Consider the following 115,343-nt stretch of genomic DNA (forward strand, 5'->3'; position numbering starts at 1 on the left):
CTTTTAGTTCGTCCATAACCGCTTTAGCTTGAGTTTGCGTTTCCTCATCTAAATCTGCGAATGGATTGCCGTGACGATTGCCTTTCCCTTGACGTTCACCCATCTCAGGTAATTCAATACCAAGTGCTTCGAGTTGAGTTTGCGCTTCTTCTTTTGTAATTGTGTCGTCTTGTAGTTCATCTAGAATTGCTTTTGCTTGATCTTTTGTTTCATCATCCAAATCGGCAAATGGACTACGGCGCTCTTCTTTATCCTTTGAAAGAGCTGTTGCGCTTTGTTCAGTTGCGTTTTCTGTTAAAGTGTCTGTTGTTTCTGATGCAAACACTGGGCCCACTGCGGATCCTACAACTCCAATTGATAATGCACTTGTAGCGAGTAATAACGATAATTTTTTGTTCATTTAAAATTCCTCCTAAGTTTTGATGTGATGTCTTACAATGCTTACTATAAAGTGGGTTAGTGAAAGTTTAGTGAAATTGAAAAAGAATTTTCATTTGTTTTTCATAAAGGTATGGTATTTTTAGAAAAGATAAAAAGGGTTTTTTATGAGAGGAGGGTTCACATGAAAGTGCTACTAGCCGAAGATGATGAGCGCCTTGGTGAACTGGTCGTTCATTTATTAAAGAAAAAAGGAGCTTCTGTTGTCGACTGGGTAACAGAAGGTGAAGATGCCATTGCTTATGCGCAAGCCTCTTTTTATGATGTCGTCATTCTCGACTGGATGATGCCAAATGGCGATGGCGTATCCGTTTGTCGACATTTACGAGCAGTGGGTTATAGCGGGGCGGTATTGATGTTGACGGCAAAAGGCACTGTGCCAGATCGAGTAGAAGGACTAGATGCCGGGGCAGATGATTATATCGTCAAACCGTTTGAAATTGAAGAGTTATGGGCACGGCTTAATGCGTTAACGAGACGTACGCGCACACCAATCCGAGAAGAAACGGTGATGATTGGCGAGTTATTGTTAAATCGAACAAGTCATACGCTCTACTATCAAGAAGAAGAAATTTTGCTCACACCGCGTGAGTTTCAATTGTTCGAACTGCTTGTAGTAAATCGGGGACAAGTACTGACCCGTGAATTGATACTCGATCGCATATGGGGACTCGATGCCGAAGTGTCTTTAAAAACAATTGATGCCACAGTGAAGCTATTAAGGAAGAAAATTAGCCGCACCAGTAAAGAAGAGTTCATCAAAGCGGTTCGCGGGGTGGGGTATAAAATTGAAGCGTGAAAAAAGAACAAAGCGAGCTGAAAAAACAAAAGATGTCTTTCGTGCCACACATAAACGCCTGACCTTATTTTACAGCGGCATTTTTTCCATCTTTTTGATCCTCTTTGTAGCGATTGTGTTATTTATTTTGTATCAAGTAGTTTTTAGCGGTCAAGAGCAGGAACTACGGCAGCTTGCCGAACAAGAAATAACGGATCTTCGCAGAGAAACTTTTGGTCCGGTTGCTCCTACGCGGAGACTGCCGCGCCAACAATTTCTAGCAGAAAATCAACTGTTTTATTACGTACAAACTTCTGATGGCGAACTTGTAGTATCTAATGAAGGCATTGAACAGCTACAGCCATTGTATTTGGACCTTATTTCTAGTTGGACCCCTAGCGAAACGGAAGTTAAACAAGAGACCATCACGATTCCAATGGAAGATCCTGACTTTAATGAGTTTCAAAATTTCAATTTTACGGTTCTCACTTTAGCGCGTCCGGTCGTGGTTGACGGTGACGTTGTCGGTACGATGTATATCGGTCTCGACATTTCCAATATCACACGGATTTTCCGTTGGACGGTCATCGTACTTAGTGGACTAGCTGTTCTCTTTATTGGTATCGGAATTGTGCTTAGTTATATCATGTCAAAACGGGCACTCGTTCCGGTTCAGCGGAGCTACAACCAGCAACGTGAATTGGTGGCGAACGCATCACACGAATTGCGAACGCCGCTAAGTACGATTTTATCTTCTATAGAAGTGCTTGAAATGGAGCGGGAAGAGAAAGATCCTTTTACTGGACGTATTTTGGACGGGTTAAAACATGAGGTTCGTCGAATGACTGTATTGGTTAGTGATTTGCTGACACTGGCTCAAGCAGATTCACCAGGTGCCAACGCGCTAGTTTGTAACTGGTGCAACTTAACTCTAGCGAGCGAACAATTGCTAAGCTCTTTTAAAGCAAGAGCAACTGCTAAAAAAATCGATTTAACACTAGATGCACCTGCGGAAGTAAACGTATATGCAGATTGCGACAAATTAGTTCAGCTATTATCGATTCTACTCGACAATGCGATCAACTATACACTAGAAGGCGGCAGTGTTACTGTCACCTTGCAAATACGCAACGATTCTTTATTGCTTGCCGTACGAGATACCGGAATTGGCATTGCAGCTGCTGACCAAGACCGTATTTTCGATCGCTTTTACCGAGCAGACAAAGCACGGACCCGAAAAGAAGGTGGACATGGACTTGGTCTGGCAATCGGCAAATGGATTGTAGACGCACACGGTGGAACGATTTGGGTGGAAAGTTCAGCAGGTGAAGGGTCGTTATTTCAAGTACGGATTCCAAATGGTGACAAGTAAAGTAAGCAGGTAGTATTTTAAAGAACATGACCTTGAACAGGTTAACAGTCGACTTATAAAATAGAATGAGATAAGATTCAACACAAAAACCGCCGCATAGAACTTCCGTCGGCGGTTTTCGCATTGGATAAAAGAAATAAGAAGGTCTTTATAGATTTACTAGCTTGCATGAGAATTAGTGAATGTCACGCTTTTTAAAGCTGCCGCCTCTTACTTCGGCTACATCGTAAACGGCTACAAAGGCGTTGTTGTCAATTTCGAAGATGATTTCTTTCATTTTACTGTCTTCGAGTCGGTTGATGATGCAGGTGATTTCTTTGTAATCCTCGTTTGTGTATGCCCCTTTGACGATATTATAGGTGGCATTACGCCCAAGACGGTCATAGATAGTTTGGACGAGCAGCTCAGGGTTACGCGAAATGATTTTATACGTTTTAGAGCCACTGAATCCTTCTTCGACTAAGTGAATGACTTTGGCTGCAATGTAATAAGCAATTCCTGACAAGAAGGCACCTTTTAGACCAAAGACGAATGAGACGATGATAAAGACGAACATGTTAAGAAATAAGATCAGGTCACTTGTCCCAAATGGCAGTTTGCGAGACAACAGTACGGCCAGCATATCGATTCCATCGAGTGCTCCACCGTTTCGCAAAGCAATTCCCATTCCAAAACCAATGATGATTCCCCCAATGACTGTGATTAGTAATGTGTCTCCGACAATGATAGGTGGAATATGGTGCATAAGGGTCGTCGCATAGGCAAGAGAAGCAATACCGATGGTGGAGTAGATGGCGAAGCTTTTCCCGATTTGCTTATACCCTAAATAGATGAATGGAATATTTAAGACGGCAATCAGCAAACCTAACGGTATTCCAGTCAGTTGGGAGCCAACGATGCTGATACCGGTGACCCCACCGTCCGATACATTATTCGGAATTAGCACAGTTTCGAGACCATATGCGGTGATAAAAGCACCGATGATGATGGGCAATGCTCGCAAAATTACTTTAACTTTATTAGCTTTTCGTTTTTTATTTAGTGCAGTCATTCTAGTCCTCTTTTCTATCTTTTCGTGATGTGGTTTTATCCTCAACTATTAACTATAATCCTTTTATTGCTGATTTAGTAGCGCCAAGTTCAATAGAAACAATTAAAGACTGTTTTAATTGTTTCCAAATTTTGCGAGACTGCAGTTTTTTCGTTTTACTTAGAAAGGTGAGAGAAATAACTTTTTATCCAAAAAATTCCTTTTATATGATATGATAGAGTCCAATTGAAGTCTTGAGAAAATGTCCAGGTCAATAAAAAAGGAGCTAAATAAGAACATGGAGATTGTCTATGAAGTAACCGAAGAAGCGTATATTGATTTTAATTTATACCACGCACAAAATTCTGAAACGGTCAGGAAAACAATGACCATGCAACGAGTGTTGGTCCCGATTATTTATGTAGTGATGGCCATCGTACTTTCGTTTATATTGGATATTACAATCTTATTCATGGTAATTCCGTTTCTGATCATGGGAATTTTATGGGCTGTATTTTATCCGAAGTATTTTTATCTTCACATTCGGAAATTAGCTAAAAAGTTACTTCGAGAAGGAAAGAATACAGGAATACTAGGTGTGCATACTATGATTTTTACAGAAGTGGGTCTTCGTGAAATCAGTGCAACAGGCGAAGAACTGGTATCGTGGGCGGGTATCGAAAATTTCGGCGAAGATACATCCAATTTGTATTTATATAATAGCGGCTTATCTGCTTATATTATTCCTAAGAGCAGCTTAGTGGATGTTGATCGAATTCGTCAATTTTTACTAGATAAGATTAATAACGAGAACTAGAGGCAAAGGCTGCATCTATTTTGTTAGAGAAAGACAGGACTATAGATTAAATCCAATACTTATGTAGGAGCGCCGGCAGAAAATATTCTGTTCGGTGGCTTTTTGATTTCTATAAAATTAGTCTATTGAAGACTCTATTCAAAAACAATTGTAATGCATTCTTCCTTATATGGTAGAATAATCGTAATAAAATATTTTTGTAAAATTGAGACAGCGGTGCAAAAAGAGAGAAATCCGCACTACTAAAAGACAAGGGGGTTATGTATATGTTAGGGGATAGAGACGAAGACGTATTCACGAAGAAACCAGTGGAAAAACGCAGGCTTGGTGAACCAACTGGCGCGTTCAAAGGTGCATCTTGGGGTGCATTGCTTATTGGGGTATCAACGTATTTAATCGGTTTGTACAATGCAGGAATGGAGTTAAACGAAAAAGGCTATTATATTACCGTTATGATTCTTGGACTTTACTCGGCCGTTTCTCTTCAAAAAGCGGTAAGAGACCGCGATGAAGGAATACGCGTTACCAACTTGTACTACGGCATTAGCTGGTTTGCGCTCATTGCCGCAATTTCACTTATGGCGATTGGCTTGTTTAATGCAGGTAGTATCACGTTGAGTGAAAAAGGCTTTTACGGCATTTCGTTCGTCTTGAGTTTGTTTGCTGTTGTGACCGTACAAAAAAACGTGCGCGATACAGAAGAAGCAAACAATATGGATGAGTAGTGAGAGGCGTAAGAACTTTGTAAAATCACGCCATTAATCAAAGACAAAATTTAACGAACAGAAAGAGGAAACCAATTGAAAATCCAAGTTAAAAAGTTAATGTTATCGACTATCGTAACAAGCTTTGTATTTACAGGGGGAGTCGGTAATGTCTTCGCACAAGAAACATCGACAAACGCTAAGCCAGAAACGGAACAAATGCAGCAAAACAAACAAGAGACCAAGTATTCGAAAAAAGTAATGGAAGCTGTACGCGTTGCTTTAGGAGCAGATGCAAAATCTACGCAAAAAGATAGCGCTATCAACACATTGCCAAAAACGCAAGTTATGGATTACTACTTGGCATCATTTGGTAAAAAGCTAAAAGGTAACGAAGTTCGTCGAGCAGTAAAAGAAGTGTTTTCGGTTGATTTGAACATGATTTCAGAAATGAATTATGGCAGCAAATTGAGCGTTTATTCGGATGACATTATGGAAAGCTTGCGAGTTTCTTTGGGAGAAGCACCAACATCTAAAGCAAAAGACGAGCAGATTATGAGCATGATGAAAAACGAAGTAATGGACCTCTATATAAAACAACATGATTATTCACTTACAGGGGTAGCGAGCCGAGCGCTGATTAATGGTATTTATGGCGTTAACTTGGAAGGAATCTCTGGTTTGGAATACTTGCAAATAGCCATCTATTCTAAAGGACAATGGATTATAAAAAGTGACAAGGATTTATTCATGTTAAAATCTAGCCTTGACGATGTGGATGTGTCGATTTCTACAACGCCTTATTTTAAAGAAGTAACAGGCAGCGACCAACTGCCAGCAGCTTTAAAGAACAAATTTCTAGATATGGGCTTTACTTATATTGAAGAAACCAACCTTCTGTATTACAAAGACCCAGCCGGCAAATCAGTTTCAGATCAATTCAAAGGGCAAGTAATCAGGCTTCTTGCTGGAACAGTAATAAACCAATACCAAAAGTAATTCTTAGAAGCTCAAACCGCCTATCTCTCAACCGAGATAGGCGGTTTTTTCTTGTTTAAAATTGACTTTCTAATTGCTTGGAGTGCAAGCGCTCGACTCCTGCGGGGACAGCACGAGCTGGAACGGAAAGCAGCCCCATTATGCTCCTTGTCAATAATCATTCCTATGAACCAAGTAGAAAAATGCTTGACTACTGATTAGAAAACGTCCGTCGGAATGTACAACCCACATTTTCTCAACTCAATCACAAAGCCTACTACCAATAGTCTATTCCTCGCTACTACCTTGTAACAGTCTTACTACTGCTTAGTCAGTGTTTATCAACTATTGGGTAGGACTTTATCTTATAGTGAAGAACAAGTACTAAGTATCACGATTAAAATTGAGAAATGGGGATGTATGATGAAGAAGGAAAAAGTATTTTCTGTATTGGGTTCGGCTGTCTTAGCAAGTTCCTTATTAATTCCTTTTACCACAAATGCCATGGAGATTTCAGGACCGATCGCTTCAACAAGTGTTTTGGAAACCCAAACACATGAACAATTGTATGACGCTCGAAATGTGCTGAGTGGCGTAATCCCTACGAGCAAACAATTACTAGCAACCAATAAATTAATCGATTCCATTGGAAGCGGCACCAAAGTTCAGTGGAACAAAATGTTTGGTACACCTTCATCCATCGTAAAAGATAAAGGGTATTTAACAGCTCCATCTTCAGGTTCTGCAGAAACGATTGCGCGCGGCTGGTTAAAAGCCAACGCTGAAGTTTTTGGATTGGCTGAAAAAGATATCGATTCCTTAAAAGTAATTCGCAATTATAAAGTGCCTGGCACAGGGCTTCAACCTGTTACATTCCAACAATCATTTGACGGAATCGAGTCGATTTTTGGAGGGCGTGTAATTGTCGCGGTCAATAAATCGGGACAGATATTATCCGTAACAGGCAATTTGTCGAAAGCAAAATCTTTTGTAAATGACTTTGCGTTATCCGAAGCAGATGCATTAAACAAAGTCATTTCATTAGAACAACCGGGTTTGGCGTATACAGCTAAATCAGCAGGACAAGCAAATGGTTGGAAAGTGTTTGACGGGAATAATGTATTACCGACTAAACAATACGTGAAAAAAGCGGTGTTTTCTAAAGGCGATGAAATGAGACCGGTTTACCGCGTCTTGTATATCGAAGAACTTCAAGAAGGTGCAGAAGTGATTATTGATGCGAAAACAGGAGAACGGCTATACGAACGTTCACTTGTTCAACACTTAAATCCAGAAGGTGCGATTTTTGAAAACTATCCGGGGTCATCTAAAGGTGGGACGTTGGTCAATAAATCCTTTAAAGGTGACGCTGCTGCTTCACCAAACGGCTGGTTACTTCCGACAAGTGAACTTGGCGTTACGACACTTGGTAACAATGCAAATTCGTTTGCCAACTGGAGTAACTTCTTAGCACCAGCCGATCAAGCGGTTCGACCGGTCAATCCGTTAGGACAATTTAAATACCCGTTCTTAAATGCTTGGCAAAAGAGTAAAGGGCAAGCATTGCCTCCTTCTTATGCAGAAGACGTCAACAGTGCGACAACAAATCTATTTTATCACCACAATTTGTTCCACGATTATTTCTATAAACTTGGATGGGTTGAAGGTGCAGGAAATCTTCAGACCACAAACTTTGGCAAAGGCGGATCTGATGGCGATGCCATTATGGGATTGGTTCAAGCAGGAGCGGTTTCAGGTGGGGAACCAACATACACTGGTCGTGACAACGCTTATATGCTGACATTGCCAGATGGGCTTCCAGCATGGAGCGGGATGTTCTTATGGGAGCCGATCGCAGGCGCGTTTGAAGGCGAATATGCAGACGGTGATTACGATGCAGGGATTATTTATCATGAATATTCTCACGCTTTGTCTACTCGATTAGTTGCCGGCGGAGAGTCTCTTGGCAGCCATCAGGCAGGTTCGATGGGTGAAGCTTGGGGAGACTGGTTTGCGATGCATTACTTGATCAAAAATAACTTACAAGACAAAGCAGTTGTCGGTGCTTACGTAACAGGCAACGAAGAACGAGGAATTCGCAGCTGGGCATTAGAAGATAGCCCGCTGCAATACGGTGATATCGGCTTTGATATTATCGGACCTGAAGTTCACGCAGACGGCGAAATTTGGGCAGCGATTCTTTGGAAAGTTAGAGAAGATTTGCTGGCGTCACTTGGTAAAGAAGCAGGTGAGAAAGTCGTTGAGCAATTGGTCATCGATGCGATGCCAATTTCTGCTCCGAATCCATCAATGGTAGATATGCGCGATGCCATCATTGCAGCTGATACAGAACGTTACGGTGGGAAACATTACGACACATTGTGGGCAGCCTTTGCAAGTCGCGGGTTAGGATTTAATGCAGCTTCAAATGGCGGCAACGATACCGACCCAACACCTGCTTATAACCATCCGGTAAATGACAAAAATGGTTTGTTCGCCGGCAAGATTATTAACGCCGCTACAAATAAACCCGTTGAAGATGTTCGCATCATTATTGGTGAATATGAAGCTAGAACAAGTGCCGTTACGAAAACAGCAGAAAAAGGCGCATTTGGCGTTCCAATGTTAGCCGGAACTTACGACATCACCATCCAAGCAAAAGGCTTTGGTTCACGAACACTTAAAGATGTTGAAATTGATACAGGTAAAAACAAAGCATTGAAAATTTCGCTAGAACCAAACGTTGCCTCTTCATCAAATGGTGCAGCAGTTACGAGCGTGTCTAGTGAGTCTGACAGCAACCAAGTGAAAATGGCCATTGATGATACAGAAGCGAGTGTATACGCATCTGAAGCTCAAGAAGGCGGCTTTACAGGCGCAGAATTTGTTGTTGATTTGGCGACGGATAAAGCGGTTAAAGTTTCTAGCGTCAACGTCAGTGCCTTTAAAGACATCTCTAAAGGAAGATTTGCGACAATCAAAGACTTTACGGTACTTTCTTCTATAGACGGGGAAACGTGGACGGAGATTGTAGATAGTGAATTTACAGCTTCGATTCCACGTCCAGCTACACCTGATTTGCACTACAAAGAATACGAATTAGAAAAAACAGTGGAAGCGAAATACTTGAAACTGGTTGTGAAAAACGCGCAAAATAATGCAGCTGGCTATATTCAAGTAGCTGAACTGCAAGCATTCGGACCAGGCAAAACAAAAATTTCCCCGCTTGTGCTAGAGCCTGAAGAGCCGTTTGTGGCTACAGGAACAGTTACAGCAGGGAACGCTGGAACGGGCATCGGCAACTTAGCAGATGTGGGTGCGACCCTTGCGGTAACGGAAAATGAGTTTGTGACTACCCAAAATCCAACTCCGACGACACAAGGTCTGGACGGTTACGTAGTGACGTTGCCTTCACCGTACGGAGACGGAATTCATACGTTTAACCTGACAAGCTCAGCAGAAAGCGACTATGATTATGACGTGTATTTCTACAACAAGAACTTCGAAGTCATCGGATCAGTTGCCACTTCTGGAGCTGACGAAACAGGAGTCATTCCTGGTGGCACGGCTTACGTCTATGTTGGACTGTACAGCGGAGCAAACGTACCCTTCACATTTACAGCTCTAAGCCCGTATTAAGAAATTTAACCTTTACGTCTTTACTAAAAAACCGTTAGAGAAAATTCAACATTTTCTCTAACGGTTATTTTTGTGTTATTTACGCGATTGCACGTATATGGAGGGGGATACCACTTTATCCTCTTTCTGTTAGTGTCTTAATGCAAACGATTTCGAAAGTATGATAAGGTAAAAATATGGCAATTTTGTAAAGCGAGAGGAGGTGGAAAACTTTGCTTACGAAATTCAAAAAAAGCATTTTGCTTTTTTCCACTGTATTTTCTTTGCTGATTCTAGAAGCGTGCAACTTACAAACAGAAGAACCAAAACGACAAATCCAAGAAGTTAACGAACGGAGCAATCGACTAGAATATTTGGGACGAAATCTTGAAATCGCGGTATTAGGGAGTCCGCCGAAAGTAAATACAGATAAAGTCACTTTCACTTCAGTGGATATCGAAAAATTGAGCATTCAAACAGCCGAAGAATACGATGGATTTTTCGTCATGGAAGAATATTTAGAGAGGGCCGCTGACGGTCCCTATACCAAGGTATTTGCAAATTCAAACGTTCCTTTCTTCTTTATCGGGACAGAAGCTTCTTATCTCCCGTTTGTAGACGATGAGGTAAGCTATGAGGATTATGCTAAGAGAATCCATAATGAAGAAATCTTTGCTCAAGGCTATTATCCTGGAGCTGAAAGAGGTGCTTTGGGTTGGTCATTTAGTATTTTGGTGAAAGATGTTACTGAGAAAGAATACAGTGAATTTGCTAGAGAACTTTATTACGAGATGTTTAAGATTATTGGAGATTTGAATACATTGTAAAGCAAAAAGCTTAGCCATCTTCTTGCATTTAAGAACAGCAAAAACCCCGCAGCTGCCAAGTTGGCAACTGCGGGGTTTTGATCATTAGTTTGTGAAAAATGCTTCGTGGTGACGGCTAAATGCTACTGCGAAATCACCGCGTAATACTTGCTCACCAGGGTTAAATGTTGCTTGTACTGTTGGTACAAGATCATATTTACCTTGAGTAACTGAGAACTGAGCGTTTAGGATGTTAAGGTCTAGTGCAAGTTGAACATATGCTTTCAAGTCAGCAGGAATGCTGTCTTGGTCTTTAATCGTAATACGTTCATCTTTATATTGAACTGTTACGTTGCCTGAGAAAGCTTCTGCTTGTTTTTGCAAACCTAAACTTTGTACTAACGAGTAAGCAAGTTCAGCTTTTGTTACGCTCCCTGTCGGATCGAATTTACCGCTTGCTTTTGCTTTCATAACGCCATTAGCGAATTGAGCATAATCACGGAAAGCTGATCCTTTAGCTGTAATGGCTTCTGCAAATGGAGTGAATTCAGAAGAAACGTCGTTAAAGCTTGCTGTTCCAGGAAGGCTTTGACGAATTTCAGCACCCATTACTAAGTAAGTAGCAAGATCTGCACGAGTTAATTTAGCATCAGGTCTGAATTTCCCTTGAGCGTTAGAATCGAATAAATGGTTTTTGACGCCCATCGCGATTGCTGGTTCTGCAGCGTGACCCGCGATATCAGTTAGTCCAGTGATGCCATTTACTTTTGTGAAAGAAAGAACTCCTTTTACTGTTTCCGGAAATGCAAGGCCAACCGGATTTGCTTCATTGCCGCGTAAGCCGCGTACTTCAGCTTTCCATTGACCAGCTACTGGGTTGTTAACAATAACAGTACGGTCATAAGTTGTCGCAAACAATAAGCTAATACCTGAGCTGTATTCTGTGCCGTCTGGAGAAATTAGGACCAAGTTTACTGGGTTACCTGTTTCTCCAAGAAGACCTTCTGCATTTACTTTTGCAGACAAGATCGAAACGCCTTGTTCTACAGAAAAGTTATGTTGTGTACTTTTAGCTACTACATAATCAACTGAGAAATCTTCGCGTTTTGTTTGTTCTGAAACGTTCGCATTAAATGTTTTTTCGCTGTTTAATGTTGCACCGTATGTTTTGTTGTTGAAAATTGAATCTAGTGCTGCATATGCATTTACATAACCAGCGCCAACTTCCCATGTTTCATAACCGGGCATGTTTGTCGCCGTGTTTTGAAGAAGTGATTTTACTTCGTCAGGTGAAAGGGTTGGATCTGCTTCTAATAGTAATGCTGTGATTCCTGCTACGTGCGGTGTTGCCATTGAAGTTCCGCTCATCGTCGTGTAATAAGGAAGATGTGCGGGTTCAAGTGTTGTCGCATCTTGTTCTGCTGCTAATGATGTAACTGGAGAAACGGTTCTTGTTGATACAATATCAACGCCAGGAGCAACGATAGAAGGCTCGTCTTTCCAAGACCAAGTTTTGCCGTGAAGGTCAAATGTGCTACCTACATCTTTTGTTCCGCGAGAAGAAAAGTCAGCAAGGGTACCATCTTTTTCACCAGCTCCAACTGAAATGACCCAAGGAGCTTTTGCATATGGATTGTGTGTATCTGAACCAGGACCTGCGTTACCAGCGGCGAATAAAACAACAATTCCGCGGTCATACGCTTTTTTACTAGCTAAGTTGATCGGGTGAGTTGGTACAAAATCTCCACCAGAACCCCATGAGTTTGTGATTACACGGATATTGTATTCTGTTTGATGCGTAATCGCGTAATCGAAACCTCCGATACCATCAAGGACGAATAATGCACCACCAGAACCATAGCCGATCAAGTCAGCGCCAGGAGCGGCTCCTTCGTATTTACCACCAGACATTGCGCCAGTACCGCCAACAGTTCCAGCTACGTGAGTACCGTGTCCAGAGTTTGTGTCAGTGTTTGGAACATCTTCTGTATAAGAAACAGGAAGAATGCCTGTAATGCTTTGAAGATTTGTTGATCCTAAAACGTTTTGTACAAGATTTCTACCAAGTTCATGATCTTTATGTGTGCCATCAACGCCGCTGTCATTGACAACCACTCCGATACCATCACCAGAAACCGGTAATCCACCATTTTGTTTTCTGAAGTTATTATCCTGTTGTGCTTTATCAACGCCAGTAATCATGTTGGCATCAGCATTGAAATACTCAAGTTTTTCGTTCAAGAAAACAGATTGTACTTCAGGGTTTTGCGCTAGTTCTTCGATTTGTTGTTTTGTTGCGAAAGCACCCACGATTGGGAGGCTCTGCATACTAATGGCGGATTTAATTCCTAACCCTTCCAGCAGATCAAGCTGAGCCTCTGTGGGTTTTTGATCTCCTCGGAATGTAACAATAACTTCTGTGGCTCCTTTGGAAAGAGCCGACCAGACTTTTTCATCTACCTGTGCAGTGGTAGTTGACTGCGGGCTGTTTGCATTTGCGGTAGAGAAAGCTGGGAAGATTAAGAACAACATCGTAACGATCAACAAAATCTTTTTCATTTCATCATTCTCCTTTTCTCAATAGTTTGAAAAATCTTAATTTAATTATCATCTTTTTACTATAGCTTGCCTATTACGCAGAGGTTGTATTTTCCGTTCCCGAAGGTCCTAGGCAAATTACTACCAATGGCGTAGAAGGGCAAAAAAATACCCCCTATATAAATAGGGGGCGGTCAAAACTTATTTTTTAGTTTTTACTTTTTTTTTTCGTTGGAACAAGAGTTGCTGGAGCAAGGTTTTCTGCTTTAATGGCTTCGATAGCTGCATATGCATTTACGTAACCAGCGCCAACTTCCCATGTTTCATATCCTGGCATTGGAGTAGCCGTTTGTTGCATCAATTCTTTAATTTCAGCAGAGGATAGAGTAGGATCCACTTCGAGCATTAAGGCAATGATGCCTGCTGCATGTGGAGCAGCCATCGACGTTCCACTGAATGTTGTATAATACGGCAAATGTGCCGGTGAAATTCCTGTTGCATCTTTATCAGCACTTAACGCTGATAGTGGTGTGAAAACGCGCGTTGAAACGATATCAACTCCTGGTGCTGTGATTGTCGGGCGATCTGCCCAAGTAAACGTTTCGCCGTCAATAATGACAGTGCCACCTTTATCTTTAACGCCACGTGATGAAAAGTCAGCTAGATTTTTAGAAGAATCTCCAGCAGCTACTGTCACAACCCAGGGTGCTTTTTTATAGTTACCAGAAATGGTTGATGCTCCAGAACCAGCATTTCCTGCAGAAAAAACAGTTGTAATGCCGCGATCGTATAATTTTTTAGTTGCGATATTGATTGGGTGATTCGGGTCGAAATCGGTATTCGAGTCACTTGTGTCGCCCCATGAATTAGTGATGACGCGAATATTGTATTCTGTTTGATGCGTTAGGGCGTAGTCAAATCCTCCGATTGTGTCCATGATCGCAATTCCAGCGCCTGAACCGTATCCGATTAAGTTTGCGCCAGGTGCAACGCCTTCGTACTTACCACCAGACATTGCACCAGTTCCGCCAACAATTCCGGTAACGTGTGTTCCATGTCCAGAAGTAGAATCTGTATTTGGGATATTTTCAAGGTATGCAACCGGTACTAAACCAACTGTACTGTTTAAGTTAATATTCGCCATAACATTTTGTACAAGGTTTTTGCCAAGCTGATGATCTTTATGTGTGCCATCAACACCGCTATCATTGATAACAACGCCAATGTTTTTACCAGTAATCGGTATCCCGCCATTATCAGCTCGGAATTCCGGATCTTCGCGAACTTGGTCAACGCCTGTCACAGAAGTAGAAGCTTCGTTTTCATATTGAAGCGGTGCGTTGTAGTAAATAGAAAGAATATCTGCTGATTCGGCTAATTTTGTAACTTGCGCCGGTGTTACAGATGCGCCTGCCATTGGTAAGCTTTGAAACAGTTGCGCATTTGAAATGCCTAAGCTTTCAAGTACTTGAAGATTGCTGTCGCTGTTTTTGAATGTAATGATTACTTCGATCGGTGTTAATCGATTTTGTAATAAGTTTTGCAGTTTTTGGTCGATGATAACTCCTTCTGTATTAGCTGAAGTTTGGTTTAATGAAAAAGGATTGAATGCAAGACCAAGTGCTAAACAAAGTGTGCTGATAACGATCAATAATCTCTTCATGGTTATCCTCCTAGTATTTTCAGAATTTTTCTTCTTATAATGATTTCATTTATTGCGGGTTAACGCCATTCATCGCGAGACGTATTTCTTCCTACATAAAAAGGCGTATACCTCTACTACTTAAGTAGTAGAGGTATACGCCTTTTAAAAAATTGTTATCTTAACGGCACTAAATTGTTTTGGACAGCAAAGATGATGGCTTGTGAGCGGCTTTTCACATCAAACTTTTTGAATATATTGCTGACGTGAATTTTGACGGTTTTATCGCTAATATATAGCCGGGTCGCGATATCTTTGTTGGACAGTCCTTCGACTAGTACTAGCAATACTTCCATTTCACGTGGAGTTAAGGTTTTGTCTTCTTGATTGTTTTCTTGTTTGTGCATAGATAATAATTTCTTGGTCATGCCTGGTGGAATCACCGATTCACCGCCAGCGACTGTCCGAATGGCATCAATCACATCTTTAGAAGGAGAGTCTTTTAGCAAGTAACCGTCAGCACCTTCTCGAATAGCTGCCATGAAATATTCATCGTTATTGTACATCGTCAAGACGATGACTTTAATGGAAGGATAATTGCTTTTTACCCAACGAGTCAGTTCAATACCATTCATTTGCGGCATGTTAATGTCCATCATGATAATATCAGGTGCAACTTTTGGCAGCATGTCGATCAATTGTGTACTGCCTGTCGCTTCACCAATGACTTCCATATCTTCTTCTTGTGCGATTAATGTTTTTAAGCCATCGCGTAAAATGGCGTGATCATCGACCAATAATACTTGAATCATCCTATTTGTCCCCCTTCAAATCCCATCTTTGGTATACGTACAATAATTTCGGTTCCTTTTGTTTCGCTACTTTCAATTTGAAGTGTTGCACCCACTTTGGCAGCATCTTCGTTCATTTGCAAAATCCCGTAATGGGGTTCTTTCATGGCCATTGTCATTGCTTCATACAATGAAAATCCGACACCGTCATCTTTAATCTTAAGAAAAATTTGTTCTTTTTGGTAGCTCAACAATATATTCAACGTGCTTGCTTGAGCGTGTTTAATGCAGTTTTGTATGCTTTCTTGGGTAATTGAGTAAATGACTTTTTCCGTCAATAAACTCAAGCGTGTTTGTACACCGCGTTGATCAAAGGAAATATCGAGTCCATTGTTGTGGCTCTTTTTAATCTCGGCAATCTTTTTTTGAATGGCTAAATCCAAACTGAGATTTTCCGTTGGATGAGGGCGCAATGCGTAAATCGAGTCGCGAATTTCCTTCAACCCTTCGCGTAACGTGTTATTGCTGTCGTTGATCATTTGTTGAGCTTCTTGTGGGTGAGAAGGAATTTTACGCGCTGCGCTATCAAATTTCATAACGGCACCTGCTAATGTTTGAGCAATGCCGTCATGAATATCATGTGCAATGCGATTGCGCTCTTCGAGTAAAATCCGCTGTTCTTTTTCACTGAAAAGCATTTGAGTTTTTAAGAAAATCGCCAATTGGTTTGAAATGGTGGAAATCGAATGAACGTCTTCGACCACAAAACTATTAGTGCGAATCTTCGTTAAAATAAGACAGCCGATTAATTCATTATCTAAAATTAACGGAGCATATACTGCCACTTGCATGTTTTTATCAAAGCATCGAGATAGTGGGGCGTGGTCTAGGTCTTGTTTATTAAAAACTTGCGTAGACCGAATTTGTTCCAATTTTGAAAAGTCCTCGCTTTGGAGTGTTTCGTTTAAATCTTCACGGCTTCCTTCCGAGAAAGTCAAATGCCAATGGTTTTGATCATCTTTTGTAAACAAAAAGCTTTCTTCGTAAAAAACAACATCGCTCAACAAAAGCTTAATGTCTTTATCCCATTCTTTTGTGGGAATGGATTTGTTTAATTCGGATGAAAAATGAAACAAAGCTTTCAATCGTTGCTTATCGGCACGCAACCTCAAAATGGTTGAACTGATAATTGCCAAAAAGATCAAAGGCGACAAGAAGAAGAAATAAGAAAAAATATCCACTTCGCCTCGATTTTGGCCTCCTAAGTAATAAAGAAGAAAGCCATAGACTAAGGAAATGCCAAAACTGAAAAGTTCGCCTCTGCCTTTTTCTGCCCAAATTGCAACCGTATATTTTTCAGGACGAAGAAACAACACGATATCAATGATCAGGTTGTTAATAATATAGAAAAGAGCAATAAAGACAAATAACGAAATGTAATTCATCGATATGTCAGGTCCGCTAAACAAAGGCATAGCCATGCTTTGAAACCAATGTGCGCCCATAAAACTAAGAACCAGTTGCGCAGGGTTGAAGAAAATGATGCGCAGCGGTCTTCGATAAATCCAAGTAGTTAATAAAACTCCTAAAAAATAAAGAACAATCGTCATTTCGATGCCGTAAATAAGGTAGGTTAAAAAGACGATTGGGAAGGTTAGAGAAGAGTTTCCTTTTCGAAATGGCATCGGATAATGTTCGCAAATAAAGATAAAACTAAGAAGCATTAATAATTCAAACGGTTTTTCAATAGCTGGCAAATGAAACAGTGCATAACCTACAAGAGACCAGCCCATTAACGAAATGACCATCATGAAGAGTTGAGCACTATGATGCTTAGCGGTTATCTTTTTCAATCAGAACTCACCAGCCTTTTTTTGTATTTTTTTATTATTCTAACATTATAGAGCTGCGGAACGAAAGCTAGTAAAATAATCTTAATTTATCAGAAAAGTCAGTTTATTAAAAGGGGAACATGTTATATTAGAAAGAGAGCAAAGTTCGTTCACATTATCACCCGACAGTTAATGATTTTATATGAGAGGAGGACAGGTTATGTGGAATTTAAAAAAATCTGTTTACATTGATCGGGGGATAGGGGAAGTTTATCAATTCGCAACAAATCCGAATTATTGGTATCAATGGTATGCAGGGTTATCTGAAGCAGAAAACCTTCTCGGGTCAGGTGCAAAAGGAACGAGTATGGATTTAAAGTATTTCTTTTTCGGAAGAGGGTTAGCAGTTCATGTCCTCGTGGAAGAAAATGCGGCTGTAGGAGATAGCTATGTATGGCGGTGTCTTGTTACAGGAGCGCTTGATGCGAGGCAGACATGGCGATACTATCCAAAAGAAGGCGGTACCGAACTTCATTTTGAGATGGACTATAATCTTAATGGCAACATCATCGGAAAACTAGTCAATACACTGTATATTAAAAAGCTAATGGCCAATTCTGTAGAACAAACATTGCAAAACTTAAAAGACATTAGTGAAAGTGAATAGTATGAGGAGTGAGGGAACAACCCGATTTTCTCTACACTGGATGTCAAATGAAATATGAAATAGGAAAGGCCAGGGGACGTGTTGTACACGTCCCCTGGCCTTTTAAATCTCTTTACTCTTCTGTTTTTTGTTCTCTTCGAACCACTAAAACGTCACATGGACTACTGCTTACAATATGTTGAGACACACTACCCAAGATATATTGCTCAATTGCATTTAGTCCTTGGGCTCCACATACTATTAGGTCAATATCCAAGCGTTTTGCATAGTCGCGCGATATGACCTTGTCAGGAGAGCCAGGGACAACGTAGACATGGACACTAGAGATTCCCGCTTCTAAGGCATCTTTTTTATAGTTATTCAAAAGTTCTTTACCATGATCAAAAATACGGTCTTCGGGATCAGGCACACTTTTTGTCATGGCTGAATAAGAACGCGTATCTACCACATAGATTAGATTTAGTGCGGCATCATTCCTTTTAGAAATTTCAATTGATTTTTTAAATGCCCAATCCGCTTCTTTTGATCCATCAATCGCCACCAAAATGCGTTTGTATTTTAAAGTCATTCTAATTCCTCCTAAGATTTTTTTCGCGTCAGTTACTATAGTTCTCCAAAATTATCTAAAACCCTCTTTTAAATCTGAATATTCTAATAATTTTATTTGGAAAGTAAAAAAGAAATCTATACTAAGTCCAGATTTATATGGTCACAAAATACAAGGGTTACAAACGTACAATCTATACCTTTAACCACTAATTCACAACTTACGTAAGAACTTGTCAATTTTTTATTAACTTTTAAAGGGTTTCTGCCGATATTAATGATAAAATAAGGTTGTGAAATAATATACATGAATAACCATTTATCCGTTTCTTTTATAGGAGAAAATAGATTAAACATAATAAAATAATAAAAATAAATATACCTAACTGTTTTGTTAGAAGATCGATGATCAAATTTTCATCTTTTTTAAGCTAATAAATCGATAGGTCAATGAATGGAGGCTTTGTTAATGGAAATTGAACAAACCAGGTATTCCCGGTTGGCCCATATAACGAAATTGATCAACACAAACTTTGAATTACGCCCATTGCTAGAACACGTCATTACTGCTATATCCGAGGAAGTCGTACGATGTGACTCTGTCGGAATTTATTTGCCGCAAGAAGACGGCAACTTCCGTGGGTATGTAGGAAAACCAGCTGTTATTAATGGCATGACACTCGATATGCATGTGGTGGATACAGAGTACGATTTATTAGCAAAAGAAGTAATTGATACTCAACAAACGATTTATATAGCAGACACGTCTAAAGACAATCGACCCGATCCAAGAGCGGTGGCAGGGTTTGGCATTAAATCGTTGCTAGCACTTCCAATTTCATATGAAGGTGAATTATTCGGACTTGTTTTCCTATTTGACTACGGAATTCCAATGGATTTGACTGCAGATGAAATACAAACAGTAGAAGCATATGTCAACATGGCGGGCGTAGCGATTCGAAATGTAAAGAACCTTCAACGAAAAGAAAGTATTCTGGCTGAAAAGCAGTTGCTGCTGGATTTGACGCGAGATTTGTCTATGACTTCATCCATGGCTGATGTTATGGAAAAGTGCTTTCATTACGTAGGGACCGTGTTGAAAAACGATAACATTGGCGTCCATTTACTAGACCCTATCGCTGGTGCAAAAATCAAACCGACCAATTTAAGTGCGAAAAGTGAATGGGCTGAAGAAGAATGGTTAGAAAAGCACAATGAACTGCAGTTTGATCCCTCAAATGACCGCGTTTTCGATGCAGTGGTTGCTGCTAAAAAGCCGATTTGTATTCGGGACGTCACAAAAGACGATAGAGTTAATCAAGAGGTTTGCAAATCATTTGGAATTACAGGCATGCTGATGCTTCCTTTTGTATCAATGGGGGAAGTGTTAGGGGCACTCGTTCTTGTCAGTTTTGAGGAAAACAATGAGGTCTTTTGTGATTCGGATATTGAACTTGCTCAATCCATCACAGAGGCTACTGCTTCGACTCTGTCTAACTTGTTGTATATGGAGAAGCAAGAAATGATTATCGAACAAAGAACGTCAGAAGTGGTTTTGAAAAACGATGAACTGAAAACAGTCGTAACAGAGTTAGAGAGTCTTAGCCGTGAAAAAGAACTGATTTTAAATTCAGTTGATGAGGGCATTTTTGGTTTTGATTTGGACAACAAGATCACATTTTGTAACCGAGCGGCAGAATCGATATTGGGTTATAGAAATGGCGAACTCATTGGACAATCGTACAAAAGTATTTTACCTGCAAACCATGACTTAATCATCACTTCGGTTTCATTAGAAGAAGATTTAAAATTTGTTAAAAAAGACGGCAATGATTTTTCTGTTGAATATGTCGTGTCTTCTATAAAAGAGAACGAACAAGTCATTGGAGAAGTTGTGACATTCAGGGATATCACAAAGAGAAAGCAATTGGAAAAAGAAATTAGCCATTTAGCTTATTATGATCATTTAACAGATTTGCCAAACCGAATTTTGTTAGAGGATTATTTAAAGAAAAAAACAGAAAAAGCAAAAGTATCAGGACAAAAAGTGGCGGTATTATACTTGGATCTTGATCGCTTTAAAATTATAAACGATAGCTTCGGGCATAGTTATGGAGATATGTTATTGAAGAACGTTGCAAATCGCATAAGACGGAGTGTACCGGCAGATGCATTTGTGTCGCGTCAAGGAGGCGATGAATTTACAATCGTCTTGCCAGGCTATGACAACAATCAAGAAGTATTAAATCTTGTGGATAACTTAATCGCGTCATTTACAGAACCATTCTCCTTAAAAGGAAATGAAGTGTATATCAAAACAAGTATCGGGATTAGTGTGTTCCCAGAGCACGGTAAGACTGCGGAAGTATTAATCAAAAATGCAGATGCTGCGATGTACAAATCGAAAGAAAAATCAGGCACGTATCATCATTTCTTTAAGAGTGAAATGAGTGACTGGAGTATGGAAAGCATTTACTTGGAAAATGCCTTATACAAAGCACTTGAAAACGATGAACTGAGCCTTCATTATCAGCCCCAAGTAGACAGTGAAACCAATCGCATCATTGGAGCAGAAGCTTTGCTTAGGTGGAATCATCCGACAAGAGGCATGGTCTCACCAATTGAATTTATCCCAGTTGCAGAAGAGACAGGCTTAATCGTGCCAATTGGAAAATGGGTTCTTTTAAACGCATGCAAACAGTTGAAAAAACTACACGCGCAAGGAAATTCGAATATGTCAGTTTCTGTGAATTTATCTGGAAGGCAGTTTGAAGAAGATGACTTGATCCCGATGATTGAAAATATTTTAGTGGAAACAGGAATCGCTCCAGAATTTTTGCATATTGAATTGACCGAAAACCAAATTTTCAAAAATACGCATGTAACTTTAGAGAAGATGAGAGAAATAAAAGCATTGGGTATCAAAATAGCGCTAGATGACTTTGGAACAGGTTATTCCTCTCTAGGGTATTTGAAAAACTTCCCGATTGACACGTTAAAAATAGACCGATCGTTTATGTTTGATATTTTAACAGATAGTGACAATGCAGCGATTACCAGTACAATCATTACACTGGCACAAAACCTCAACTTAAATGTTATTGCTGAGGGCGTTGAAACCGCAGAGCAACTAGACTTTTTAATGGCTAAAAATTGCTTTAACATTCAAGGCTATTATTACAGCAAACCATTGCCGGCCGAGGCATTAGAAAATTATATTGGCCAATCGACACCAAAAGTATAAGCGATTATAAACAAAAAACCGTGATTTGGATTTATCCAAATCACGGTTTTTTATGCCATGCCGGAGTCAAACTTCACACATTCTGCACGTTATAGGAGTACATTAAGAGAAATAAGAGACAATTGAACAAGGGAGGTTGAAAGTAATGATGGGACCAGATTGGGGAATCGGCTGGGGAATGGGAGGAGGACTTTGGTTGATAATTCTATTAGTAATAATCATCGGCTTTGCAATGTACTTCTTTATGAAAAACAACAATAACAGTAACACCAACAACAATTTTCCTAGTTCACGGAAAGATTCAAGTGCAGATGCAATGGAAATAGCTAAAACCAGATTAGCGAAAGGAGAGATTACAGCTGAAGAATTTGAAGAAATTAAGAAAAAACTGTTATGAAAAATGAAAAACCGCAATCTGGATCACTAACTCCAAATGGCGGTTTTTTTCTATTATAAAGTTTATACAATCAAGTATTCTTTCAATGCTTGCTGCAATGTGCCAAGTGTTTTCGTCTTTGGATCAAATAATAACCCAAGTGCTACCATTTTTCGAACGACTTCTGCACGCAGTCCAGTAATAATCGATTGGCAACCCATCAGTGCAGAACCATCGATAATTTTCATGATGTGATGAATGACTTCAGGCTCCATTTCAACGATTCCAGACAAGTCTAGGATCAATGTTTGAATACGAGATACGCTCACTTCAGTCAAAACTTTTTCTTCGATAATTTCTGCTCGGAACGAATCGACAGAGCCAATCAACGGCAAAATAGAGACCGATGTACTAATAGGGATAATTGGTACAGACAAGTTTTCAACAAGCTGTCGATGTGCCAAAATCAGTGAATCCTTGTAAGTGGAATAGCTGATAAAAAATGTATTCAGGAATGTATCTACTCGTGTATTAATATCTTTTTCCATAGCGAAAAAGTCGAACGCAACTTCATTAGGTGTAGCTTGGTCGTATTGCTGAAGAAACGTCCAAAGGGTACGACGAATGGCTTGAATCCACTCTAATTTGAATGACAGATCAATCGAATGCGTAGCCCATGCAATTCCTTCTTGTTTCGCAAATAATTTAAGGTCCTCTTCTTGTCCATCGATAATGTAGCCAACCACCTGGTGGGCGTTGGTTACAAGGTTAATATTGCCGATTCTCAAGATTTCATTTATTTTGTCTTTTACAGTGACCGCTTCCTCTAATAATGTTTCTTCAAATGCTATTTGATTTTGCAAAAAGTACGATTTAATCTCTTCTGAACTTTGCAATGCCTCAGTCATTAGTTTTTCTCCTTTATAAATAAATCTCTTTAATCACATTAATTATTATGTTTAGTATAACATTAACAAGAATTTTTAGTGCAATGTTACTAGGACAAGGAACAGTTTTAATTATACCCACGGGCGTATAATTAAAAACATCTTTTATAAAAAAATTTTAGATTTAGAAAACGATTTCATACGTATAAATTATTCTTTTTAAATAAGGTTCTAAATGGCCTTGTCGCTTTTGGCAATTGTATAGAAGATCATTCAAAAAGCAGTAAGAAACCTTTTAAAGGGTTCTTACTGCTTTTAAATAGAACTTAGTGTTTAGCTGGTAAATCCTCGACGTCTTGTTCTGTCCGTTCTTCTTGTTCGATTTTGTGAATCATACTACCAACAGAAGAGATACGTCCTTGAATGTCTTTATGCGTTAAGTGTTTTCGTTCGAGCATGGTCGGAGATTCGACGCCTGCAGCTGCTGCCACGTTAAACAAACCGGCCCGTAATGACATAACATAATTGGCAACGCGGTACATTTTCTCGCTAACCACTAAGCCATCTTGTAGGTCAGGGTCTGTAGTTGCAACCCCAACAGGGCACGTGTTTGTATGACAAACTCCTGCCATAATGCAGCCAACACTGATCATAAATCCTCGCGCGATATTGACAAGGTCAGCCCCCATCGCAAGGGCGATTGCTATTTTATCTGGTGTAATGAGTTTACCGGAAGCGATCAACTTTACGCGATCACGTACGCCGTATTGACGTAGCAATTCATCGACAATCGGTAAGGCAGTCATGATGGGCAAACCGACTGAATCGGCAAGTTCTTGGTAAGTCGCACCAGTTCCGCCTTCACCACCATCGATGGTGATAAAGTCAGGCCCTTTGCCGCTGTCTTTCATAATTTGAACCATTTCTTCAAGTCCTTCAACATCTCCGACTACAATTTTCATGCCAACAGGTTTGCCGCCAACTTCACGCATTTCTTCGATAAAATCAAACAGTTTTTCAAACGAATCGTATTCTGTGAAGCGGTTTGGGCTGTTTACGGTTTTTCCGGGTTCAATCAACCGAATACGCGCAATTTCTTCAGTTACTTTCTGACCTTCTAAATGGCCACCACGTGTTTTCGCACCTTGTGCGAGTTTCACTTCAAAAGCTTTTACTTTGTCCATGTCAGCTTTTTCTTTAAACGCTTCCCATGAAAACTCGCCACCCGGCGTTCGAACGCCAAAGAGACCGGGACCAATTTGCATGATTAAATCGGTGTTCCCAGCTAAATGATGATCCGAAATACCACCTTCTCCGGTATTCATCCATGTACCACCTGCAATGCCAAGTCCTTTGGATAGGGCAGTAATGGCATTTTCTCCTAAAGCGCCGTAGCTCATAGCAGACATGCCCACTTGTCCTTTAATTCGGAAGGGTTTGCTGCAATAGCCTTCACCGAGCACTACTGCATCTTCATCCCGTAAATAATACGGATCAGTAAGAACTTCTTCGCGATGTTCTTTTCTCGACATTAATCCTTCATGGTCAACAACATATTGGTAAGTTGTCACTTTTTTGCTGTTGTCAATTTTTAGTTCTGTTCGTAATTTCGGGAACAGTGAATTGCGAATGTAGAAACCGTCTTCTGCAAAATTGCGACTTGATCCAAATCCAATTAACCGTTCATTGTATTTTCCGGCTTTGACGATATCTTGGTATTGCATACGTGAGAAGGGAAGCCCTTCGTTGTCACCAGAAAATAAATATTGGCGTAGTTCAGGCCCAACATGTTCAGCCATATAGCGAACCCGTCCAAGTAACGGGAAATTGCGTAGAACTGCATGTTGTTTTTGATGATTGTCTTTTTGATAAATGTAAGCAATATAAGCAAGTGGAGCTGCGATAGTCGACCCCACGAGTGCTGATGGTAAGTATTTCGTTATTTTCCCCATAAAATCCACCTTTTTTAGTTTTTTATACGTTCTTCAATGCGTTTTCGATTGGGGTGTTTCCAGGTATCACTTTTAATGTTTTATTGTATGTAGCATTGTTGGTAAGAGATTCAACTAAAACAGCAGCGACGTCTTCATAAGGAATTTCCATAACCTTTTTGGGTGGGGAAGTAATGACATCAATCGTGCCTTTTCCAGGTTTGTGAACGCCGCGGCTCGAATAAACGACTGTATACGTAAAGACGTCTAGCTTAATAAGTTCTTCAGGAATTTTCTTGCCACCCGTGTCTTGAGATTCAGCAGATTCATCTACGCGAGCTGGACTCAAATAAACAACTCGTTCAATTCCTTGAGTGCGCGCTTCTTTCAGCGCATGAGCTACCGCTTCTTTATCAACAAGTACGTTTCTGTTTTCACCCGCTGTTGGATTTGCACCAGCTATATAAATAATTGCTTCGCATCCTGAAATCGCATCTACAAAATCGTAATCTTTCGTGACACATACATCGGCAGCACCAATCATTTTCAGTTCTTCTGCCCGATTCTCGGTTTCTGCAATCGTGATGGCTTCATGGTTTTCGGCAGCGAGCTTTTTTAACACATACTCTCCGACATCTCCACCACCACCAAATACGAATACTTTCATCCAATCCCTCCCCGTGTAAAATGCTGTATTCAACTTTTCCCTTCTGCTTGAGGGATGAAACCATTTAATAGGAAAGAACGGGTTTAATTTAGGCGATAAGCAAAATAGCAGAAACCCATTCACTGGTTTCTGCTTTTTGTACGTACTTATATGATAAGTCTACTTTAGTACACCTAAATATTCTTCCCAAGGACCGACATCTTTTCGATATCTTTCTGCCATCACCCTAACAATTTGAGAAAGATGTGTTAAATCGTGGACCATCCATGTAGAAATCAATTCTCTTAGTTTCACTTCACCAAACACAGGATGTTCTCCAGTTAACTCGAATTGTGAGTCGGATTTGATCAAGTCTTTGACAATCTTAATATTTTGTAAACGTAGCTGTTTGAATTCAGCCAGTTTTTGCTCGAGTGAGGTTTTAGGTGGGTTCGTAATATGACCATCCCGATCAAATGGAGGAAAAGACTTGTTTTCGGTTTCTGCTAAAATGGTTTTTATCCTTGGAATCCAGTTAGTTTTTTCGCATTCAATTAAATGATCGATAACTTGAGAAGTATTCCAAGTTCCTTCTCCTTCATTGCAGGTTAGCCAATCGTTCGATAAATTAGATAAAAAACTTTCTAAAGTTTTTGGTGTGGCTTCTAGAATTTGTATGGCTTCGTCTAAAGAAAAATTCATAGAATTTCCTCCTCGTATAAATTACTTGAATAGTAGAGTAGCGAAAGAGCCCATATAGTTAATACATTTACAGCGTACCATTTAATTAAACTGAAGAAGTACTTTTCTCAGGAGCATATGATTTCTATATTTCGTTTTTTGAAAGCAGCTGTGTATTTAAGTTATACAAAGATTACATAAAGTAAGTTTTTAAAATCGGCAGGTAGGGAAATAAAAGGAGTATGTCGAAGTTTTGAAGAATTTAATAAGTAATGGAGTTGGTAGGTTGACGTCTCGATCTCCACATGAATTTTGCCGAATCGATATAAGGGTTAAAGATGAAATACTTAGGAGAAGAAGGGCGGTACATACATGAGCAATTCAACAAAATCCGTTATTGTTATTGGGGGCGGACTTGGCGGCTTATCAGCGGCAATTTCTCTTGCGCAACAAGGATACGAAGTTTCGTTATATGAAAAAAATGATCACATTGGCGGGAAAGTCAATCTTTTAGAGCAAGACGGATTTGGGTTTGACCTTGGTCCATCTATTTTAACAATGCCTCATATTTTCGATAAATTGTTCCAAGGGAGCGGCAAGCGCATGGAAGATTATGTACAAATTCAACGACTTAACCGTGAGTGGCGCTCGTTTTTCCCTGATGGCACGGTACTCGATTTGTATCACGATCTTGATTTGATGGAGCGGGAAAACCCTGCTCTTTCTCGCAAAGACATGAAAGAGTATTATGCATTATTAAAATACGCGCAGAAAATTTACAAAACGACTGAACACAGTTATTTAAAAGAAGGTTTTGAGTCACCTGCTGAAGCAGTTGCGCAAAACGGTATTTTGGCCACTTTAACTGGCTTTGATTTGACATCTACTATGTATAGCGCGATTTCCAAACGCATCAGCAATCCGCATTTGCGTGACATGCTTTCGTATTATGTGAAGTATGTCGGGTCTTCTCCATATAGTGCGCCTGCCGTATTGAATATGATGATTTATATGCAACATGCGCAAGGCTGTTGGTATGTAAAAGGCGGCACACATAAACTAGCAGAAGGTTTAACGAAACTAGCCGAAGAGATCGGCGTTAAACTGTACACAGGTAGGGGTGTCATTCGTGCGCTAACAAGCGAAGATGATAAAATCGTTGGTATTGAACTAGAAGATGGTTCGTTCAAAAAGGCCGATTATTATGTGTCGAATATGGAAGTGATTCCGTTCTATAAAAAAATGGTGGCGGCAGACGAAAACTTTGTTGCGGATTTGAAGAAGAAATACGAACCCGCAAGTTCAGGACTTGTGTTGCATCTCGGCGTTAAAAAAACCTACCCATTTTTAAATCATCACAACTTTTTCTTCTCGGAAAACTTACATGAACAAATGGAGAAAGTGTTTGAAAAACACGAGTTGCCCGATGACCCAACCATTTACTTAGTCAACGTCAATAAAACCGATCCGACACAAGCACCAGAAGGGCACGAAAACATTAAGATTTTGCCACACATTCCGTATATCCAAGACAATCCGTTTACACCTGAAGATTATGCGAAGTTTGAAGAAATTGTTCTTGATAAACTAGAACGCATGGGCATGCATGGCCTTCGAGACAATATTGTCACACGTGACGTTTGGACGCCACATGACATCGAACGCGTTTACGGTTCAGACCGTGGGGCAATTTATGGCACAGTTTCCGATAAAAAGAAAAACGGTGGCTTTAAGCATAAAAAGCAAAGCGAATTATACGACAACCTGTACTTTGTCGGCGGCACAGTGAATCCAGGTGGTGGTATGCCAATGGTGACATTGAGTGGACAGCAAGTGAGCGATAAAATTGTGAAACGTGATCAGGAACAGAGGAAATAAATAAAAAAGATTGCTAACAGAGCGAACGTTAGCAATCTTTTTTTATGCAAATTTCATGAAAAGAAGCCCTCGCTAGTCAGCGACGACTTCTTTTTCATTTAATATGAGACGATAATTAACTTCAGCTTTGAGCGAATGAGCAACAGGACAATACTTTTCTTCACTGACTTTGATGGCATGCAGCACTTTTTCTTTAGCAATTTCACCTGCAACGAAAAATGTAACTAAAAGTGACAAAAATTCTTTTGGTGGATCTTGTCGTTTGATGCCTTCGGTGACGATTTCTAAGGAACGAATATTTTTCATTTGAGATCGTAAAATCATGACGACATCCATTCCGATACAACCTGCAAGTGATCCGAGCAAAGCCTGCATTGGCAATAAACCTTGATCATTTCCAACACCTTGGTGAGCATCCATTGTCAGCGAATGACCTCCTTGTCCAACAGCTGAGAAAACAAAGTCGCCTTGCCACTTGGTGGTAATCGTTAATTGATCTGTCTCCATCTCATCGCCCTCCATGTTTTTTGTCAGTTTACCACAAGTTGTTTAAATCTTTTTTAGCATTAATCTAAAATGATATCTTTTCCTTGTTCGCGCAAAGCCTTTAAAGAGGAAAGCATGTGGTTAATTTCTTCCTCAGTGTGTCTTTGCCAAGAGCCCAACTCAGCAACAATTTTTAATGGAGAAGTCGATCTGTAGGACCGTGTTGGGTTACCGGGAAATCGTTTATTGGTTAAGTTTGGATCGTCTTCGAATTCACCTAAAGGTTCAACAATGTAAATACGTTCTTTAGAGTGTGCTACCGCCAGTTCTGCTCCCCATTTGGCCGCATCTAAGGAAGCGGTAAAATATATATGATTGGATTTTTTGTCTTGAAAATTTGATTGATTTTGGGGTTCTAATAAATCTCCAATGTGCAGTGCTGCTTTAGTTCCATGAAAAAAAGGACCTTTGTCTAAAAAATTTTGTTCTTCTTTCATTACCAGTTACCTCCAAAATGGTATTTTTTAATCAACTTATGTAGTAGTATAATGAATAAAAGAAGATTCAGAAAGGGGCAAATCGATGAGTTTCATAGAGGATTTAATGGGTGCGATTTTCGATTTATTAAAACTTTTTGGTTACTTTGTAGCTGGGGTAATCGTTGTGTCAATCGTCATGTACGGCCTTGCTGGATTATTCGATTTAATCAGCTATCTGTACTTCTAACATATGATATTAACAAAGACCATTTGATGAAATCAATCGATTTCGAAGATGGTCTTTTTCGTTTTATTCAACACGTAGAGCAACGCAATTCTGATTATTATGTATAATTGGATTAATTGGTCGGACTAATATTACTAATGAAACGCAAAAAAGGGAGCGAATCAATATGGCAATAGCAAATCAAGAGACGATTTTGGATAGTTTAAAAGAGCATTTAACCGCTGAGCAAATCAGTGTTAACGAAACAATTAAAGAACTGCATGGCAAAGATGAGTCTTACCATCAAATGAAGTTGCCAGATATCGTGGTTTTTCCTCAAACAACAGAACAAGTTTCAGCAATTATGAAAATATCCGCACAATACAAAATCCCGGTTATTCCGTTTGGTCTAGGTTCAAGTTTAGAAGGCCATGTCATTCCGCAAAGCGGTGGAATAACAATTGATTTTTCCTTAATGAACAACGTATTAGACGTTTATGAAGAAGATTTTTTAGTGAGAGTCCAGCCTGGAGTAACGCGCACGCAACTCAATAAAGAGTTAAAGAAATATGGGTTGTTTTTCACCGTAGATCCTGGAGCTGATGCCACACTCGGTGGAATGGTCGCAACAAATGCGAGCGGAACGACGACAGTGAGATATGGCGTTATGCGCGACCAAGTACGTGATTTAGAAGTGGTGTTGGCAGATGGTACCGTCATTCACACCGGAAGCAAGGCAGCAAAATCTTCATCGGGTCTTCATTTAAATGGCTTGTTTGTCGGTTCTGAAGGTACGCTCGGATGTTTTACTGAAATGACGCTACGTGTTTACGGAATTCCTGAGTTTATCACCGCAGCACGTGCATCGTTTGAGACCGTGAAAGATGCGGTAGAAGCGGTTGTTTCTATTTTGCAAGCGGGCATTCCAATTGCACGAGTCGAACTATTAGATGAAGAGTCCATGAGACAAGTTAATAAATACAACGATACAGCTTATCTCGAAAAACCAACTCTGTTTTTAGAGTTTCACGGCAACGAGGCCGGGTTGCAACAAGATGTTGAGTTTATGCAAGAAATCGTTCAAGGGCATGGCTGCACAGAAGTAGCTTTTGAAACAGATACAGCCGCACGGAATCGTTTGTGGGAAGCACGCCATACATTAGCCTATGCGTATATCCATGCGCATCCCGGCAAAAAAATGATGGTAACGGATGTTTGCTTGCCAATTTCAGAACTGGCTGGAGCAGTAGAACATGCCCGTGAAAACCTATTAGAACTGGGCTTACCTGGCGGAGTTCTTGGACATGTTGGCGATGGCAATTACCACGCGCTTATTATGATTGATATGAACAATCAAGAAGAAGTAGAAAAATCACAGGAGTTCAACGAACGTATTGTGTTGTACGCACTTGAAAGAGGCGGTACGTGTACAGGGGAGCATGGTGTGGGCATTGGTAAGCAAAAATATCAGCGTCAAGAACATGGCGGTGCTTTTGATGTCATGGAAAAAATTAAAGTCGCTCTAGATCCTGCCAATCTATTAAATCCGGGGAAGAATATAAAAGGAGAGTAAATAGTGAGTAGCCGTCCATATGTTGGGCGGCTTTTTCTATGGGTTAAAAAAGGTAGCTAGGAATTTCCTAGCTACCTTTAGTAATTATTTTATTTTGTATTTGTAAATCCGCCATCGATGCGAACTGTTTCACCATTAATGTAATCTGCTTTTATCAGCAAGAACGTCACAAGTTCTGCGACATCTTCTGGTTGTCCCAAGCGTTTTTGTGGAATCCCAGCTTCAGCACTTTCTTTCATATCTGGATTGTCTTCGAAGAACTTTTTCACCATTGGCGTTTGAATCGGACCAGGTGCAATCGCATTGACACGAAGACCATCTTTAGCATACTCTGCCACAAGACTTTTCGTCATACCAACAATACCGTGTTTCGTAGCACCATACGTCACAACAGAAGCTTGTCCAATGACGCCTGCGCTTGAAGCTGTATTTACAATAGAACCTCCGCCATTTTTCAACATTGCTTCTCCGACATATCGTAAACCGTATAATGCGCCAAGCAAGTTAATGCCGACAATTTGATCGATTTCTTGAATATCTGTTTCAAGGAATTTTTTGCCGCTGCCGGAAATTCCGGCGTTGTTGAAGAAGTAATCGATTGAGCCAAAATGCTCTAGTGTTTTGTCTACATAGTTTTTAACGTCTTCTACTTTTGAGACGTCTGCTTTAATGAAAATTGCATCGACGCCTTTTTCTTTTAGTTTTTCGACTGTTTCATTACCGCTATCTTCACTAATGTCGACTACAGAGACATTGACACCTTCAGCTGCTAAATAAAAAGCAGTAGTTTGACCAAGTCCGCTGCCGCCGCCTGTAATGATTGCTGTTTTGTTCAATTTTATCTTCCTCCTCTAATGAAATTAACTTCTATATTCTTTCTTTCCCTAAAATAGAAAAGTTAACCGACATACCGCAAAACTGCTTGTCTCTAGTGCTATATTGAGGAGCTGTATAAGTGTTACCAAATAGCTTACAATTTAAGAAACGATGTTAGTTACGTGAGGAGGATGGATATGAATATTGGGATCATTGGAACGGGCAACATCGCAACGTATTTATTGGAACAAGTAAACGTTAATCACTTGGTCGATGGTCAAGTGATTGCTTTTTTCGGGCGTAACAAGGAAGTGGGACCGCGACTAAGTAAAAAATATGACGTTAGTTTTTATACCGATCTCCAAGAGTTTTTGAACACGCCACTCGATATTGTTGTAGAAGCATCAACGATCGAAGCGGCAAGTCTTTACGTGGAAGATGTGGTCGCTCGAAAAAAAGACCTCGTAGTTAGCAGCATCGGGGTATTTAAAGAAGGTACTTTTCTAGATAAAGTCAAAAAAATGGCAGCGTCTTCAGGTACGACCGTATTCCTCCCATCAGGTGCGATTGGCGGACTAGACGTTTTGCAATCGGCTAAAGCGGCTCGTGGTTTAAAACAAGTTCAGATCACGACACGGAAATCTCCAGCATCGCTCGGCATAGAATCAGACGAAGAGAAAGTGGTATTTGAAGGTACTGCATATCAAGCAGTTGAAAAATTTCCAAAGAACACCAATGTAGCATTAGTGCTCGCCATTGCGGGAATCGGTGCTGAAAAAACGAAAGTGCGTGTGATCGTTGATCCGTCTGTTACACAAAACTCTCACACCATTGAAGCAGAAGGGGATTTTGGGCGGATGGAGTTAAAAATTGAAAACAACCCGATGCCAAGTAACCCAAAGACCAGTCTTCTTGCAGCATTGAGTATTTTGAGCGTGTTGCAAAATAAAGAAAGTGCGCTTCGAATTGGCAACTAAATAGAAGAGAAATGACATATATTCTTGAAGTTTAACTACTCTAAGTTGGTGGGGAGGTTTGGGAATTGAAAATCATAGTAGCGCCCGATTCGTTTAAAGGCAGTTTAACAGCCATAAAAGCAGCTGAAGCGATGGCTGAAGGCATACGAGAGCTTGACCGTAGTATAGATGTCGTTCTATTGCCCGCAGCAGATGGCGGGGAAGGCACAATGAGTGCCATGGTCAGAGCGACTAGCGGCAAACTAACCGAACATCTAGTTGAAGATCCGCTTGGGCGTACGATAACTGCTTGTTACGGTGTTTTAGGCGATGGTCAAACGTGCGTAATTGAAATCGCTGAAGCTTCAGGGCTGTCACTTTTAAAAGAAGAAGAACGAAATCCGTTAATCACATCTTCCTTTGGTACCGGACAATTGATGGGCTACGCATTAGATGCAGGGTTTCGGAAGTTTATTATAGGACTTGGAGGAAGTGCTACAAATGATGGGGGAGCGGGGATATTAGAAGCTCTTGATATGAAATTTTTGGACGGTGATGGACAGCGTATAGCAAGAGGTGGCGGCTCATTAGGAGAGCTTTTCAAAATAGACGCCTCCAACTTTGACCGACGCCTTACAGAAAGCACCTTTTTGATCGCGAGTGATGTAGAAAATCCTTTCATCGGGAAACAAGGAGCTTCAGCCATATTTGGTCCCCAAAAAGGTGCGACTCCTGAGTTGGTCGAGCAGCTAGATAATAATTTGCGAAACTTCGCCGATAAAGTCGAGCAACTAACAGGTATGGCTCTCCATAACAAACAAGGGGCTGGTGCAGCAGGTGGGGCAGGAGGTGCATTGCAGGCCTTTTTCAAAGGGGACATGCAATTTGGTGTTGAGGTGGTATTGGAAGCAATGGGCTTTGAATCGTATATTGAAACAGCAGACTTAATCATAACTGGAGAAGGAAAAAGTGACAGTCAGACCTTATCTGGAAAAACGCCTTTTGGCATTGCACAAGTCACTAAGCGAGCAGGCAAACCGGTTATACTGGTTTCTGGAATGGTTGAGTCAGAAAGTCGGAGTTTGTTGCAGTCTTATTTTACAGAGGTCTATTCAATTGTTGGTGCTGAAGTTTCAGCTAAACAAGCGATGTCAGATGCTTATAACCAATTAAAGATAAAAACACGTACTGCTGTTAAAACATTTATGGAGAACAATTAGAAAAAATAAAACGTCGCTTCTTAGATTTCATTCTAGGGAGCGGCGTTTTACGTTGGTTGTAATTTTCAATAACAGTAAAATTTTAGTTATTATCTATTTAGTTATATGATACTATTGAATCATTAGTTGGGTCTTATTGATTATTTAAAAGTATTTATGATTTAACAATCAAATTAATTTAAGGGGATACTTCATGACAAAATTAACGGAGAACTTAAAGGCATTGCGCTTACAAAATAAATTGTCTCATCAGCTGGTTGCCGAGCATTTGAAAATAACTAAAGCTGTGTATGGGAAATTCGAACTCGGTACTACAGAACCTTCATTAAAGTTGTTAGTGAAGTTAGCTGATTTGTACAGCATATCTTTAGATGCTTTGGTAGGTAGAGACTTCGCAGCGGATGGTCAAATAATTAATCAATTGCTCATGAAGAAAGAACTGAAGAAAGAAATGACAAAAGAAATTAATAACTTGGTGAAACAATTAGGAAATCAATTTATTCAAAGTAAAGAAGCAGACATTGTAAAAAGAGTAAAGCAGAAATTTAATTTGAATTAATGCTGTAAATCATATTAATAGATATTATTGGGAAAAAGATAGAGATCTCAATATAGCGAAAATTGTTGAGAAGAATGCAATTGAAAATGCACGGACAGAAGCTCTTAAATATTGTTCTTGAAAAAGAAAACAAGGAGAACTAGCTATGTTTACAATTTTTAAAAAGAAGTGTGCCGTATGCAAACAGAAAGCAAATGAACCTAGAAAATATTACGATGACCAGCATAAAGCAGTTTTTGTTTGTGTTAAATGTGTTATTTATGCAGAAAGAAGAGCTTATCTAAAAAGAAAGGCTTGAAAAAGCTTATATTTAGTAGTTAGACCAACAAAATAAGATCGAAGTTCACTTTGCAAAGGACGGTTACCATGGCAAGAAAGAAAAAGAAGGAAAGTCTATCAGAGCTGATAATGGGAGTTTTAATTTTCAGCAGTGCAGTTACATTTATTTACACACAATCACTTCCAGCCACCGTTAGCGTTTTTGTAACTGGTTTTATTATTATGTTGGTACTCGTAAAAATGAGCCAATTGAAAAAGCAAAACAAATTAAATGCATCAGGAATTTTACGAGTAGATACAATGTCTGGAGCGGAATTTGAAGAATTTTTACGGTTACGCTATCAGTCAGAAGGTTATACTGTTCGAAAAACGCCTTACGCAGGCGACTATGGAGCAGATTTGATTTTAGAAAAAGGTATTCAAAAATTGCGGTGCAAGCAAAAAGATATAAAAGCAATGTGGGAATTAAAGCAGTACAAGAAATTTCTGCTGCAAAGCTTCATTATGGTGCAAACGAAGCATGGGTTGTCACCAATAGTTTTTTCACGAAGGCTGCTTCAGAATTAGCAACTAGTAATCACGTTAAATTAGTCAATAGAGATCAACTAATGAAGATTTTGCTAGAAAAAAAGACAGAGTAAAACAGTAGTTTTCATTTCTAAAAAACTTTGTGGTTTTGCAGTAAAATCCTAATTTAAATCGTAGTCGATTTAACCACTATATAATATGTGAAATGAAAATTTCTAAAGTTCCGTAACATAAAAAAAGATACCTCTTTCGAAATCTAACTGATATCGATAGAGGTATTTTTTATTACTATAGCAATTGGATTGATTTTAAAAAAATCAAAGCAGCTGTAGCTCGGTTTGTCTAGGAACTCAAGGTTTCTTACTTTGCTTTCAGTGGAATCCAAATTTCAGAATAGGAATCTTGGCGGTAGGCATCTTCTTTTGGATAGACTTCGAGTTCCGGCGTTCCAGCATGTTCATACGGATTGGAAGGAAACCATTCAGAGAAAATTTTCTTCCACGCATCCTGTATGGCATCTGGCATCGGACCATGAACTTTAAAAACACCCCATTTCGAGCCTGGAATTTCCATCGTTTCTAACCCATCTAGTTTTTCTGTATTCGTTTCAGTAGCAATCCAGTATTCCATAATACCATCTGATTTCCCAACACAAACACCTAATACGCCTGCTATTTGTCCCTTATTTAGACGAAAAAGTAAATCATCTGTCCCGTCGGCAAGTGCTGTACGCCACATTTCGGGAATGCCTTTCAAGTTACCATTGTTTACTGTTGAAAACTGCTGCTTTACACCAGCTACTTTGAAACTGCCTCGTTCTACAATTGTATATTCCATTGGTTCTGCTCCTTTCAGTTTTACTTAGATGACTAAACGGTTATATGATTTTAAACTGCCCAAATTCTTGCGCGCTTCACTTGGTGCAATACCATGTTGTCGGCGGAAAGCTTTAGAGAAAGCTTCTGGGGATTCATATCCGTATTTAAAAGATATATCAATAATCTTCTTGTTAGTACTTACTAATTCATGTGCTGCGAGTGTTAAGCGTCTGCCACGGATGTATTCGCCAACCGACATATCTGTAAGAATCGAGAATGTTCGCTGAAAATGAAACATAGAAACGTTTGCCCGCGCTGCGATTTGTTCGAGCGTAATGGGTTCCTCTAGATGTTCATCTATAAAATCGATTGCCTGCTGCATGGATTCTAGCCAGCCCATCTCGATCACTCCTTAGTTTTATTTTATATGTTTTGTTAGATGAATTCCTGTCAATAAATGCTCTCTTTGGACAGGGTATGTAAAGCTTTTATCCATTCATATAATTGAATCTATTATAAGGCGTCTTGGTACGAACAATCAAAAGCCCTACTGTCTCCTGAAAATGAGGAGGCAATAGGGCTTTCATTAAATAGCGCATTCATTCTATTCGACTTCAACAGATGAGGTGGAAGCTGCACGCAATTTTAGACTTCCTACAACAATTAACGAACAAAGCAGAATAAGTACCGTTATAAAAATTGAGCTGATAAGTACTTGGCCATACCCACTAATTCGTGGATCTAAAAACGGGTACGGATACCAATCCACCAGCGGACCGCGGAGTAATGTGTAAACTAAGTAAGCGAGTGGATAGAGAATCCATAACCACATGCGTCGAAAAGAAATAAGGTTTCGTGAAGGGAAAGCTAGCCAATCAAATAATGCATACAGGGGTAACAATGTATGCAAAATGAAATTTACCCAAGGAATAGTCGTTTGGAGCTCTGCTTCCATGCCGCGTAAGAATAGAAAATAAACAATTCCTGTTGTCATGATGTAAGTTGTCACGGCTCCTCGGACTAATTGGAATTGTGGAGAGTGGAATTGTTTAGTAGAGAGCATAGCCCCGATTAGTAATACACCTACAATTAAAATATTGCTTTGTATTGTGAAGAAGCTAAAAAAATTACTGAGAACTAGACCATTATAGCGTAACCCATGTGTCATTTGAGCAATAATAGCGATCAAGCCCATGATGCTAAGTACTAAACGAAGTCCTCGAGCTATTTTTTTCATTTATTCATCTCCTTAAAATATCCTTTTCATAAAGCTAATTGGTCTTATGAAATTGCTTCACCGTTCAACAAACCGAGCAAGGTTTTCAAGCGTAGAATTTAATCCTATATCATGATCCTCTTTACGTATGCCTTTAGGAACGTATTCGCAAATAAGCGTAACACGCGTTCCTTCTGAAACAGTTTCTAAATACCACGTTTGAATCATTTCACTTGAAAACGCAGGATCTTCGGAGTCAAATACGACTGACATCACTATTTTTGTGTCTTTCACTACTTTTAGAAATGTACCTTGGAAAACATCTGTATCACGCGAAGTTTTTCCTTTTTGTGAGTCAGTGACTTTGTATATAAGACTCATTTTGTATACCCCGCCTTCACAAACATCAAATGTTTCAATTTTTGCGGACATACCTTGAGGGGGAAGCCACAAAGCAAATGTATCAGGATTGATGAATGATTGGTAAATATCTTTGGAAGAAACCTTGATCAGGCGTGTGGCAGAATCGATTCGGTAGTTGAATGGCTGGATAATTATAAACAACTCCTTTTGAAATCTGATTAATAAGAATTTAATTTCTATATACTCATTTTATCATTAGTTCTATCCAGCGATAAATAAATTATTGGAATTTATATAGACTAAAAGAAATGCTTATTGTAATATTAAGGGATAAAAATAAACCTTTTGAGATGAGGAAATAATAATGACGACTTTTAACTCTAGTATCGCAAGCAAACAAGGTCTTACAAGCGAACAATTGATGATTGTTCAACAAGAAATGGAAGCAAAATCTAAAAAACCATTAATTGCTTACCTATTGTGGTTCTTCTTAGGCTCTTTTGGTGGTCACCGCTTTTATCTAGGAAATACTGTGATGGGCGTATGTATGCTTCTTTTTGGTTGGATGACATTATTTATTTGGCCGCTAGTTGATGTGTTTTTCATCGGTGGGCGTATTAGAGCGGTTAATGAACAAGTTGAACATCAAGCAATTTCTCAAGTGAAATCTTACAATTAAGTCCTATTTAATGTCGCTCCCAGAAAACCATCTGAGAGCGACGTTTTTATTTACTTCGAAATTCAGAGTTTATAAACAACAGTCTTTCGTGTAAATTTCACAACTTTAAAACCCCATATCTTCAAATCGATGATATGATTAGATGAAAACAGATCAGGTGAAAAGCATCGGTTTGAAATTTCTTCAGCTTCAAAGAACAGGTGATTACATGAGTAAACAACATTCAGCAACATATAAAACATCGGTACGACTAACCAAGACGGCAATGGAAAAAATGGGCGTGTTCGGCATCAGCGAACGCTCATTTTTTGTTGCGGACAAAGCGTTTAAGGTGTTTATCGAACGCTATCCTTCTAATGCGGATGGCGAGCTTTCGGTTGCGCTGATTTTGGACAAATCGGAAAATGTGCGGTTAACAGGAAAAGAAGCGGAAGCATCGTTTGTTTTGCATGGCGTCTTTACGAATCATCTTTTGTTGATTACAAATGTAACGCAGCGAAAAGCCTATCAAGCGCTCGGCACAAACTGGCAGCGTGAAGAATATATGCTGTTTGATCGATCGCGAGAGGCGGCATCGATAGCACTGATTAATATGATTAACCGAATGACGCCTGCTAAAGAAAGTTCCGATTACGTGAAAAAGCGGATCGGCAGTTGGGAAGGCTATTTGAAAATTCAGGAACGCGGCATGGATATTCCAGACATCAAAACCGCTTATTCGAGTTTGTCGTTTAGCCACGACTTTAGCCGTATCACATTAAAAGGTTGTCAGTTAAAAGAAACCGAATGGAAATCGTTAAAAAACTTAACGGTGCGATTGACTGGTGTATCTGGAGACGTCGGCACTGTTATTAAAGCAGCAAACCGAACGGTAGAAATAGAACTCCAAAACTATATGGTCAAGCAGCTTCGTGAAAACGGCTTGTCACTCGATAAAAAAGAAGTCGTCTTTAGTAATTTTGCGGCTTTAAGCCAAATAAGACGGCTGCGCCAAGGTTTTGCCAACTTGGAAAAAGGACTAGCGGTAAACTCCAATCTAGATCGTCTCTTATTTGAAGAAAAACCGCCTGTTAAGCCGCTTCGGTCTTTAGAGAAATTGACTTTTCATAATCGATTAAATGAATTTCAACAAAAAGCGGTGTCAGGTGCCATAGCAGCAGAGGATTTATATGTAATACAAGGACCCCCAGGTACAGGGAAAACCACAGTTATTTCGGAAATTTGTCTGCAAAACGCCAAAAAAGGATTGCGCACACTGGTCGCTTCCCAGTCGAATTTAGCGGTTGATAATGCACTTGGACGTTTGCTTGCCAATAAAGACATTCGAATTTTACGGGTGGGTCGTACGGAAAGCATCGAAGAAGAAGGTAAGAAGTTTATCGAAGAAAATGTTGGCCAATATTGGAAAGACCATACGTTAGCAGAAGTATCGGCGCAATATGAAATGCGTGCAAAACGCGAACCCGAATTGAAAAAAGAACTAACACAAAACGAACAAGCTACAGAAAAACTGGAGCCTGTATACGAAAGTTTGGTAGTTGCAGTAGAAGAGAAAAAGCGAGCTGTTGAAAAGCAGCAAGCAATACAGCAACAACTCGAACAAGAACGAGTAAAAAAATCTGCATTCGTGCGTGAGCAGGATAAAGCACGACAAGAGAGACAAGCGATAGAAAAAGAAATCGAAACGCTTGAAAACGAACTTCAACAAGATGCTGTCTTTATTGAAGAAACAAAAGGCACCGAGTGGCTCGTGCAAGAACAGAAAATCCAAGGAGCGATTCAACAACTTCAGCGTGCGCTTGGACGAGAACGCTTAGAGCAAGATTTAGAAGTAAAAAGGCATGAACTTGAAGCCATCACAGAAAAACGTGATCAAATGGCGGATATTATGGAACAGAAAAAAATAGCGATTGCCAATATGGACAGCATCAAAAAAATCGATGGCTTGTTGGACGTGATAAAAGAAGAACGCGTTGAAGAAACGCCATCAATTACGTATTTGATCAACCGACTAGAAGCCAATCGTGAAAACATGGCAGACTGGACCAAACTCAACGAATACAACGAGCGTGTTTCTCCGGCAATTACGTATATTGAAAAACTGCTGACTTCTGTTGATATTTCAGTTGCCAACCTAAAAGAACAAGCCTTGTTAAAAGCAGAAGCGTATAGCTCTGCAGAAATTGACGAGTATTTAGAAAAGTTGAGAGCGATATTAAAAGGGGAACAGCGCAGCAATCCAATCGTTTTGCAAAAAGGGCTGATTGGCTTATATAGAAGACAAAATGATTTATGGAGAAGAGGCGCGAAGTTTAAAGCGGTTGATGTGTATGTTGCTGAGTCAAAGCGTGCTTTTAGCGACTTAAAGAAAACTTTATGCGATGAACTTGTTAAACAGCAAGAACAGTACCGCGTATGGGATGCTAAATGGTTGGAAAAACAAGAAAAGCAACAACAAGACATGGCGCCACTCGAACTGCGCTACCGGCAATTGCCGAATGTGGCTGACCTCCCCGCTGACATTAACGGCGCGATTCGCGAGTCTAAAGCGCAACTTGAAAAGCTTCAAAAAGACAAAAATTTGTTTGATCAAACCAAACAGCGTATAAAAGATCAGCAAGCTAAACTCGAACAAAAATATACGGTCTTACAATCCATTAGCAGCGGTTTAGCTAAAGTAGAAGCTGAAATCGAAAAAGTTGAAGAGGCAATAGCCAATTGTGAACAGCAACTCATGGCTTTAGCAGAGGTTTTGACTTCGAATCCTGAGCAGCGCTTAGAAGAAACAACAAAACAACTGGCTAGTTTGTCATTTACGAAAGAATCGCTAAAACAAGAAATGAAAAATCTACCTTTAATGCAGTCAGTACAGAAAAAATGGTTAGATTTATTGGCGACTGCAAACGAGCACGATTTGGATGAAATCCGCAAATTGTATATTAAACACGCCAACGTTATTGGAACAACATGTGTGGCGTCAGCCCGTAAAGATTTTATCGACAACTACCCAGAGTTTGACGTGGTCATTATTGACGAAGTGTCAAAAGCTACACCACCCGAACTATTGTTGCCAATGTTAAAAGGGCAGAAAGTCATACTGGTAGGTGATCATCATCAGCTGCCACCACTTCTCGGCAATGACACGTTAGAAGAAACACTTCAAGAAATGATTGCCGAAGATAATGGCTTTGAAGAAAAGAAAGAACTTGAAAAGCTATTAGAAGAGTCGCTATTTGAACGGTTGTATAAAAACTTGCCAGCTGCCAATAAAACCATGTTAGCTATTCAATACCGCATGCATGAAGACATTATGGAAACCATTTCACCGTTTTACCGGTTGGAAAACGATCAATTGCAATGTGGCATTGTGGACTCGGATAGCGAGCGCGATCATTTACTAGAATCATCGATTGTAAAACGAAATAACCACTTGATGTGGCTTGATTTGCCAAATGAACCTGCTTATTTTGAAGAACGCATGAGTGGCGGGAAAAGCTTATACAACGCTGCTGAACTTCAAGAAATTCGTACTTTATTGGTCGAGTTAAATGATGCGACAGCCGAAGCAAAAAGAGCAGGACGAATTGCTTCAGATGAATTAAAAAGCATTGGTGTTATTAGCTTTTACGGCGAACAAGTCAAACGTCTTCAACGCATGCTCGACCAAGAATTGCGCTTGCCGCATTTGACGGTTCGAACAGGAACGGTTGACCGTTTCCAAGGAAGCGAACGCGATATTATTATCCTAAGCATGGTGCGAAACAACCAAAACAAACATGGCGATATCGGATTTGCAAAAGACTACCGACGCTTAAACGTTGCCTTATCGCGTGCAAAAGAGTTATTAGTGCTTGTCGGCAGTTCAGAAATGTTCACCAAACAAGCGAAACAGGCAGAAACACGCAAGATGTACAAGCATGTAGTAGAAGTTGTGAAAAAGAAAAACGGCTTGAAAGCATTAGAAAACAGTAAGGGGTGACGATGTGGACAATTTACGAACGGAATTACGTGCGACGATAACGAGCAATCCGGATGTCTCCATCGTCAACGAGCAGCTTTGGAAGCTGCCGATTGTTTTATATGATGTTGGGTTTGATCAGGTTAAACGGTTGAAAATGGATATTTTGATGAAAATGTTACTACTCGCTTTTCAAGAAGCTGATATTCGACGAGCTGCTAATTTATCGGAAATGCTGTTTGTAGAAGAGTTGTTTATTAGCGATTTAATCTATAAAATGCAGCGTATCGGCTTGATTAGATTGGAAAAGACAGGTTATAAACTGACACCAAAAGGGCATGACTATTTGGAAAAAGGGATTTTCGATGAAGAAATGGAAGGCGGACAAACGGTAATTTCGTATAGCGCCATTCATGATGAGTACCGTTTAGCACGAGAAGATTCTTCGGAAGAAGCAGACGAAGCGCTCGGAATTTATCGTTATCCCATAAAGGGCAGTTTAAACAAAGATCGAATCGAACAGCTGTTATTTAAAGAAGGTGTCAATACCGGAGAAGAAAGCTTTCAAACGATTATTACCGGCATAACAAGCTGCATAGAACAAAAGACAAAATACATTTCGTGTGTGGAGTTTCAGTTATATGACGACAAGCAAGACATCTTTTTCTCACGTGTTTGGAATTTAATGACGAGCAGCTGGGACGAGGTTATAGAAAAGCAGATCGAAGCACGCGAACTCGTAAAATGGCGTAGGGCGATGGAAGAGCAAAACGTATAAAAGTAGGCGCAACTATTCCGTTGCGCCTGCTTTTTTTAATTAGAGTGTAAATTATGAAGCAAAAAGACAGAAGTATCCGCTACAAGCATAGCTAATTTATGAAATATCAGTAACAAAAATATGTTAGTTTTAATAATAAAAAAAGAATATTCTGAAAAAACGCCAAACTGTCATTTTCTAGTGTATTAGAGTAGAATAGAGCTTGTCATAATTTTTACAATAAATTTACGTACGCTATTGGGTTCAAAAGTTTACTTCAATGTCCCAAAGTCCTTGTGAAGACCAACTATGAGAAGGTGTAATATGAAAATGATTAAAACTGACAATAAAAAAACCATGAATAAGTATGTACCATTTTTTGCTTTAGCAGTTGTTATGCTATGGATAAAAACGTACGTATCACAAAAAACTCAATTTAAACTGGATGTTGATGGCACGCTCCAAGAAATGTTGCTGTTCATCAATCCGCTCGGATCTGCTTTATTACTATTAAGTTTGTCGTTCTTCTTTAAAGGAGCACGAAAATACTGGTCACTCCTGTTAATTTATACATTAATGTCGGTCATGTTATACGCGAACGTTGTGTATTACCGATTTTTCAGTGACTTCATAACATTGCCGACCCTGTTTCAAACACAAAATTTTGGTGATTTAGGCGGCAGCGTAGTGACTTTAATCCAACCGACAGATGCTTTATTCTTTGTCGATGTCATTATTTTAAGTGTTCTTGTATTTTCACAAAAACTTAAAAAAGAGTCTGGTAACTTTAAAACAAGAGCTATTTTACCGGTCATTACCATTGCATTAGCTATTTCGTTCTTTAACTTAGCATTAGCGGAAAAAGACCGTCCGCAGTTGTTAACTCGCGGCTTTGACCGAAACTACATTGTGAAATATTTGGGTATGTACAATTACGCTCTATATGACACGGTAGAAACCGTGAAAGCCTCTTCTCAACGAGTATTGGCCGATAGCGATGATAAAACAGAAGTATTGAACTACACAAAATCCAATTATGCTAAGCCAAATGAGGACTATTTTGGAGAAGCAGAAGGTATGAATGTTGTTTATTTGCATTTGGAATCGTTCCAAGAGTTCTTACTAAACTATGAGTTGGATGGAGAAGAAGTAACGCCATTTTTGAATTCATTAATTGGTGATCAAAACACGTTGTATTTCGATAATTTCTTCCATCAGACGGCTCAAGGTAAAACTTCAGACGCAGAGTTTATGCTTGAAAATTCTTTGTTCGGATTGCCAAAAGGTTCAGCATTTATTACGAAAGGCCGTAATACTTATCAGGCTGCTCCAGCTATCTTAAAAGATAAAGGCTACACATCAGCTGTATTCCACGGCAACAACGGAACGTTTTGGAACCGAAATGAAGTTTATAAATCGTTTGGCTATGATCATTTCTTCGATATTGAATCGTATACCAATTTGACAGAAGAAGACATGGCAGAATATGGCGTTATGGATAAGCCGTTCTTTGAACAGTCAGGTGTCATGATGGAATCACTGCCTGAACCTTTCTATACAAAGCTATTAACGGTTTCGCATCATTTTCCATATCACATGGACGAAGAGTTAACCACGATTGGAAAAGCGACAACGGGTGATTCGAGCGTAGATGATTATTTCCAAACAGCTCGCTATGCAGATGAAGCTATTGAGCAGTTCTTCACGCAATTAGAAGAGTCGGGTTTAACTGACAACACGATGATTGTAATGTACGGGGACCATTACGGAATTTCCGATAACCACAATCAAGCGATGGAACAAATTCTTTCAAAAGAAATCACACCTGTTGAAAATGCGAACCTTCAACGAGTGCCATTGTTCATCCATGTACCAGGCATGAAGGGCGGAATTGACCATACTTATGGTGGTCAAATCGACCTGTTGCCGACAGTCCTGCATTTGCTTGGCGTTGAAACAGAGAATTATGTTCAATTTGGCGCAGACTTATTGTCTGAAGATCACGAGGAATTGGTGACTTTCAGAAATGGTGATTACGTAAGTCCAGATATCTATTCAATTGGTGAAAATTATTACAATCCAGAAACCGGGTTGCCAATTGAGGACGAACAGCTTGAGCAAGCTGAGCAGTTGCAAAAGCAGTCTAACTTCGAATTAGAACTGTCAGACCAATTGGTCAATGGTGATTTGTTAAGGTTTTATACACCAGTCGGGTTCACACCGATTGACCCGTCCGACTATAGCTACCAAAGCACTTCATTAGAAGAAACTGAATAAGATACAAATAAAAGCATCTCAACAAGCGATTGTTCGCTTAGTGGGATGCTTTTTTGCGTTGGAAAATGATACTAATCATTCTGTAGGTTTAAGTGATTCCTTTTTTCTATGGAACCATCCAGTTGACTAAAACGATTTGCAATCATCGCGCCAATCGATAAATTGAAAATCATATTAAAAATAGGTGCGATTACACCGAGTTCACCGATAAATTTATAAGCAAGAATGGCTGCAAGTGCAGTATTGCAAAGCCCTACTTGAAACAATGCAGCCCGTGCATCTTGTTCGTCCATCTTTAACGCTTTCGCAATAAAATATGCTGCCGCCATTGGCACCGTAACTTGAATGAACGTAGCCACCACAAGAAGTGGAATAGTAGCTAATTCAGAAGTGATGGCTTCTTTCCCGCTGCCAATAATCGTATGTACAATTACTAATAATGCTAAAGAAGTTCCGAGTTTTGTGACAGGTCCTGTATAGGACTTCAACTTAGGAATGCCTTTTTGAATCCATAAGCCGAGTGCCATAGGCAATACAACGATCAAAGCGAATGAAGTAAGAAGATCGAAAAAGGAGATAGCGACTTGTTCGCTGGATAAACCAAGCATCGCAACAGGTGTTACGATGGGACTGATTGCAACATCAAGTAACGATGCAGCGACGACCAGTGAAGCATTCCCGCCTGCTAGAAAAGTATAGACAGTGGCAGCTGTTGCGCTTGGAACCGTCCCCGCTAAAATAAGGCCGGCTGCTATTTCAGGTTTAGATGAAAAGAAGAGGTGGGCTAATGCAATCGACACCGATACAGTGAGCGTCCATTTTAATCCGGTAATCACTAGTATTTCTTTCTTCTTTTTTCTAATGTCTTTAAAGGCTTCAATATTCATCGATAGCCCAGCAAAGAATATAACAGCCCCCAACAGTAGACTTGGCACCCACGAGGAGACTTGCCAATGAATGGGCGAAAAATAAGTGGCTACTGAAACAAATAAAATAAGAAAAGGCAATTTGCTAGAGATGAATGTTATAAGTGACATAGATATTTTCTTCCTTTCAATCGAATTATGCTAATAGAACTTATTATACTCATTAATGTTTAATTATTCAGTCTAATTTATAAAAAAAGAAAACTTTCGAAATCTGTTAAGCTAATAAAGAATTAACAAAAACTTGTGAACTACTTTACATTAACGGATAAGGGGTGGTGGATTTGTTTGATTTGGAATCATTGAGTTCTAAAATTGTGGAAGAACTCACTTCTTTAATGGACAAAAATGTAATCGTAACAGATAAAAATGGGTTTATCATCGCAAGTACAGATTCCAATCGGTTAAATTCTTTTCATGAGGGAGCTGCGATTTCCATGAGAAATCAGCAGGAACTCCACCTTACGGAAGAATTGTGTAATAAGTTACGAGGAGTACGTCCTGGTATCGTTATGCCAATCATTGTATCGGGAGCACCCATTGGCGTTCTAGGCATTACCGGTAAACCACCGGAAGTAGAACAATACGCAAAGCTAGTAAAAAAAGTGGTGGAGCTGTTTATCACGGATTCTATTTCCAGAGAAGAAAAAGAGCGAGACATACGCGAAATTGAATTCTTTTTCTTTGATTTGGTCACAACAGATTCTTCTGTAGAAGTTATTGAAGACCGAGCCCGCATGATCAATATCGATAGCTCTCTTTACAGACGAATAGCTGTTATTCAAACATATCAACAACTTGAAATTACAGATGTAGAAGGCTTATTAAAAATCCAAACCCTTCATCCTGAACTGAAAATTATCCGTTGGGGAATGGAGAAGTTAGTGCTTTTAATGCCAGATATTAAAAAGGAACAACTTGTAGAGGGGTTAACGAGTTTATCGTTAAGAATCCAAAAAAAAATACGACAAAAACTACCGATTGGCGTCGGGAATTTTAATAACTTTCATCAGTTAAAAGATTCCTTTAGTCAAGCAGAAACTGCGCTCGCCGTATCTGAGAGGCAAGGAAAAATAGTATTCGAAGAAGATTTGAAACTAGAATTGCTATATTATTCGGTTCGAGATGAAGTGCAAAAAGAGTTTTTAAAACGTACAATCGAACCTTTAGTAGCTGAAGAAGAGTTGATGTTAACGTTAGAAGCTTGGTTAAAGCGAAAAAGTTCACTTCAAGATTTGGCAGATAGATTACATATTCATAAAAATACGTTGATTTACCGGATAAACAAAATTCAAAACATACTAGGCGTAGATCTGCATGATATGAATGATTTAGTAATTGTATATACGGCGATTCGTCTCTATCGGAAAAAATGACTCTCTGACTCTCAGAGGGTCATTTAGTCTTTTATACAAAAAATACAGAGAATTAATATTCAGATTTGTTTTAAAGAACATAGATGTTAGAACAGTTTGAATATTATAATTATCGAAAGAGTTTATATGAAAGTGGTGAGGAAAGTGGAGTTGAAGACAAAAAACTCTTTCGCATCAATAGTTGGAGAAGAAAATGTAAAACATTCGCAAGCTCACTTGCTTGCTTATTCTTACGATGCCACAGCAAATTTTCAAGAAATGCCTGATTTGGTACTCTCACCTAGAAATACAGAAGAGGTAGCAGAAATTGTCAAATTTTGTGCAAAAGAACAAATTCCAATTGTTCCTAGGGGATCAGGAACTAATTTAGCTGCAGGTACTGTGCCATCTCGAGGTGGAGTGGTTTTGTTGTTTAACAACATGAGTGAAATTTTAGAATTAGATCAAGAAAATTTGACGATTACTACTCAGCCAGGAGCTATTACACAAGATGTCAGTATTTATGTAGAAAAAAACGGCTTATTTTATCCTCCAGATCCAAGCTCCATGAAAATCTCAACGATAGGCGGTAATGTCAGTGAGAATTCGGGAGGGTTACGAGGACTGAAATACGGTGTAACTAAGGATTATGTGAAAGCGCTTACAGTTGTTATGCCCGATGGTGAAGTGATGAAAATTGGCGGGAAATTGGCTAAAGATGTCGCGGGGTATGACCTATTATCTCTTTTAGTAGGGTCTGAAGGAACGCTTGGTGTAATTACAGAAATCACCTTGAAGTTGATTCCCTTGCCTGTTGCAAAGAAAACCGGAATTGCTTATTTCAATTCATTAGAAGAAGCTGCAAAGACCGTATCAGCCATCATCGCAAACCGTATTATTCCAGTAACACTTGAATTTATGGATAAAGGCACTATCGGAGCTGTAGAAGACTTTATGGAAATTGGGCTACCTCGTGAAGCAGAAGCCATGTTACTAATGGAACAAGATGGAAGCGAAAAGCAAGTCGAGGAAGATATACAGAAAATGATTACCATAGCGAAAGAAAATGGAGCAACATCCGCTATTTTAGCGGCTTCAGAAGAAGAATCTGATGTTTTGAAAACAGGAAGAAGAGCTGCACTATCTGCTTTATCGAGAAAACGTCCGACAACCATTTTAGAAGATGCGACGGTGCCACGATCTGAAATCGCCAAAATGGTCAAAGCAATACAAGAAATTGCCTTGAAATACGATGTGCAAATCAGCACATTTGGTCATGCTGGAGATGGCAATTTACATCCTACTTGTTTAACAGATGTACGAGATAAAGAAGAGATGGAACGAGTGGAAAAAGCGTTAGATGAAATATTCCAAGTAGCGATCGATCTGGGTGGAACCATAACAGGGGAACATGGTGTTGGAGAAATGAAATCTCCTTATTTGGAATGGAAGCTTGGAGCATCAGGGATGGCCTTAATGCGCAACATCAAGCAATCGATTGATCCTCAAAACATTATGAATCCGGGCAAGATTTTTGCGAAAGAAACAAAGAAAAGGCTGGTGATTCATGGTGGTAACTGAATTGCAGCAACGGATGCAACAATCGTTTAAAGAAAATGTAGATGAAGAGTATTTGATGGATTGCATGCGTTGTGGTTTTTGTTTACCAGCTTGTCCTACATATTTAGTGACGAACAAGGATGAAACTCATTCACCCCGTGGTCGCATTGCGTTAATGAAAGGGATGCGCGATGGGGATGTAGTTTGGGACAGTTCAGTCGAAGAGTCATTTGATATGTGTCTTGGATGTCGAGCCTGTGAGCCAGCTTGTCCTGCGGGTGTGCAATACGGTGTGTTGATTGAAGAAACGCGTGTTGCAGTAGAGCAAGTAAAGCCTAAAACAATTGTAGAAAAAGCAATTCGGACATCGACTTTTGATGGCGTGTTTGCAGATCAAAAGAAAATGGCAGGAGCAGTAAAGCTTGTTCAGTTTTATCAAAAAAGCGGGTTACAAAAGGCAACAAGAAAAATTGGGTTTTTAAATCTTTTCCCACCCTTCATGAAAGAAATGGAAGGCGTATTGCCGACTATTGAAACGAAGAAAAAAAGAACAACTACTTTAAAACCGAAAACAACCACGGTTGCGTTCTTTGCAGGGTGTTTAATGGATACCCTTTTTCAAGAAACCAACCGGAAAACCATCGAGCTGTTAGAGTGGCTGGGTGCTAATGTTGTCATTCCAAAAGAACAGCAATGTTGTGGTGCTTTGCATGGCCATAGCGGAGAACTCGAAAAAGGGTTGCGCAATGCAAGAGCGAATGTCGATGCATTTGATTCAGACAGCTATGATTATATCGTCAATAATGCAGGTGGTTGTGGTGCTTTTTTAAGTGAATACGAGAAACACTTACAATCGGACTCCGCATATGCTGAAAAATCAAAGCGTTTCTCAGAAAGAATGATCGATATTTCTTCATTGTTAGTAGAGTTGGGCTTGAACAATCGATTAAAAGAAATTCAAGTAGAGAGTCAAGCAATTGTCACCTATCAAGACTCGTGCCATTTGCGCAACGTCAATAAAGTGTTTTTAGAGCCTAGGTCTCTTTTACAAGATGCGCCAGGTTTTGAATATAAAGAATTGATTGATGCAGGAAGCTGTTGTGGATCTGCAGGTATTTACAATATACTGCAACCGGAAATGGCGAAAAAAATACTCGACTTGAAAATGAAAGGAGTGAGAGAGCTACAACCGGCCAAGATTGTGACCTCTAATCCGGGATGCTTGATGCAAATGCAAGTAGGCATTCAGCGAGAAGGATTGGAAGATGAGATGCAAGCAGTGCACATAGTTGATTTTTTATATGACGCGATTCATAAAAACCAAAACTAAGGGGTGGAGAGAATGTTGAAGAAAAAAATGAGCATGGCAGTACTTGGTTTATCAGCAGCATTGGTATTAGGAGCATGTGGTTCTAACGAGGCGGAAAGCAGTGAGAAATCTGACGGGAAAGAATATGACTTAAAAATGTCCGTAACGGTTTCAGAGTCTTCGACTTGGTATGAAGCAGCCGAGAAACTTAAAGAAGATCTCGCTGAAGAGTCAGATGGGCGCATTAACCTTGAATTGTTTGGAAACGAGCAATTATCAGGTGGCGATTCCGGTAAAGCGGTTGAAAGTTTAGCAAAAGGCTCGATTGATTTGACGTTTAACTCAACGATTATTTACTCGATTTTAGATGAACGTTTTGGTGTAGCGAGTGCGCCATTCTTATTTACAGGTGTAGACGAAGTAGATCCTGTATTCGCTGGAGAAGGCGGAGAGATGTTTAAAGAAATTTTAGCAGAAAAAGGTGTTCAAGCCCTTGGTTACGGCCAAAATGGTTTCCGTCAATTAACAAACAGTAAAAGAGAAATCAAAAATCCAGAAGATTTAAAAGGTCTGAAAATCCGCATTCCTGGGATCACGATGTACACAGATCTTTACCGCGAATTGGGAACAGATCCACAAACGATGACGTTCTCTGAAGTCTTTACAGCACTTCAACAAGGAACAATAGATGGACAAGAAAATCCAGTCGATGTTATTTCATCTTCTAAATTGCAAGAAGTTCAAGATTACATGACGCTTTGGAACTACTCATACGACCCACTTGTACTTGGGATGAACAAAAAACTTTATGATTCCATGAGTGCAGAAGATCAAGAGTTGTTTGATCGTTTAGGTAAAGAAGCAGCAGAATACCAAGTTAAAATTGCTCGTGAAAAAGAAGAAAAGCAAATTGCAGATCTTGAAGCAGCAGGTATGCAAATTTACACACCAACAGCAGATGAAATCGCTCAGTTTAAAGAAGCAGCAAGTCCAATTTACGACAAATACACAGATATCTGGGGTGCAGATTTACTAGAAGCATTCCAAGGTAAGTAAAGTTTAACTCTCAACGGCAGCTGATTTTCACTGCTGCAAAGAGAGGAATTCTATGAATTTATGACAGGGCGGGGCTTCTTGTAAATCAAGCAAAGAGGCCCTGCTACTTGTTATAAAGTTAAGGTACGGGGAGGCTACTCTATTGAAAATCTTAAATTATGTTGAAGAAGGCATTTTATTCCTCACCTTTTTAACAATGACCATAATTGCATTCTCAAATATTGTTTCACGAAATGTGGCTAGTATTTCGCTTTCATTCACAGAAGAAATTACCATTAATTTATTTGTCTTACTCACTTTTGTCGGAACGGCTGTAGGTGTTCGGCGTTTTGGCCATCTTGGATTTACATTAATCTTTGATCACATGAATCCGTTATTTAGAAAAGTGTTTATTGTCTTTTCTTCATTAATGAGTTTGTTTTTATTTGGTGTTTTGCTTTGGTATGGCCTTCAAATGGTAATGTTCCAGATGGATATAGGTCAGAAAACCCCTTCTTTAGGTTGGCCTCAATGGATATTATCTTCTGCACTCCCAATTGGTGCTTTCCTTTGTGTAGTAAGGACGATTCAAGTGTTTATCGAAGAGATGAAGTTAGAGATGCACTCGCATAGTAAAGGAGATGAAACAATATGATTGCTTTAGTATTATTTGGGCTATTCTTCTTACTAGTATTTTTACGAGTGCCGATTGCGATATCACTCGGCGTTTCTTCGATTATTGTGCTCGTCTCTTCAAGTGGCATTTTCGGCTTAGAGATGGTTACAGACATCATGTATACCAGTGTTGCTAAATTTACATTACTCGCGATTCCGTTTTTTATATTAGCGGGCGTTATTATGGAACACGTTGGAATTTCGAAACGACTTATTGATTTTGCACAAACATTAGTAGGGCATCGAAAAAGCGGAATTGTTCTAGTAACCGTTATTGTTGCAGTCTTTTTTGCAGCGATATCAGGATCCGGTCCCGCAACGGTAGCTGCTATCGGAGGGATTTTGATTCCTTCTATGATCAAAAATGGGTATAAAAAGGAAACTGCTGGAGCGCTAGTTGCGAGTTCCGGTGCAATTGGAATTGTTATTCCCCCGAGTATCGCATTTATTGTCTTTGCCGTTGTAGCTGGAGATCAAATTCCTGTAACAATAAACCGATTATTTATGGCAGGTGTCGTGCCGGGTATTTTAATGGGAGCTGCCTTCGTTATCGCAGCACTTATCGTGCGATCTCGTCAGGAAAAACGCGGAGAGTTTGTATTGCCAGAAGGCGTAGAAATCCGGAAAGCGACAGGGAAAGAGCAGTGGGCTGCTTTTGTTGGTGCACTTCCTGGGTTAATGATTCCCGTTATTATTTTGGGTGGTATTTATGGAGGTTTCTTCACACCTACAGAAGCTGCTGTAGTTGCAGTTGTTTACGGTTTACTCGTAGGTATGATTATTAACAGACAAGATACATTCAAAAAAATGTATCGTATTTTTATCGAAGCAGCAGTTCAAACAGCGGTCGTCATGATTATTGTCAGTGCAGCATCTGTCTTTGCTTATATCGTGACAACTGAACAAATTGCACGAGATATATCAGAAGGCATTTTAGGCTTAACTAGTAATCCGATTTTAATCTTATTGCTAATTAACGTTGTGCTGTTAATAGCCGGTGCATTTATTGATGCCATTTCTGCTTATTATATTTTTGTTCCGATCTTGTTGCCAATCATCATCTTTTTAGAAGTAGACCCGACCGTATTCGGTGTCATCATGACGGTCAACTTAGCAATTGGATTGTTTACACCTCCTGTAGGATTGAATCTCTATGTGGCTGCTGGAATATCCGAGACCAGTATTGTCGAGATATCGCGAGGAGTTTTACCTTTCATCATCGCAGCGATTATTGTCCTGATGCTCGTTACATATATACCGCAAATCTCAACATTCTTACCAGATTTATTAAATGTGAAATAGGAGGATGATTAAATTGAAAATGCAAAATGAGGTAGCCATTATAACAGGTGCAGCGAGTGGGATTGGGCAAGCAGTAGCAATTGAAATGGCAAAAGAAGGCGCTCGTGTTATTTTAGTGGACTTGAATTCATGTGAGAAAACAATCGCTTTACTAGATGGAGCCGAGTATTTGGAATGTCTAGGCGATATTAGAGACGCTGATTTTGTTAAAGCTGTTATCAATCGAACTATCGAAAAATACCATGAAATTCACGTGTTGGTAAATAATGCAGGGACGTGCAGTCGTTTAGATTTAGAAGATATGACGGTTGAAATGTGGGATCGGGATATGGATACAAATTTAAAAGCGACTTTCTTGTTTACGCAAGCCGTTGTTTACCCGCATATGAAAGAAGGCGGATATGGACGCATTGTCAATATTAGCTCGGTATCGGGACTTAATGGTGGCGTCGTATCAGGTGGAGAAAAAAATGGCCGTTCAGGTCCGGCGTATTCAGCATCAAAAGGTGGAGTGATCGCTTTTACAAAATGGGTAGCAAAAGAAGTCGGGAAATACGGAATTACTTGTAACTCTGTAGCTCCGGGCGCAACGTTAACGGGTATTACGGCAGGCGTGCCATATGACACGAGCCAACAAGTGATTGACCGTATGGGCGATTCGCGTGATATTGCAAACGCTGTCATGTATTTTGCCGCAAAAGATGCAAGTTATACAACTTCACAAGTACTTAAAGTTGATGGAGGGATTAGCATTGGATAACCCACGCATCCAAGCTGTCTATGATGAGAAAACCCATCGAATTGCAGGCCGATTGATGAAGGGTGTTGATTTGCTTGAAGGAATAAAAGAAGTATGTCGGCATTACAACGTAGAATCGGCACATTTCCAATGTTTTGGCTCGCTTCAACAAGCAACATACGTTCAAATTGAGCGGGGAGACGAAGAGGATACACTTCGTTATTCAGAACGAGTTCAATCTACATCTCCAGTTGAGTTGCTATCAGGGTCTGGTTTTGTTGGATATGGAGAAAACAGAGAGCTCGATGTCCATTTTCATGGCATGATGATCGATTGTGATCGCCAAATCGATGGAGGCCATTTTTTAAGCGGTCAAAATCCGGTAGCAGTCACATTAGAGTATGTGATATTGCCGGTAAATGGAGTTGAAATGGAACGTGGCATCGATTCTCATTGGGGTTTACCTGTATTTCAATTTTCAAAAAGGAGTGTCTTATAAATGGAAACTTTAGGCCAGTTAGCAGTAAAGTCGGCACACGCATATCCGGAAAAAATAGCAGTGAAAGATGATAATCGCTCATTCACGTATAAAGAATTTTTAGTTCGAGCTAATGCATTGGCTGCATATTTTCATGCATCTGGATTTAAAAAAGGAGACCGAATTGGGATTTTGATGTCAAACCGTATAGAACATATCGAACTAGACATTGCTGTCTCATTAGCAGGGCTTGTTAAAGTGCCATTAAATTACCGGCTGCATCCAAAAGAATTAAAGTATATGATTCACGATTCAGACCTTAGCCTATTAATAGGTGAAAAAAAACTTCTGGATACAATCGAAACTGGCGTGCCCCTTTTATATATGGGAGAAGATTTTGAGAGAACAGTTGCTCAGTACGTAGGACAGTCGTTTACTGAACAAGTAGCAGAAGATGATTTGTTTGCCATTATGTATACTTCAGGAACGACAGGTAATCCAAAAGGAGTTATGCTATCGCATCGCAATATTATTGCAGGTGCGCTGTCATTAGCCCAAGTTTGTGAAGTCGATTATCAAGATGTTATAGGCCACGTCGCACCGCTAACTCATGGCGCAAATTTTTTAAGTCATGTGGCTTGGCTGTTTGGTTTGACTCAAGTGGTATATAACAAATTTGAACCAGAAGAATTTTTAGACGGACTTGTTGAAGATAAAATCTCCGTGTTGTTTTTAGTGCCGACAATGGTCAATTTAATGATTCAACATCCTAATTTTGACGCTTCAAAATTAGCGACAGTGAAATCAATCAATATGGCAGGATCGCCAATAGCTGCGAGCAAACTACAAGAAGCGTTAGATAAAGCCGGAAACATTTTTGTGGAAACATATGGCCAAGTAGAAGCACCGATGTGCATTACCATGATGCCACGTAATGAAATTCATAAACGACTGGATTCATGTGGTCGGATTGGCGTCTTTGTTGACGTGAAAATTGTAGACGATAAAAACAATGAAGTGCCACATGGTGAAGTTGGTGAAATTATTGCCAAAGGTTCACTTGTCATGCAAGGCTATTGGAACAATGAGAAGGCGACTAATGAAACAATGAGAGATGGTTGGCTACATACAGGAGATTTAGGAAGACGTGATGAAGCGGGATATGTGTATATTGTTGACCGCAAAAAAGATGTCATCATATCTGGAGGAGTTAATATTTATCCGCGCGAAGTAGAAGAAGTATTAAACCTGCATACAGGAGTTAAAGAAACCTGTGTAGTCGGTGTTCCTGATGATAAATGGGGAGAAAACGTTGTGGCATTTGTCGTTCCAAATGGAAGAGAAGAAGTAACAATTGAAAGCTTGATTAGCTTGTGCAAAGAAAATTTAGCAAGTTTCAAAAAACCAAAAGAAGTGTTTATTGTCGATGAATTACCGAAAAGCTCGTATGGGAAAATTCTCAAACGCGAAATGAAAACCCAACACACGGAGGTGAGCCAATGACGAATGTTTATGTACATGGTATTGGCATGACAAAGTTTGGTACATTAACGTCTTCACTAAAAGAATTGTTATTGGAGGCAAGTGCTGAAGCTTTAATTGATGCAGGACGTCCAAAAATAGACGCTGTCTTTGTCGGTAATTTTATGGGGGGAAGCATTGCCAACCAAGAAATTTTAGGAGCTATTGTTGCAAATGAATTAGGACTCGGCTATATTCCTTCAACAAAAGTTGAAGGGGCATGTGCTTCCGGTGGTATTGCTTTCCGTCAAGGCTTGCTAGGCATTATGAGTGGAGAGTATGAAACGGTATTAGTAGCCGGTGTTGAAAAGATGAAACATGCGACTACACCAGATGTCACTCAAGCAATCAACGCGGCGATGGATACAACGACAAATGAAAAATATGCAGGTCTGACATTCCCAGGTTTCTTTGGAGTTTTAGCAAATCGCTATTTCCATGAGACAGGTGCAACTAAAGAGCATTTGGCACGTGTTGCATTAAAAAACCGTCAAAATGCGGTAAACAATCCGCTTGCTCAATTTGTTAAACCTGCGTCATTAGAAGAAATAATGGGCGCGCGTATGATCACAGATCCACTCGGTTTGTTTGATTGTTCACCAATGACCGATGGCGCATCCGCAATAGTCATTTCACGTAAAAAATCGCCAATTCATGTGAAAGCATCCTCACAAGTTTCAGGTCCAACCAAAATGCAAGATGCTGCCAACTTATTGTCGTTACCAGCCATTGGTGAGTCAGGGCGTCTAGCTTACGAAAAAGCAGGAGTCGGACCAGAAGATATTGATGTTGTGGAAATTCATGATTGCTTCTCAATGACGGAGATTATTGCAACAGAAGAACTTGGTTTCTTTAATCCTCTAGAAGGCTGGAAAGCAATTGAAGAAGGACGCACGCAAGTAACGGGGGATAAGCCTGTGAACACGAGTGGTGGTTTACTATCTCGCGGACACCCAATTGGCGCAACGGGCATCGCACAAATTTATCAATTGGTACGTCAATTGCGAGGAAATGCGGCAAATCAATTAGAGAAAACGCCTCGTCTCGCTTTGGCACAAAATTTGGGTGGAACAGGTTCATACTCAACTGTCCATATTCTAGAAAGGGTGTAATGGATGAAAATTTACTCTTGTTGTGGCAAAGAATCTATTACGAAAAAGTATTTCTGTTCAGAATGCGGCAAATCGGAATTTGAAGAAAAAGAAGTTTCCGATTCAGGAACAGTTTATAGTTTTACCAAAATTCATATCGCTCCAGCTGAATTTGCAGACATTGCGCCTTATAACGTGGTGTTAGTCGACTTGGATGAAGCAGATGCTAAAGTTACCACGCGAATCGAGGAAGATGTGAAGATTGGTGACAAAGTAAATTTAGATCGAATTGAAAACGATGCGTATATTTACAAGCGGGTTTCTTAATTAGTAACTAAAAAGCTTCCACCTAGGCAAAATATGCCTAGGTGGAAGCTTTTTTCAAGAACCTAAACTCGCAATAATCCTCTAAATCCTCTGGCCCCGTAATACGAATCGGCTCCATTATGATATAAGAAGACTTGGCCATAACGGAAGTCACAGAACAAAGCACCGCCGCGATCTCTCACCTCTGCCGGTGTGGACACCCAACTAGATGTTTTGGAATCAAAAGTGCCAAGCTTTTGCAACGCGCGGTATTGCTCTTCGGTTAAGAGTTCAATGCCCATATTTGAAGCCATGGTTACCGCATTATTGTCGGGTTTGTTTTTCTTTCGTGCATCGAGTGCTTTCTGATCGTAACAAATGCTTCTACGGCCACTGGGACTTTCTGCGGAACAATCATAAAAGATGTATTCGTCGTTTACTTGGTCAAACTCTACAACATCAGGTTCTCCACCGGTCCTTTCCATTTCAAAAAGTGCCCATAATTTGTCCGAATGAGCTTCTAGTTTTTCTTGAATCGGTTCCCACTCGATTGATTCGTGACGGTTCATGTTTTGGTTGAAACGGTCTTTCAAACTAGCTAATAATTCATCACGTTGCTCGGTAGATAAAGCATTTTGCTTGCCCATATGACATGCCTCCTTTTAGTTTTTATCTGTTCAGAATAATCTTATTTAATTGTGCACTGATAATAGAAGTTTGGCAAATAGTTTTAAGTAGAAACTTGGGTGCAGATTTCTCAATATTTTCACCGACTGTCCTTGACTTTCAAATGATAACGATTATCATTATTAATTAGAGACAAAATGATGAAAGAGGGATATCCGTGAAAAAATCACCATTTCTACTATCTTCCATACTACTAAGCGCTGCACTAGTTGGTTGTGCACAACAAGAAGCAAGTCCACAACCTGAAGTAGCTGCAGAAACAATAGATTTACAAACAGAAGTAGACGCTTATAAAGAATTTGCGATAGAGCAAATGAATGAATTTGTTTTAGAAACTGAGAAGTTCACAGAAGCTGTAAAGAGTGGAGATATTGAAGAAGCAAAAGCCCTTTATCCTATAGCTCGCATGTACTTTGAACGTTCGGAACCAATTGCCGAAAGCTTTGGCGACTTAGATCCGCGTATTGATGCACGCCTCGCGGATGTGAAAGAAGCTGGACAAGGCGAAGAAGAGTGGTCTGGTTATCATAAAATCGAATATGGCCTTTGGGTAGAAAATACAACAGAAGGCTATGAAGAAATAGCAGATCAACTATTAACAGATACAAAAGAATTGCGAGCACGTGTTGAGACGGTGGAAGTTACACCAGACTTGATGATGACTGGTGCAGTAGATTTGTTAAATGAAGTATCTACTTCAAAAATCACTGGAGAAGAAGAAATCTTTTCTCATACTGATTTATATGATTTCCAGGCAAACGTCGAAGGTGCAGAAAAAATCTTTCGTATTTTAGAACCGGAAATCACAGCTAAAGATGAAGCATTAACAGACAGCCTTGAAACCAAATTCGATGCCTTATATACATTATTGGACAACTATAGAGTAGGGGAAAACGGCTTTGTATCTTATGAAGAATTAACTGCTGAAGACACAAAACAATTATCATCTGCAGTAAATCAGTTAGGCGAACCCCTTAGTCAAATGGGTATCATAATGGAGTGAATAAAATGACCTCAACAGATGAAAAGTGGCTAGAAAAGAAAATATCCAGACGTTCTATGCTGAAAATTACTGGAGCTGGAGCGGCAGGAGTTGCGGTTCTCGCTTCTGGTATGGGCGGTATCGCCAAAGCCTTTGGTTTTGATATTCTTGATGATGATCAAACAGCCGAAAACAAAGTAAATTTTTATGGGAAACATCAGTCAGGCATCACCACAGCTACTACTTCTCACGTTTACTTTGCCTCTTTGAATGTGCTAGTAGAATCACAAAGTGAGTTGCAGGATTTGTTTAAAATGTGGACACCTTTAGCCGTACGTTTAATGAATGGTGAGCAACTTGAAGAAGTTTCACAAGGTGTATTTACGCCACCAAAAGATACGGGCGAATCGTCAGGGTTAAATGCTTCGAATTTAACGGTGACGTTTGGTGTTGGACCTTCGCTGTTTGACAATAAAAAACTTGGTTTGAGTGGTATAAAACCAACAGAACTAAACGATTTGCCCCATTTTCCGCAAGACCAGCTGGATGAAAAGATTTCAGGTGGAGATATATGCATACAAGCATGCGCAGATGATCCACAAGTCGCTTTTCATGCTGTGCGAAATTTAGTGCGTGCAGCATCAGGAAAAGTGACGCTCAAATGGACGCAGACAGGATTTACATCGGTACCTAAAGTAAAAGATAAAAAAGAAACGCCACGAAACTTGTTTGCTTTTAAAGACGGTACGGTAAACCCAGACACGAAAAGTACAACCGACATGAAAGAAGTCGTCTGGGTACAGCCGGATGAGTCGAAAAGCTGGATGACGAACGGAACTTATTTAGTGGTCCGCAAAATTCAAATGCATTTAGAAACATGGGATCGAACTTCCTTACAAGGGCAAGAAGCAACGTTTGGCAGACATCGTGATAGCGGTGCTCCGATTGGCAAGAAAAATGAGTTTGATGAAGTTGACTTAGATTCAAAAGATGCGACAGGCAATCCTCACATTCCCGTTGACTCACATGTCGCTTTAGCACGAACAGTAAAAGACCAGATTATGAGAAGAGGATTTTCTTATTCAAGTGGTTTGGTTGATGAGACGGGTGCATATGATGCCGGTTTGTTATTTATTTCATTCCAGAAAAATCCACAACAATTTATCAATATCCAAAATGCAATGGGGCGCGTCGATAAGCTGAACGAATACATTACCCACCGGGGTAGCGGTGTTTTTGCTTGCTTCCCAGGGATTCAAAAAGGGAGTTATATAGGTGAGAAATTTTTTAATACATATTAAAATTTTACTTCTTGTCTTTAGCATTCTGCTCGTTCCTGCTCATACTCTTGCTGCTGAACAATCTTTTGGCTCTTTTTATGTATCGATTACAGATGCTATTATGAGTACGCAAAATGGCGATGATGCAAAAGCACTTAGCGCGATTGATGAGTTTCAAAAAGAATGGCAACAACTGACGGTTACAGAAGGAACCCAATCCGAAGCAGTTACAGACGCGCTTAAAAACGCTTCCAATGCACCAGCTGGTGATGAGCGCTTGGCCGCCTTAACTACATTGTCAAAAGCACTAACTGCTTATGAAAAAGCTGAAAATCCAGTAGATGAAGAAGCAGGGCGCCAAGAATTTTTACAAGCGATGGAGCCTTTTGTGGCTGATTTAAAAGTAGCAGTTGAGACTGGCGATAAAGAGAGAATTCAAGAAGCCTACTCGGTTTTTCTTGCTGGATGGGGAAAAAACGAACGAGTTGTTCAAGCACAAAGTATCACAGCTTATGGCCAAATCGAAACGCAAATGTCCTTTATGCGAATTTCTTTAGCGGGTGATGAGTTTGACGTTGCCGCGTTTAATGAACAAACGACAGCAGTCGAACAAACCATTCAAGAATTTGGAGCAGGGAATATAAAGGAAGCGAAAGCAACAAACGACTACTCACTTGCAACATTAGTCGGTTTGTTGGATGACAGTGAAAATGCAATTCAACAAGAAGAATACACACAAGCTGCAGACACGTTAAAAAAATTCATCACCATCTGGCCAACAGTTGAAGGTGATGTGCGAACTAAAAATGCCAGCTTGTACAGCGAAATTGAAGCAGAGTTACCGCTTCTTGTTAGCGAGTTAACACGCGAGAACGTACAGCCAGACGCAGTGAGTGAAAAACTAGAAGCATTCAAACAACAAATCAATTTTATTCAACAAGATACCGAATACAGCTTTTGGGACTCGGCATTGATTTTACTCCGGGAAGGATTAGAAGCGTTGCTAATTATTTCGGCACTGATTGCCTTTTTGAAAAAAGCGGGTCAACAGCATATGCAGCATTATATTTACGGGGGAGCGGCTGCTGGAATTGGTGTCAGCATCTTAGCTGCAGTTTTAATGTCTACTTTGTTCCAATCAGGAACAATTGATGCGAGCCGTGAAGTAATGGAAGGCTATGTTGGACTTTTAGCAGCAGCCATGATGCTCGGGGTTGGCGTATGGTTACATAGCAAATCGACTGTCACAGCGTGGAATCGGTACATTTCAAAACAAATGAACCAAGCTTTATCCAACCAAAGCGTATGGGCAATGGCGCTACTTAGTTTCTTAACCGTATTTAGAGAAGGCGCAGAAACAGTAGTCTTCTATATGGGGATTGCACCAAAAATGTCGACAGTTGATTTTAGTTTAGGAATCGTCTTAGCATTACTAATCCTTGTCGTGGCGGCATTCTTTTTTGCAAAAGCGAGTAAAAAATTACCGATGCATTTATTTTTTGGTGTCGCAACGATATTTATTTACTTACTAGCGTTTAAAATCATCGGTGCAAGTATCCATACATTGCAATTAACCAATGTCTTACCAACGCATATTATTGCGGATCTACCAGTGATTAATGTGATTGGATTTTACCCATCAGTTGAAACCTTAAGTGCACAAGTCGTTTTAATAGTGCTGATTGGAGCAACAATTATTTATAAAAAGAAACAATCTAGTACAAGCACAGTTGTAGTAGAAGGTTAAAAAAAAAACGGAATTCCTTTAAGGATTCCGTTTTTTTCATTTTCTTTATAAAATATGGAGCTAGGGTTTTACTGTCTACTCTTTTTCAGTTAAGAACGTAATGATCAAAAATAGGAAGAACGCAAGCAATAGTAAACTACCGCCGACGATGAAAAAGATAGTAACAAAAGTCTCGTTCCAATGGAATGGATTTAAGTTATATATCCACATACCGCTAGTTAACGCCAAAGCACCAACCATTGCAAGTACACTATGTATGGCGACTAACTTTTTGAACCGAATGGTATAAACGCGGTAGAAAATACCCCAAGCAAATACGGATAGCCAACCAACGAGCAAAATATGTGCATGAACTGGACGTAATCCATAATCCATTTCGCCGGCCATTTTAGATCCCAGAAACGTACCAAACAATCCGAAAACTGCTGAAAACTGTATTAAACGAAGACTCCACTTTTTTTCCATGGCAATACCTCCAATTGATAGTAGTTTTTGTTTGAAATCCAAAAAGGTGAGAAGAAACTGTTAACACCATTACTTACAATCATATCATGTACCCTTGCATTAATTTTATGAACAATTAGCAAATCAAAATTATGGAAAGGAAGGGGGCAGTTGATAAGAGTCGTTAGTTAGTAAGATCAAATTCTATGATTTGTTCTTCTGCGAGTGTTTCGTAACTATTAATATCTCTAGATTCACTTAGCGCAATCCGTATTTTTTCTACTTTCGCCGGATCGGTTTTAATGACCACGCCAACTTCACCCTCTTTGCTGACAGGACCATAATAATCAGCATCTTGAGCTTCGTCATAATCGATAAAATCTTTCCAATCGTAAGCAATGTCAAATTTTTCTTGTTTGCCTTCTGCGAATAACACCACTTCATTAATGCCACTAAAAGCTACATCTTGTTCGATAGTGTTTTCTGCATGGAATTTAATATAGAAATAAGTAAACTCATCACTTATGGGTTCATCCGTATACATATTGTTAATGTCGAATTGTTGGTCTTCTGATACATTGATTGCTTTTTTAAACGATAACTCTTCCAAAGTTATATTGATTGGGTCTGCATCATATGTTTTATTCTCGGCCACCACTGAAAGTACTTCGAAAGTTTGTTCGGACTGGTTTTCGGTAGTTTCATTGCTCGTCACATCAGAACCTTCTTCATCAAGAAAATCCTCTAATTGTGAGATGTTAGCAAAAAGTGCTTCTTCTAAGTTTTCATCGTCAATAATTTTGAAATTGCCATTTTCATCTTTTTCCAAGTTAAATTCAACTGTTCTAGTAACGAGTGCAGCATCTTCAGCTGTGATATATTTCAACATGATTTTTTCAGTCATTTCTTCAAATGCTTTTTCGGTTTCAGGAGTATCTTCTTCAAATGCATTGGCAAATGCGAGAGGCATAATTTCAGCCATGGTGCTTGTCATTACAAGTCCCATATCAAGTGAAGTGATTTCGGCTTTTACGATAGCTTTATCTTCATTAATAGACACTTCTTCAAGGTTTTCAAATTCATAGTCTTTTGAAATGCTTTCAATCACTTTCATTGCCAGCTCTTCTTCTTCCTTGTTGAGGTCCTCATCCGCAGTGCTGAGGCTATCGGTACCGCCTTGAACCAATGTCCCTGCTTTTTCAAAGTCATTTTTTTGAATCGCTGATAAAAATTCATCCACCGTAGAGCTCGGATCCTCTGCTCCGCAGGCAGTCAAAAAAGTTAAGATACCAGCACTGATCAATAAAGAAATTAAAATTTTGTACTTTTTCATATGTATAACATCCTTTCGTCTCGACCCATTACAAATACAGTAAATGGTATCATTTATTGGTTTATATTGTAAGGGTAAATAAGAAGAAAGTTATTTAGCATAGGTTTTGCAGAGTGCAGAAGGGATGGCAATGAACAATAAAAAATAAAGGCTTTCCAAAGTCCAACTCGACCATGAGAAAGCCTTTATAGATTTACAACTTTATGATGATTCGTCTAGTTAGCATTCGAATGAACAGAAGCAATAAAGCAATCAATACTAACGAGCCGCCAATCGATAGTGCAATGCTAGTGCCGGCAGAGTTATAAGGAATCCATGGTACGACAGAATTGTTAACCCAGAAAAAGCTATTGAGACTTAATGCAGCAATTGCAATAGCAATAAAACCAAATCCAATGATCCAACCAAATCGATAATAACCAATTCCAATTAACCAGCCAATCAAATAATAAGTGGTTACGTTTAAGAAGAAAGTTGATATGGCTAACAACCATCCCGATGATAAGTCGAATACGGTGTCGGTGTTAGTATTGATAGGCAAATGCACAAAGCTAGAAATCACGTACTCGATGCCAGTAATTGCAAGGGGGATAAGGGTTACTGCTAAAGCCAACATAAAGACTGATAGGACTGTCCCAATGTAAAGGTCTTTGCGTGTAATGCCTTGTTGAACAAACTGGCCCATAAATCCATAGGCTGAAATAATCCCACAGACTAACAGAAAAATAGCGACAGAGTAACTCGAGAAAACGAAAAACTCTTGAATGCGTGAATCGTTTATTGACACAATTACTAACCCAATGATATGAGCAATAGTAACAAAAGAGAAAAACCATAAGCTCCATTTCAACTGTTCAGTAAAGAGGTCAACTGCAACTTTTGGGTAAAGTTTAACTGGCTTCATGTTAATGCGCCTCCTCTGTTAAATGAATAAACAGATCTTGTAATGATACGGGGCCAACTTCTAAACCTTGATCTTGGGCTGTAAGTCGATCTTCTTCGCTCAATGCACCATAAGTCATAACCGATTTAGTACCACCAAGCTTTTGTTCATTCAAAAGCTTCATGCCAGACACAAAATCATCGACTTGGTTTGCCGCGCCTGTAATTGAAACGCCTTGTGCAGAAATACTTTCATAATCATTATCCAGCAGCAAACGTCCTTCATGGATAATCACAACGTGATCAAAAAGATAATCCATTTCTGAAACGAGATGAGTCGAAAGAATAAAGGTGCGAGGGTGTTCAACTTGATCTGCTAAAAGTTCTTCATAAAAAATGACGCGGGTCGGAGCATCCATGCCAAGGTAAACTTCATCAAAAATAGTTAGCGGCGTGCGACTGGCAAGTCCAATAACGACGTTTAATGCTGCCTGCATACCTTTAGACAGTTTGTTAATCGGCTTATCTAGTGGTAGCTTAAAGCGCGTTAGCAAACGGTATGCATAGTCTTTATCAAAGTTCGGGCGATAGCGCTCTGAAAACTTCAACATTAATGGGATATTTTCGTATTCTTCTTCATAGTTTTTTGTATAGATAAAAGAAACTTGTTGCATTTTATCCGCGTTTTCAAAGACAGGTTCGCCATCGATTTCAACCTGTCCTTGTGTCGGTTCACGGAATGCTGCTAGTAAGGAAAGCAGGACAGTTTTGCCAGCGCCATTGCGTCCAATAAGACCATAAATCTTACCAGGCTCAAATGTTAAAGAAACATCTTTTAACGCTTCCAATTTACCGAATTTTAACGTGACATTGCTCAATTTAGCTTCGACAGCCATCAAACTTCACGTCCTTTCGTGTTTTTTATTAGTTCGATGATTTCAGCTTGTGTAATACCAAGCTTGTTTGCTTCTTGGACAAGACCTTTCACATAACTATCGACAAATGCCTCTTTCCGTTGGCCCATCAATATTTGTTTTGCGCCTTCTGAAACAAACATACCAATACCTCGTTTCTTAAATAAAATACCTTCTTCTACTAACTGATTGACTCCTTTAGAAACGGTAGCGTGATTGATTTTATAAAAGTTAACAAGTTGGTTGGTAGAAGGAGCTTGATCGCCTTCTTTTAATTGATCATTAACAATTTGATCTTCGATTAATTCACGAATTTGCAAAAAAATTGGCTTATTCGAATCAAACCCATTACTCACTAAAAACACCTCCTAAAATAAAAAAGTAGTATGGTTATATACTTATGTGTATAACCATACTACTTTACGGGAAGATTGTCAAATTATTATTATAATTTTCTGTTTTTTTATTACAGAAAAAAATTCCCACCTCATTATTGCTTGAAGTGGGAAAGAAAATAGAATAGAGAGGTAGCTAGACAGCCAAAAACTACTCGATCTTATCTGCCAATTTTTCTTTACTCATCCAAATTGCTGTTAAAAGTGCGAGAAAAGCAGGAACGATAGCCCAAAAGAAAGTGCTTGATATTGATGAAGATAAAGCAGCTATCAATTGATCTGTAATTTCGGCAGGAATATTTGCACGTCCTTCAGGAGAAAGAAGCGCGCGCGAGTCTCCTGAGAATTTGGCTGCCTCAGCACCAAAACTTTCCGTTAAGTTGCGTGTAAACAGTTGGCTTTGAATTATCCCAAAAACTGTAATGCCAATTGTCATGCCGAATGTCCGCAAAAAGCTGACTGTAGACGTTGCTGCACCGCGCTTGCGAATCGAAAATGGATGGATTGCGGCTGAAGGGATTACCGAGAACGACGCACCAATACCAAGTCCAACGAGAATCATAAATACAACAACCATAAATTTAGAAGTATCGACTGATAACGTTGCGAGTAAAATCATTCCAACTGTCAACAAAGCAAGTGTAGGAATCAAAAACGAGCGATAGTTAAATTTCGTCATTAAAGCTCCACCGATTGAAGCACTGACAACTGATCCGACCATCATCGGAAGTAGAACAAATCCTGCATTCGTCGCGTTGCCACCTTGAACACCTTGAATATAAAAAGGAATATAAACAGACGCAGTAATAAATGCAGCACCACTAAATATCGAAATAAGTCCGCTTGTTGCAAACAAGCGCTCTTTAAACATATTAAAGTCGATAACAGGTTCTGCCGCGCGACGCTCAGCTATGATAAAGACGATTGTTAACACTGCAAAGCTAGCGAATAAGCTGAAGCTTTGAGGAGATACCCAAGCGAATTCTTTGCCGCCAAGTTCAACTGCGAACATTAAAGACACAACTGCTCCCACTAAAGTAAAAGCGCCAAGCCAGTCGATTTTTTGCTTCGCATGCTCGAGAGACTCTTTATAGAAAAATGCGACCATGACAAAAGCGATTAAACCAAGGGGAATGTTAATATAAAAAACCCAAGTCCAGTCGATGTATTCTGTAATATAGGCGCCAAGTAATGGACCGAAGACACTAGAAATTCCAAATACAGCACCGAACATGCCGCTCATTTTACCGCGATGCTTTAAAGGCACAACATCAAACATAATCGTGAATGCAATTGGCATTAATGCACCGCCGCCAATTCCTTGAATCGCGCGGTAAATGATTAGTTCATTGATGGTATCGGCAGTACCACATAGAACCGAACCAATCATAAAGACAACCAGGCCAAAAATGAAAAACCGTTTACGCCCGTACATATCCGACAGCTTACCGAAAATCGGCATCCCTGCCATTTGTGCGACTAAATAAGCGGAGGTCACCCAAACAAATTTATCGACTCCGCCAAGCTCTCCGACAATTGAGGGAAGAGCAGTCGTGACAATTGTGTTATCCATCGCTGCTACTAAAATGGCCAGCAGTAATCCGCCGATGACCACTTTAATATTACTTTGTTTTTTGTTATACATCCTATTCGTCCTCGATTCTTTTAAACTGATAAAAGCTATACATAGCATAATCCTCTACTTACTAAAAACACAAATTCAAACAGCAATAGCTTAAGAAAGATGATTAGTTTCAGCTTCGATGGGTAAACAACAAGTAAATCTTTGGAAGCGGAGTGATCAAAATGGCGAGAAAAGGAACAGCAGGCAGAACGCAGGATCAACAATCAGCACCTACAGAATCAGCAATTGATAAAGTAGTGAAGAAAACAAAAGAAGCTCTCGACGGTGATAACGAAGCAACAGATTATGATGAAGCAACAGATGAAATGAAACAGGCGAAAGATCGTTCTAAGCATGTTTCCCCTAAAAACGAATAAGGTTAAAGTTGATTTGTTTACAAACTATTCAGACTAGTCATTTACAAATATTGTTTTCTGTATTACAGTGACAATAAGAAGCGTATCGGTACAAGACAATAGTTGTTCGATACGGTGAAATGTTACCTTTCTACACTGCCTAGTCTGCCTAAACTTCGTTTCGGAAGTTGTGTCCGTAGATATAAGCCAGTTCATCCAGACAAGCAGTTTTGCTGTTGTCTTTTTGGACTGGCTTTTTTGCATGGTGTTTGTACGAAGTTGGTATATCCACCAAATCCAGTGAACATAATGACGAAGAGTTAGGGAGAATATTGCACAGCAACCATTAAAAAAGGGGCGATCAATCATGGACTTTTCATTCACTCAAGAACAAGAAATGTTGCGAAATACAACACGCGGATTTGTGGATAAAGAAATTATGCCTTATATCGAAGAATGGGACCGCGCAGGTAAATCAGACCCTGCGATTTACGGAAAGCTTGCTGACCTGGGATTGATGGGTGTTTGCATTCCAGAAGCTTATGGCGGCAGTGGCATGGATTATAATTCACTGGCGATTGTTTGTGAAGAGCTTGAACGTGGAGACACCGCATTTCGGACGGCGGTTTCAGTTCATACGGGGTTGAATAGCTTGACCATTTTGCAGTGGGGAACAGAAGAACAAAAGCAACAATACTTAATCCCGCAAGCAAAAGGCGAAAAAGTCGGAGCTTTTGGATTGACCGAACCAAGTGCTGGTTCAGATGTGGCGGCGATGAAATCGACCGCTGTAAAAAAAGATGATCATTATTTATTAAACGGACAGAAAACGTGGATTTCGCTATGTGATGTGGCAGATCACTTTATTGTATTTGCTTATACAGGGAACCAAGCAGAAAAACACAATGCAATCTCTGCATTTATTGTGGAACGGACATGGCCAGGATTTTCTTCTAAAGCGATTAAAGGCAAACATGGAATTCGCGCAGGAAATACAGGCGAACTGTTTTTTGAAGATGTCAAAATACCAATAGAAAATTTGCTAGGCAAAGAAGGAGAAGGGTTTAAAATTGCGATGTCAGCTCTGGATAACGGACGGTTCACCGTTGCGGCAGGAGCAGTAGGGCAAATTATGGCATGTCTAGAAGCGAGCGTTAGTTATTGCCGACAACGCCAGACGTTTGGCAAAGAAATTGGGCGTCACCAACTTGTTCAACAAATGATTGCCAATATGGAAGCTGGCTTTCAAATGAGCCGTCTACTCGTCTATCGTGCGGGCGAATTGAAAAATCAAGGGAAGCGTAATACACGAGAAACTTCACTGGCAAAATGGCAAGCGTGTGATTTTGCCTACAAAGCAGCAGATGATGCGTTCCAAATTCATGGTGCTTATGGTTATTCTGACGAATACCCAGTAAGTCGCTATTTACGCAATTCAAAAGCTCCAGTTATTTACGAAGGAACACGTGAGATTCATACCATTATGCAAGCAGAATATGTTTTAGGCTATAAAGAAGACAAAGCCTTATCGCATACATTGCCAGTTTGGGAACAGCAAAGTAGTGTCAGTGAATAATGTCAGTAGAACTAAACTTGACTGAATTTTCTATTTCCTACGACTACTTAAAGGGGCCTATAGGTTATACTATAAGAGAAAACTTTTCATCTTTCATATGCCACACTAAGCAGATTAAACTGTTCACATGCTTAATCTTTACAGCTAAAGGGTAGTCTTTCAGTAAGAAAGACTGCTTGGCAGTTTCAAAAAACCATACAAAGAGGAGAATGATGATGGAAATTTTAAAACGATTTAAAGATATTATGACAAGCAACATTCATGCACTTTTAGACAAAGCGGAAGATCCAGAGAAAATGATTGACCAATATTTGCGTGATTTGAATAGCGACTTAGGAAAAGTAAAATCAGAAACAGCGGCGATCATGGCGGCTGAAAAACGTGAACGTCGTGAACTAAGTGAAGTTGAAAAAGAAATGGATGACATGCAGCGCTATGCTGTAAAAGCATTAGAGGCAGGTAACGAAGACGATGCACGTAAATTTTTGCAGCGTAAAGCCGAACTTTCGGAAAAACTAACAGACAAAAAAACAGCTGTCGAACTAGCCGCTGCCAATACCCAACAAATGCGCCAAATGCATGACAAGTTGGAATCGGATATCGGCGAACTTGAATCTCGTCGCTCAGAACTAAAAGGCAAAGCAGCTGTGGCGAAAACACAAAAACGCATGAACGATTTTGCTTCATCCGTCGATGGGGCGGGCGAGCGAATTTCTGCTTTTGATAAAATGGAACAAAAAATTAACCAAGAACTTGATGAAGCCAATGCTATGTCGGAATTAAATAAAAGCTCGGGAACGGATATTAAAGATTTAGCATCGAAGTATGACAGTGATTCATCTGTCGACGATGAGTTAGAGTCGCTAAAAGACGGGATCAATGTAGACGATGAGTTAGCGGCATTAAAAACACAATTAGGCAAAGACCAATGAGTATTGATAGAGATTATGTACTTGTGAGCTAAAGGAGGACGGGTAGAATGGTCATTCAATACAAATGTCCAAACTGTGGCTCGGATATGGCGTACGATAGTGAGTCAGGCCATCTTTCCTGTCCAAATTGTGGCAGACAAGATGACATTGAAACCTTTCCGGAAACAAATATTATTCGGAAGTTCGACCCGGATGAAGCGAAAGAGTACTATTGTGAAAACTGCGGAGCGGTTATTTTAACAGAGGCTGAAACCACTGCAACCCATTGCAGTTTTTGTGGGGCACCAGTGTTATTAGCCGATCGACTGACAGGAGACTTAGCTCCTGCAAAAGTCATTCCTTTTACTATCAGTAAGGAAGAAGCTATCGCTGCTTTTAAAAAATGGACAAAAAATGGCAGATTAACGCCGAGAGGTTTTACGAGTGGTGATCGCATTAAAAAAATGACAGGCATGTATGTGCCATTTTGGTTATACGATATTGAAGGAAAAGCCGATGTAGATGCACTCGCAACGAGAGTCCGTAGCTATACAAGAGGAGATACCATTTACACAGAGACCGATTTTTATGATGTTCGTCGGGAACTAGATCTCAGTTATTTAAAAGTACCAGCAGATGCATCAGAGAAAATGGACGATGAGTTAATGGATAAACTAGAACCTTACAACTATGGAGAGTTGAAAGATTTTAAAATGCCTTATTTGGCAGGCTATCTTGCGGAAAAATACGATTTTGATGATGAGGCATTGTTCTCGCGAATCGAATCGAAAATCGTTCCGTATATCGACTCGTATATAAGCAACACCATTTCAGGATACTCAACTGTTAGTTACACCAATAAACAAATTCACACGCATAAAAAAAATGTTTACTATACCTTGTTTCCTGTATGGATGGTATATTACGACTTTGATAACAAAGAACATACTTTTGCGATGAATGGTCAAACTGGGAAAGTAGTCGGCAAGCCGCCGATTAGTGCGTTTAAAGTTGCAGCTTGGTTTACTGGAATTGCAGCTTCCACATTTGCTGTTGTAAAAGCAATTTCGTTTGCTGTGGGAGGTGTTTTGTGGTGAACACTTTTAAAGCAAAAGCGTTACTGATTGTTTGTTTAGTGCTCTTACTTACCGGCATAAGTGGTGTTACTGCGTTTGCTGCAGTAGATCAGCACATATATGACGAGGCCAATTTACTAAGCGAATCAGAGATAGCCGAGTTGGAAGCTGTCGCCACAGAATACAGTCAGAAACAAAACGCAGACTTTTTATTTTTAACCACTGCAGATGAACAATCGCCAGATATTGTTACGTATATGGGTGATTTTTTTGATGAGTGGGCAGTCCAGAACAATCAGGAAAATGCAGTTTTGCTAACGATGAACATTGCCACACGTGATGTTTACTTAGCTGGCTTTGGTACAACTGAAACAACATTAGATGACCAACGCATTAATCTAGTATTAGATCGAATCATAGCTGAAATGCAAAATGGCGATTATGCAGATGCTTTCCGTGAAACAGTAACGACTTCAAGTCGTTATATGGAGTTTAGACCGGGTGTAAATCCGGAAAATATCTTTTTTAAAACATGGTTTCAACTAGGGATTGCGCTAATTCTAGGGGGAATCGTAGTCAGCTTTATGCTTTACAATTCAGCTGGCCGTGTTACGACAACGGCGAGTACGTATGTGGATAGCGACCATACAAGAGTCACTGGTACGAGAGATCAATTCCGCAATAAAACCGTATCACGCCGGAAAGTTCCGAAAAAAAGCAGCGGTGGCGGTGGTTTCGGTGGTGGGGGGAGTACGGGCGGTGGCCGTTCATTTAGTGGCGGTGGCCGCAATTTTTAAAAGTGGATGGAACTAAAGGAAGGAATGAACAAAATGGGTTTTTTTGGAAATCAATTTTCAGATGTAGTGGAATGGGAAGAATTTAGAGAAGATATGATTTTCTGGAAATGGACCAATAATGAAGTGAAAAAAGGCAGTAAGCTCATCATTCGTCCTGGCCAAGATGCGATCTTTATTAATAACGGAAAAGTCGAAGGGATATTCGAAGAAGAAGGCGAGTATGATATCGAATCAGAAATTGTGCCCTTTCTATCTACGTTAAAGGGATTCCGTTTTGGTTTTAATAGTGGCATGCGTGTAGAAGTATTGTTTGTTAACACAAAAGAATTCACTGTTAGATGGGGAACGCAAAATCCAATCAATATCCCATCACCACAGCTTCCAGGGGGCATGCCCATTCGTGCGAATGGTACATTCCAATTCAAGGTAAGTGATTATATTGGCTTGATCGATAAAATTGCAGGTGTCCGAAGCAGCTATTTAGTAGAGGATGTGAAAATCCGCATCACGGCAATACTAGACCAGCTCTTAATGAGATGGATTAGTAAAGAAGGCAAAGACATGTTTAACTTACAAGCAAATGCGCATGAAATTAGTCAAGGTATTCAAGATGACTTGAACATGCAACTAATGGATGACGGCATGAAAGTGACGCGTTTCCAAGTAATGAGCTTTAACTATCCGAAGGAAATTCAAGAGATGATCAATAAAAGTGCGTCACACGGCATGGTTGGTGACGTCTCGAAATACCAACAGATTTCTGTGGCAGACGCTATGGGCAAATCTTCTGGTTCTAATACAGCTTCTGATATGGCGGGCATGATGATGGGCATGAACATCGCGAAAGAAATGATGGATGACCAAAAAGAATCAGAGACCAACAAACAGCAAAGCGCTGCTGAGAGTACAAATGATTCGAACACCCAAACAACGAGCGGTGAAAAAACAGTACCGAAATTCTGTCCGAACTGCGGTCAAAAAAATGAAGGAGCCAATTTCTGTCCAAACTGTGGGCAAAAGTTAGCGTAAATAAATGACAAAACCGCTATGAGGATATTAATCCCCGTAGCGGTTTTGTTTGTCTAAATTCTTTTGATCGATAAAAAACTGGCTGCTGTTCATTTTTTAAGCAGATGCACATTTTTTCAAACGGATATAATACGACCATAATTTAACTAATAAAGATCCGTAAATAGTGATACACAGTATAAATGCAAAAGTTCCCCATGATACCCATTGAGATATTGCTGTTTCATGTTGGAAGCTATTAACAAGAAAGTATAGATACAAAAGGGTAAAAGGTAAAAAGAAGACAGTATACGTAAAGACCATCTTTTTAGCTTGGTTGATTCGACTTGAATCATTGCTATACAATTGTGGGCGCTCTTGATCTTGTGAATATTCTTGACTCCAGATTGTCCAGTTTTCAAAATTCGAAATGGAGTGGAAGCAATTAGACCAACCAGCTTCTTTGTGAATGGAGAAATAGCTTGCAGGTGGTTGCCGTTGGTAATCGACTTTATATGCTACGCAACGTGGTTCGCCCATTGTAAAGTGAAAAATCATGCCGATTCGATTGACGTGATACAAATTGAATCCACGTTGTTCCATAGACTCTAGCCAGCTTTCCAATTTATCAGGAGAATACATCCAAGCTAATCGAATTTTGGTTACCCGCCGTCCTGAATGTTTCAGTTGCCTTTCTTCCTGTTTGTTGAGTTTTTTGCTTTTTGAAAGAGTCTCTACAGCAATTCGGCCTCTAAGATCTTTATTTGTTTTTGTGATTTTGGTAATCGAGTAAATTCCAATCGCAACTAAACTAATGACTAACGCAAAGAATGCATACGTAATTATCCAGTAAGGGCTTTCTTCTATAACAATGGCTTCGTCTGTAAAAAGATATGAAAATGCTAGTGAAATGGGAGCGATTAATACAGATAGTAAATAAAATAAAAGTCCAAAAAACACGTATGTAATTGTTTGATTGTGCTTAATAACACCATCTCTAGATGGAGAGTTTTTAATTGTCTCCGCAGGTTGGCGGTTCGTCGCAATTTGCCATTTTCCGGCCAGCGAAGCCACGTTCCAACCCTCTTTTTGCAAAGTAGGGGCAAGTGCAGGCGATTTAAATTTATCGTAAGCAATTCGATAAATTCTTGATTCAGGAACAGCTTCTTTAAAATAAAAGCAGCGCGTCCATCGGTTCAGCTTTTCAAAGACATGGCCATTGTTCTCCATTTGTGACAACCATTCTTCGGTTTTTTCAACATCGTAGCTCCAAAAAGGTCTGTACATTTTCTTCATTGGAAATCCTCCTCAAAAGTCAGTGCATTTTGATGTAACTCTTTTAGTCTTTGAATTTCTTGGTTCATTAATTGCTTGCCGGTATCGGTAATTTCGTAAACCGTTTTTCGTTGTTCGTCTGCGAATACGACAATCACGCCATCTTTTTGCATTTTGGTTAAGGTCCCATAAACAGTGCCAGATCCCAAGATAAGCCGACCTGATGTGAGTTCTTCAACGTGCTTAATAATGCCGTAGCCATGACGAGGTGTGGTTAAAGATAATAAGATGTAAAAAGCAGTTTCCGTCATAGGGACGTACTTTTTCAACATTTTTTGTATATCCATTGATAGTACCCCATTTCTATATGTCACACCTTGACTATATCACGACGTGACATATAATGCTTAACTTTTTTGGAAAACTTAAAAATCGAAAGACTGTTAACTTTTCTGAAGATAGTACATGAAAATAAAAAACATTTCTAAAAAGCAGGAGCCCAAAGTGAACCATTGCATTAACAAATTATTAATGACAGAATGTTCGGATTAATATTTTGACATTCCGTTAAAAGCGAGTATGATGAGGGTAAAGGAGGAGGAATTTCTATGGAAACCACTTTTGGTTTTGTGCCTATGCTTGTTATCTCGGCCATCATGATCGTGCTCATCATGTCCTATTTCTTCTTCCATCATTGGGCAAAGTGAGTACAAAATAGTAAATCCGCATGCTATCATGCGGATTTTTTAATGAGTTAAAAATTAAAAAATCCACATCCGTTATATCAGATGTGGATTTTCTTATTTATACAAATAGGTGACCGAACAACACAAGTATCGGCAGTGTAATGATCGTGCGTAAAACAAAGATCACTGCCAGTTCCCAGAACTTAACAGGAATATTTGAACGTAAAATCAAAATACCGATCTCAGACATATAAATAATTTGCGTTAACGAAACACCTGCAAGAACAAAGCGTGTTAGTTCGCTTTCAATGCCACCACCAAGTACGGCTGGCAAGAACATATCTGCAAACCCAACTAGGAAAGTAGGGGCTGCTTCAGCAGCTTCAGGCAATCCGAACATCGTAAGTACAGGAATTAGTGGGTAAGAAATAATTTTGAAAAGCGGCGTGTATTCTGCCACGATCAAAGCGGTTGTACCAAGTGCAAAAACGAGTGGGATTAATGCTAACCAAATATCAAGAACTGTTTCAATTCCCATTTTCGCAAGTTTTTTCGGGCTCGCCGCGCTGCTAGCTTTACGTCGTGCTTCATCAAATCCCCACTGGAATAGTGATGCGTCTTCAGGGATCGTATCATCAACTTGTTTACCAACTGGTGCATAGTATTCATCTTTTTTACGAGACAATGGCGGAATACGTGGCATAATAATTGCTGCTACTAAGCAAGCAACTGATACAGCCACATAGAATGGAAGAAACAAATGGCCAATACCGACAACATTTGCGACAACCAAACTAAACGCAACAGAAGCAATTGAAAATGTAGTTGCAATAACGGAAGCTTCCCGTCCAGAATAGTTACCTTCATCGTATTGCTTCATTGTAACCAGTACCCCAACAGGTGCAGCGCCCATCCAAGATGCCATTGCATCGATAGAAGAACGGCCAGGTAAAGTAAAGACAGGGCGCATGAATTTGTTTAGTAAAGTTCCAACGAATTCCATCAACCCGAATTCTACGAGTAGAGGCAACAAAATCCCAGCAAATAAGAACCATGTTAACAACACAGGCGCAAGGTCATAAAGAACAACGCCTCCTGTTGCTCTAGAAGAAATGATTTCAGGACCCATTTTGTAATATGCCATAAATCCAAAAGCAAATGCCAATATGCGAACAAGAAGCCCAAAAGCTCCGTTAATGAAAGTGCTCTTTAAAAAGGGTGAGTTTTGAACAAATTCTGGCTTTGTGATTGTAGCCAGTACGCTCGCCAGTGCTGAAAAACCAAGTAAGATAACAATAAATGCAGGAATGATATCGCCGAACGTTTTTAATAAGAATGACGCTAAAATCCCGACGCCAATCGTTATTTCTCCGTTATAAGGAATAGGACATAAGAAGAGCAATGCTCCGATAATAGAAGGTATTAAAAACTTCCACGTATCAATTGATTCAATTGTCTTTTTTTCGCTGTGTAGCATAGTCATATAATTTCCCCCCCAATAGGTATGTCTGTATATTTTTTTAGTTTGCGAACGACGGATGGTTGGCTAATGCCTAAAATATTTGCCATTTCAGTTGTCGTCCGGTAGCGCTTTTGTGCGTTCAGTATTACTTTCTTTTCAACCGATTCCAGAATGTGCGGAAGCGTTTGGCCGTGAAGTTCAAAACCAATGCGTTCGTCATGATCAGGTTGATAGGTGATGGGAAGGTCGTCGAGTGTGATGAATTCAGATTCACTTTCAATAAAGCTACGTTCTAACACGTTGCCCAATTCTCGGAAATTCCCTTTCCATGGCAACTGCAACAAATGAAAATATAAATCATCGGATACAGATTTTTGTTGAGCGTATCTGTGATTTAACTCTTCTACTACACGACTAATAGTCTGATCTAAATCATCGGGTCGCTCTCTTAGCGGAAGCAATTCAATGGAAGCTAAATGTAGGAAATAAAACAGATCTTCGCGAAATTTTCCCTCAGTAACAGCTTGTTCAATTGAAGAGGTGCTAATAGCGATTACACGCGCAGTGTGTGGTTGTTGCAAAATCTTCAATAACGCTACTTGTGAAGCAGGTGAAAGCTGTTCAATTTCATTCAGTACAAGTGTTCCGCCGGCAGCTAAATTCATATAGCCCTCGCCATTTAATCCTGTAAAGCTAATTTCAAACACCGATTCAGGGACTGCGCTGCAATTGACTTCGATAAAAGCGGCACCTTGTCGACTGCTCTGTGAGTGAATAAATTTAGCCAATGCCGTTTTGCCGGTGCCAGGTTCTCCGTAAATCACAACAGGTACTTCGAGCTGCGCCATTTTAATGCCAGTTTGAAGTGCGCGGCTTGATGAAGGACTTTCCATAACACACCCTTCAACTTGAAGTTGCTGGTTGCGGAGGTGAGCAAGCTCTCTTTTAACTTTAGACATTTCCGATTCTAGATTTACTAAGTATTCTTTCATGACCATCAATTGGGACATGTCATACGAGTAGCTGACAACAAAATCCACTTCACCGCTATCGTTAAAAAGCGGAATGCCCGTGATCAACGCTTTTTTTCCAGAAGGCGTATTTTGTCTGATGACCACTTTTTTCTTTTGTTTCAATACGAGAGGGGTGATAGCAGGAGAAAAAATACCTGCTGCTTCTAGGTCATAAACAGATTTCCCGAGTAATTCTTCAGCCGCCACACCATAAGCTTCGCCACTGCGCGGGGAAGCTTTGATGATGCGTCCTTCTCGTGTAGTCACGATAATATCTTCATCATACGTTTCGATAATTTCTTCATTAGTATTGGGAAGTAGAAATAAAGTATTCATTACTAACCTCCTTTATTCATTCTTGTATAGACTATACATTATTGAATAATCAAATTACAAGGTTTATTTATATTATTTTTAAATAACTTTAAGCTATAAGCAGAATGGAAGAGTATTTTTTTATAAATACAATTTTTTAAAAATTAGTGGAGTTGTAATTCTTATGAGGTGAAAGGTATTTTTATAAATTTTATATGTGGGGTGTTACTTGTTGGAAGAGAATATTCTGACAACTCGAGTGAGTCATTATACATAAGTGTTGTATAGACTCGTAACTCCAGAAAAAAAGAAGTCACCCAAAATCAAATATCATTGATTTGGGTGACTTCTTTTTTAGTAACAACTTCATTCAATAGCTATCAATTCTTTTGTAACGGTACCATCGAAATCTACTGATTTAACTTCGCCGAACCTTTCAACCATATAATAAACATGCCCTTTTTCTTGGAACTTAGGGTTAGGAGCGACCGTTACTTCTACAGCGTTGGTAAACGTTTGATACGCAGTTTTTACAGTTACTTTAGTCTTGGTGATTACACGTGGAGCTGAATATTCGGTATCTGTATACCAAGCTTGCCCAACTTTCACTGGATACATTAATTCCATGTACGACTCTGAATAGGGCAGGCCAAATGTATAGGTTTCATGCGTTTCCAACTCTAATGTATCTGTTAATAAAGAACCATCATCATGATAGATACTCCAAACAAAACCCATTTCCAATCCGTAGCGTGTAGGTACATAATTGTAGACATGGCGTTCTGTTCCATATTCGGTATTGTAAACGTAAGACTTTGTTTTATCCCGTAAATAAGATTGTGAAATGGTTGCGTCATTTTTAAATCTAGCTTCAAGGCCGCGTGCTAAAAATGCAGAAAACTGCCCACGCGTTACTTTTTCATTGGGCCGAAACGTTTTGTCTGGATAACCAATGGTGATATTTGCTGCTAGAATTTGTTGAATAGGTTCATAGACAGGCATATTCGGCGAGATATCTGTAAAGCTAACACCTGCACGAAACGGTACAACAAACAAGCGCGACAAGATAAACGTCATTTCAGCTCTCGTGATCGTGTTGTTTGGACGGTAAGTACCATCTGGATAACCATTGATTAACTTTGCTGTTGCTGCGGCTGCGATATATCCACTTGCTTGATGGGAAGCGGGGACATCTGAAAAATTTGTTGCGCGCTGTTTACTATCGAATCCCTTTAAACGGCCAATCATAATAACTGCTTCTGCACGTGTCACGCCTACATCAGGGCGCATCGTACCATCGGGGTATCCTCTTAGCACATCGCGGTTAATGAGATAATTGATTTCGTCGTAAAACGGATGAGCTTTTGGTAAATCAGAAGCTGCGGCAACAGGAAATGCTAACGACAAAGTTAAGGTGAAACAAAGTATGGCCAATACCTTTTTCAACTTGCTCACTCCTCCACGTTCGATTCACAGCCTTTAGCAACGAAGGTCGTTTTCAACTAGAGTGGCAGCAGTAGCAACTATTCTTTATTGTATACATACCCATATTTTGGGAAGAGTAACAGAGAAACTTTAAAGAAAGCAGTTTTCGGAAAGAGAAATTTTTCTAGGGAATAATTTGTTTGTGTCCACTGAATTTTGTTGAATTAACTTTTATCTAGAGATAAGTATTTATTAAAAGTACTGCTTCACTTACAGTTAGTAATAAGAAGAATATGCAAAGGATGAGAAATGTGAAAGATTTTGCTACTCACGAAGAGCAGCTAGAAATACTAGAGAAACGTGGTTTGAAAATAACTGATAAAATTGCAGCAACACGAATTTTATCGCGCGAAAATTATTATGCGTTAATCGATGGCTACAAAGAACCTTTTCTTGAACACGATATTCAGGTAAACCCGTATGGTTTAGAACGTTATCAAAAAGAGACTGAGTTTAATCACATTTATGCGTTGCATCGTTTTGATCGAGATTTACGAATGTTAGTATTAAATGAACTATTAAAGTTCGAAAAAAATATAAAGTCGAAGTTAGCTTATCGCTTTTCTGAAAAATTTAAAGAAGCAGGTAGTTTTCTAGAGCCAGGCAATTATAGTGAAGATAACCAATATCATCATGAACGAGATCGAATTATATCGACACTTGCCAACTTAATCAAAAGCCATAAAAAACGCGACAAAGTAAGATATCCAGCCATTCGAGAGTTTTACGATAAACACAAAGATGTACCGCTTTGGGTTTTAGTTAACTTTTTATCGCTTGGTCAGATTACACATTTTTATACGGTTATTGATGAACAATTGCGTGAGCAAATTGCCAGTGATTTTGCTCAGGAATACAGCGAACAATACGAGTCGATGACTTTGAAAGCGACGGAGTTAGACGCTATTTTGCGCATTGTTTTTCCATATCGCAATAAATCAGCTCATGAAGAAATACTATACCGTTATCACCTAACACACCCGATAGAACTAGATGCATTAGAGACGCGATTGAAGATGGACAAAGGCAGCTTAAGTGGTGCTACAGTTTTTTCATTGCTATCACTAGTCAAACTGACATCAACAAAAGGTGATTACGATCAGTTTTCACAAAAGCTAAGTCAATTAATCCAAGAACTTGAAGCGTCCGTTCAGACAAGAGCATTTACAAAAATTATGAAAGATGCTGGATTTAATAGATAATCAGAAAGGGGACGCTAATGAAGTATGTGGCATTGTTGCGAGGCATTAATGTAGGTGGAAAAAACAAAGTAGAAATGAAAAAGCTAAAACAAGTATTTGAAGAAGCGGACATGACGAAAGTTACTACGTATATCAATTCTGGAAATGTCGTTTTTACTTCAACAATCCATTCGAAAGAAACTGTAGCAAAAATTTTAGGAAAAGCGATTCTTAGTCATTTTGATTTGCAGATTCACGTATTAATCTATAGCTCAGCGGAGTTTCTTGAAATTGCACAATCGGTTCCAAAAAACTGGTCAAACGATCAACACATGAAAAGCGATGTATTGTTTTTATGGCAAGATGTAGACGACGAATCAGTAGTAAATCAACTAACCATCAAACCGGACATTGACCGTGTCAAATACGTACCGGGGGCAATTCTTTGGTCGGTTGATAAAGATTTGGTTACAAAGAGTGGGTTAAGCAAAATCGTAGGAACGGCTCTTTACCGGCGTATAACAGTTCGTAATGTAAATACGGTGAGAAAACTCGCGGCGTTATTAGCAAGCACATGAAAATCCCGACTTCTATTGGAAAAGAAGTCGGGATTTTTTTAACGATAATTATTCAAACCACTATAAATCTCGACAATGTCATGCAATTTCATCCGTACTAAACCGCTCGATGAAGGTGCAACATATTCAATAACACCTGGGACAACTGAATGTTGTTGGACGCCCCATGATACGGATTTTCTTTTACTAAATTGCTGATATACGCCTTTGCCAACAAAACAAACAGCTTTTGGACGAAACTGCCTAATTTTTTCTTTTAGCAATTTGGCACCTTCTGCGTATTCGTCTTTAGAAATTTCCGCTGCTTCTTTAGTTGGGCGTGCCACAATATTCGTTAAACCAAAACCCAGTTTTAGCAGTTCACGATTTTCTTCAGGTCGGTATTTCCGAGGAGTTAATCCAGCTTCATAGAGGATTTTCCAAAACCGGTTGTTTGGATTAGCGTAGTGAAAGCCGGTTTCAGAAGAGCGGATGCTCGGATTAAATCCGACAAACAAGATGTTCAAGTCTTTTTGCAAATGATCAGGAATCGGCTCTAGTTGCAAAGTATAAAGCCCCCTTTAGCGTCTGCCGTGTTTTTCTTGAAAGCTTTCTTCAGATTGCAGAAGATATAAAATCCCTTCTATCAATCCAATAACTGCGGGTATCCCTGTCCAAAAGAACAGTAAGTAGAGAATACCCATACCCGGTTTGCCTAAATAAAATTTATGTGCCCCAAAATCTCCAAGAAATATGCCGAGTAGTCCGGCTGCTAATTTGCTTTTCATTATTCCTCATCCTTTCGCTTCTATTCTAGTCTATTCCCTCTTTCGCAAATTTTAATGATAAAAATTAATATTGTTTCACTGCTTCCAACATACCCATTATTATTTAAGTATCACTAATAATTAACAATGGATATTTTTAGGTAGGGTAATTAGTCATAATTCATGCTTTTAAAAAATGAAACCGTTATCATTTATAAAACTTTAAAATATTAAGAGAATTTAGGTTTTATTGTTGTTATAGCGGTTATACTGAAAGATATTAAAACGGAAGAAGGTGGTCACATCATCTAAAGTCCATAAAAATTTCGGTTTATTGTCTTGGTAATTTTTTGCGATTTCTGCTACACTATCAACTTGAAATTAATTTTCTGAAAAAATGTTGCTGGATGTTGGAATAGATAAAAGTTGAAATAGACACTCGAAGGTTTTCAGATTTAATTTGCTGGTAAGGCGGTTTAATCGGAAGGGTGCCTGGGGTCTTTGTGAGGGATGAGTTATGAGTAGAAAATGGTGGAAAGAAGCAGTTGCCTACCAAGTGTATCCAAGAAGTTTTAAGGATTCGAATAATGATGGTGTGGGCGATATAAATGGTGTGACGAGTAAGTTGGATTATTTGAAAGATCTCGGGATTGATGTAATTTGGATTTGCCCAATGTACAAATCGCCGAATGACGATAATGGTTACGACATCAGTGATTATCAAGACATTATGAATGAGTTTGGAACAATGGAAGATTTTGATCGTTTGCTTGAAGAAGTCCATGCCCGTGAGATGAAGTTAATCATCGACTTGGTAATCAATCATACAAGTGATGAACACCCGTGGTTTATGGAGTCACGCGCTTCAAAAGAAAACGACAAACGCGATTGGTATATTTGGAGCGATGAGCCAACCAATTGGGAAAGTATTTTTGGTGGTTCAGCATGGGAGTACGATCAAGAAACCAAACAATATTATTTGCATTTATTTTCTAAAAAGCAACCAGATTTAAATTGGGAAAATCCAGAAGTGCGAAAAGCATTGTACGATATGGTCAATTGGTGGCTCGACAAAGGAATCGACGGCTTCCGTGTAGATGCCATTAGTCACATTAAAAAAGAGTTGAGCGATGTGGTGGACCCTGAACAAAACCTATATGTTCCAGCTTGGGAAAAAATGATGAATGTTAAAGGCATTCAGCCATTGCTTGCGGAACTACGTGACGAGACATTTGCGAAACATGACATCATGACAGTTGGCGAAGCAAATGGCGTTCAAGCAACTGACATTGACGAGTGGATTTCCGAGGATAATGGGAAATTCAATATGGTGTTTCAGTTTGAAAGTATGAGCTTATGGGATACAGATTCGACAACTGGGATCGATGTTCCGAAGTTAAAAGAAGTATTGACCAAATGGCAAAAAGCTGTCGAAGGTCACGGCTGGAACGCGTTATTTGTTGAAAATCATGACAAACCACGTATTGTTTCTTCGTGGGGGAACGATCAACAATATTGGCGGGAAAGCGCGACCGCGATTGCCTGCATGTACTTTTTCATGCAAGGGACACCGTTTATTTATCAAGGACAAGAAATCGGTATGACCAATGCACCGTTTGATGAACTTGATCATTACAATGATATCCAAACCCATAGCCTTTACCACTTTAATCGTTCAGAAGGCATGGAACATGATGATGTAATGACTATCATCAAAGCGCAAAGTCGTGACCACTCACGAACGCCGATGCAATGGGACGCCAGCCCGAACGCTGGATTCTCGGATGCGGAACCGTGGTTACGCACTAATCCAAATTACGAAGAAATCAATGTAGCAGCACAGCTTCGCGATCCGCATTCGATTCTCTGGTTTTACCGCAAGATGATTTGGCTACGCAAGCAGCATGATGTTCTTATTTACGGAAACTATGAACTCCAAGACGTGGGGCATGAATCGATTTATGCGTATACGCGTACGAACGAAGAAAAAACAATATTGGTTATCACCAATTTGACAGAGTATCCATGTTACTGGGATGAACCGGAATCTGCAAACTGCATATTACAAAATTATCAGCAACTTGATCCGAAACAGCTGCTTCCTTTTGAAGCACGCGTGTACGAATTGTAAAAATAAAATCTCCTTGTGCTCTTGAGCACGAGGAGATTTTTTGTGTAAACAGGCTTAATTTTGTAATTTGCAAACAAACCTCGCTATGGCGCAAACAAACTCACAGATAGCGCAAATAAAATCCGATATCCCGCAAACAAACGATCCGACACCGCAAATAAACCCCATCATCCCGCAAGCAAACGCAAATCTAGCTTGATTAGTCCTTGTGTAATCAAAAAAATCGCATCAAAAAGACAGAAAAAACCCACCTTGCCCGAGGGCAAGGTGGGTTTCGATAGTTTGCGGCGTTCCAAGCCACGCTCCACAACGTGTTCCTAAAAGGAGTGCTTGTCCGTCTTACGCAAACGAGCTCATCGCGTAGTTAACAATAGAGTATTTGCTGCGATAAGTCAACTTGTGGAATTTAAGATGTGTTTACACTTCAATAATTACTCATGAGAAAAAGTTAGAAAAATAAATGAATTACATAAATAAGATGTATTTCATTGGGAAAAAGGTAATTCAGGACCTTTAAAATCTTTAAAAACGAACTATTTTACATTTAATATAATTAAATGTTCGTAAATGGGTTGACCGATTTTTTTCGCTTTGTTATAGTTGCCAAGTGATAAACATTATATCGCTCGTATATATTCGGTAATATGGTCCGAATGTTTCTACCAGGTTCCCTTTAAAGAACCGGACTACGAGCTAAAGTTTTAATTGTTTGGCGTGTGTAGACTCTCCGACTCAATTTATGCTTTGGCTCCAAAGGTCCGACTGGTAGAAACTGGTCCTGGACCTTTTTTTGGTCCAATTGCCGAATTGAGCATACATCTAGGAGGAAATTCACATGACAAAAATGAAAACAGCTATTAGCAAGCAACTGCTAGTATCCATGATGGCCATGCTGGTATTAATCGTATTGGCGGGATGCAGTTCAGCAACTGAATCGAGCGAAACAGAAAAAGACAAAGAAGAAACAAAGCGCCCAATTCTTATTCAAGGTCCAATGCCAATCGAAGCTGAAAAGTTCGCAGAGCGTTTGGAAAATGTTGAAATAGAAGAATCAGGATCTACATACGAATTTTATATCGGTACAGTAAACGATTATCCTGTTATTGTTTCAAAAACAGGTAAAGGGATGGAAAATACAGCAGCTGCAACAGCAATTGCGATTGAAAAATACAACCCTGCTGCTATCATCAACCAAGGTACGTCTGGCGGACATGATCCAGAGTTAAACGTTTTTGATATCGTCATCGGTGAACGCACAGTTAATATCGGTTCGATGAAAACAGCAGACCGTGGAGAAGGTGAAGGCATTGAAGCAACAGAGTGGAAGCCAATGGATGTTATGGCTTCTGAAGGAAGTGCTGGAGAAGATCCAAATGCTGAAAAAGCGCGTTATTATGATGCAGATCCTGAGCTATTAGCGGCAGCCATCAAGGTAAAAGACAGCTATACACAAGGAAAAGTAGTTGAAGGAACGATCGGTTCAGCTGACGTTTGGAATAACGAAGTCGATCGCATTAATTGGTTCCATGAAAACTTTGAAACTTCTGTTGAAGAAATGGAATCAGCGTCATCTGCAATGATTTCAAAAGCATACGATGTGCCGTTTTTAGCAATTCGTATTCTATCAAACAACAAAACAAACGACGGCGCGTATAATCCAGACACTGCTGCTGCCAATCAAGAATATGTATATGAAGTTGTAAAAGAATATATTACTACTTTAGAAAGTAAATAAATACACTAAAATAAAAAGCATTCTCACTCCAACATAAGAGTGAGAATGCTTTTTCCTATTTTACAATATGATCTGTTGTGACTTTGTACATATTGCCTTGTTTTGGAGTAAACCAAGCGGCTAGCTCATAAGTTCCAGGTTCAAGATCAAGTGGTGGAATTTCCAAGTCGTAACTTAGTTGATCTCCGTCTTCGATTGTTTCTTCGCCTAAGGCTTGTGCATACGTACTAACAGACGAGAAAAGAAAAGCTACTTCGCCGCTGTCATTTGTTAATGAAAAGTCGAAGCGTTGGCTACTCGTAAACTCAAAAGTTTGTGCTTCGCCGGTTTCATTCACCACATTATAGCGATAAGTATTGTCGCTGATTTGTTCAATGGTCGATTTCATTTCTGCAACTTCCTCGCCATTTGTTTCGGTTTCTTCCGTCTTGGGTTCTTCAGAATCATTATCGTTTTCGTTACTTTTTTCGGTTCCACAAGCGGCTAAAAATAAGGCAGCCAATAAAACCAGAACAGCTCCGAACCAGGTAAGTTTTTTCATCATAATTCCTCCTAATGGGGTTAGAAACTAGAAACTTGCTTTCACATAAGAACGTTAAAGTGCCTAAAAAGTTACAGTTCTCAGCAAGAATCAGCTGAATATTTTACCGACAGCCTACACATTGGGGGGCTCACACTGTAGAATAGGGTTTATAAGATTTCGCATTATTCTATCAGTTGGGTGAAAGGGGAACGAAATACATGAAAACAGACTTCCATTTTTCGAAAGAAATTGAAAGGGCATTTAAAAACGATCCTCCTGGCCAGTGGATGTCACCATTACCAGCAGGGTGCTTACGTCTCAGTTCGGGTTATCCCGAACCTTCACTTGTTCCTTCTGATGAAATTAAACTTGCGGTTGCTCGTTTACTGGATGAGGAACGGGATTTACCGCTTCATTACATAGGCAGTCCAAGAGTTCCACAGTTAAAAAGATTTCTTCAAAATCGAATGGCGCTACGTGATGTGGAAACTACAAGTAATGAATTGCTTGTCACATCAGGTGCTTGTCAGGCTATTGATTTGATTGCGCGTATTCTTTTAGACGATGAAGCAGTTGTTGCAGTTGAATCACCAACTTATATGGAAGCGCTGGAAATTTTCAAAAACTATACGGATCATTACATAACCATTCCCATTGATGAAAATGGACTGCAAACAGATGTATTAGCAGAGATGTTAGCTGCTCGTAAAGCGCAAGGGTTACCAATTCCGCGCTTGCTTTATACCATTCCGACTTATCAAAACCCGACTGGTACAACCTTATCGCTCGAACGTAGACAACACGTGATAGAACTTGCTGAACAATATGATTTTCTAGTTTTAGAAGATGATGCTTACGGAGAACTCGGCTATGAAGAAAGACCTCGTCTGCTAAAAGCATTAGATACTCAAAACCGTGTGATTTATGTGGGATCATTATCGAAAGTTGTAGCACCCGGCATGCGTATTGGATGGGTAGTGGCAGATAAACGAATAATTGACCCGTTAAGTTGGTTTAAAAAGGACCTAGATCATCCGTTTGATCAAGCAACTATGGCTTCATTTCTTGAATCGGTTGATTTTGATGAGCATCTAAAGCGCTTAACAACTACATATAAATCTAAGTGTGCAATGATGTTAGCTGCTTTAGAGAAATTCTTGCCACCTACTGTTTCATGGTTTGTACCAAAAGGCGGTTATTTTGTGTGGGTCAAAATTCCAAATGTTGATACTTCTCAACTGCTGCAGGAGGCATTTGATGCAGGAGTAGCTTTTGTTCCAGGAAAATACTTTTTCTTGAACCAGCAAAAAGGACTTGAGTATTTGAGGTTGTCATTCAGCTATGCAAGTGAAGAAGAAATCGTTAAAGGTGTGGAGTTATTGGGGCAAGTAGTAGGGGCGCATATCGTACCAACTACTGAACATATAGAGTGATAAAATAGATATTTTGAAACACTTTAAGACAAGGGAAATCATCAAAAAGTTGATGAGTTCCTTTGTTTTTTTATTTTTCCAGTATAAGAATAACAAATAATAAGAATTGACTATATTTTCAGAATACTGTAAAGTTAATACTACTATTTGAGAAAATCCGGAGATTTCTAACGGGCGCTCAAGTGCTAGAAATTTCCAAGACAGGAGGAACTGCTATAGGAGTAACAAAACGATTATAAGAGGAGGAGCGAGCATGAATATAACAGCAGCACTGAGACAAAATGCAAAACGTTTTCCAGACAAAGTGGCAATTGCTTACGATGGGAGAACGTATTCGTACCAACAACTAAACGAAGAAGTAAACCGAATGGCAAATGGACTTCTTGAAACGGGTTTACAAAAAGGTGATAAGGTGTCGCTATTTATGAAAAACTCGGATTATAATGTATTGGCTTTTTTTGCAATACTAAAAGCCGGGGGCGTTGCCGTACCTGTAAATTATCGATTGAGTGCCGATGAAAGCGGCTATATTTTTGGGCAATCTGAAAGTCGATTTATTTTTTGTGATGCAGAATTTGAAGGGGTTATTGCCGAAGGGAAAAGACAGGCAACTTCACTTCAACAAGTGATTGTTTACCCTGCACCTGAAAATAACGATTACCTCAGTTGGGAAAGCGTGTTAAGCGAAAATGCATTAGATCCGTCGGTCGAAGTATTAAATACCGATGATGCCGAAATTTTGTATACATCTGGAACGACTGGCAAGCCAAAAGGTGCATTGTTTGATCACCAGCGTCTAGTAAATGTCAGTTCGTCGTTTGTATTTGGTGTCGGAATCGATGCTGAGGACCGCATTTTACATGCAGTACCTTTGTTCCATTCGGTTCAATTAAACCTTTATTTAGTCACAGGTATATTGCTTGGAACCTCTAATATCATCTTGTCTGAATTTGATCCGGAACAGGTAGTTAAAGCGATTGAGGAATTCCAAGTGTCTGTGTTTTTTGGTTTACCGAACATGTATGAAGCCTTACTGCAAGTTCCGAATGCAGACTCATCTAACTTGTCTTCAGTCACCAAATGCATGTACGGGGCAGATCCGATTGATCCAGAACTTGTGAAAAAAGCAATGGACTTTTTCGGTCACAAGCAATTTTATAATTTATGCTTGCTGACTGAAGGCGGACCAGGAGGAGTGTTTTTGCTCCCAGAACAGCATGAAGCTAAATTAGGATCTGGCGGGAAACCGATGTATTTCATGGAAGTGCGGGTAGTGGACGATGAATTTAAGGATGTTCAACCAGGGCTGATTGGTGAGTTTATTATAAAAGGTAAAACAGTGATGAAAGAATATTATAATAAACCACAGGAAACAGAAGAATCTTTTCGAGATGGTTGGCTGTTAACTGGGGATTTAGCAACAATCGATGAGGATGGATTTATCTCACTCGTGGATCGTAAAGCAGATCGCATCATTTCAGCTGGAGAAAATATCTTTTCGATCGAAGTCGAGCAGGTTACTATGAATCATCCTCAAGTAGCTGAAGCGGCAACTGTTGGTTTGCCGGAAGAAGAGTGGGGAGAAATTGTGGGTGTCATCATTGTGCCTAAAGACGGCGAAACGATTGAAGAAGAACAATTAATGGATTTCTACTTGGAGCATCTTCCAGGATATAAAATTCCGAAGAAATATAAGATAGTTGAGTCATTACCGAGAAATGCTTCAGGAAAAATTATGAAATACAAATTACGGGAGCTGCATATTAGTGAATTCGAATGGTTCCGAAAAGTTCCAGAGAGCCGATATTAACTTTTCCTCTCTATTAAATAGCCCCGAAGCCAAAACAGGCTACGGGGCATTTTAATGGGTTTTTACGTAATAGAAGCTTCGTAAATGCCTTTAATGGAGTTTTCTAGCGTAGCGTTAAACTCTTCATCTGTTTGATTGGCGCTGACGCCTTCAGATAAAGCACGCGAGAAACTAGCAATAAGCCCATTATTGGCTGCTAATTTTTCATTGGCATCATCACGTTTGTATCCACCAGAAAGTGCGACCACACGAACAACACGAGGGTGATCAATCATTTCTTTGTAATAATTATTTTCTGTCGGAATGGTGATCTTGATCATGACATTTTGATCTTCATCCAATGAGTCCAAATGCTTTAGCATTTCCTCTTTAAGAATTTTTTCGCTTTGTTCTTTATCTGTGCTGTTAATGTCCACTTCCGGTTCAAGAATTGGCACTAAACCAGCGGCAAGAATTTGTTTGCCGACTTCAAATTGTTGCTTCACGACTTTTTTAATCCCTTCGGCATTTGCTTCTTTAATAACAGAGCGCATTTTTGTGCCGAAAATATTGCGTTCGTTGGCACGCTTTAATAAGTCGTCTAGGTTTGGCATTGGTTTCATCAGTTGGACGCCGTTTTCTTCATCCGCAAGTCCTTTGTCGACTTTTAAAAACGGTGCCACACCTTTTTTTTGCCACAAATAATCAGGTGTATAGTGACCTTCTACTTTACGATCCATTGTCTGTTCAAAAAGAATGGCGCCGATAATCGAATCGGAATTAAAAGAAGGTGCAGTCATTACACGTGTCCGCATTTCGTGGATCAAGTCATACATTTCCTCTTCAGAAGAGTACTGATCTTCCGATACGCCATAAAGTGCTAACGCTTTTGGTGTACTTCCGCCACTTTGGTCAAGTGCCGCAATAAAGCCTTTTCCGTTTTTTACAAAATCCATTTGTTCCTGATTCATCATCCCAGCTCCTTAAATAAATTTTGAAAGTCGATCGGTGCATTAAAAAATTTACTGTAAAGAAACTCTTTCACAGAATATTATAACAATATCTAGAAGAAACTACAAAAAAATTATTAATCCAGCCTTAGTTAAGGTTTTCCCTGACTAAACGCGAGTAAACGTATTAACGGTTATTAAGTCCCGCAGAATGTTTGGTAAGGTCCACTCATTGGCTCTGGAGGCTCCGTATAAGCTTGTTGTTCGGTTGAATGAGCATACGGGTTAGCTAATGCGGCAAGCAGCTTGTGCAGTGCACTATAATCTCCTCTAAGCTCAGCAGCTTCTAATGCCTCTTCAACACGGTGGTTACGAGGGATTATTGCCGGGTTATTGTCTCGCATTAATTGGTGACTTTGTTCTAAAGTCTCGTCTTGTCGGTCGAGGCGTGCTTGCCAAGAGCTGTGCCAAGCTTTAAAGTCGTTTGCGTTAAATAATTCGCTTTCTTCTAGTTTGTTAAATGTTAACGCACGAAATGTATTCGTATAGTCGGCCTCATACTTGTGCATTAGATTTAGCAATTCTTCTACTAATGCCGAATCTTCCGCTTCGGAATTGAAAATACCCAGTTTCTGACGCATGCCAGCAAGCCAATTGTGCTCAAATAATCCAATATATTTACTTAGCTCAGCTTGTGCAATACTAACAGCTTCTTCAGGTGTATCGTGCAATAGCGGTAGTAGACTTTCACCAAAACGTGCTAAATTCCAACCAGCAATCATCGGTTGATTGCCGTATGCGTAACGACCTTGCATATCTATCGAACTGAAAACGGTCTTGGGATCAAACTTGTCCATAAATGCACAAGGGCCATAGTCAATGGTTTCACCGCTAATAGCCATGTTGTCGGTATTCATCACGCCATGAATAAAACCAACCAATTGCCATTTGGCAATCAACGCAGCCTGGCGCTGAATAACTTCTTGGAACAATGCCAAATAGCGATTTTCATCTTTTTGAACGTGTGGGAAATGCCGTTCTATCGCGTAGTCTGCAAGTGCTTTTAAATCTTCTTTTTCACCAAAACGTGCGGCGTATTGAAATGTCCCAACGCGCAAGTGACTATCGGCAATGCGTGTCATAATGGCACCGGGAAGTGGAGTTTCACGACGAACCATTTCACCAGTTTCAACAACAGCTAAACTGCGTGTGGTTGGAATACCGAGTCCGTACATGGCTTCGCTGATCAAGTATTCGCGTAGCATCGGTCTTAGCGCTGCACGACCATCGCCACCTCTTGAATAGGCTGTTCTCCCAGAACCTTTTAACTGAATATCAACACGCTTGCCAGCAGGTGTTAATTGCTCGCCAATTAATAAAGCGCGCCCATCACCAAGCATCGTGAAATTGCCAAATTGATGTCCGGCATAAGCTTGTGCAAGTGGTGCTCTGCCTTCTGGCATGTTATTGCCTGCAAGAATCGCGATGCCTTCTTGACTCGTTAACTCAGCGGGGTCTAAACCAAGCGCAGTTGCAAGTGTTTGATTGAAAATAACCAATTTGGGAGCCGGTACAGGATTGACTGAAAACGTACTATGAAAAATTTCAGGTAGGCGAGAGTAGCTATCACCGAGCTGCCAACCGAATTGAGTTTGTTCTTTTTTATTCATTAGAAATTCTCCTTTTTTAGTAGGATGTGTATTCATTATACCCTCTTAGATGGGTAAACATGTCTCAGCTGTTTGAGTGGTTTGTATGTGCTATAATTTGGTTAATTGATGGTTGAATATTCCAACAACAAGGAGGAGAAGTGGTGAGTAACGAAAAAGTTCTTTTTGTGTTGTTAGATGAGTATGCAGACTGGGAAGCGGCTTCACTGGCGGCTGCATTGAACGAAGAGCCACAAGGTCAAGGACGGCAATTTGATGTGAAGACCGTATCATTAACGAAAGTCCCCATTAAGTCTATTGGTGGCTTCACGGTGTTACCGGATTACGAAATAGCAGATGCCCCAGAAGATTTTGCAGGATTAATTTTAATTGGCGGCAATTCTTGGAGAAAAGAAGAAAGTCACCAAGTTATGGAGCTGGTGAACAAAGCTGTTGAAAAAGAAGTTGTAATCGGTGCAATTTGCGATGCCACCGTATTTTTAGGAAGAAATGGTTTGTTCAATACGATTCCGCACACCAGTAACTATTTGGAAAGCTTAAAAAAAGTAGCAGGAGATAGCTACAGTAACGAAAGTGGCTATTTGGAAAAACAGGCCGTGCGAAGCGGAAAAATAATCACGGCAAACGGCTCTGCATTTTTAGAGTTTGGAAAAGAAGTGCTTGAGGCATTAAATTCTGCACCGCAACAGGAAATCGATGAATGGTACGCTTTTTTCAAAAATGGATATTACGAATTTATGAAAACAAAACAATAAAAAGCTCAAAACAAACCATTAACGATTGGGAGAGTAAGAACACAATCGCTAATGGTTTTTTATCAGAAGACGCATTCTTCTTAGCCAAATTTTGAATTTCTCCAAAAGATAAGCATGCTCATGCCATCGGATGGGTAAAGAACTAGATAAGGAGGAATCGATATGACGATTACAACACAAAATATATTTGAACCGTTTACTTTTATTTCGGGACTGACCGTTAAAAACCGCATTTTAATGGCACCGATGACGACATCATCTTCAGATGCAAATGGAAACGTTACAGATGAAGAATTGCTGTATTATAAGCGCCGCGCTGAAAGTGGGCTCGGAGCAGTTATTACAGCTTGTGCGCATGTCGAACCGCTTGGGATAGGTTTTCCAGGACCTTTTGGTGCGGACAGCGATGAACGAATAGATAGTTTAAGGCGATTGGCCACTACCATTCAAGATGGAGGGGCTAAAGCTATACTGCAACTGTATCACGCAGGTCGCATGTCGAATGAAAAACTATTAAATGGCGAACAGCCGGTTTCGGCAAGTGCTGTTCCAGCACTACGCCCCAATGCAGAAACACCACGCGAAATGAGCCATGAGGAAATTAAAGAAACGATTAAAGCGTTTGGAGAAGCAACAAGACGTGCAATTCAAGCGGGCTTTGACGGAGTAGAAATTCACGGAGCTAATACGTATTTGATTCAGCAATTTTTCTCTCCACACTCCAACACTCGTACCGATCAATGGGGAGGTGATGTCAAAGGACGAATGGCATTCCCACTCGCTGTGATTGAGTCGATTCAACAAGCAGTGGCAGAATATGCGGATAAACCATTTGTGGTAGAGTATCGTATTAGCCCCGAAGAACGGGAAGAACCGGGCATCACGATGGACGATACGTTGAAATTTTTAACGGCTATCGCAGATCAAGGCATCGATTATGTTCACGTCTCTGTCGGCCGATTTTTCGGGGGGTCTATCCGTGTGGAAGACAGCCGGTCGCGTGTAGAAGTAATTCAACAACACATCGGCACTCGCGTACCCGTCATCGGAGTAGGCGGCTTGCAGACTTTAAGTGACGTGAAAGAAGCATTAGAAGTCACGCCGCTCGTTTCTTTAGGACACGCATTAATAATGGATCCAGACTGGCTCTCTAAAGTTCAAAAAAGTCGGGATGAAGAAATACACCAAGCCATTTATTTAAGCAAAAAAGATCAATTAGATATTCCAGAAAATCTTTGGAATATGGTTACTAATGCACCGGGCTGGTTCCGAGTAGAAGAATAAATTTTTAAAAACAGCGGTCCTTGAGTTAATTCAAAGAACCGCTGTTTTTGATTAATTTTCAATAAAGGGAAAAGAGATGCCAGTTAATTGTTCGGATACACGCCAAAGTTTACGTGAGATTTCAAGGTTGATGGCATTGTTATGAGGAGTTCCTATTGCCGGATAGCCTTTTCGCTGAAATTGTCCAAGTGGCCCAATATATTCTCCTCCTGTTAACTCCGGTTCGGTTGCGGCAAAAACACTGGCCAAAGCGCCCATATGTGGTGGCTGAAGAAACAAATTAGCGATTTTTTTAAAAATCGCTGGAATTTCTCGATTGCCAAGCTTTAAAATATTGGTCGCAGAAACTCCTGGATGACAAGCGATACTAATCGTTTGAAAACCATGTTCTTTTAAACGTTTATCCAACTCGAGTGCAAAATACAAATTGGCTAATTTGCTTTGATTATAGAATTTTTTTGCTTGATAGCCTTTTGCTCCGTCAAGATTATCGAAATCGATTGAACCCCGACTATGGGCACGACTACTGACAGTGACAATTCTGGAGTTTGGCGTTTTTTCGAGCAACGGTAGAAGTAGGGCAGTCAACGCAAAATGTCCGAGATGATTGCTGCCAAACTGCAACTCAAAACCATCTGCAGTTTTCCCAAAAGGCGGTGCCATAATGCCGGCATTATTAATCAATAAGTCGAGTGTAGGAAATGATTTTTTAAACTGTTCTACAAAAGACCGGATACTCTCTAAATTTGCTAGGTCGAGCGACATCACGATAATCTGAGCTGAATCATTAAGTTTCAATAATTTTTCACGTGCAAGATTGCCTTTTTCAGTATTGCGGACAGCAAGTATCACTTGTGCGTTTTGTGCAATAAGCTCTTTGGTTGTTTCAAAACCAAGCCCGCTATTGCCACCTGTTATGATCGCTGTTTTTCCTGTAAGCAAAAGATCACGTCCTTTATTTCCGTTTTTTCGAATAGCAAGAATTGCTGCTATTCATTTTATCGGTTATATACCACTTTTGGAAATCTTATTTGCTTGATAATATGGTTATTGGACTGGTCGCGCGCAAAAGTTATCAGTCACATACAACAAAGGAGGCAAGATGAATCCATGGATATCTCGATTAACGAGTTGACTAAAACTTTTAAAGATCGGCTAGCCGTAGATCATCTATCGCTGACAATTAGACAAGGTGAATTTTTTGCGCTTTTGGGCGAAAATGGAGCTGGAAAAACGACCACCATCAAATTACTTAGTTGTTTAATGGAACCAACGAGTGGTGATGCAATTATGCTAGGGGATAGCATTTCGAGAAATCCTCAGGCAGTCAAAGAAAAGTTGAATATTTCTCCACAAGAAACAGCAATCGCACGTAATTTAACGGTTAAAGAAAATTTGGAGTTTATTGCTAAAATATATGGCAGTAATAAAAAAACAGCAGAACAAGAAGCAAATAAGCTAATGGAAAAGTTAGGAATTGCGGATCGGGCGCAAAACAAGGGCAGAACTTTGTCTGGAGGATTAGAGCGTCGCGTGAGTATTGCCATGGCCTTAATCTCGGACCCGCAGATTCTCTTTCTAGACGAACCAACAGTAGGACTGGATGTACGAGCAAGATTGGATTTATGGCAAATGCTACTGGAGTTAAAAGGGCACATTACGATTATTTTAACTACACACTACTTAGAGGAAGTCGAAGCCTTAGCGGACCGTATCGGTATCATGCATCAAGGGAAATTATGTGCTCTTGGAACACTAGAAGAATTGAAGAGACAAACAGGACAAAACAAATTGCAGGATATCTTTTTACAATTGACGGCGGAGGTTGAAAAATGAAGAAAGCATGGGTGTTTGCAGAGCGCAATCGCAAAGAAATTTTACGCGATCCAATGACCTTGCTTTTCGGTATGATCTTGCCACTAATAATGCTTTGGCTATTTTCGTTGATGGCTGACAATATGCCTTTTGACCTTTTTCAGCTGGATCAGCTAGCACCTGCTATTATTGTTTTTAGCTTTTCGTTTATTTCCTTGTTTAGCGGGATGCTCATTGGGCGAGATAAAAGCAGCTCATTTTTAATGAGAATTTTTGCCTCCCCATTGACTGCGACTGATTATTTAATCGGCTATGCTTTACCATTAGTGCCAATGGCGCTAATTCAAATAAGTGCCTGCTATATTACCGCACTTTTGTTAGGAATGACTATGACATTTTCTGCAATCCCTGCATTCGGAGTAGTAACAGTCATTTCGTTTCTGTATATTGGATTTGGACTTTTATTTGGCACTTTTTTTACCGATCGACAAGTGGGAGCCTTGTTCGCGATTTTCGTCAATCTCACATCATGGTTGAGCGGAACTTGGTTTCAATTGGATCTAATCGGAAGTAGCTTTAAAAAAATTGCTTATTACTTGCCATTTGCCCATGCGGTAGATGCTTCAAGAGCTGCTTTTGCTGGTGATTATGCTGCTGTTTTAGTTCCCATGGTTTGGGTGTTGACGTATACAGTTGCGCTATTTGGCATTACTAGATGGGGGTTTAGAAAGAAGATGCGTGGATAAAACAAACGTTACACCGATGTTTGTAAGCAAAAGAGGGGGATGTATAAGTGGGCTATGTAGAAGAATTACGAAAAATTGTGGGGCACAGGCCGCTTATTTTGGTAGGTGCAGTTGTCGTCCTTGTTGATCCAAATGGACGTCTATTGCTTGAAGAACGAAAATTTCCAGAAGGTTTGTGGGGACTTCCTGGGGGCTTAATGGAGCTGGGGGAATCTACAGAAGATACAGCAAAGCGAGAAGTTTTAGAGGAAACCGGACTTCGCGTTGACGAGTTAACGCTAATAAATGTTTACTCAGGCCCCAATCACTTTGTAGTGGCCAAAAATGGTGATGAATACTACGTCGTAACCACTGCCTATTATTCAGATACGTTTAGTGGTCAGTTAACGGTCGATCAAGAAGAATCTATTAGTTTTAAATTTTTTGCCCCAGAAGAGTTGCCTGACAGATTAGTTGGCAGTCATCGAAAGGTGATAAAAGAATTTCTTAAGTATCACTATTCTGCACTAATAGCCAAATAACTAAAAAAATTCTCACTGAATAGAAAATGGCATTTTCATTTAAAACAATGAAAATGCCATTTTTTAAGAAAAATCGAATTCTATACCGGTAAGTTTTTCTGAAACGTCCCACAGTTTTAAAGAAACGGCTTTATCCCGGGCAGATGCATGAGGTGCATCAATTGCTGGATAGCCTTTACGTCGTCCTTTGCCATCCGGTCCTATATACTCTCCACCTGTAAGTTGGGAGTCTGTAGCAGCATAAACAGTAGGTAAAGCGCCTAATGCAGGTGGCTGTAAAATATTATGCATGAGTGATTTTAAAAATTGAGGTGCATCTCGGTTTCCTAATTTAAAAATATTGGTCGCCGAAATTCCAGGATGACAAGCAATGCTCAAAGTTTGTATATTGTGTTCTTTAAGGCGTGTATCCAATTCTTGTGCAAATAATAGATTGGCTAGCTTGCTTTGACCATAAAACTTCATCGCTTTATATCCTTTGAAACCATCAAGATTTTCAAAGTCAATGCGAGCCCCTTTATGAGCAAGGCTGCTAAGAGACACAACCCGCGAATGCGGTGTTTTTTTCAGTAAAGGCATTAGCAAACCTGTCAAGGCAAAATGCCCAAGATGGTTACTACCAAATTGGAGTTCAAAGCCATCATTTGTCTTAGAATAAGGCGGCGCTAAAACCCCAGCATTATTGACCAGTAGATCGAGAGAGCCATATTGCTTTTGAAAATTTTCTGCAAATAGATGAATACTTGCAAGATCTGCTAAATCTAGTTTCATCACAGCTACATGTGCTTCTTGATTGTTTTGGAGAATCATGTCACGTGCATGCTGGCCTTTTTCTATATTGCGTACAGCCATCACGATATGTGCACCGCGATCAGCAAAGACTTTGGCAGCTTCTAAGCCAATGCCACTGTTAGCGCCTGTAATGATCGCAATCTTTCCAGTTAATTGTTTCAAACGATCAGCTCCTGAGTAATGGACTTTGTGCTTACATAAAAATACCATGTTCCACGCTATGTAACAAATAGTGAAATTTAGAAAATTGTTTTCTTTACATATTTCTGTTTTAAAAGGGTAAAGATAAATTATCAATAAGAATCGGGAGCGATAAGATGGATAAAAATGAAAAACTAGCAGGACTGGCTTTTCTATTATTGCTTGGCGGCTTAGGTCTTGCGTCATTGTTTATTGTGTTATTTGCAGAACTAGCTGAAGAAGTCATGGATCAAGAAGTAAGTTTATTTGATGATTTTATTATCAATGGGATACAAGCAAGTTCAAGTACGACTATGGATACCATTATGTTCGTTTTTACTGAAATGGGCTCTGTTTGGTTTTTAACCTTATCATCCATCATTATTTTACTTGTGTTAGGCGTAAAAATGAAAGATAAATGGGGTGTATTGTTTTTTATTATCGCTGTAGGGGGAGGCTCTCTTTTAACCTTATTGTTGAAGAATCTGTATCTCCGAGAACGCCCGAGCATTAACGAGGAAATTGATGCAATCGGTTATAGTTTTCCTAGTGGTCACTCAATGGGCTCGTTGATTTTTTATGGCTTTGTGATGTACCTCGTGATTCGAACACGTCAACGACCATGGATTCAATGGACGGCGGTTACTGTATTGAGTTTACTTATTATTACAATTGGCACAAGTCGAATTTATTTGGGTGCACATTTTCCAAGTGATGTATTGGCAGGATATATAGCGGGGCTGATTTGGTTAATGCTTAACCTCACTGCATTAGAATGGATTCAATGGCACAGCAAAAGCCCAGTGCCACCTGTTCATGCACTTCGTCAATTGCTTGGACCATTGTACAAAACCATTCGCACAAAGATTCCATTTTTCTCAAAATGACATTGTATGATTGCACAAAAAAAACCGCATGTGGAAGCCGTGAGGCAAACTACATGCGGTTTTTACTAGCTAGTTATTGAATGCTATCAAACGAATTTTTAATTTCTTCGTTACTAAAGTGACCTGTTTGACTTTTAACTAATGTACCGTCAGAACCAATATAAACAGATGTTGGATAGCCGATGACACCATACTCATCAAAAAAAGTACCGCCTTCATCCAATAACACCATAATATTTTCTGCATTTGGAAAGCCTTCAAACCACTTCGCAAATGACTCGCTGCTTTTTTCAGCGTTCGAGCCAGGGGAGACAATCGTCAACACAGCAAAGTCATTTTCTTCACCAGCTAACGTATTCAATTCCTCCATGCCGCTTAAACAAATCGAACACCAAGAAGCCCAAAACTTCACATACACTTTCTGTCCAGCGTAATCAGCAAGATTTTGCTGATTGCCTTCTAAATCCACTAACTCAAAAGACGGTGCAAGCTTTGTAGCATTTTTTTCAGTTGGAGCGCATCCACCCACTACAAATAATAAAGCTAGCAGTAAACTGATTTTCACCCACACTTTCATCGCAATCATCCTTTACTGTGAACGAGCTTAGCAAATCTTTGTACCTCTATCATATAGTGAACATGCGCTAAAAGACATTAGGGCAACTCGACAAACCCCTCTTCGGTAGAAGAGGGGTTTGCTTATTGACCATGTTTTATTAAAGTGTATAGTAGTGTGAACTTCCAATTGGACTCGGCTTTAGTCTATTCACTTGCTTTAATTTGTTGCCAAGCATTTTTTCGAATGATCAAATCAGATACGTGAAGTTCTTCAGTAGCCGTATCAATAAATTCGCTACATCGTTCAATCGCTACTTCTTGGCCTGAATCAATTTCATAACAACTACCATTTCCAGCTGGTGAAGTTAAATCAGGTTCGAAATAAAGCTCTTCGTATCGAAATGCACCATCTCGAAATACTGTTAAATTGCTGCTTTCATCTAATAAAGACTCTCCCAACATGTGGGATGGAGTAATTCCAACGATATCAAGAATCGTCGGGGCAATATCAATTTGTCCGCCTACACTGTCGACTGATCCAGCTTTTTTTGAATTAGGCGGTTTGATAAAGAGGGGCACTTGGCGATCAAGTTCAAATAATTCCATTTTAGTGTCAGCACCCACTTTTTGTGCCATTTCACTTTTTTCTTGAGTAAGGCCGCTGTCATGGTCGCCATAAAAAACGATTAAAGAATCGTCCCACATCTCTTTTTGCTTTAATTGTTCAATTATAGTGCCAACAGCGCCATCCACATAATGAACGGTTTCGTAATACCCTTTTAACAATGGATCTTCATAACCGGTCAAATCCAGTTCTTCGAAATTATCAGGAATGGTATACGGTGTATGGCTTGATAAGGCTACCATAAATGCAAAGTAAGGTTCTTTTAATTGTTCCGCAAGCTCTACAGAAGTAGTTAAAAAATCTTCATCGTTTACAGCCATACCAATATCTTGTGTATCAGGGAAATCTGGACGACTAAAAAATTGATTAAAGCCAATATTTTTGTATACTTCGTCCCGGTTCCAGAAATCTTTTTTGAAGGCGTGCATAGCGGCTGTATCGTAGCCCGCGTTTCTCAATAGCTCTGGTAACGCATCAAATTCATTTTCTGCCGCGTAGCGCGTATAAACAGATCCTGACTTTAATGAATAAAGCGAAGTCAGCGTAATGAATTCTGCGTCAGAAGTACGACCTTCATGTGTTTGGTGATAAAACGAAGGAAAAAATAACGCTTCTTTTTTCAAGGCATTTAAATGAGGTGTCAGTTCTTGTCCGTTAACTTGGTGATCAATTACAGAGGTTTGAAACGATTCTAATTGGACCATAATGATATTCGGTTTTTCTGAGTCAGATACAGTTGATGGTGTATCGGGTACAACTTTACGAATTCGTTGTTCTTCTTCTTTAGTTAACGTGCTCTCATCGAAGAGAAAAGAGCCGATACCTTGAGCAAAATCCAATCCGTGATAACCCCAAAATCCAAGCTGGTAATATTCACGCATATTCGAAATCGGCTCCCCAACAAGCCACTCTTCTTCATTGCTGTAACTCATGACTAACGGGATTACAACCAATGCAAGTCCTACTACAAAGCCAGTACCCGCATAAATTCGTTTAGTTTTTTTAGTCACCACGTCTTCTTTCTTACGAGTAGCAAAAAGGAATAACGAGAAGAAAAGCAAATCGGCAAAAAAGAGGAAGTCTTTCGCTTCAATTAATGTTAAGAATCCACCACCAACATCACTCATTTGCGTAATATCGGCAATGAGTACGATAGATAGTAAATCAGTAAAATAACGATAATACCATAAGTCAGAGACTAGTAAGGTACTATGCAAAAACAGCAGCACCAGCAAAATCCAGTTTCGCTTTTTTCTATTTAATAATAAAGTCCAGCTAGATAAGACCACAATAGAAGCGAGATTGAGAACAAAAAAACTAAATGAAAACTGAGTACCAGCGTATAAGCTGAATAAGAATATTTTTGAAATGGATAGGATTAAGTAAATCCAATACTCCAGAAACTTCATTAGGCACCTCCAACTAAAATTTTCTGCTTTATTAACAATTTGGGACTGGATAAAACAGCGTTATACTTTTTAATTACCACTCGAAAGATGTGTGGAAACATTGTTGTGTATTGACCCACAAGATTTGCCGTTTAAATACTAGAGGACAGCGGGTATTTACTAATAAAGAGAGAAATGAAAGGGCGATTTAAAGATTGATAGAAGAGGGAGTGCTGGTTATGACATTATCAAAAAAAACTTCAAGCAGTAACGCGTTGGAAAATAACGGATGCAAATACCCCGTTTTATCTATTGGACAAAACTTCACCATAGATTACGGAAAACAACAATCACTTTATGGGAAGTGGCAAGTTGTAGAAAATGAGAAAGCCCCATTTTATTTGTGTAGTCGTATTTTAGAAAATGGCCAAGTATCTAAACGGAGGTCTGCTGATCATCGTCGGCAGTTTTTTGAAGCGGAAATTTATTATGCGCTGACCAAAAAAGAGTAAATGAAAAATACGCAATAAGGAAAACAACCGCTCAATACCAATTGAGCGGTTGTTTTTGTTAAGAATAAATAAGTTATAGTAAAAAAGAGATTGTCTATTAAAAATAGATAGATAATTTGAAATTTTGTTGTAATATGAAAGTATTACAACAGAGGGCTAGGTGATACATAGAATGAAAGCGAAACAACAAGACATTAAAATACCATTTGGATTAGCACTTATTCCATTAGTCGTCATGATTGCCGTTATGGCACTCACCATTATTGTGTTTGAAGGAAGCCCTCACGTTCCTTTAGCAATAGGAGCCATCGTTGCTGGAATTATTGCATGGCGTATGGGGTATAAATGGGAAACAATCGAAGAAGGAGCCTATAAAGGAATTCGTCTTGCGCTTCCCGCAATTGTTATTATTATCGTAGTTGGAATGATTATTGCTTCATGGATTGGCGGCGGTATCATTGCGACGATGATTTATTACGGTCTGCAAATTATTACGCCTTCTCTTTTCTTAATGACTATCTGTATTATTTGTGGAATTGTTGCACTTGCAATTGGGAGTTCTTGGTCGACAATGGGCACAATTGGTGTTGCGGGAATGGGAATCGGAATGAGCATGGGAATTCCAGCTGCGATGGTAGCAGGAGCCGTTATATCAGGATCTTATTTTGGTGATAAAATGTCACCCTTATCAGATACGACAAATTTAGCATCGGGTATTACCAATACCAATTTATTTGAACATATTAAGCATATGATGTATACGACTGTACCAGGACTAGTGATTGCTTTAGTCGTTTACTTTTTCTTAGGTCGCCAATTTGTTGGATCAACAATTGATGAAGGAAATATCCAAGCGATTTTGTCCTCATTAGATAGCAACTTCTTAATTTCACCTTGGTTATTATTAGTACCTGCAATGATTATCGTTTTAGTGGCTTTGAAAGTGCCAGCTTTACCATCATTATTAATTGGAGTCTTTTTAGGGTTTATCTGTCAGGTTTTTGTACAAGGCGGAGATATTGGTCCTGCATTTAATGCCCTTCACGATGGCTATGCCATTACATCTGGCAATGAAATGGTCGATGATTTGTTTAACCGTGGGGGCATAACTTCCATGATGTTTACCGTTTCTTTGACTATTTTCGCAATGGTTTTTGGGGGGATATTAGAGCACACGGGTATGTTGAGAGCAATTGTTAACCAGATTTTGAAAGTGGCCAAATCAGCAGGAAGTTTAATCGCTGCGACAATTGCATCTGCTTTTTTCACAAATGTGACTGCTTCAGAGCAATACATTTCTATACTAGTGCCGGGAAGAATGTATGCAAGAGCATACCAAGATAAAGAACTGCATTCGAAGAATCTTTCACGGGCTCTAGAAGATGGAGGTACGTTAACATCGCCGTTTATCCCGTGGAATACGTGTGGTGTGTTTATCTTGGCGACTCTAGCTGTGCATCCATTTGCGTATGCTCCTTATGCAGTATTAAATTACACAGTTCCGGTTATCGGCATTGTAATGGGGCTGATTGGTTACAAAGTTCAATTTCTAACAAAAGACGAAGTTGAAGAATTAAAAGTAAAAGAACAGAGAGTAGCTCGTGAAAATGAGTTGACCGAAGGCGTATAAGTTTCCCTGTTCTCATCCCAATAAAAAACGAGGCACGTCTTTGAAATTTCAAAAGACGTGCCTCGTTTTTAGATTTTTTTTGATTTACCATATAAAAGCCAAGGCGAAGGCAAATCAAACGGATGATTTTTTGGTAAGGACTGTTTTTGTGAAGGCGTTAAGTCCATCCAGACTAAAGGAGTTGTTTTTAATTGTGTGCTTAATTGATGCTGTGCCGTAGTGATGGTTTCCCAAAAACCTGGCTGTTCGAAAAAGTCGTTCCAAGGGTAAATAACATGTAAATAATGGTTTCGTTTGTAATCTTGCTTTGTAATTAACACGCGGTCTTTCGAGCGGTTTTCAAAAAAGGACCATCGTGCAAGGTCTGTTTCGATAAACAGGCTTTCCGAAGCAGGAAACATGTAATAGCATTCGTAAGGAAAAACTTCACTCGTTTGTAAATAAAGTTGGTCAACCCATATTTTCTTTATAGCGAGATCAGTTACTTCCGTCCAATTCTCTCCACCAGTCTTTAGTTGAGATATATCAGTTGCAGTCGCGCTATATAACGTAGAAGTTTCTTTAAGTCCCAATTTATCCATAACGCGTCGAGCCGATACATTATTCTGCTGCGTATTTGCACCAACCCACTGAATGGTTGGGAATGTTGAAGCTTGTTCCATAATATAAGTCATCAATTGGGTAGAAAGGTTATTTCCACGGTAACGCAAATCACTACGCATTCTGCCGAGCATGGCATATTGTTTTGCAAAAATCGTGTAACCTCCGATGCTTGCAAGCTGGTCATCCAAGAACAGCCCGTACATACGACTAGAGCCGCTAGATATTCTTTCATATATATTAAGAACGTAATCGTCTGTAATGCCTGTATCCATTTTTTCTATATAATGAAGATCGCCTAGTTGTAATTGGCGAATCGTCTGCTTCATAAAAAACACTCCTTGTTCATGGTGAAATAACTATAAGTATTATAATATAAGAAAAGCAAATAGGGCATGCTAAATATGAATAGATTAAATACAATAAAGCTTTTCTACGTAACGAGAGGACAGTCTTTTTATACTTAGTAGTCAAAATTGCATAAGTCGACTTTTAGTTTTTTGAATATTGACAATTCTTCATAAAAGAATACTATGTAAAGTAATAGCATAAAACGTATTAGTGATTTTAAAACGATATCAAAATTACCTTTTAAAGGGGGAGAGACCGAGATGAGTAAAATGAAAAATTATCATTTCGGCTCAATAATCGATGGCAAAGAACTAGAAAAAGGTGACCGTCCCGAAGTTGAAATCCGCAATCCGTACAATGCTGAAGTGATTGGAAAGGTTTTTTACACTACTCCACAAGATGCGGAGAACGCAATTACTAGTGCACATCGTGTTTACGCGAAAACAATGAAAAAGATGCCGACACATAGACGTGCTGAAATTCTACGGAAAACAGCTGACTTACTCGAACTCGAAAAAGAGCAATTTGCACACCTGTTAACTATAGAAAGTGGCAAGCCAATTAAAGCGAGTCGCCTGGATGTAGCTCATGCGGCTCAAGTACTGCGTTTTGCATCACAGGCTACAAAATCAATCTACGAAGAACCAGTATCATTGAATCAAGTAGCTAAAGAAGGTCAGCTAGGTATAGTTAAAAGGGTGTCGCTTGGCGTAATTGCAATCAGTTTGCCTGTTAATTATCCGTTCACCTTGTTGTTATATAAAGTGGCTCCAGCAATTGCGGCAGGTAACACCATTGTCTTGAATCCCACCGCGACCACCGTTTATTCAACGGGTTTGCTTTATCGATTGTTTGAAAAAGCAGGTATGCCAAAAGGGGTTATCAATATTATCACGGGGCCCCAACAAAGTTTAGTAGACAACTTGATGAATCACCCGAAAGTGAAACGGTTGATCTGCACTAAAAGCAGTGCTGCCGTTTGGAAAGAAAAAGACAATATTGGGAAGAAAAAAGTTTTGCTAGATTTCAAAACAAAGAATCCTACAATTGTCTTTGATAAAGCTGATTTGGATTTTGCAATCACTACCATTGTTACTGCAGGGTTGCTGCATACAGATCGGTCAATTATGTCTGCTCAGCATGTTTACGTGCAAAAAGGAGTGTACGAGAAATTTTTAGAAACGCTCATGAAAAAAGTGCAAACACTTAAACTAGGAGATCCTCTAGATGACACCGTAGACATTGGTCCCATGGCAACTTTAATAGCTGCAGAAAAGGCAGAAACATGGATTCGAAACATGATTGAAAAGAGAGCGACTGTATTAGTTGGTGGCAGTCGGCATAATACAATGATGGAACCAACGATCATTAGTGATGTAGCAGCAGATAAAACATCGGGTCATACAATTTCACTTGCTCCCATTATTAGTATCATGCCGTTTCAAAAAAAACTAGAGGTAACGTCATACATGAGTGAGGAGGAATCTGTCTTACATGCAGGCGTTTATACAAGAAATAGCAAAGGCACCACACGTAAAGAGGAAGTCAATCTTGCTATTGATCAAATGACAGCCGTTAAACTGATTAGCAGTATTCACTTATAAATTTAAATGATGTTCAAAAAATCTGCTTTAAAAAGGAGAATAATTATGATTAAAAAATTGTTTCCTTATTTGAACTTTGATGGAAATGGAAGAGAAGCGACACATTTTTACACAGAAGTGTTAGGCGGTGAGTTAGTAAGCCTAATGACGTTTGGTGATGCAAATGAGGGAGATATGGATGGCATGCCCGAAGAAGCAAGAGATTTGGTGATGAATGCTCAAATTGATTTGAAAAACGGAGATATGCTAATGATTTCAGATGTAGTGCCAGGTCTTGGCATGTCATCGTTTAAACAAGGTAACAATGTATCCGTTACCTTATTTTTAGATAGTATTGAAGAAGGACGAACTATTTTCAATAAGTTGGCCGAGGGTGGTAATATCGTAATGGAGTTGCAGGAAACTTTCTGGACGCCGTTATACGGAAGCTTGACTGATAAATTTGGCATCGACTGGCAAATTTCAGTGGAACCCGAAACAAATTAAAACGGCCGATTAAATGGAAAAACTAGTACTCGTAAGATTCTTTTCAACTGAATTTCAAACAGTCTATGAATAAAAGAAGAAAGGCTTGCATTCTGAACTCCAAAGCACCTATAATATAAAACATTGATTCACTATAAAAAGAACAATTTATTCGCTTTTTCTTAGTTTTTATTGAAAAGAAAAATTACAATATAATAAATAGTCTTAAGGTGACGTGCAGCTGCACGCCCTTTTTTTGTGGCATGAACAAAATAGTTTGGCTGGGGCTTGCCTCAGGATTGGAGTTTGGTTATGAATAAATGGATGAGATTGTTAATTATTTTTATTTCCTCAATCGTTCTTGGTGTTGCGTTTAATATGTTTTTACTACCACATGAAATATTAGCAGGTGGGGTTACGGGTATTGCGATGATGCTCGGTTTGATCACGCCTTTAAATGCAGGACTATGGATGATTATTTTAAATATCCCGATTCTCGTTGTAGGTTGGATGAAACTTGGGAAAAATTTTATCGCCAATAGCTTGTTTTCAGTTGTTGTGACATCGATCTCTATGTTGTATATTCCTGTTGTTCAAATAACAGAAGATGCTTTGCTTTCTACTGTGTTTGGCGGCGTTATAGCCGGAGCTTCAATGGGTGTTATTATTCGCTATTATAGTTCTACAGGTGGATTTGACGTTATTGGTTTGTTGTTATCGATGAAGCGCGACATCCCATTAGGTGCACTAGTGTTTGTTCTCAATAGTGCAGTTGTTTTCGTTTCTGGCTTTGTGTTCTCTTGGGAACTGGCGATGTATACAATGGCTTCGATTTACATTTCTGGCCTTGTTATTGACCGTGTCCACACACGTCACATTAAGCTTAGCTTGATGGTTGTAACGGCTCAAGGCGATGCAGTTAAAAAAGAATTGCTCGATAATTTATATCGAGGCATTACAGTAGTAGATGGCGAAGGTGCTTATTCATCGGCTAAAGTAAAAGTATTATACAGCGTAATTGGTCGTCACGAATTGGCATTTGTCCGCCCTCTCATCAAAAATATTGATCCGAATGCATTTGTTAGCATTAGTGAGACGATGGAAGTTATGGGGAATTTCCGGAAGGACGATAACTTCATGAAAAATCCAATGTTAAAAAACTCTTCAGTTTCCTAAACTGAAGAGTTTTTTTGTGCAGCTATATGAACTTATTATTGAAACAGTAAATAATCTTCTTCTAAAATAAACTCATTGCTAATGTCGATAAACAAATAGCAGTCCTCAGATAAAGGGAAACTGAATGTCCGAATCATTTTAGTCGTTTCAATATCAGAATACACGTCGGACAAAATCCCTTTATGCCAGGTTTTCATTTGCATAGTGTTTTCTAAAAAGTAAGGTCGGAATGCCCACTGGGAGCCGATGTGATCCGATTCGAAAATCCAGTGACCTTGTCGTTTTTGTAAGTTAGAAGACACTTGTTGGCCATCGCTATTGCAAATATACAAACGGAAACTTTCTTTATCAAAGGACTCAGCTAGTGTTTCGATAAATAGGTCTGCAGTGTCAGGGCCGTGCCACTTAGAAAGAAGTTTCTTCACTTTTTCTTCTAGGCTGACTGTAAATGCATATCGCTGTTGAATTATCGACTTTTCACGTTGGACAAAGGCGGTGATTTTTTCACCCACTGCAAGCGGATTAAAGCTCTCAACTGGAAGTTCAAATGCTGGTTTTGCTAAATAAAAACCTTGGTAATAATGACCACCATTTTTCCAGGCGAAATACAATTGGTAACTATCTTCGATATTTTCATAGGAAAGTTTTGCGCCAATTCTTCGTGCTAATACGGTTAGCGTTTGAACAACGTCTTGAAAGGCCTCAGGATTGGTGTTTCGGACGAGACTTGTATCTATTTTTAAAATATGAGGGCGAAGTTGACGGATTCGGTCGATGTTAGAGCTCTTTGCTCCGGCATGATCTACCGCAATTTGAATACCGTAAGTTTTGTAATACATTAATAGGTGATGAAGCGTATCAAAATCTTCGTCAAAATCATGTTCTGTAATTTCTAATACAATGCGGTTCATTGAGAAGCCTTTTTTTTCATATGACTGAAGCGTTTCTAAAAAATCTTCTCCACTATTAATCAGTAATTGTTTAGCATTTCGATTGATAAATAACAGTCTATCGTTGCCTGAATCGAGCATCTGACTAATAGCAAGCTCTAAAAGGTGTTGATCGACTACTACTTTATATTCATCGGGAACATCGGTGTCATGAAAAAAATCACCTAAACTGATCCACTCGTTGTCAAAATGGAATCGTCCTAAAACTTCATACCCAATGACGGTATGTTTGACCGCGCTAACAATAGGTTGAAAAGCGGGCTTTACATCAGATAAGTTTTCGAGAATATCTAGCGGATCCATAATAATTGCTCCTTTACTGCAAATCTAACGTCTATGTAAAAAAATTACATAATCATGAAAAAGTAAACAACGACCATCATAATCATGATAGCCAGCATAGAAGAAATCAAAGTGATATGCATATTCGATGGAGTGAATGTTTCATTTATAAGTTGCTGACGCTTTTTCTTGTAGTTTTGGGTTGCTGAAAAAATAACGATGAGACCGAAAATACAAGCGAAAATACCAAGTGCGATCGTGAATGTATCGACAAATGAGTTGCGCGTGACACCCATTGTGAAATGTAAGCTAGTTGCGAGAAAACCAACGCCAACGATGGAAATGACTGTTCGAATCCACGCTAAGTAAGTGCGTTCATTAGCCAGATGTTGTTGTGTATAAGTTAACTGGTTCTTTTCTTTTTTGTAGGATTGGCGGGACATACTATTCTCTCCTCTGAGTAATAATTGATGTTGAAATATTGACGAGTTGGAAGTAAGAAAATGATGTGTTTCTAGTATAAATGAATCTTAACTAAAAAGAAATTTAGAAAGGGGCGAGCCAACTAAGAGAAATATACATTCTCACTTTAGAAAATCACTGTAAAATTTCTGGTGAGTCGCTATAAATTTTATGAAGTGCTCAGTTTAAATAGATATTGAGAATGGGAAAAGTATCGTAGACTTGCAAAAAGGGGATGGAGTGGTGATAAAAATTAAGGTTAGTTTATTAGGATTATTATTGCTTAGTTTAGTTGTTTCCAAAAATGCAAAAGGGGCATGGGGAAAGTCGAAAGAAGCGGAGAGTAATTCCAATCAATTTTTGACGATTGCACACCGCGGAGCATCGGGGCATGCGCCTGAACACACAATGACCGCTTATCAATTGGGAAAAGACATGCATAGTGATTATATAGAAATTGATTTGCAAATGACAAAAGACGGTGTATTGATCGTGATGCATGATGAAAAGGTAAACCGAACGACTAACGGTTCGGGTGATGTAAAAGACATGCTACTTTCAGACATCAAAAAATTAGATGCAGGTTCTTGGTTTAATGCAGCCCATCCCGAAAAAGCTCACTTCCAATATAAAGGATTACAAGTGCCAACTCTTGAGGAAGTGATTGAAACGTTTGGGAAAACTTCTCGCTATTATATTGAAACAAAAGCGCCAGACGTTTATCCAGGCATGGAGGAAGAACTTGTACGGGTATTGAAAAAGCATAAGTTGATTGATCAAAAGGGACGAGATAATAAAGTGGTCGTGCAGTCTTTTAGTCAAGACAGTCTACTGAAAATGAAGCAACTTGCGCCAGAAATTCCTTTAGTTCAACTGATTTCGTATTCCACACCAGCAATTATTTCTGATGCCGAACTTGATGATATTAAAAATTATGCTATCGGTGTAGGCGTGAACCATAAAAGAATCGCCAGAGATTACGTGAAGCAAGTACGAAATCACGGATTACTGATCCATCCATATACCGTGAATAAGCGTGCCGATATGGAGCGCTTGATCGAGTGGGGTGTGACGGGCATCTTTACCAATTACCCAGATGTTTTAAAAGCGGTATTGAAAAAGAAAGAGTAGTAACCCCTTCAGTTTCTAAAAAAATAACAAATTCAACAAAATCGTCAAAACAATTGAAAGAATAATTGAAATGAGCAAGCTGCCCATACAGGAGATTCGCATATCGACCCCACCTTTTTCATGATAGTATCAATTACCCGAAGCATTCGGGTTAATAAACGCTAAAAAAGTAAAACGTACAGAGCAAGGGGCTCTGCACGTTTTACTCGATAAATTCAAGATCTGTTATCCATGTAGACAGGTGGGCTTTAGTAGCAGCGTTTAAATTTTCATCGACGTTTTTCAGCAAATCCATTTCGTAATTTTTCTCATTAAAACTTTTGACGAAAGTAGTTGTAAAGGCAGGATTTTGCAAAGTAATGGAGCTTGAATCTACTGTTACCTTTTTTACAATATCAAGGTGCAAAATCGCACCGGTTTGCCGATCCAATCCGTCTTGTCCAGATAAAAAATTTCCAAGTGAATACATCACAAAAACTTTGCGTCCGTCTTCTGTGTCAATCCATTCTGGGGGTTGCAACACGTGAGGGTGGTGTCCCAAAATAATGTCAGCCCCGTTTGCAGCAGAAAAATGAGCCAATGCGATTTGTTCCGCATTCGGCATACTTTCGTATTCTTGTCCGAAATGCAGACTTAACACGACCACATCCGATACTTTTCTCGCACGCATTAAGTCTTGTTGGATGACCAAAGGATCAATTCGGTTAACCAAATAATCCATTCCAACAGGCGTAGAAATTCCATTTGTCCCATATGTATAGGACAAAAAAGAAAAAGTGATGTTGTTGCGTGTCACTAAAGTAATTTGCGACCGTTCCTCATTGGATAAAGCAGCGCCTGTATGCACCATGGCGATTTGATCCCAGTAACGAATAGCATTTTCGATAGCGGGTATTCCCCGATCTAGTGTATGGTTGTTTGCCAGTGTCACAACGTCTACTCCAGAATTCTTTAAAGCAGCGCCTATCTCGTAAGGACTATTAAAAGAAGGGTAAGTCGAAAGTCCAATTTCACTGCCGCCGACTATGCTCTCAGAATTGGCGATAGTGAGATCAGCTTGTTGAAGAAAAGGTGTTACTTTTTCAAGCATTGGATTAAAGTCGAAACGGTTATTATTTTTAGCATCTAAGTACACACGTTCATGAATTAGAATATCTCCAACAGCCGATAGTGAGGCGGAATATTCTAAGTTTAGCTCTGAAGGACTAGTGGCAATGGGAGGATTTCGAATATCAAAAGCAATTGATTGGCTTTCATTGGCGTTACTAGCGAGTGAACATCCAATGAGAGAGAAGGTTGCAGCAACTAATAATAGAAAAAGAGAGACTTTACTGAAGTTCACTTTTCTCACTCCATAAGTTTAGTAAGATCTTGAGCGCTTCCTATATGTAAAAGTCGCTTTGGTTCATGCATCCACTTGGAACTCAAAGACATAAAATTCATAGGCGGAGTTTTAGTTTGCCGCAATTCGAATAAGAGTTGGTCATCGGTGGGATCTTCAACTATAGATTACTACTTTTAAGGTGATTTAACTAGATAGGAAAGCAGAAAAAGATTGTATTTCCCGCTATATGAACCTTGGTTGATTTGGTCATTACCCTGGGTTTACAAATAAAAAAACTCATCTTTTAAACAAGATGAGTTTTTTGAATTAAAGTTCTCTTTTTCGATTTTGTTGGTCTTTGAAAACAAAGTATTTAATCATGAAAAAGCTAGCTGTAAAAGAAGCGAACATTGCAAGTCCCTTTGAAAGATTGAGACTAATCCAATTAGAGATTTCCATGAATTGAAACAACAGGGTGAACGTTAAAAAAACACCGTTATTGATCAGTAAGCTAAACAATCCTTGCAAAACAAAAAAGAATTGCTGTTGACGACTGCCTTTAGCGGAACGGCGAAAGGTAATTCGAGAATTCCAGAAGTAACTATTGCTTATCGCCAAGCAATAGGCAATGGTATTAAATAATGTTAAGGTTCCGCTATGGCTAGTAGGGTATAAAAGCAATAATAAATTCAACGAACCGATATCTACTGCTGCATTGGAAATCCCGATTATGGTGAATTGAAGTGGCTGAATAGGGGCCTTACGTTTTCGGCTATTCTCCATTACAACACCCTATTCTTTGGAGTTTCGGTTTTCTCAGTCGGTGGTCTGAAAAGAATCCACTGGTTCAGCTTCGGCAACTTGTTTATACAAATCGCGAATTTGTTCTGCCACAGCAGCCCATCCAAGATCTGCTACATCAAGTAAAGCTTGTTGCGCCAGTTGTTGACGAAAGTTTTTATCCTCAAGTTGAAGAATGGTTTGTTTAAAACTTTCTGGGTCTTTCGAGTTGTAAAGGAGGCCATTTTTGCGGTCTGACACTTGTTCTTTTGTCGGTCCGCTTTCGGCTGCGACTACGGGTAATCCCGAAGCCATTGCTTCCATAATTACTAACCCCAATGTTTCTGTAGTAGAAGGAAAGACAAACACATCGCCAGAAGCAAAAGCTGAAGCTAATTCGGCGTCATGGATAAATCCAGTAAAAACAGTTTGTGTCCCTTTAAAATAGGTTTCGAGTTCATTTCTATGTGGACCATCTCCAACAATGGCTAAGCAAAAACGATCAGATTCGAACAAAACATCTCGAATTTTTTCGATTTCTTTTTCAGCAGCTAATCGGCCAACATAAAGCAACAAAATTTTGTCGTTTTGCCCACCTGTTAAGTAGGAACGCATCTCCGTTGTAGCATGATGTGGATGGAATTTTTCAGTATCAACCCCACGTTTCCAAACTTGCAATCGCTCAAAACCTTTTTCTTCTAACTCTTTCAAAACAGTATAAGAAGTACATAGATTAAGATCGGCTGAATTATGCATTTTTTTCATAAACCACCACATGAGCCAATCTAATTTACCGAGTTTGTAATATGCCATGTATTGGGGAATATTCGTGTGGTAAGACGCAACCATAGGAATCGCTAACTTTTTGGCATATGTCACCCCTGAATAACCCACAACAGCGGGATTAACAACGTGGACAACGTCTGGATTAAATTGCAACATGTACTTTTTAACAAGCCGATTTGGAAAAGCAAATTTTTTAGAACGATAAAAAGGAAAAGCGAAAGCTGGAATTCCTTTTACAACGGCCCCGTCAAATTCTTTTACTCCCAAATCAGGTGCGATAACTTGAATTTCGTGACCGTCTTTATGCAACCACCGAATGCAGGCTGTTAATCTAGTGACAATGCCATCTGTGGAAGGCAAAAAAGTTTCCGTGACAATTAAGATTTTCATAGAAACAGCTCCTTTTTATGAACGGCAACTGCTGATCTGTTATTTCCACTTAACGGTGGGCAAAACGTTTTCTTTAATAACGCGATCTTTGTGGACTAGAACCGTTTTTAAGATTTCTCGGATAACCTCGTCAGTCAGTAAATGAGGTTTTAATCCCAAATCCAATAAATTGGTGTTGACCGCTTCATAAAAATGTTCTTCTTTTTCAATTCGTGGGTTTTCTAAGTGGCTAATGCCTACGGCCAACCCTTCTTCTGCTGCTACTTTTTGTACCATTTGTGCTAATTCAAGTACAGAAAACTCTTCTGTAAATTGGTTGAATACACGAAACTCACCAGCGTCTGCTGGATGGTTTGCCGCAATTTCAATGCAGTTCACTGTATCTTCGATATTTAAAAATCCACGTGTTTGACCGCCTGTACCGTATACGGTTAAGTCATGTTCTGTAGCAGCTTGAATAATAAACCGATTTAATGCAGTACCAAATACCGAGTCATAATCGAGGCGATTTGCTAAAATAGGATCTAATTGGGTTTCTTTTGTTGAAAGGCCGTAAACGATTCCTTGGTTCAAATCCGTTGCCCGGATTCCCCAAACTCGACAAGCGAACATAATGTTGTGACTATCATGTACTTTTGAAAGATGATAGTAAGAACCTGGCTGTTTTGGGAATGGCAA

The 115,343-nt window shown here is 39.5% G+C and carries 104 protein-coding genes, 2 pseudogenes and 1 riboswitch (1 of these 107 running past the window's edge); of the genes and pseudogenes, 59 read left to right on the top strand and 47 right to left on the bottom strand.

Annotated elements, in window-relative coordinates; genetic code table 11:
• A pseudogene (locus GPDM_RS03990) lies at positions 1 to 400 on the bottom strand (hypothetical protein); the annotation flags it as partial.
• 162 nt (positions 401 to 562) lie between these two features.
• Between GPDM_RS03990 and GPDM_RS03995 the strand changes: the two are divergent.
• Together GPDM_RS03995 and GPDM_RS04000 are read left to right on the top strand one after the other, a co-directional pair.
• On the top strand, positions 563 to 1,237 hold the full coding sequence (locus GPDM_RS03995; RefSeq protein WP_008429205.1) for a response regulator transcription factor: 675 nt from the start codon (positions 563 to 565) through the stop codon (positions 1,235 to 1,237).
• The gene (locus tag GPDM_RS04000) at positions 1,227 to 2,588 is read left to right on the top strand and encodes a sensor histidine kinase (protein ID WP_008429207.1); all 1,362 of its coding nucleotides are present in this window, start codon (positions 1,227 to 1,229) and stop codon (positions 2,586 to 2,588) included. Before GPDM_RS03995 ends, GPDM_RS04000 begins: the two co-directional genes overlap by 11 nt.
• 175 nt (positions 2,589 to 2,763) lie before the next feature.
• Here the strand turns inward: GPDM_RS04000 and GPDM_RS04005 are convergent, their stop codons facing one another.
• Complete coding sequence (locus GPDM_RS04005; protein ID WP_008429210.1) at positions 2,764 to 3,639, bottom strand: YitT family protein; 876 nt, start codon at positions 3,637 to 3,639, stop codon at positions 2,764 to 2,766.
• 277 nt (positions 3,640 to 3,916) lie between these two features.
• On the opposite strand from GPDM_RS04005, the gene GPDM_RS04010 reads away from it, so the two are divergent.
• The 5 genes from GPDM_RS04010 (at position 3,917) to GPDM_RS04030 (ending at position 10,562) form a co-directional block, all read left to right on the top strand.
• On the top strand, positions 3,917 to 4,435 hold the full coding sequence (locus GPDM_RS04010; protein ID WP_008429212.1) for a YcxB family protein: 519 nt from the start codon (positions 3,917 to 3,919) through the stop codon (positions 4,433 to 4,435).
• A gap of 266 nt (positions 4,436 to 4,701) precedes the next feature.
• Entirely contained in the window at positions 4,702 to 5,160 is a 459-nt protein-coding gene (gene yiaA, locus GPDM_RS04015; RefSeq protein ID WP_008429214.1) for an inner membrane protein YiaA, read from the top strand.
• A gap of 75 nt (positions 5,161 to 5,235) precedes the next feature.
• Positions 5,236 to 6,138, top strand: a complete 903-nt coding sequence (locus tag GPDM_RS04020) for a hypothetical protein (protein WP_008429217.1) — start codon at positions 5,236 to 5,238, stop codon at positions 6,136 to 6,138.
• Positions 6,139 to 6,540: 402 nt separating this feature from the next.
• On the top strand, positions 6,541 to 9,756 hold the full coding sequence (locus tag GPDM_RS04025; protein ID WP_008429218.1) for a M36 family metallopeptidase: 3,216 nt from the start codon (positions 6,541 to 6,543) through the stop codon (positions 9,754 to 9,756).
• 212 nt (positions 9,757 to 9,968) lie between these two features.
• Entirely contained in the window at positions 9,969 to 10,562 is a 594-nt protein-coding gene (locus GPDM_RS04030) for a hypothetical protein (protein ID WP_008429220.1), read from the top strand.
• An 84-nt stretch (positions 10,563 to 10,646) separates the two neighbouring features.
• Here GPDM_RS04030 and GPDM_RS04035 read toward each other — a convergent pair whose 3' ends face one another.
• The 4 genes from GPDM_RS04035 to GPDM_RS04050 form a co-directional block, all read right to left on the bottom strand.
• A complete protein-coding gene (locus GPDM_RS04035) occupies positions 10,647 to 13,100 on the bottom strand; it encodes a S8 family serine peptidase (RefSeq protein ID WP_008429222.1) in 2,454 nt (817 codons plus the stop codon).
• A 187-nt stretch (positions 13,101 to 13,287) separates the two neighbouring features.
• Positions 13,288 to 14,742 carry a S8 family serine peptidase gene (locus GPDM_RS04040; RefSeq protein WP_008429223.1) on the bottom strand — a complete coding sequence of 485 codons (1,455 nt, stop codon included), beginning with the start codon at positions 14,740 to 14,742 and terminating at the stop codon, positions 13,288 to 13,290.
• A gap of 155 nt (positions 14,743 to 14,897) precedes the next feature.
• On the bottom strand, positions 14,898 to 15,533 hold the full coding sequence (locus GPDM_RS04045; RefSeq protein ID WP_008429225.1) for a response regulator: 636 nt from the start codon (positions 15,531 to 15,533) through the stop codon (positions 14,898 to 14,900).
• On the bottom strand, positions 15,530 to 17,365 hold the full coding sequence (locus tag GPDM_RS04050) for a sensor histidine kinase (RefSeq protein WP_237704133.1): 1,836 nt from the start codon (positions 17,363 to 17,365) through the stop codon (positions 15,530 to 15,532). Before GPDM_RS04050 ends, GPDM_RS04045 begins: the two co-directional genes overlap by 4 nt.
• 199 nt (positions 17,366 to 17,564) lie before the next feature.
• On the opposite strand from GPDM_RS04050, the gene GPDM_RS04055 reads away from it, so the two are divergent.
• Complete coding sequence (locus GPDM_RS04055) at positions 17,565 to 18,011, top strand: SRPBCC family protein (protein WP_008429229.1); 447 nt, start codon at positions 17,565 to 17,567, stop codon at positions 18,009 to 18,011.
• A 112-nt stretch (positions 18,012 to 18,123) separates the two neighbouring features.
• On the opposite strand, the gene GPDM_RS04060 is transcribed toward GPDM_RS04055, so the two are convergent.
• Positions 18,124 to 18,579, bottom strand: a complete 456-nt coding sequence (locus tag GPDM_RS04060) for a universal stress protein (protein ID WP_008429231.1) — start codon at positions 18,577 to 18,579, stop codon at positions 18,124 to 18,126.
• Positions 18,580 to 19,026: 447 nt separating this feature from the next.
• Here GPDM_RS04060 and GPDM_RS04065 point away from each other — a divergent pair, with 447 nt between their 5' ends.
• A complete protein-coding gene (locus tag GPDM_RS04065; RefSeq protein ID WP_008429233.1) occupies positions 19,027 to 21,801 on the top strand; it encodes a bifunctional diguanylate cyclase/phosphodiesterase in 2,775 nt (924 codons plus the stop codon).
• 145 nt (positions 21,802 to 21,946) lie between these two features.
• Complete coding sequence (locus GPDM_RS04070) at positions 21,947 to 22,198, top strand: SHOCT domain-containing protein (RefSeq protein ID WP_008429236.1); 252 nt, start codon at positions 21,947 to 21,949, stop codon at positions 22,196 to 22,198.
• Between the two features lie 62 nt (positions 22,199 to 22,260).
• Here the strand turns inward: GPDM_RS04070 and GPDM_RS04075 are convergent, their stop codons facing one another.
• The 4 genes from GPDM_RS04075 to GPDM_RS04090 all read right to left on the bottom strand — a co-directional run bounded on the left by GPDM_RS04075 (position 22,261) and on the right by GPDM_RS04090 (position 26,343).
• Positions 22,261 to 23,085 (bottom strand): STAS domain-containing protein, encoded by an 825-nt coding sequence (locus tag GPDM_RS04075; RefSeq protein WP_008429237.1) that lies wholly within the window; start codon positions 23,083 to 23,085, stop codon positions 22,261 to 22,263.
• 305 nt (positions 23,086 to 23,390) lie between these two features.
• On the bottom strand, positions 23,391 to 25,016 hold the full coding sequence (locus GPDM_RS04080; RefSeq protein ID WP_008429240.1) for an FMN-binding glutamate synthase family protein: 1,626 nt from the start codon (positions 25,014 to 25,016) through the stop codon (positions 23,391 to 23,393).
• A gap of 22 nt (positions 25,017 to 25,038) precedes the next feature.
• A complete protein-coding gene (locus GPDM_RS04085; RefSeq protein WP_008429241.1) occupies positions 25,039 to 25,662 on the bottom strand; it encodes an NAD(P)H-binding protein in 624 nt (207 codons plus the stop codon).
• Between the two features lie 159 nt (positions 25,663 to 25,821).
• Entirely contained in the window at positions 25,822 to 26,343 is a 522-nt protein-coding gene (locus GPDM_RS04090) for a DinB family protein (RefSeq protein ID WP_008429243.1), read from the bottom strand.
• A 351-nt stretch (positions 26,344 to 26,694) separates the two neighbouring features.
• Here GPDM_RS04090 and GPDM_RS04095 point away from each other — a divergent pair, with 351 nt between their 5' ends.
• Positions 26,695 to 28,200, top strand: a complete 1,506-nt coding sequence (locus GPDM_RS04095) for a phytoene desaturase family protein (protein WP_008429245.1) — start codon at positions 26,695 to 26,697, stop codon at positions 28,198 to 28,200.
• Positions 28,201 to 28,272: 72 nt separating this feature from the next.
• Here GPDM_RS04095 and GPDM_RS04100 read toward each other — a convergent pair whose 3' ends face one another.
• Both GPDM_RS04100 and arr read right to left on the bottom strand, forming a co-directional pair.
• Positions 28,273 to 28,707 carry an OsmC family protein gene (locus GPDM_RS04100; RefSeq protein WP_008429247.1) on the bottom strand — a complete coding sequence of 145 codons (435 nt, stop codon included), beginning with the start codon at positions 28,705 to 28,707 and terminating at the stop codon, positions 28,273 to 28,275.
• A gap of 59 nt (positions 28,708 to 28,766) precedes the next feature.
• Entirely contained in the window at positions 28,767 to 29,183 is a 417-nt protein-coding gene (gene arr, locus GPDM_RS04105; RefSeq protein ID WP_008429249.1) for an NAD(+)--rifampin ADP-ribosyltransferase, read from the bottom strand.
• A gap of 85 nt (positions 29,184 to 29,268) precedes the next feature.
• On the opposite strand from arr, the gene GPDM_RS16710 reads away from it, so the two are divergent.
• Together GPDM_RS16710 and GPDM_RS04110 are read left to right on the top strand one after the other, a co-directional pair.
• Positions 29,269 to 29,412, top strand: a complete 144-nt coding sequence (locus tag GPDM_RS16710) for a hypothetical protein (protein ID WP_008429251.1) — start codon at positions 29,269 to 29,271, stop codon at positions 29,410 to 29,412.
• Positions 29,413 to 29,578: 166 nt separating this feature from the next.
• Complete coding sequence (locus GPDM_RS04110; protein ID WP_008429254.1) at positions 29,579 to 30,964, top strand: FAD-binding oxidoreductase; 1,386 nt, start codon at positions 29,579 to 29,581, stop codon at positions 30,962 to 30,964.
• 89 nt (positions 30,965 to 31,053) lie between these two features.
• Here GPDM_RS04110 and GPDM_RS04115 read toward each other — a convergent pair whose 3' ends face one another.
• The gene (locus GPDM_RS04115; protein ID WP_008429255.1) at positions 31,054 to 31,800 is read right to left on the bottom strand and encodes an SDR family NAD(P)-dependent oxidoreductase; all 747 of its coding nucleotides are present in this window, start codon (positions 31,798 to 31,800) and stop codon (positions 31,054 to 31,056) included.
• 177 nt (positions 31,801 to 31,977) lie between these two features.
• Between GPDM_RS04115 and nadX the strand changes: the two genes are divergently transcribed.
• The 4 genes and pseudogenes from nadX (at position 31,978) to GPDM_RS16850 (ending at position 35,435) form a co-directional block, all read left to right on the top strand.
• Entirely contained in the window at positions 31,978 to 32,757 is a 780-nt protein-coding gene (gene nadX, locus GPDM_RS04120; protein ID WP_008429257.1) for an aspartate dehydrogenase, read from the top strand.
• 65 nt (positions 32,758 to 32,822) lie between these two features.
• Positions 32,823 to 33,956: a glycerate kinase gene (locus GPDM_RS04125; RefSeq protein WP_008429260.1), complete on the top strand. Its 1,134-nt coding sequence runs from the start codon at positions 32,823 to 32,825 to the stop codon at positions 33,954 to 33,956.
• A 193-nt stretch (positions 33,957 to 34,149) separates the two neighbouring features.
• The gene (locus GPDM_RS04130) at positions 34,150 to 34,515 is read left to right on the top strand and encodes a helix-turn-helix domain-containing protein (RefSeq protein ID WP_008429262.1); all 366 of its coding nucleotides are present in this window, start codon (positions 34,150 to 34,152) and stop codon (positions 34,513 to 34,515) included.
• Positions 34,516 to 35,094: 579 nt separating this feature from the next.
• Positions 35,095 to 35,435 (top strand): annotated as a pseudogene (locus GPDM_RS16850) (restriction endonuclease).
• A 247-nt stretch (positions 35,436 to 35,682) separates the two neighbouring features.
• On the opposite strand, the gene GPDM_RS16960 reads toward GPDM_RS16850, so the two are convergent.
• The 4 genes from GPDM_RS16960 to GPDM_RS04155 form a co-directional block, all read right to left on the bottom strand.
• Positions 35,683 to 36,159, bottom strand: coding sequence for a GyrI-like domain-containing protein (locus tag GPDM_RS16960; RefSeq protein ID WP_008429268.1), 477 nt, complete (start codon positions 36,157 to 36,159; stop codon positions 35,683 to 35,685).
• A gap of 24 nt (positions 36,160 to 36,183) precedes the next feature.
• Positions 36,184 to 36,540 (bottom strand): helix-turn-helix domain-containing protein, encoded by a 357-nt coding sequence (locus tag GPDM_RS16965; RefSeq protein WP_008429269.1) that lies wholly within the window; start codon positions 36,538 to 36,540, stop codon positions 36,184 to 36,186.
• A 204-nt stretch (positions 36,541 to 36,744) separates the two neighbouring features.
• Positions 36,745 to 37,377, bottom strand: a complete 633-nt coding sequence (locus GPDM_RS04150; protein WP_008429270.1) for a Pr6Pr family membrane protein — start codon at positions 37,375 to 37,377, stop codon at positions 36,745 to 36,747.
• 57 nt (positions 37,378 to 37,434) lie between these two features.
• The gene (locus GPDM_RS04155; RefSeq protein WP_008429271.1) at positions 37,435 to 37,920 is read right to left on the bottom strand and encodes an SRPBCC domain-containing protein; all 486 of its coding nucleotides are present in this window, start codon (positions 37,918 to 37,920) and stop codon (positions 37,435 to 37,437) included.
• 163 nt (positions 37,921 to 38,083) lie between these two features.
• Between GPDM_RS04155 and GPDM_RS04160 the strand changes: the two genes are divergently transcribed.
• The 4 genes from GPDM_RS04160 (at position 38,084) to ltaS (ending at position 45,390) form a co-directional block, all read left to right on the top strand.
• On the top strand, positions 38,084 to 38,398 hold the full coding sequence (locus tag GPDM_RS04160) for a TM2 domain-containing protein (RefSeq protein ID WP_008429272.1): 315 nt from the start codon (positions 38,084 to 38,086) through the stop codon (positions 38,396 to 38,398).
• Between the two features lie 142 nt (positions 38,399 to 38,540).
• Positions 38,541 to 42,377: an AAA domain-containing protein gene (locus tag GPDM_RS04165; RefSeq protein ID WP_008429273.1), complete on the top strand. Its 3,837-nt coding sequence runs from the start codon at positions 38,541 to 38,543 to the stop codon at positions 42,375 to 42,377.
• A gap of 4 nt (positions 42,378 to 42,381) precedes the next feature.
• Positions 42,382 to 43,134, top strand: coding sequence for a hypothetical protein (locus GPDM_RS04170; protein WP_008429274.1), 753 nt, complete (start codon positions 42,382 to 42,384; stop codon positions 43,132 to 43,134).
• 303 nt (positions 43,135 to 43,437) lie between these two features.
• The gene (gene ltaS / locus GPDM_RS04175) at positions 43,438 to 45,390 is read left to right on the top strand and encodes a lipoteichoic acid synthase (protein ID WP_008429275.1); all 1,953 of its coding nucleotides are present in this window, start codon (positions 43,438 to 43,440) and stop codon (positions 45,388 to 45,390) included.
• Between the two features lie 71 nt (positions 45,391 to 45,461).
• On the opposite strand, the gene GPDM_RS04180 is transcribed toward ltaS, so the two are convergent.
• A complete protein-coding gene (locus tag GPDM_RS04180) occupies positions 45,462 to 46,427 on the bottom strand; it encodes a bile acid:sodium symporter family protein (RefSeq protein WP_008429276.1) in 966 nt (321 codons plus the stop codon).
• Positions 46,428 to 46,594: 167 nt separating this feature from the next.
• On the opposite strand from GPDM_RS04180, the gene GPDM_RS04185 reads away from it, so the two are divergent.
• The 11 genes from GPDM_RS04185 to GPDM_RS04235 all read left to right on the top strand — a co-directional run bounded on the left by GPDM_RS04185 (position 46,595) and on the right by GPDM_RS04235 (position 57,708).
• Complete coding sequence (locus GPDM_RS04185) at positions 46,595 to 47,692, top strand: CdaR family transcriptional regulator (RefSeq protein ID WP_237704134.1); 1,098 nt, start codon at positions 46,595 to 46,597, stop codon at positions 47,690 to 47,692.
• A gap of 126 nt (positions 47,693 to 47,818) precedes the next feature.
• Positions 47,819 to 49,252: an FAD-binding oxidoreductase gene (locus tag GPDM_RS04190; protein ID WP_050789197.1), complete on the top strand. Its 1,434-nt coding sequence runs from the start codon at positions 47,819 to 47,821 to the stop codon at positions 49,250 to 49,252.
• Positions 49,239 to 50,561, top strand: a complete 1,323-nt coding sequence (locus tag GPDM_RS04195; protein WP_008429279.1) for a (Fe-S)-binding protein — start codon at positions 49,239 to 49,241, stop codon at positions 50,559 to 50,561. The genes GPDM_RS04190 and GPDM_RS04195 overlap by 14 nt, the downstream gene beginning before the upstream one ends.
• A gap of 12 nt (positions 50,562 to 50,573) precedes the next feature.
• The gene (locus GPDM_RS04200; RefSeq protein ID WP_008429280.1) at positions 50,574 to 51,596 is read left to right on the top strand and encodes a DctP family TRAP transporter solute-binding subunit; all 1,023 of its coding nucleotides are present in this window, start codon (positions 50,574 to 50,576) and stop codon (positions 51,594 to 51,596) included.
• 142 nt (positions 51,597 to 51,738) lie between these two features.
• On the top strand, positions 51,739 to 52,230 hold the full coding sequence (locus GPDM_RS04205) for a TRAP transporter small permease (protein WP_008429281.1): 492 nt from the start codon (positions 51,739 to 51,741) through the stop codon (positions 52,228 to 52,230).
• The gene (locus GPDM_RS04210) at positions 52,227 to 53,552 is read left to right on the top strand and encodes a TRAP transporter large permease (RefSeq protein ID WP_008429282.1); all 1,326 of its coding nucleotides are present in this window, start codon (positions 52,227 to 52,229) and stop codon (positions 53,550 to 53,552) included. Before GPDM_RS04205 ends, GPDM_RS04210 begins: the two co-directional genes overlap by 4 nt.
• Positions 53,553 to 53,565: 13 nt before the next feature.
• Positions 53,566 to 54,312 (top strand): SDR family NAD(P)-dependent oxidoreductase, encoded by a 747-nt coding sequence (locus tag GPDM_RS04215; protein ID WP_008429284.1) that lies wholly within the window; start codon positions 53,566 to 53,568, stop codon positions 54,310 to 54,312.
• Positions 54,305 to 54,790, top strand: coding sequence for a PPC domain-containing DNA-binding protein (locus tag GPDM_RS04220; protein WP_008429286.1), 486 nt, complete (start codon positions 54,305 to 54,307; stop codon positions 54,788 to 54,790). Before GPDM_RS04215 ends, GPDM_RS04220 begins: the two co-directional genes overlap by 8 nt.
• A complete protein-coding gene (locus GPDM_RS04225; protein WP_008429287.1) occupies positions 54,791 to 56,272 on the top strand; it encodes a class I adenylate-forming enzyme family protein in 1,482 nt (493 codons plus the stop codon). It begins immediately after the preceding gene.
• Positions 56,269 to 57,402, top strand: coding sequence for a thiolase C-terminal domain-containing protein (locus tag GPDM_RS04230; protein ID WP_008429289.1), 1,134 nt, complete (start codon positions 56,269 to 56,271; stop codon positions 57,400 to 57,402). Before GPDM_RS04225 ends, GPDM_RS04230 begins: the two co-directional genes overlap by 4 nt.
• 3 nt (positions 57,403 to 57,405) lie before the next feature.
• Positions 57,406 to 57,708 (top strand): Zn-ribbon domain-containing OB-fold protein, encoded by a 303-nt coding sequence (locus GPDM_RS04235; RefSeq protein ID WP_008429290.1) that lies wholly within the window; start codon positions 57,406 to 57,408, stop codon positions 57,706 to 57,708.
• 62 nt (positions 57,709 to 57,770) lie between these two features.
• Here the strand turns inward: GPDM_RS04235 and GPDM_RS04240 are convergent, their stop codons facing one another.
• Positions 57,771 to 58,334 carry a DUF4256 domain-containing protein gene (locus GPDM_RS04240; RefSeq protein ID WP_008429293.1) on the bottom strand — a complete coding sequence of 188 codons (564 nt, stop codon included), beginning with the start codon at positions 58,332 to 58,334 and terminating at the stop codon, positions 57,771 to 57,773.
• A gap of 197 nt (positions 58,335 to 58,531) precedes the next feature.
• On the opposite strand from GPDM_RS04240, the gene efeO reads away from it, so the two are divergent.
• From efeO to GPDM_RS04255, 3 genes are read left to right on the top strand one after another with little or no spacing between them, the layout of a single operon-like run.
• Positions 58,532 to 59,377: an iron uptake system protein EfeO gene (efeO, locus tag GPDM_RS04245; RefSeq protein WP_008429295.1), complete on the top strand. Its 846-nt coding sequence runs from the start codon at positions 58,532 to 58,534 to the stop codon at positions 59,375 to 59,377.
• Positions 59,378 to 59,382: 5 nt separating this feature from the next.
• The gene (gene efeB, locus GPDM_RS04250) at positions 59,383 to 60,657 is read left to right on the top strand and encodes an iron uptake transporter deferrochelatase/peroxidase subunit (protein ID WP_008429296.1); all 1,275 of its coding nucleotides are present in this window, start codon (positions 59,383 to 59,385) and stop codon (positions 60,655 to 60,657) included.
• On the top strand, positions 60,632 to 62,383 hold the full coding sequence (locus GPDM_RS04255) for an FTR1 family iron permease (protein ID WP_008429297.1): 1,752 nt from the start codon (positions 60,632 to 60,634) through the stop codon (positions 62,381 to 62,383). The genes efeB and GPDM_RS04255 overlap by 26 nt, the downstream gene beginning before the upstream one ends.
• A gap of 75 nt (positions 62,384 to 62,458) precedes the next feature.
• Here the strand turns inward: GPDM_RS04255 and GPDM_RS04260 are convergent, their stop codons facing one another.
• The 6 genes from GPDM_RS04260 to GPDM_RS04285 form a co-directional block, all read right to left on the bottom strand.
• Entirely contained in the window at positions 62,459 to 62,848 is a 390-nt protein-coding gene (locus GPDM_RS04260) for a hypothetical protein (RefSeq protein WP_008429298.1), read from the bottom strand.
• 163 nt (positions 62,849 to 63,011) lie between these two features.
• Positions 63,012 to 64,160, bottom strand: coding sequence for a DUF4878 domain-containing protein (locus tag GPDM_RS16300; RefSeq protein WP_008429299.1), 1,149 nt, complete (start codon positions 64,158 to 64,160; stop codon positions 63,012 to 63,014).
• Between the two features lie 193 nt (positions 64,161 to 64,353).
• A complete protein-coding gene (locus GPDM_RS04270; protein WP_008429300.1) occupies positions 64,354 to 65,064 on the bottom strand; it encodes a hypothetical protein in 711 nt (236 codons plus the stop codon).
• A gap of 1 nt (position 65,065) precedes the next feature.
• The gene (locus GPDM_RS04275; RefSeq protein WP_008429301.1) at positions 65,066 to 65,938 is read right to left on the bottom strand and encodes an ATP-binding cassette domain-containing protein; all 873 of its coding nucleotides are present in this window, start codon (positions 65,936 to 65,938) and stop codon (positions 65,066 to 65,068) included.
• Complete coding sequence (locus GPDM_RS04280; protein ID WP_008429302.1) at positions 65,938 to 66,312, bottom strand: GntR family transcriptional regulator; 375 nt, start codon at positions 66,310 to 66,312, stop codon at positions 65,938 to 65,940. The genes GPDM_RS04275 and GPDM_RS04280 overlap by 1 nt, the downstream gene beginning before the upstream one ends.
• 190 nt (positions 66,313 to 66,502) lie before the next feature.
• A complete protein-coding gene (locus GPDM_RS04285) occupies positions 66,503 to 67,996 on the bottom strand; it encodes an MDR family MFS transporter (RefSeq protein WP_008429303.1) in 1,494 nt (497 codons plus the stop codon).
• 161 nt (positions 67,997 to 68,157) lie between these two features.
• Between GPDM_RS04285 and GPDM_RS04290 the strand changes: the two genes are divergently transcribed.
• The 6 genes from GPDM_RS04290 to GPDM_RS04315 all read left to right on the top strand — a co-directional run bounded on the left by GPDM_RS04290 (position 68,158) and on the right by GPDM_RS04315 (position 73,720).
• Entirely contained in the window at positions 68,158 to 68,352 is a 195-nt protein-coding gene (locus GPDM_RS04290) for a hypothetical protein (protein WP_008429304.1), read from the top strand.
• A 346-nt stretch (positions 68,353 to 68,698) separates the two neighbouring features.
• Positions 68,699 to 69,907 (top strand): acyl-CoA dehydrogenase family protein, encoded by a 1,209-nt coding sequence (locus GPDM_RS04295; protein WP_008429305.1) that lies wholly within the window; start codon positions 68,699 to 68,701, stop codon positions 69,905 to 69,907.
• Positions 69,908 to 70,122: 215 nt separating this feature from the next.
• Entirely contained in the window at positions 70,123 to 70,839 is a 717-nt protein-coding gene (locus tag GPDM_RS04300; RefSeq protein WP_008429307.1) for a PspA/IM30 family protein, read from the top strand.
• Between the two features lie 47 nt (positions 70,840 to 70,886).
• Positions 70,887 to 71,915 carry a TFIIB-type zinc ribbon-containing protein gene (locus GPDM_RS04305; RefSeq protein WP_008429309.1) on the top strand — a complete coding sequence of 343 codons (1,029 nt, stop codon included), beginning with the start codon at positions 70,887 to 70,889 and terminating at the stop codon, positions 71,913 to 71,915.
• Positions 71,912 to 72,691: a TPM domain-containing protein gene (locus tag GPDM_RS04310; protein ID WP_008429311.1), complete on the top strand. Its 780-nt coding sequence runs from the start codon at positions 71,912 to 71,914 to the stop codon at positions 72,689 to 72,691. Before GPDM_RS04305 ends, GPDM_RS04310 begins: the two co-directional genes overlap by 4 nt.
• Before the next feature lie 33 nt (positions 72,692 to 72,724).
• Positions 72,725 to 73,720, top strand: a complete 996-nt coding sequence (locus GPDM_RS04315) for an SPFH domain-containing protein (RefSeq protein ID WP_008429313.1) — start codon at positions 72,725 to 72,727, stop codon at positions 73,718 to 73,720.
• Between the two features lie 96 nt (positions 73,721 to 73,816).
• Here GPDM_RS04315 and GPDM_RS04320 read toward each other — a convergent pair whose 3' ends face one another.
• From GPDM_RS04320 to GPDM_RS16305, 5 genes are all read right to left on the bottom strand, one after another.
• Complete coding sequence (locus GPDM_RS04320) at positions 73,817 to 74,995, bottom strand: DUF2812 domain-containing protein (protein ID WP_008429315.1); 1,179 nt, start codon at positions 74,993 to 74,995, stop codon at positions 73,817 to 73,819.
• Positions 74,992 to 75,321, bottom strand: a complete 330-nt coding sequence (locus tag GPDM_RS04325; protein WP_008429317.1) for a PadR family transcriptional regulator — start codon at positions 75,319 to 75,321, stop codon at positions 74,992 to 74,994. Before GPDM_RS04325 ends, GPDM_RS04320 begins: the two co-directional genes overlap by 4 nt.
• 457 nt (positions 75,322 to 75,778) lie before the next feature.
• Positions 75,779 to 77,143: a YjiH family protein gene (locus tag GPDM_RS04330; protein WP_008429321.1), complete on the bottom strand. Its 1,365-nt coding sequence runs from the start codon at positions 77,141 to 77,143 to the stop codon at positions 75,779 to 75,781.
• The gene (locus tag GPDM_RS04335; protein ID WP_008429322.1) at positions 77,140 to 78,471 is read right to left on the bottom strand and encodes a sigma 54-interacting transcriptional regulator; all 1,332 of its coding nucleotides are present in this window, start codon (positions 78,469 to 78,471) and stop codon (positions 77,140 to 77,142) included. The genes GPDM_RS04330 and GPDM_RS04335 overlap by 4 nt, the downstream gene beginning before the upstream one ends.
• Positions 78,472 to 78,816: 345 nt before the next feature.
• On the bottom strand, positions 78,817 to 79,896 hold the full coding sequence (locus GPDM_RS16305) for an S-layer homology domain-containing protein (protein WP_008429324.1): 1,080 nt from the start codon (positions 79,894 to 79,896) through the stop codon (positions 78,817 to 78,819).
• A gap of 281 nt (positions 79,897 to 80,177) precedes the next feature.
• On the opposite strand from GPDM_RS16305, the gene GPDM_RS04345 reads away from it, so the two are divergent.
• Complete coding sequence (locus GPDM_RS04345) at positions 80,178 to 81,137, top strand: Abi family protein (protein ID WP_039862858.1); 960 nt, start codon at positions 80,178 to 80,180, stop codon at positions 81,135 to 81,137.
• Between the two features lie 17 nt (positions 81,138 to 81,154).
• Complete coding sequence (locus tag GPDM_RS04350) at positions 81,155 to 81,694, top strand: DUF1697 domain-containing protein (protein ID WP_008429327.1); 540 nt, start codon at positions 81,155 to 81,157, stop codon at positions 81,692 to 81,694.
• Between the two features lie 38 nt (positions 81,695 to 81,732).
• Here the strand turns inward: GPDM_RS04350 and mug are convergent, their stop codons facing one another.
• On the bottom strand, positions 81,733 to 82,239 hold the full coding sequence (mug, locus tag GPDM_RS04355; protein ID WP_008429329.1) for a G/U mismatch-specific DNA glycosylase: 507 nt from the start codon (positions 82,237 to 82,239) through the stop codon (positions 81,733 to 81,735).
• 15 nt (positions 82,240 to 82,254) lie between these two features.
• Positions 82,255 to 82,461, bottom strand: coding sequence for a TM2 domain-containing protein (locus GPDM_RS04360; protein ID WP_008429331.1), 207 nt, complete (start codon positions 82,459 to 82,461; stop codon positions 82,255 to 82,257).
• A 496-nt stretch (positions 82,462 to 82,957) separates the two neighbouring features.
• Between GPDM_RS04360 and GPDM_RS04365 the strand changes: the two genes are divergently transcribed.
• Positions 82,958 to 84,571, top strand: a complete 1,614-nt coding sequence (locus GPDM_RS04365) for a glycoside hydrolase family 13 protein (protein ID WP_008429333.1) — start codon at positions 82,958 to 82,960, stop codon at positions 84,569 to 84,571.
• A 606-nt stretch (positions 84,572 to 85,177) separates the two neighbouring features.
• Positions 85,178 to 85,280: riboswitch (purine riboswitch) on the top strand.
• Positions 85,281 to 85,406: 126 nt separating this feature from the next.
• Positions 85,407 to 86,306: a 5'-methylthioadenosine/S-adenosylhomocysteine nucleosidase gene (locus GPDM_RS04370; RefSeq protein ID WP_008429335.1), complete on the top strand. Its 900-nt coding sequence runs from the start codon at positions 85,407 to 85,409 to the stop codon at positions 86,304 to 86,306.
• A 55-nt stretch (positions 86,307 to 86,361) separates the two neighbouring features.
• Here the strand turns inward: GPDM_RS04370 and GPDM_RS04375 are convergent, their stop codons facing one another.
• Entirely contained in the window at positions 86,362 to 86,847 is a 486-nt protein-coding gene (locus GPDM_RS04375) for a BsuPI-related putative proteinase inhibitor (protein ID WP_008429337.1), read from the bottom strand.
• Positions 86,848 to 87,047: 200 nt separating this feature from the next.
• Here GPDM_RS04375 and GPDM_RS04380 point away from each other — a divergent pair, with 200 nt between their 5' ends.
• Both GPDM_RS04380 and GPDM_RS04385 read left to right on the top strand, forming a co-directional pair.
• A complete protein-coding gene (locus tag GPDM_RS04380; RefSeq protein ID WP_008429339.1) occupies positions 87,048 to 88,262 on the top strand; it encodes an aminotransferase-like domain-containing protein in 1,215 nt (404 codons plus the stop codon).
• 253 nt (positions 88,263 to 88,515) lie between these two features.
• Positions 88,516 to 90,072, top strand: a complete 1,557-nt coding sequence (locus tag GPDM_RS04385) for a class I adenylate-forming enzyme family protein (protein WP_008429342.1) — start codon at positions 88,516 to 88,518, stop codon at positions 90,070 to 90,072.
• Positions 90,073 to 90,134: 62 nt separating this feature from the next.
• Here GPDM_RS04385 and GPDM_RS04390 read toward each other — a convergent pair whose 3' ends face one another.
• Together GPDM_RS04390 and GPDM_RS04395 are read right to left on the bottom strand one after the other, a co-directional pair.
• Positions 90,135 to 91,022, bottom strand: a complete 888-nt coding sequence (locus GPDM_RS04390) for a fructose bisphosphate aldolase (RefSeq protein ID WP_008429344.1) — start codon at positions 91,020 to 91,022, stop codon at positions 90,135 to 90,137.
• Between the two features lie 176 nt (positions 91,023 to 91,198).
• The gene (locus GPDM_RS04395; RefSeq protein WP_008429346.1) at positions 91,199 to 92,671 is read right to left on the bottom strand and encodes a protein adenylyltransferase SelO; all 1,473 of its coding nucleotides are present in this window, start codon (positions 92,669 to 92,671) and stop codon (positions 91,199 to 91,201) included.
• Between the two features lie 143 nt (positions 92,672 to 92,814).
• Here GPDM_RS04395 and GPDM_RS04400 point away from each other — a divergent pair, with 143 nt between their 5' ends.
• Together GPDM_RS04400 and GPDM_RS04405 are read left to right on the top strand one after the other, a co-directional pair.
• On the top strand, positions 92,815 to 93,426 hold the full coding sequence (locus GPDM_RS04400) for a type 1 glutamine amidotransferase family protein (RefSeq protein ID WP_008429348.1): 612 nt from the start codon (positions 92,815 to 92,817) through the stop codon (positions 93,424 to 93,426).
• Between the two features lie 162 nt (positions 93,427 to 93,588).
• Positions 93,589 to 94,710 (top strand): NADH-dependent flavin oxidoreductase, encoded by a 1,122-nt coding sequence (locus tag GPDM_RS04405; RefSeq protein WP_008429350.1) that lies wholly within the window; start codon positions 93,589 to 93,591, stop codon positions 94,708 to 94,710.
• A gap of 51 nt (positions 94,711 to 94,761) precedes the next feature.
• On the opposite strand, the gene GPDM_RS04410 is transcribed toward GPDM_RS04405, so the two are convergent.
• Positions 94,762 to 95,652: an oxidoreductase gene (locus GPDM_RS04410; RefSeq protein WP_008429351.1), complete on the bottom strand. Its 891-nt coding sequence runs from the start codon at positions 95,650 to 95,652 to the stop codon at positions 94,762 to 94,764.
• Between the two features lie 168 nt (positions 95,653 to 95,820).
• Here GPDM_RS04410 and GPDM_RS04415 point away from each other — a divergent pair, with 168 nt between their 5' ends.
• From GPDM_RS04415 to GPDM_RS04425, 3 genes are read left to right on the top strand one after another with little or no spacing between them, the layout of a single operon-like run.
• Positions 95,821 to 96,546: an ABC transporter ATP-binding protein gene (locus GPDM_RS04415; RefSeq protein ID WP_008429353.1), complete on the top strand. Its 726-nt coding sequence runs from the start codon at positions 95,821 to 95,823 to the stop codon at positions 96,544 to 96,546.
• Positions 96,543 to 97,271 carry an ABC transporter permease gene (locus GPDM_RS04420; protein ID WP_008429355.1) on the top strand — a complete coding sequence of 243 codons (729 nt, stop codon included), beginning with the start codon at positions 96,543 to 96,545 and terminating at the stop codon, positions 97,269 to 97,271. Before GPDM_RS04415 ends, GPDM_RS04420 begins: the two co-directional genes overlap by 4 nt.
• A gap of 47 nt (positions 97,272 to 97,318) precedes the next feature.
• Positions 97,319 to 97,792: an NUDIX hydrolase gene (locus tag GPDM_RS04425; protein WP_008429356.1), complete on the top strand. Its 474-nt coding sequence runs from the start codon at positions 97,319 to 97,321 to the stop codon at positions 97,790 to 97,792.
• Between the two features lie 63 nt (positions 97,793 to 97,855).
• Here GPDM_RS04425 and GPDM_RS04430 read toward each other — a convergent pair whose 3' ends face one another.
• Positions 97,856 to 98,746, bottom strand: coding sequence for an oxidoreductase (locus GPDM_RS04430; protein ID WP_008429359.1), 891 nt, complete (start codon positions 98,744 to 98,746; stop codon positions 97,856 to 97,858).
• 155 nt (positions 98,747 to 98,901) lie between these two features.
• On the opposite strand from GPDM_RS04430, the gene GPDM_RS04435 reads away from it, so the two are divergent.
• Complete coding sequence (locus tag GPDM_RS04435) at positions 98,902 to 99,651, top strand: phosphatase PAP2 family protein (protein ID WP_008429361.1); 750 nt, start codon at positions 98,902 to 98,904, stop codon at positions 99,649 to 99,651.
• 73 nt (positions 99,652 to 99,724) lie between these two features.
• On the opposite strand, the gene GPDM_RS04440 is transcribed toward GPDM_RS04435, so the two are convergent.
• The gene (locus GPDM_RS04440; RefSeq protein WP_008429362.1) at positions 99,725 to 100,228 is read right to left on the bottom strand and encodes a TlpA family protein disulfide reductase; all 504 of its coding nucleotides are present in this window, start codon (positions 100,226 to 100,228) and stop codon (positions 99,725 to 99,727) included.
• A gap of 185 nt (positions 100,229 to 100,413) precedes the next feature.
• Positions 100,414 to 102,243: an LTA synthase family protein gene (locus tag GPDM_RS04445; protein ID WP_008429365.1), complete on the bottom strand. Its 1,830-nt coding sequence runs from the start codon at positions 102,241 to 102,243 to the stop codon at positions 100,414 to 100,416.
• 218 nt (positions 102,244 to 102,461) lie between these two features.
• Between GPDM_RS04445 and GPDM_RS04450 the strand changes: the two genes are divergently transcribed.
• Together GPDM_RS04450 and nhaC are read left to right on the top strand one after the other, a co-directional pair.
• Positions 102,462 to 102,734, top strand: coding sequence for a hypothetical protein (locus GPDM_RS04450; protein WP_008429366.1), 273 nt, complete (start codon positions 102,462 to 102,464; stop codon positions 102,732 to 102,734).
• A 172-nt stretch (positions 102,735 to 102,906) separates the two neighbouring features.
• Positions 102,907 to 104,364, top strand: coding sequence for a Na+/H+ antiporter NhaC (gene nhaC, locus GPDM_RS04455; RefSeq protein WP_008429368.1), 1,458 nt, complete (start codon positions 102,907 to 102,909; stop codon positions 104,362 to 104,364).
• Positions 104,365 to 104,432: 68 nt separating this feature from the next.
• On the opposite strand, the gene GPDM_RS04460 is transcribed toward nhaC, so the two are convergent.
• A complete protein-coding gene (locus tag GPDM_RS04460) occupies positions 104,433 to 105,293 on the bottom strand; it encodes a GNAT family N-acetyltransferase (RefSeq protein ID WP_008429371.1) in 861 nt (286 codons plus the stop codon).
• Between the two features lie 282 nt (positions 105,294 to 105,575).
• Here GPDM_RS04460 and GPDM_RS04465 point away from each other — a divergent pair, with 282 nt between their 5' ends.
• The 3 genes from GPDM_RS04465 (at position 105,576) to GPDM_RS04475 (ending at position 108,560) form a co-directional block, all read left to right on the top strand.
• Positions 105,576 to 106,919 (top strand): aldehyde dehydrogenase family protein, encoded by a 1,344-nt coding sequence (locus GPDM_RS04465; RefSeq protein WP_008429372.1) that lies wholly within the window; start codon positions 105,576 to 105,578, stop codon positions 106,917 to 106,919.
• Positions 106,920 to 106,964: 45 nt separating this feature from the next.
• Positions 106,965 to 107,405: a VOC family protein gene (locus GPDM_RS04470; RefSeq protein ID WP_008429374.1), complete on the top strand. Its 441-nt coding sequence runs from the start codon at positions 106,965 to 106,967 to the stop codon at positions 107,403 to 107,405.
• A 291-nt stretch (positions 107,406 to 107,696) separates the two neighbouring features.
• Positions 107,697 to 108,560: a YitT family protein gene (locus GPDM_RS04475; protein ID WP_008429377.1), complete on the top strand. Its 864-nt coding sequence runs from the start codon at positions 107,697 to 107,699 to the stop codon at positions 108,558 to 108,560.
• A 35-nt stretch (positions 108,561 to 108,595) separates the two neighbouring features.
• Here the strand turns inward: GPDM_RS04475 and GPDM_RS04480 are convergent, their stop codons facing one another.
• Together GPDM_RS04480 and GPDM_RS04485 are read right to left on the bottom strand one after the other, a co-directional pair.
• Positions 108,596 to 109,813: an EAL domain-containing protein gene (locus GPDM_RS04480; protein ID WP_008429378.1), complete on the bottom strand. Its 1,218-nt coding sequence runs from the start codon at positions 109,811 to 109,813 to the stop codon at positions 108,596 to 108,598.
• A 44-nt stretch (positions 109,814 to 109,857) separates the two neighbouring features.
• Entirely contained in the window at positions 109,858 to 110,235 is a 378-nt protein-coding gene (locus tag GPDM_RS04485) for a YidH family protein (RefSeq protein ID WP_008429380.1), read from the bottom strand.
• A gap of 262 nt (positions 110,236 to 110,497) precedes the next feature.
• On the opposite strand from GPDM_RS04485, the gene GPDM_RS04490 reads away from it, so the two are divergent.
• Complete coding sequence (locus tag GPDM_RS04490; RefSeq protein WP_008429383.1) at positions 110,498 to 111,385, top strand: glycerophosphodiester phosphodiesterase; 888 nt, start codon at positions 110,498 to 110,500, stop codon at positions 111,383 to 111,385.
• 202 nt (positions 111,386 to 111,587) lie between these two features.
• On the opposite strand, the gene GPDM_RS04495 is transcribed toward GPDM_RS04490, so the two are convergent.
• From GPDM_RS04495 to GPDM_RS04510, 4 genes are all read right to left on the bottom strand, one after another.
• The gene (locus GPDM_RS04495; RefSeq protein WP_008429385.1) at positions 111,588 to 112,727 is read right to left on the bottom strand and encodes a CapA family protein; all 1,140 of its coding nucleotides are present in this window, start codon (positions 112,725 to 112,727) and stop codon (positions 111,588 to 111,590) included.
• A gap of 309 nt (positions 112,728 to 113,036) precedes the next feature.
• Positions 113,037 to 113,492 carry a GtrA family protein gene (locus GPDM_RS04500; protein ID WP_008429387.1) on the bottom strand — a complete coding sequence of 152 codons (456 nt, stop codon included), beginning with the start codon at positions 113,490 to 113,492 and terminating at the stop codon, positions 113,037 to 113,039.
• Between the two features lie 33 nt (positions 113,493 to 113,525).
• Positions 113,526 to 114,665: a glycosyltransferase family 4 protein gene (locus tag GPDM_RS04505; RefSeq protein WP_008429389.1), complete on the bottom strand. Its 1,140-nt coding sequence runs from the start codon at positions 114,663 to 114,665 to the stop codon at positions 113,526 to 113,528.
• A gap of 39 nt (positions 114,666 to 114,704) precedes the next feature.
• Positions 114,705 to 115,343, bottom strand: partial view of an NAD-dependent epimerase/dehydratase family protein gene (locus GPDM_RS04510; protein ID WP_008429391.1) — the 3' portion only. The gene runs 510 nt beyond the window's last position; the window shows 639 of its 1,149 coding nt (coding positions 511-1,149); its start codon lies beyond the right edge, outside the window; it ends in the stop codon at positions 114,705 to 114,707.

The sequence above is a fragment of the Planococcus donghaensis MPA1U2 genome (genome assembly GCF_000189395.1).
GTDB lineage: Bacteria > Bacillota > Bacilli > Bacillales_A > Planococcaceae > Planococcus > Planococcus donghaensis_B.

Excerpts from the sequence above, each read along its gene's own strand:
- GPDM_RS03995 (WP_008429205.1), top strand. The coding sequence starts at position 563 with ATGAAAGTGCTACTAGCCGAAGATGATGAGCGCCTTGGTGAACTGGTC.
- GPDM_RS04005 (WP_008429210.1), bottom strand. The coding sequence starts at position 3,639 with ATGACTGCACTAAATAAAAAACGAAAAGCTAATAAAGTTAAAGTAATT.
- GPDM_RS04010 (WP_008429212.1), top strand. The coding sequence starts at position 3,917 with ATGGAGATTGTCTATGAAGTAACCGAAGAAGCGTATATTGATTTTAAT.
- yiaA (WP_008429214.1), top strand. The coding sequence starts at position 4,702 with ATGTTAGGGGATAGAGACGAAGACGTATTCACGAAGAAACCAGTGGAA.
- GPDM_RS04025 (WP_008429218.1), top strand. The coding sequence starts at position 6,541 with ATGAAGAAGGAAAAAGTATTTTCTGTATTGGGTTCGGCTGTCTTAGCA.
- GPDM_RS04035 (WP_008429222.1), bottom strand. The coding sequence starts at position 13,100 with ATGAAAAAGATTTTGTTGATCGTTACGATGTTGTTCTTAATCTTCCCA.
- GPDM_RS04040 (WP_008429223.1), bottom strand. The coding sequence starts at position 14,742 with ATGAAGAGATTATTGATCGTTATCAGCACACTTTGTTTAGCACTTGGT.
- GPDM_RS04045 (WP_008429225.1), bottom strand. The coding sequence starts at position 15,533 with ATGATTCAAGTATTATTGGTCGATGATCACGCCATTTTACGCGATGGC.
- GPDM_RS04055 (WP_008429229.1), top strand. The coding sequence starts at position 17,565 with ATGTGGAATTTAAAAAAATCTGTTTACATTGATCGGGGGATAGGGGAA.
- GPDM_RS04060 (WP_008429231.1), bottom strand. The coding sequence starts at position 18,579 with ATGACTTTAAAATACAAACGCATTTTGGTGGCGATTGATGGATCAAAA.
- GPDM_RS04065 (WP_008429233.1), top strand. The coding sequence starts at position 19,027 with ATGGAAATTGAACAAACCAGGTATTCCCGGTTGGCCCATATAACGAAA.
- GPDM_RS04070 (WP_008429236.1), top strand. The coding sequence starts at position 21,947 with ATGATGGGACCAGATTGGGGAATCGGCTGGGGAATGGGAGGAGGACTT.
- GPDM_RS04075 (WP_008429237.1), bottom strand. The coding sequence starts at position 23,085 with ATGACTGAGGCATTGCAAAGTTCAGAAGAGATTAAATCGTACTTTTTG.
- GPDM_RS04080 (WP_008429240.1), bottom strand. The coding sequence starts at position 25,016 with ATGGGGAAAATAACGAAATACTTACCATCAGCACTCGTGGGGTCGACT.
- GPDM_RS04085 (WP_008429241.1), bottom strand. The coding sequence starts at position 25,662 with ATGAAAGTATTCGTATTTGGTGGTGGTGGAGATGTCGGAGAGTATGTG.
- GPDM_RS04090 (WP_008429243.1), bottom strand. The coding sequence starts at position 26,343 with ATGAATTTTTCTTTAGACGAAGCCATACAAATTCTAGAAGCCACACCA.
- GPDM_RS04095 (WP_008429245.1), top strand. The coding sequence starts at position 26,695 with ATGAGCAATTCAACAAAATCCGTTATTGTTATTGGGGGCGGACTTGGC.
- GPDM_RS04100 (WP_008429247.1), bottom strand. The coding sequence starts at position 28,707 with ATGGAGACAGATCAATTAACGATTACCACCAAGTGGCAAGGCGACTTT.
- arr (WP_008429249.1), bottom strand. The coding sequence starts at position 29,183 with ATGAAAGAAGAACAAAATTTTTTAGACAAAGGTCCTTTTTTTCATGGA.
- GPDM_RS16710 (WP_008429251.1), top strand. The coding sequence starts at position 29,269 with ATGAGTTTCATAGAGGATTTAATGGGTGCGATTTTCGATTTATTAAAA.
- GPDM_RS04110 (WP_008429254.1), top strand. The coding sequence starts at position 29,579 with ATGGCAATAGCAAATCAAGAGACGATTTTGGATAGTTTAAAAGAGCAT.
- nadX (WP_008429257.1), top strand. The coding sequence starts at position 31,978 with ATGAATATTGGGATCATTGGAACGGGCAACATCGCAACGTATTTATTG.
- GPDM_RS04130 (WP_008429262.1), top strand. The coding sequence starts at position 34,150 with ATGACAAAATTAACGGAGAACTTAAAGGCATTGCGCTTACAAAATAAA.
- GPDM_RS16960 (WP_008429268.1), bottom strand. The coding sequence starts at position 36,159 with ATGGAATATACAATTGTAGAACGAGGCAGTTTCAAAGTAGCTGGTGTA.
- GPDM_RS16965 (WP_008429269.1), bottom strand. The coding sequence starts at position 36,540 with ATGGGCTGGCTAGAATCCATGCAGCAGGCAATCGATTTTATAGATGAA.
- GPDM_RS04150 (WP_008429270.1), bottom strand. The coding sequence starts at position 37,377 with ATGAAAAAAATAGCTCGAGGACTTCGTTTAGTACTTAGCATCATGGGC.
- GPDM_RS04160 (WP_008429272.1), top strand. The coding sequence starts at position 38,084 with ATGACGACTTTTAACTCTAGTATCGCAAGCAAACAAGGTCTTACAAGC.
- GPDM_RS04165 (WP_008429273.1), top strand. The coding sequence starts at position 38,541 with ATGAAAACAGATCAGGTGAAAAGCATCGGTTTGAAATTTCTTCAGCTT.
- ltaS (WP_008429275.1), top strand. The coding sequence starts at position 43,438 with ATGAAAATGATTAAAACTGACAATAAAAAAACCATGAATAAGTATGTA.
- GPDM_RS04180 (WP_008429276.1), bottom strand. The coding sequence starts at position 46,427 with ATGTCACTTATAACATTCATCTCTAGCAAATTGCCTTTTCTTATTTTA.
- GPDM_RS04190 (WP_050789197.1), top strand. The coding sequence starts at position 47,819 with ATGAAAGTGGTGAGGAAAGTGGAGTTGAAGACAAAAAACTCTTTCGCA.
- GPDM_RS04195 (WP_008429279.1), top strand. The coding sequence starts at position 49,239 with ATGGTGGTAACTGAATTGCAGCAACGGATGCAACAATCGTTTAAAGAA.
- GPDM_RS04200 (WP_008429280.1), top strand. The coding sequence starts at position 50,574 with ATGTTGAAGAAAAAAATGAGCATGGCAGTACTTGGTTTATCAGCAGCA.
- GPDM_RS04210 (WP_008429282.1), top strand. The coding sequence starts at position 52,227 with ATGATTGCTTTAGTATTATTTGGGCTATTCTTCTTACTAGTATTTTTA.
- GPDM_RS04225 (WP_008429287.1), top strand. The coding sequence starts at position 54,791 with ATGGAAACTTTAGGCCAGTTAGCAGTAAAGTCGGCACACGCATATCCG.
- GPDM_RS04230 (WP_008429289.1), top strand. The coding sequence starts at position 56,269 with ATGACGAATGTTTATGTACATGGTATTGGCATGACAAAGTTTGGTACA.
- GPDM_RS04235 (WP_008429290.1), top strand. The coding sequence starts at position 57,406 with ATGAAAATTTACTCTTGTTGTGGCAAAGAATCTATTACGAAAAAGTAT.
- GPDM_RS04240 (WP_008429293.1), bottom strand. The coding sequence starts at position 58,334 with ATGGGCAAGCAAAATGCTTTATCTACCGAGCAACGTGATGAATTATTA.
- efeB (WP_008429296.1), top strand. The coding sequence starts at position 59,383 with ATGACCTCAACAGATGAAAAGTGGCTAGAAAAGAAAATATCCAGACGT.
- GPDM_RS04260 (WP_008429298.1), bottom strand. The coding sequence starts at position 62,848 with ATGGAAAAAAAGTGGAGTCTTCGTTTAATACAGTTTTCAGCAGTTTTC.
- GPDM_RS16300 (WP_008429299.1), bottom strand. The coding sequence starts at position 64,160 with ATGAAAAAGTACAAAATTTTAATTTCTTTATTGATCAGTGCTGGTATC.
- GPDM_RS04270 (WP_008429300.1), bottom strand. The coding sequence starts at position 65,064 with ATGAAGCCAGTTAAACTTTACCCAAAAGTTGCAGTTGACCTCTTTACT.
- GPDM_RS04275 (WP_008429301.1), bottom strand. The coding sequence starts at position 65,938 with ATGGCTGTCGAAGCTAAATTGAGCAATGTCACGTTAAAATTCGGTAAA.
- GPDM_RS04285 (WP_008429303.1), bottom strand. The coding sequence starts at position 67,996 with ATGTATAACAAAAAACAAAGTAATATTAAAGTGGTCATCGGCGGATTA.
- GPDM_RS04290 (WP_008429304.1), top strand. The coding sequence starts at position 68,158 with ATGGCGAGAAAAGGAACAGCAGGCAGAACGCAGGATCAACAATCAGCA.
- GPDM_RS04295 (WP_008429305.1), top strand. The coding sequence starts at position 68,699 with ATGGACTTTTCATTCACTCAAGAACAAGAAATGTTGCGAAATACAACA.
- GPDM_RS04300 (WP_008429307.1), top strand. The coding sequence starts at position 70,123 with ATGGAAATTTTAAAACGATTTAAAGATATTATGACAAGCAACATTCAT.
- GPDM_RS04305 (WP_008429309.1), top strand. The coding sequence starts at position 70,887 with ATGGTCATTCAATACAAATGTCCAAACTGTGGCTCGGATATGGCGTAC.
- GPDM_RS04315 (WP_008429313.1), top strand. The coding sequence starts at position 72,725 with ATGGGTTTTTTTGGAAATCAATTTTCAGATGTAGTGGAATGGGAAGAA.
- GPDM_RS04320 (WP_008429315.1), bottom strand. The coding sequence starts at position 74,995 with ATGAAGAAAATGTACAGACCTTTTTGGAGCTACGATGTTGAAAAAACC.
- GPDM_RS04325 (WP_008429317.1), bottom strand. The coding sequence starts at position 75,321 with ATGGATATACAAAAAATGTTGAAAAAGTACGTCCCTATGACGGAAACT.
- GPDM_RS04330 (WP_008429321.1), bottom strand. The coding sequence starts at position 77,143 with ATGACTATGCTACACAGCGAAAAAAAGACAATTGAATCAATTGATACG.
- GPDM_RS04335 (WP_008429322.1), bottom strand. The coding sequence starts at position 78,471 with ATGAATACTTTATTTCTACTTCCCAATACTAATGAAGAAATTATCGAA.
- GPDM_RS04345 (WP_039862858.1), top strand. The coding sequence starts at position 80,178 with ATGAGAAATGTGAAAGATTTTGCTACTCACGAAGAGCAGCTAGAAATA.
- GPDM_RS04350 (WP_008429327.1), top strand. The coding sequence starts at position 81,155 with ATGAAGTATGTGGCATTGTTGCGAGGCATTAATGTAGGTGGAAAAAAC.
- GPDM_RS04360 (WP_008429331.1), bottom strand. The coding sequence starts at position 82,461 with ATGAAAAGCAAATTAGCAGCCGGACTACTCGGCATATTTCTTGGAGAT.
- GPDM_RS04365 (WP_008429333.1), top strand. The coding sequence starts at position 82,958 with ATGAGTAGAAAATGGTGGAAAGAAGCAGTTGCCTACCAAGTGTATCCA.
- GPDM_RS04370 (WP_008429335.1), top strand. The coding sequence starts at position 85,407 with ATGACAAAAATGAAAACAGCTATTAGCAAGCAACTGCTAGTATCCATG.
- GPDM_RS04375 (WP_008429337.1), bottom strand. The coding sequence starts at position 86,847 with ATGAAAAAACTTACCTGGTTCGGAGCTGTTCTGGTTTTATTGGCTGCC.
- GPDM_RS04380 (WP_008429339.1), top strand. The coding sequence starts at position 87,048 with ATGAAAACAGACTTCCATTTTTCGAAAGAAATTGAAAGGGCATTTAAA.
- GPDM_RS04385 (WP_008429342.1), top strand. The coding sequence starts at position 88,516 with ATGAATATAACAGCAGCACTGAGACAAAATGCAAAACGTTTTCCAGAC.
- GPDM_RS04390 (WP_008429344.1), bottom strand. The coding sequence starts at position 91,022 with ATGAATCAGGAACAAATGGATTTTGTAAAAAACGGAAAAGGCTTTATT.
- GPDM_RS04395 (WP_008429346.1), bottom strand. The coding sequence starts at position 92,671 with ATGAATAAAAAAGAACAAACTCAATTCGGTTGGCAGCTCGGTGATAGC.
- GPDM_RS04405 (WP_008429350.1), top strand. The coding sequence starts at position 93,589 with ATGACGATTACAACACAAAATATATTTGAACCGTTTACTTTTATTTCG.
- GPDM_RS04415 (WP_008429353.1), top strand. The coding sequence starts at position 95,821 with ATGGATATCTCGATTAACGAGTTGACTAAAACTTTTAAAGATCGGCTA.
- GPDM_RS04420 (WP_008429355.1), top strand. The coding sequence starts at position 96,543 with ATGAAGAAAGCATGGGTGTTTGCAGAGCGCAATCGCAAAGAAATTTTA.
- GPDM_RS04435 (WP_008429361.1), top strand. The coding sequence starts at position 98,902 with ATGGATAAAAATGAAAAACTAGCAGGACTGGCTTTTCTATTATTGCTT.
- GPDM_RS04440 (WP_008429362.1), bottom strand. The coding sequence starts at position 100,228 with ATGAAAGTGTGGGTGAAAATCAGTTTACTGCTAGCTTTATTATTTGTA.
- GPDM_RS04445 (WP_008429365.1), bottom strand. The coding sequence starts at position 102,243 with ATGAAGTTTCTGGAGTATTGGATTTACTTAATCCTATCCATTTCAAAA.
- GPDM_RS04450 (WP_008429366.1), top strand. The coding sequence starts at position 102,462 with ATGACATTATCAAAAAAAACTTCAAGCAGTAACGCGTTGGAAAATAAC.
- nhaC (WP_008429368.1), top strand. The coding sequence starts at position 102,907 with ATGAAAGCGAAACAACAAGACATTAAAATACCATTTGGATTAGCACTT.
- GPDM_RS04460 (WP_008429371.1), bottom strand. The coding sequence starts at position 105,293 with ATGAAGCAGACGATTCGCCAATTACAACTAGGCGATCTTCATTATATA.
- GPDM_RS04465 (WP_008429372.1), top strand. The coding sequence starts at position 105,576 with ATGAGTAAAATGAAAAATTATCATTTCGGCTCAATAATCGATGGCAAA.
- GPDM_RS04470 (WP_008429374.1), top strand. The coding sequence starts at position 106,965 with ATGATTAAAAAATTGTTTCCTTATTTGAACTTTGATGGAAATGGAAGA.
- GPDM_RS04475 (WP_008429377.1), top strand. The coding sequence starts at position 107,697 with ATGAATAAATGGATGAGATTGTTAATTATTTTTATTTCCTCAATCGTT.
- GPDM_RS04480 (WP_008429378.1), bottom strand. The coding sequence starts at position 109,813 with ATGGATCCGCTAGATATTCTCGAAAACTTATCTGATGTAAAGCCCGCT.
- GPDM_RS04485 (WP_008429380.1), bottom strand. The coding sequence starts at position 110,235 with ATGTCCCGCCAATCCTACAAAAAAGAAAAGAACCAGTTAACTTATACA.
- GPDM_RS04500 (WP_008429387.1), bottom strand. The coding sequence starts at position 113,492 with ATGGAGAATAGCCGAAAACGTAAGGCCCCTATTCAGCCACTTCAATTC.
- GPDM_RS04505 (WP_008429389.1), bottom strand. The coding sequence starts at position 114,665 with ATGAAAATCTTAATTGTCACGGAAACTTTTTTGCCTTCCACAGATGGC.